Annotated in this window: 97 protein-coding genes (1 of these 97 running past the window's edge); 33 read left to right on the top strand and 64 right to left on the bottom strand. The window is 49.0% G+C overall.

Translation table 11 applies throughout. The features are described from left to right. From ACOI06_RS05775 to ACOI06_RS05760, 4 genes are all read right to left on the bottom strand, one after another. Positions 1-375 carry the start of a beta-ketoacyl-ACP synthase III gene (locus ACOI06_RS05775; RefSeq protein WP_420661572.1) on the bottom strand. The gene continues 615 nt to the left of window position 1, outside the view, so only the first 375 of its 990 coding nucleotides appear in the window; it begins with the start codon at positions 373-375; its stop codon lies beyond the left edge, outside the window. Then, positions 372-1400: a phosphate acyltransferase PlsX gene (gene plsX, locus ACOI06_RS05770; protein WP_420661655.1), complete on the bottom strand. Its 1029-nt coding sequence runs from the start codon at positions 1398-1400 to the stop codon at positions 372-374. Before plsX ends, ACOI06_RS05775 begins: the two co-directional genes overlap by 4 nt. 82 nt (positions 1401-1482) lie before the next feature. Then, positions 1483-1665, bottom strand: a complete 183-nt coding sequence (rpmF, locus tag ACOI06_RS05765; RefSeq protein WP_420661571.1) for a 50S ribosomal protein L32 — start codon at positions 1663-1665, stop codon at positions 1483-1485. A 175-nt stretch (positions 1666-1840) separates the two neighbouring features. Next, positions 1841-2452, bottom strand: a complete 612-nt coding sequence (locus tag ACOI06_RS05760; RefSeq protein WP_420661570.1) for a YceD family protein — start codon at positions 2450-2452, stop codon at positions 1841-1843. Between the two features lie 173 nt (positions 2453-2625). Between ACOI06_RS05760 and ACOI06_RS05755 the strand changes: the two genes are divergently transcribed. After that, complete coding sequence (locus tag ACOI06_RS05755; RefSeq protein WP_420661569.1) at positions 2626-3267, top strand: Maf family protein; 642 nt, start codon at positions 2626-2628, stop codon at positions 3265-3267. 65 nt (positions 3268-3332) lie between these two features. Further along, the gene (locus ACOI06_RS05750) at positions 3333-4040 is read left to right on the top strand and encodes an SAM-dependent methyltransferase (protein ID WP_420661568.1); all 708 of its coding nucleotides are present in this window, start codon (positions 3333-3335) and stop codon (positions 4038-4040) included. On the opposite strand, the gene ACOI06_RS05745 is transcribed toward ACOI06_RS05750, so the two are convergent. Genes ACOI06_RS05745 through ACOI06_RS05730 form a run of 4 tightly spaced genes read right to left on the bottom strand, consistent with a single transcriptional unit; the run spans position 4037 to position 7297 of the window. Beyond that, a complete protein-coding gene (locus ACOI06_RS05745; protein WP_420661567.1) occupies positions 4037-4639 on the bottom strand; it encodes a sulfite oxidase heme-binding subunit YedZ in 603 nt (200 codons plus the stop codon). The two genes, ACOI06_RS05750 and ACOI06_RS05745, sit on opposite strands and share 4 nt — an antisense overlap. A gap of 36 nt (positions 4640-4675) precedes the next feature. Next, a complete protein-coding gene (gene msrP, locus ACOI06_RS05740) occupies positions 4676-5647 on the bottom strand; it encodes a protein-methionine-sulfoxide reductase catalytic subunit MsrP (RefSeq protein ID WP_420661566.1) in 972 nt (323 codons plus the stop codon). Positions 5648-5684: 37 nt separating this feature from the next. After that, positions 5685-6344, bottom strand: a complete 660-nt coding sequence (locus ACOI06_RS05735) for an HAD-IA family hydrolase (protein ID WP_420661565.1) — start codon at positions 6342-6344, stop codon at positions 5685-5687. Then, positions 6341-7297 carry an RluA family pseudouridine synthase gene (locus ACOI06_RS05730; protein WP_420661654.1) on the bottom strand — a complete coding sequence of 319 codons (957 nt, stop codon included), beginning with the start codon at positions 7295-7297 and terminating at the stop codon, positions 6341-6343. Before ACOI06_RS05730 ends, ACOI06_RS05735 begins: the two co-directional genes overlap by 4 nt. Before the next feature lie 455 nt (positions 7298-7752). Between ACOI06_RS05730 and ACOI06_RS05725 the strand changes: the two genes are divergently transcribed. Continuing rightward, a complete protein-coding gene (locus tag ACOI06_RS05725) occupies positions 7753-10896 on the top strand; it encodes an Rne/Rng family ribonuclease (protein ID WP_420661564.1) in 3144 nt (1047 codons plus the stop codon). 156 nt (positions 10897-11052) lie between these two features. Here the strand turns inward: ACOI06_RS05725 and accD are convergent, their stop codons facing one another. The 5 genes from accD to pncB all read right to left on the bottom strand — a co-directional run bounded on the left by accD (position 11053) and on the right by pncB (position 17538). Next, on the bottom strand, positions 11053-11925 hold the full coding sequence (accD, locus tag ACOI06_RS05720; protein ID WP_420661563.1) for an acetyl-CoA carboxylase, carboxyltransferase subunit beta: 873 nt from the start codon (positions 11923-11925) through the stop codon (positions 11053-11055). Then, positions 11922-12776 (bottom strand): tryptophan synthase subunit alpha, encoded by an 855-nt coding sequence (gene trpA / locus ACOI06_RS05715; RefSeq protein ID WP_420661562.1) that lies wholly within the window; start codon positions 12774-12776, stop codon positions 11922-11924. The genes accD and trpA overlap by 4 nt, the downstream gene beginning before the upstream one ends. Positions 12777-12787: 11 nt before the next feature. Beyond that, positions 12788-13990, bottom strand: a complete 1203-nt coding sequence (trpB, locus tag ACOI06_RS05710; protein WP_420661560.1) for a tryptophan synthase subunit beta — start codon at positions 13988-13990, stop codon at positions 12788-12790. A gap of 77 nt (positions 13991-14067) precedes the next feature. Continuing rightward, positions 14068-16287 carry a RelA/SpoT family protein gene (locus ACOI06_RS05705; RefSeq protein WP_420661559.1) on the bottom strand — a complete coding sequence of 740 codons (2220 nt, stop codon included), beginning with the start codon at positions 16285-16287 and terminating at the stop codon, positions 14068-14070. An 87-nt stretch (positions 16288-16374) separates the two neighbouring features. After that, a complete protein-coding gene (gene pncB, locus ACOI06_RS05700) occupies positions 16375-17538 on the bottom strand; it encodes a nicotinate phosphoribosyltransferase (protein WP_420661558.1) in 1164 nt (387 codons plus the stop codon). 341 nt (positions 17539-17879) lie between these two features. Here pncB and fdxA point away from each other — a divergent pair, with 341 nt between their 5' ends. The 4 genes from fdxA to nth are packed head-to-tail and all read left to right on the top strand — an operon-like array spanning position 17880 to position 20421. Then, the gene (gene fdxA / locus ACOI06_RS05695) at positions 17880-18203 is read left to right on the top strand and encodes a ferredoxin FdxA (protein ID WP_420661557.1); all 324 of its coding nucleotides are present in this window, start codon (positions 17880-17882) and stop codon (positions 18201-18203) included. Between the two features lie 19 nt (positions 18204-18222). After that, positions 18223-19035 (top strand): ferredoxin--NADP reductase, encoded by an 813-nt coding sequence (locus ACOI06_RS05690; protein WP_420661556.1) that lies wholly within the window; start codon positions 18223-18225, stop codon positions 19033-19035. Between the two features lie 15 nt (positions 19036-19050). Beyond that, positions 19051-19680, top strand: coding sequence for an electron transport complex subunit RsxB (gene rsxB / locus ACOI06_RS05685; protein ID WP_420661555.1), 630 nt, complete (start codon positions 19051-19053; stop codon positions 19678-19680). 45 nt (positions 19681-19725) lie between these two features. Continuing rightward, positions 19726-20421, top strand: coding sequence for an endonuclease III (gene nth / locus ACOI06_RS05680; RefSeq protein ID WP_420661554.1), 696 nt, complete (start codon positions 19726-19728; stop codon positions 20419-20421). Between the two features lie 13 nt (positions 20422-20434). On the opposite strand, the gene ACOI06_RS05675 is transcribed toward nth, so the two are convergent. Next, a complete protein-coding gene (locus ACOI06_RS05675; RefSeq protein WP_420661553.1) occupies positions 20435-21487 on the bottom strand; it encodes a tellurite resistance/C4-dicarboxylate transporter family protein in 1053 nt (350 codons plus the stop codon). A 343-nt stretch (positions 21488-21830) separates the two neighbouring features. Beyond that, positions 21831-23150, bottom strand: coding sequence for an RNA-guided endonuclease IscB (iscB, locus tag ACOI06_RS05670; RefSeq protein ID WP_420661552.1), 1320 nt, complete (start codon positions 23148-23150; stop codon positions 21831-21833). A 998-nt stretch (positions 23151-24148) separates the two neighbouring features. On the opposite strand from iscB, the gene ACOI06_RS05665 reads away from it, so the two are divergent. The 4 genes from ACOI06_RS05665 (at position 24149) to ACOI06_RS05650 (ending at position 27221) form a co-directional block, all read left to right on the top strand. Next, the gene (locus ACOI06_RS05665) at positions 24149-25081 is read left to right on the top strand and encodes a sulfurtransferase (protein WP_420661551.1); all 933 of its coding nucleotides are present in this window, start codon (positions 24149-24151) and stop codon (positions 25079-25081) included. Between the two features lie 15 nt (positions 25082-25096). Next, the gene (locus ACOI06_RS05660) at positions 25097-26170 is read left to right on the top strand and encodes a YeeE/YedE thiosulfate transporter family protein (RefSeq protein WP_420661550.1); all 1074 of its coding nucleotides are present in this window, start codon (positions 25097-25099) and stop codon (positions 26168-26170) included. Between the two features lie 11 nt (positions 26171-26181). Further along, on the top strand, positions 26182-26367 hold the full coding sequence (locus tag ACOI06_RS05655) for a hypothetical protein (RefSeq protein ID WP_420661549.1): 186 nt from the start codon (positions 26182-26184) through the stop codon (positions 26365-26367). Between the two features lie 77 nt (positions 26368-26444). Further along, on the top strand, positions 26445-27221 hold the full coding sequence (locus ACOI06_RS05650) for an aldolase (RefSeq protein WP_420661548.1): 777 nt from the start codon (positions 26445-26447) through the stop codon (positions 27219-27221). A gap of 21 nt (positions 27222-27242) precedes the next feature. On the opposite strand, the gene ACOI06_RS05645 is transcribed toward ACOI06_RS05650, so the two are convergent. Continuing rightward, complete coding sequence (locus ACOI06_RS05645; protein ID WP_420661547.1) at positions 27243-28511, bottom strand: MFS transporter; 1269 nt, start codon at positions 28509-28511, stop codon at positions 27243-27245. Between the two features lie 135 nt (positions 28512-28646). Then, the gene (folE, locus tag ACOI06_RS05640) at positions 28647-29348 is read right to left on the bottom strand and encodes a GTP cyclohydrolase I (RefSeq protein ID WP_420661546.1); all 702 of its coding nucleotides are present in this window, start codon (positions 29346-29348) and stop codon (positions 28647-28649) included. 228 nt (positions 29349-29576) lie between these two features. Between folE and ACOI06_RS05635 the strand changes: the two genes are divergently transcribed. Beyond that, entirely contained in the window at positions 29577-30377 is an 801-nt protein-coding gene (locus ACOI06_RS05635; RefSeq protein WP_420661544.1) for an SDR family oxidoreductase, read from the top strand. Positions 30378-30401: 24 nt separating this feature from the next. Here ACOI06_RS05635 and ACOI06_RS05630 read toward each other — a convergent pair whose 3' ends face one another. After that, positions 30402-31199, bottom strand: coding sequence for an EipA family protein (locus ACOI06_RS05630; protein WP_420661543.1), 798 nt, complete (start codon positions 31197-31199; stop codon positions 30402-30404). A gap of 304 nt (positions 31200-31503) precedes the next feature. Beyond that, positions 31504-31992 carry a YajQ family cyclic di-GMP-binding protein gene (locus tag ACOI06_RS05625; protein WP_420661542.1) on the bottom strand — a complete coding sequence of 163 codons (489 nt, stop codon included), beginning with the start codon at positions 31990-31992 and terminating at the stop codon, positions 31504-31506. 148 nt (positions 31993-32140) lie between these two features. Here ACOI06_RS05625 and ACOI06_RS05620 point away from each other — a divergent pair, with 148 nt between their 5' ends. Both ACOI06_RS05620 and ACOI06_RS05615 read left to right on the top strand, forming a co-directional pair. Beyond that, complete coding sequence (locus tag ACOI06_RS05620) at positions 32141-33016, top strand: MOSC domain-containing protein (protein WP_420661541.1); 876 nt, start codon at positions 32141-32143, stop codon at positions 33014-33016. Between the two features lie 45 nt (positions 33017-33061). Further along, the gene (locus ACOI06_RS05615) at positions 33062-33991 is read left to right on the top strand and encodes a peptidoglycan DD-metalloendopeptidase family protein (RefSeq protein WP_420661540.1); all 930 of its coding nucleotides are present in this window, start codon (positions 33062-33064) and stop codon (positions 33989-33991) included. Positions 33992-34059: 68 nt separating this feature from the next. Here the strand turns inward: ACOI06_RS05615 and phaR are convergent, their stop codons facing one another. From phaR to ACOI06_RS05590, 5 genes are all read right to left on the bottom strand, one after another. Further along, positions 34060-34617, bottom strand: coding sequence for a polyhydroxyalkanoate synthesis repressor PhaR (gene phaR / locus ACOI06_RS05610; RefSeq protein WP_420661539.1), 558 nt, complete (start codon positions 34615-34617; stop codon positions 34060-34062). A 55-nt stretch (positions 34618-34672) separates the two neighbouring features. After that, positions 34673-35398, bottom strand: a complete 726-nt coding sequence (gene phbB / locus ACOI06_RS05605) for an acetoacetyl-CoA reductase (protein WP_420661538.1) — start codon at positions 35396-35398, stop codon at positions 34673-34675. Between the two features lie 47 nt (positions 35399-35445). Next, positions 35446-37053 (bottom strand): PHA/PHB synthase family protein, encoded by a 1608-nt coding sequence (locus tag ACOI06_RS05600; RefSeq protein WP_420661653.1) that lies wholly within the window; start codon positions 37051-37053, stop codon positions 35446-35448. Between the two features lie 180 nt (positions 37054-37233). Then, positions 37234-38004, bottom strand: coding sequence for a peptidoglycan editing factor PgeF (pgeF, locus tag ACOI06_RS05595; RefSeq protein ID WP_420661537.1), 771 nt, complete (start codon positions 38002-38004; stop codon positions 37234-37236). 45 nt (positions 38005-38049) lie between these two features. Then, on the bottom strand, positions 38050-39012 hold the full coding sequence (locus tag ACOI06_RS05590) for an RluA family pseudouridine synthase (protein WP_420661536.1): 963 nt from the start codon (positions 39010-39012) through the stop codon (positions 38050-38052). Positions 39013-39125: 113 nt separating this feature from the next. Between ACOI06_RS05590 and ACOI06_RS05585 the strand changes: the two genes are divergently transcribed. Beyond that, positions 39126-39926: an outer membrane protein assembly factor BamD gene (locus tag ACOI06_RS05585; protein ID WP_420661652.1), complete on the top strand. Its 801-nt coding sequence runs from the start codon at positions 39126-39128 to the stop codon at positions 39924-39926. Positions 39927-40007: 81 nt separating this feature from the next. Here the strand turns inward: ACOI06_RS05585 and ACOI06_RS05580 are convergent, their stop codons facing one another. From ACOI06_RS05580 to ACOI06_RS05555, 6 genes are all read right to left on the bottom strand, one after another. After that, entirely contained in the window at positions 40008-42056 is a 2049-nt protein-coding gene (locus ACOI06_RS05580; protein ID WP_420661535.1) for an ATP-dependent DNA helicase, read from the bottom strand. Positions 42057-42061: 5 nt separating this feature from the next. Further along, positions 42062-43420 (bottom strand): tryptophan--tRNA ligase, encoded by a 1359-nt coding sequence (locus ACOI06_RS05575; RefSeq protein WP_420661533.1) that lies wholly within the window; start codon positions 43418-43420, stop codon positions 42062-42064. A gap of 23 nt (positions 43421-43443) precedes the next feature. Beyond that, positions 43444-44535, bottom strand: coding sequence for a cell division protein ZapE (gene zapE, locus ACOI06_RS05570; RefSeq protein WP_420661532.1), 1092 nt, complete (start codon positions 44533-44535; stop codon positions 43444-43446). Positions 44536-44628: 93 nt separating this feature from the next. Further along, on the bottom strand, positions 44629-46056 hold the full coding sequence (gene lpdA / locus ACOI06_RS05565) for a dihydrolipoyl dehydrogenase (RefSeq protein WP_420661531.1): 1428 nt from the start codon (positions 46054-46056) through the stop codon (positions 44629-44631). Positions 46057-46071: 15 nt separating this feature from the next. Next, positions 46072-47277, bottom strand: a complete 1206-nt coding sequence (gene odhB, locus ACOI06_RS05560) for a 2-oxoglutarate dehydrogenase complex dihydrolipoyllysine-residue succinyltransferase (RefSeq protein WP_420661530.1) — start codon at positions 47275-47277, stop codon at positions 46072-46074. A 58-nt stretch (positions 47278-47335) separates the two neighbouring features. After that, on the bottom strand, positions 47336-50206 hold the full coding sequence (locus tag ACOI06_RS05555) for a 2-oxoglutarate dehydrogenase E1 component (protein WP_420661529.1): 2871 nt from the start codon (positions 50204-50206) through the stop codon (positions 47336-47338). A gap of 320 nt (positions 50207-50526) precedes the next feature. Here ACOI06_RS05555 and ACOI06_RS05550 point away from each other — a divergent pair, with 320 nt between their 5' ends. Next, complete coding sequence (locus tag ACOI06_RS05550; protein ID WP_420661528.1) at positions 50527-52827, top strand: NADP-dependent malic enzyme; 2301 nt, start codon at positions 50527-50529, stop codon at positions 52825-52827. A gap of 104 nt (positions 52828-52931) precedes the next feature. Here ACOI06_RS05550 and gltA read toward each other — a convergent pair whose 3' ends face one another. The 7 genes from gltA to ACOI06_RS05515 form a co-directional block, all read right to left on the bottom strand. Then, entirely contained in the window at positions 52932-54227 is a 1296-nt protein-coding gene (gene gltA / locus ACOI06_RS05545; RefSeq protein WP_420661527.1) for a citrate synthase, read from the bottom strand. Between the two features lie 27 nt (positions 54228-54254). Then, the gene (locus tag ACOI06_RS05540; RefSeq protein ID WP_420661526.1) at positions 54255-54521 is read right to left on the bottom strand and encodes a succinate dehydrogenase assembly factor 2; all 267 of its coding nucleotides are present in this window, start codon (positions 54519-54521) and stop codon (positions 54255-54257) included. 11 nt (positions 54522-54532) lie between these two features. Further along, positions 54533-55249, bottom strand: a complete 717-nt coding sequence (locus ACOI06_RS05535; protein ID WP_420661525.1) for a succinate dehydrogenase iron-sulfur subunit — start codon at positions 55247-55249, stop codon at positions 54533-54535. A 21-nt stretch (positions 55250-55270) separates the two neighbouring features. Beyond that, positions 55271-57055 carry a succinate dehydrogenase flavoprotein subunit gene (sdhA, locus tag ACOI06_RS05530; protein ID WP_420661524.1) on the bottom strand — a complete coding sequence of 595 codons (1785 nt, stop codon included), beginning with the start codon at positions 57053-57055 and terminating at the stop codon, positions 55271-55273. A 2-nt stretch (positions 57056-57057) separates the two neighbouring features. Continuing rightward, entirely contained in the window at positions 57058-57441 is a 384-nt protein-coding gene (gene sdhD / locus ACOI06_RS05525) for a succinate dehydrogenase, hydrophobic membrane anchor protein (protein WP_420661523.1), read from the bottom strand. Between the two features lie 2 nt (positions 57442-57443). Next, positions 57444-57857, bottom strand: coding sequence for a succinate dehydrogenase, cytochrome b556 subunit (sdhC, locus tag ACOI06_RS05520; RefSeq protein ID WP_420661651.1), 414 nt, complete (start codon positions 57855-57857; stop codon positions 57444-57446). A gap of 130 nt (positions 57858-57987) precedes the next feature. Beyond that, on the bottom strand, positions 57988-58743 hold the full coding sequence (locus tag ACOI06_RS05515) for a GntR family transcriptional regulator (protein ID WP_420661521.1): 756 nt from the start codon (positions 58741-58743) through the stop codon (positions 57988-57990). Between the two features lie 291 nt (positions 58744-59034). Here ACOI06_RS05515 and ACOI06_RS05510 point away from each other — a divergent pair, with 291 nt between their 5' ends. The 6 genes from ACOI06_RS05510 (at position 59035) to acnA (ending at position 68157) form a co-directional block, all read left to right on the top strand. Next, on the top strand, positions 59035-60024 hold the full coding sequence (locus tag ACOI06_RS05510; RefSeq protein ID WP_420661520.1) for a malate dehydrogenase: 990 nt from the start codon (positions 59035-59037) through the stop codon (positions 60022-60024). Between the two features lie 106 nt (positions 60025-60130). After that, complete coding sequence (gene prpB, locus ACOI06_RS05505; protein WP_420661519.1) at positions 60131-61021, top strand: methylisocitrate lyase; 891 nt, start codon at positions 60131-60133, stop codon at positions 61019-61021. Between the two features lie 24 nt (positions 61022-61045). Then, positions 61046-62218 carry a bifunctional 2-methylcitrate synthase/citrate synthase gene (gene prpC / locus ACOI06_RS05500; protein ID WP_420661518.1) on the top strand — a complete coding sequence of 391 codons (1173 nt, stop codon included), beginning with the start codon at positions 61046-61048 and terminating at the stop codon, positions 62216-62218. A gap of 83 nt (positions 62219-62301) precedes the next feature. Further along, positions 62302-62577 (top strand): GNAT family N-acetyltransferase, encoded by a 276-nt coding sequence (locus tag ACOI06_RS05495; RefSeq protein ID WP_420661517.1) that lies wholly within the window; start codon positions 62302-62304, stop codon positions 62575-62577. Positions 62578-62607: 30 nt separating this feature from the next. Continuing rightward, positions 62608-65193 carry a bifunctional aconitate hydratase 2/2-methylisocitrate dehydratase gene (gene acnB / locus ACOI06_RS05490; protein ID WP_420661516.1) on the top strand — a complete coding sequence of 862 codons (2586 nt, stop codon included), beginning with the start codon at positions 62608-62610 and terminating at the stop codon, positions 65191-65193. A gap of 255 nt (positions 65194-65448) precedes the next feature. Continuing rightward, complete coding sequence (acnA, locus tag ACOI06_RS05485; RefSeq protein WP_420661515.1) at positions 65449-68157, top strand: aconitate hydratase AcnA; 2709 nt, start codon at positions 65449-65451, stop codon at positions 68155-68157. Between the two features lie 144 nt (positions 68158-68301). Here the strand turns inward: acnA and ACOI06_RS05480 are convergent, their stop codons facing one another. From ACOI06_RS05480 to ACOI06_RS05465, 4 genes are all read right to left on the bottom strand, one after another. Then, positions 68302-68982 carry a retron system putative HNH endonuclease gene (locus ACOI06_RS05480; protein WP_420661514.1) on the bottom strand — a complete coding sequence of 227 codons (681 nt, stop codon included), beginning with the start codon at positions 68980-68982 and terminating at the stop codon, positions 68302-68304. 14 nt (positions 68983-68996) lie between these two features. Next, positions 68997-70316: an AAA family ATPase gene (locus ACOI06_RS05475; protein WP_420661513.1), complete on the bottom strand. Its 1320-nt coding sequence runs from the start codon at positions 70314-70316 to the stop codon at positions 68997-68999. 235 nt (positions 70317-70551) lie between these two features. Continuing rightward, complete coding sequence (locus tag ACOI06_RS05470; RefSeq protein ID WP_420661650.1) at positions 70552-71340, bottom strand: heparinase II/III domain-containing protein; 789 nt, start codon at positions 71338-71340, stop codon at positions 70552-70554. Beyond that, a complete protein-coding gene (locus ACOI06_RS05465) occupies positions 71340-72425 on the bottom strand; it encodes a heparinase II/III family protein (protein WP_420661512.1) in 1086 nt (361 codons plus the stop codon). The genes ACOI06_RS05470 and ACOI06_RS05465 overlap by 1 nt, the downstream gene beginning before the upstream one ends. 481 nt (positions 72426-72906) lie before the next feature. Here ACOI06_RS05465 and ACOI06_RS05460 point away from each other — a divergent pair, with 481 nt between their 5' ends. After that, positions 72907-73200 carry a DUF4365 domain-containing protein gene (locus tag ACOI06_RS05460; protein ID WP_420661511.1) on the top strand — a complete coding sequence of 98 codons (294 nt, stop codon included), beginning with the start codon at positions 72907-72909 and terminating at the stop codon, positions 73198-73200. Position 73201: 1 nt separating this feature from the next. After that, positions 73202-74335 carry a hypothetical protein gene (locus ACOI06_RS05455; RefSeq protein ID WP_420661510.1) on the top strand — a complete coding sequence of 378 codons (1134 nt, stop codon included), beginning with the start codon at positions 73202-73204 and terminating at the stop codon, positions 74333-74335. Positions 74336-75056: 721 nt separating this feature from the next. Here ACOI06_RS05455 and ACOI06_RS05450 read toward each other — a convergent pair. Beyond that, positions 75057-75674 carry a PqiC family protein gene (locus ACOI06_RS05450; RefSeq protein WP_420661509.1) on the bottom strand — a complete coding sequence of 206 codons (618 nt, stop codon included), beginning with the start codon at positions 75672-75674 and terminating at the stop codon, positions 75057-75059. A 195-nt stretch (positions 75675-75869) separates the two neighbouring features. Further along, positions 75870-77657, bottom strand: a complete 1788-nt coding sequence (locus tag ACOI06_RS05445; protein WP_420661508.1) for an asparagine synthase-related protein — start codon at positions 77655-77657, stop codon at positions 75870-75872. 567 nt (positions 77658-78224) lie between these two features. Between ACOI06_RS05445 and ACOI06_RS05440 the strand changes: the two genes are divergently transcribed. Beyond that, positions 78225-80057 carry an ABC transporter ATP-binding protein gene (locus ACOI06_RS05440; protein ID WP_420661507.1) on the top strand — a complete coding sequence of 611 codons (1833 nt, stop codon included), beginning with the start codon at positions 78225-78227 and terminating at the stop codon, positions 80055-80057. A 9-nt stretch (positions 80058-80066) separates the two neighbouring features. Next, a complete protein-coding gene (locus tag ACOI06_RS05435) occupies positions 80067-80336 on the top strand; it encodes a PqqD family protein (protein ID WP_420661506.1) in 270 nt (89 codons plus the stop codon). 32 nt (positions 80337-80368) lie between these two features. On the opposite strand, the gene ACOI06_RS05430 is transcribed toward ACOI06_RS05435, so the two are convergent. From ACOI06_RS05430 to ACOI06_RS05395, 8 genes are all read right to left on the bottom strand, one after another. Beyond that, complete coding sequence (locus tag ACOI06_RS05430) at positions 80369-80779, bottom strand: lasso peptide biosynthesis B2 protein (RefSeq protein ID WP_420661505.1); 411 nt, start codon at positions 80777-80779, stop codon at positions 80369-80371. A 131-nt stretch (positions 80780-80910) separates the two neighbouring features. Beyond that, positions 80911-82560 carry an intermembrane transport protein PqiB gene (locus ACOI06_RS05425; RefSeq protein ID WP_420661504.1) on the bottom strand — a complete coding sequence of 550 codons (1650 nt, stop codon included), beginning with the start codon at positions 82558-82560 and terminating at the stop codon, positions 80911-80913. A 24-nt stretch (positions 82561-82584) separates the two neighbouring features. Then, positions 82585-83754 carry a paraquat-inducible protein A gene (locus tag ACOI06_RS05420; protein WP_420661503.1) on the bottom strand — a complete coding sequence of 390 codons (1170 nt, stop codon included), beginning with the start codon at positions 83752-83754 and terminating at the stop codon, positions 82585-82587. A gap of 67 nt (positions 83755-83821) precedes the next feature. Then, positions 83822-84103, bottom strand: a complete 282-nt coding sequence (locus tag ACOI06_RS05415) for a hypothetical protein (RefSeq protein WP_420661501.1) — start codon at positions 84101-84103, stop codon at positions 83822-83824. 84 nt (positions 84104-84187) lie between these two features. Then, entirely contained in the window at positions 84188-85801 is a 1614-nt protein-coding gene (locus ACOI06_RS05410) for an LTA synthase family protein (RefSeq protein WP_420661500.1), read from the bottom strand. After that, the gene (locus ACOI06_RS05405; RefSeq protein ID WP_420661499.1) at positions 85788-86588 is read right to left on the bottom strand and encodes an SDR family NAD(P)-dependent oxidoreductase; all 801 of its coding nucleotides are present in this window, start codon (positions 86586-86588) and stop codon (positions 85788-85790) included. Before ACOI06_RS05405 ends, ACOI06_RS05410 begins: the two co-directional genes overlap by 14 nt. Then, positions 86575-87900: a glycosyltransferase gene (locus tag ACOI06_RS05400; protein WP_420661649.1), complete on the bottom strand. Its 1326-nt coding sequence runs from the start codon at positions 87898-87900 to the stop codon at positions 86575-86577. The genes ACOI06_RS05405 and ACOI06_RS05400 overlap by 14 nt, the downstream gene beginning before the upstream one ends. Next, entirely contained in the window at positions 87901-88236 is a 336-nt protein-coding gene (locus ACOI06_RS05395; protein WP_420661498.1) for a hypothetical protein, read from the bottom strand. It abuts the gene before it with no gap. Positions 88237-88433: 197 nt separating this feature from the next. Between ACOI06_RS05395 and ACOI06_RS05390 the strand changes: the two genes are divergently transcribed. Next, complete coding sequence (locus ACOI06_RS05390; RefSeq protein WP_420661497.1) at positions 88434-89582, top strand: GGDEF domain-containing protein; 1149 nt, start codon at positions 88434-88436, stop codon at positions 89580-89582. 18 nt (positions 89583-89600) lie between these two features. On the opposite strand, the gene ACOI06_RS05385 is transcribed toward ACOI06_RS05390, so the two are convergent. Then, the gene (locus ACOI06_RS05385) at positions 89601-91559 is read right to left on the bottom strand and encodes a DUF3857 domain-containing protein (protein ID WP_420661496.1); all 1959 of its coding nucleotides are present in this window, start codon (positions 91557-91559) and stop codon (positions 89601-89603) included. Positions 91560-91716: 157 nt separating this feature from the next. After that, positions 91717-93288 (bottom strand): inorganic phosphate transporter, encoded by a 1572-nt coding sequence (locus ACOI06_RS05380; RefSeq protein WP_420661495.1) that lies wholly within the window; start codon positions 93286-93288, stop codon positions 91717-91719. A gap of 257 nt (positions 93289-93545) precedes the next feature. On the opposite strand from ACOI06_RS05380, the gene ACOI06_RS05375 reads away from it, so the two are divergent. After that, the gene (locus ACOI06_RS05375; RefSeq protein ID WP_420661494.1) at positions 93546-94550 is read left to right on the top strand and encodes a Bug family tripartite tricarboxylate transporter substrate binding protein; all 1005 of its coding nucleotides are present in this window, start codon (positions 93546-93548) and stop codon (positions 94548-94550) included. An 84-nt stretch (positions 94551-94634) separates the two neighbouring features. Further along, on the top strand, positions 94635-94934 hold the full coding sequence (vapB, locus tag ACOI06_RS05370; RefSeq protein WP_420661493.1) for a type II toxin-antitoxin system VapB family antitoxin: 300 nt from the start codon (positions 94635-94637) through the stop codon (positions 94932-94934). Positions 94935-94956: 22 nt separating this feature from the next. On the opposite strand, the gene ACOI06_RS05365 is transcribed toward vapB, so the two are convergent. From ACOI06_RS05365 to ACOI06_RS05335, 7 genes are all read right to left on the bottom strand, one after another. Beyond that, positions 94957-95679, bottom strand: a complete 723-nt coding sequence (locus ACOI06_RS05365) for a Fic family protein (protein ID WP_420661492.1) — start codon at positions 95677-95679, stop codon at positions 94957-94959. 322 nt (positions 95680-96001) lie between these two features. Further along, positions 96002-96121, bottom strand: coding sequence for a hypothetical protein (locus tag ACOI06_RS05360; RefSeq protein WP_420661491.1), 120 nt, complete (start codon positions 96119-96121; stop codon positions 96002-96004). A gap of 317 nt (positions 96122-96438) precedes the next feature. Next, entirely contained in the window at positions 96439-98739 is a 2301-nt protein-coding gene (locus ACOI06_RS05355; RefSeq protein WP_420661490.1) for an acyl-CoA dehydrogenase, read from the bottom strand. A gap of 139 nt (positions 98740-98878) precedes the next feature. Then, positions 98879-100087 (bottom strand): ABC transporter permease, encoded by a 1209-nt coding sequence (locus tag ACOI06_RS05350; protein ID WP_420661489.1) that lies wholly within the window; start codon positions 100085-100087, stop codon positions 98879-98881. Beyond that, positions 100077-100826: an ABC transporter ATP-binding protein gene (locus ACOI06_RS05345; RefSeq protein WP_420661488.1), complete on the bottom strand. Its 750-nt coding sequence runs from the start codon at positions 100824-100826 to the stop codon at positions 100077-100079. Before ACOI06_RS05345 ends, ACOI06_RS05350 begins: the two co-directional genes overlap by 11 nt. After that, positions 100823-102160, bottom strand: a complete 1338-nt coding sequence (locus ACOI06_RS05340; protein WP_420661487.1) for an efflux RND transporter periplasmic adaptor subunit — start codon at positions 102158-102160, stop codon at positions 100823-100825. Before ACOI06_RS05340 ends, ACOI06_RS05345 begins: the two co-directional genes overlap by 4 nt. A 14-nt stretch (positions 102161-102174) precedes the next feature. Then, a complete protein-coding gene (locus tag ACOI06_RS05335; protein WP_420661486.1) occupies positions 102175-103677 on the bottom strand; it encodes an efflux transporter outer membrane subunit in 1503 nt (500 codons plus the stop codon). A gap of 209 nt (positions 103678-103886) precedes the next feature. Here ACOI06_RS05335 and ACOI06_RS05330 point away from each other — a divergent pair, with 209 nt between their 5' ends. The 3 genes from ACOI06_RS05330 (at position 103887) to ACOI06_RS05320 (ending at position 107978) form a co-directional block, all read left to right on the top strand. After that, a complete protein-coding gene (locus ACOI06_RS05330; RefSeq protein WP_420661485.1) occupies positions 103887-106451 on the top strand; it encodes a heavy metal translocating P-type ATPase in 2565 nt (854 codons plus the stop codon). Then, positions 106448-106840 (top strand): Cu(I)-responsive transcriptional regulator, encoded by a 393-nt coding sequence (cueR, locus tag ACOI06_RS05325; protein ID WP_420661484.1) that lies wholly within the window; start codon positions 106448-106450, stop codon positions 106838-106840. Before ACOI06_RS05330 ends, cueR begins: the two co-directional genes overlap by 4 nt. 223 nt (positions 106841-107063) lie before the next feature. Further along, positions 107064-107978, top strand: coding sequence for a universal stress protein (locus tag ACOI06_RS05320; protein ID WP_420661483.1), 915 nt, complete (start codon positions 107064-107066; stop codon positions 107976-107978). Positions 107979-108252: 274 nt separating this feature from the next. On the opposite strand, the gene fumC is transcribed toward ACOI06_RS05320, so the two are convergent. The 3 genes from fumC to ACOI06_RS05305 form a co-directional block, all read right to left on the bottom strand. Beyond that, positions 108253-109659 (bottom strand): class II fumarate hydratase, encoded by a 1407-nt coding sequence (gene fumC / locus ACOI06_RS05315; protein ID WP_420661482.1) that lies wholly within the window; start codon positions 109657-109659, stop codon positions 108253-108255. A 201-nt stretch (positions 109660-109860) separates the two neighbouring features. Beyond that, entirely contained in the window at positions 109861-110970 is a 1110-nt protein-coding gene (locus ACOI06_RS05310) for an NAD(P)-dependent alcohol dehydrogenase (protein ID WP_420661481.1), read from the bottom strand. A 180-nt stretch (positions 110971-111150) separates the two neighbouring features. Beyond that, entirely contained in the window at positions 111151-113193 is a 2043-nt protein-coding gene (locus ACOI06_RS05305; protein ID WP_420661480.1) for a diguanylate cyclase, read from the bottom strand. 182 nt (positions 113194-113375) lie between these two features. Here ACOI06_RS05305 and ACOI06_RS05300 point away from each other — a divergent pair, with 182 nt between their 5' ends. Continuing rightward, entirely contained in the window at positions 113376-113705 is a 330-nt protein-coding gene (locus tag ACOI06_RS05300) for a DUF167 domain-containing protein (protein ID WP_420661479.1), read from the top strand. Between the two features lie 27 nt (positions 113706-113732). Here the strand turns inward: ACOI06_RS05300 and ACOI06_RS05295 are convergent, their stop codons facing one another. Further along, positions 113733-115163, bottom strand: coding sequence for a sensor domain-containing diguanylate cyclase (locus ACOI06_RS05295; RefSeq protein ID WP_420661478.1), 1431 nt, complete (start codon positions 115161-115163; stop codon positions 113733-113735). Positions 115164-115343 lie beyond the last annotated feature (180 nt).

Below are 115343 nucleotides of genomic sequence, written 5' to 3'. Positions count from 1 at the left end.
AAAGCCACTGCACACCGCTTGTACGTCAAATGTTGCTGCACCCTGATTACCCAGCGCAGACTGCACTAAACAGGCTGTACTCGGAAAAATAAAATCTGGTGTGGACGTCGCTAAAATAATTAAATCGAGATCTTTTGCGCTAACACCCGCATTCTCAAGTGCACGTTGAGCCGCCTGTATTGCTAAAGTGCTCGTCGTCTCTTCAGGAGAAGCCTGATGGCGTTGATGAATTCCGGTACGGCTGACAATCCACTCATCGGATGTCTCAATCCCGCGTTGACCAAGCTTTTGTGCCAACTGTTCGTTTGTAACAACGTTCTCGGGCAGGTAGCTTCCTGTTCCGATAATGCGAGAAAAAATCTTGGATTGCGTCATGTCTCTGAATCCTGCTCCGATGAAGTGGATGTTGGCATCTGGGTTAATGAGGCGATCGTTGAAGAGATGCGATCCAGTAAACCTGAATCAACCGCCTGCCGCGCACGCTCCAACGCGCAACCAAAGGCAAAAACATCGGCTGAACCATGGCTCTTAAACACCACACCCCGCAGACCCAATAAAGCTGCCCCATTGTACTGTCGGTTATCAACCCGTGCCTTAAAGCGTTGTAAGACGGGACGCGCAGCCAGCCCCGAGAGCTTGGACACAGTGGATCGATGAAACTCTTCTTGAATCATTCGCCCCATCATCTTGGCCAGCCCTTCAACGGACTTCAAAACGACGTTGCCCACAAACCCATCACAAACGACAACATCCACTGTACCCATAAAAATGTCATCACCTTCGACATTTCCATAAAAATTCAGTGGACTGGCTCGTAAATACTCAGCAGCCAATTTGACCGTATCATTGCCTTTAATGACTTCAGAGCCAATATTTAATAGACCAACCGTCGGCAACAAGTCGGATTCACGCATCTGCACCAGAGCAGATCCCATGATGCCAAACTGCAGCAAATGATCCGCCGTGCAATCCACGTTCGCACCCAAATCTAACATGGTCGTCAAACCACCTTTGATGTTGGGCATGGCTGTCGCAATGGCCGGACGATCAATGCCTTCTAAGGTTTTTAGGACATAGCGGCTAATGGCCATCCAAGCGCCGGTATTACCTGCAGATACACACGCCTGCGCACGACCTGACTTCACAAGTTCAGCAGTCACACGCATCGAAGAGTCTCTCTTGCGACGCAAAGCAACTTCAACCGGATCATCCATCAGGACAACTTCGCTCGCATGTACAACTTCAAGGCGAGCGAGAACCTGACCATCAATCGCATGCTGCGATTTGGCCGCCTCGATTTCTTCAGACAGACCTACGAGCAAAAGCTCACAGTCAGGGTGATTTTTCGCAAACTCCAGCGCCGCTGGTACGGTTACGGGAATCCCAAAATCCCCGCCCATGCAGTCAATTGCAATTCGAATAGAAGTGTTCACACGTCAAACGGCACTGCCAAAGACAGTGGACCGCCTCCCGTTACCCGTCTTATTCGTCAGCTTTAGTTTTCAGGACTTTACGGCCGCGGTAAAAACCATTGGGGCTGATATGGTGACGCAAGTGCAATTCGCCTGTAGTTGGCTCAATTGCGGTTGGCGCACCTGTCAGCGCATCGTGCGAACGACGCATACCGCGTCTTGAGGGGGATTTTTTATTTTGTTGAACAGCCATGATGACTCCTACATAAACGCGTATTGAACGCGCATAACAGTTTTAAATTAAAAGATGCTTTTCGTAAAAGAATGCACGAATTAGATCACATTCAGTCTTTTACTTGTGTGCAAATGCGTTTCTAAGCGCATTTGCGCAACTCACCAAACCTGAACAAACTCGCTCAAATCTTGGCTTAGTCGCGTTTTGTTTTGAGATTTGCCAACACCTCAAAAGGGTTCTCCCGAACATCCTCAACCTCGTCAGGCTCTTCGGAAACCTTGATATTCTCAGAACATGTCGCGTGCTTAGGCACATAAGGAATTGCTAGGATCAACTGATCTTCCAACAATTCCATCACATCAAACTGACGTGAACCCACCAACATTTCAGGCTCATCAGGATCGACATCCTCCCGTTCAGCCTCATCGAACCGAGCTTGAGTAACCACATCGAATTCGATCTGCTCTGACACCAACACGTCCATTTCTTCCATGCAGCGCTGACAAGTTGTCACAACCTTCGCTTGAAGACGTAGCAAAACGCGCTCACGCTGTCCGACCTTAGACTTTCCCTGCAGCTCAAACCACAACACGCCGCGATCATCTTCCCGCAGCTCATCGATTGTCAATACGCGAGGCTGTACAGCAAAGCCTTCCAGCGCTCGATCCATCAAACTCAAAGAGAAAGCGCCGCGCAAAATCTCATGGTTTTTTGCAAAAGCCCAAAGATCCAATCTTGAAGGAGCTCCCCAATGGCTCTGGCAGCTCAGACGCCATGCACGTGCACCGCCCCAATCCGCGTCCATTCATAACTCCTTTCAGAGAAAAATCAACCCTGCGCGCGCCGATCCATTGGTCAAACCAGCTTATTCCCTAAGTGAGGATCAAGCTTATCGAAGCACAAAGAAATGAGAAAATCCCACTATTCTAACCTGAAACGTGATTGACAACAACGCACTTGTGGAGACATCATAAACCCATGACAAAATACGACATGCCTGACCTGATCCTTGCATCAAGCTCGACCTATCGACAAGCCCAACTCCGGACGCTGAGTCTACCCTTTCGCTGCGTTGTCCCTGAGATTTCTGAAGATGCACTTCCCTATGAATCACCCGCTGGATTAGCCAGACGGCTTGCTCTTCAAAAAGCCCAAGCAATCGCCAAGCAATTTCCAGACAGCATCGTGATTGGTGCCGATCAAGTCTTAAATCATCAGCTCAACCCCTTGGGTAAACCCATGACTCATGCACGCGCATTTGAGCAACTGACTCAGCTTTCTGGACAAACCGTCGTCTTTCACAGTGCTGTCGCACTTATCAGTGCACAGACACAACAAATTCGATGTGTCGATTGTCGGGCTCAGTTTCGAACTCTAACACCTGCACAAATTCAGGCCTACTTAAAACATGAACGTCCTTATGACACTGCAGGCAGCGCCAAAGCTGAAGGTTTGGGGATCACTTTATTAGCTTCGTTAGAGAGCAATGATCCGAGTGCCATCATTGGCTTACCCTTAATCGCGCTCACAGACATGCTAAGCCGGATTGGACTCAACCCCCTGGAACACATCTCGTCCCACTCCACCATCACAGATATCGAAATGCCATCTGAACCTTAAATCGCATTCTTGTCAGCACAAACATCGCGTACTATGCTTGCCTATTCTTTTTGAGGCTTGTCGTTATGAAAGGCACTTTGCATCTCATCCCCGTCGGTCTTTCCGATACTCATGCAGACCAGTGGTTACCTGCCGGCGCAATCCAGACCGCAGCACAACTGACGCATTACATCGCTGAGAACGCAAAAACCGCGCGTGGTTTTTTAAACAAAATGCCACTTGAACATGCGTTGCAAAGTATCCACATTGAAACCCTAAGCAACAAAACCACCGACAGCGCCATTCGGGAATGGCTTGCACCTCTCAAAGATGGAATCGATATCGGCTTAGTGTCTGAAGCCGGTTGTCCAGCCGTGGCAGATCCCGGCTCACGGGTTGTCACACTGGCTCATCAAATGAATGCGCGTGTACGACCATGGGTTGGACCTTCTTCAATTTTGCTGGGACTTATGGCTAGTGGCTTAGATGGTCAACGGTTTGTGTTTCACGGTTATGCACCTATTCAACCTGATGCGCGTATTAAAACCTTGCGACGCTGGGAACAGCAATCTCGTCAACAAACGCAAACACAAATCCTGATTGAAACACCTTATCGAAACGCAGCCATGATTAAAGCGCTGACCGAAGCACTCAGCCCTCAGACTCGACTTTGCGTGGCAAGCGCACTGACCAGTGAAACAGAATGGATTAAAACGCAGACAATTGCACAATGGAAACAAACCCAATGGCCTGACCTGTCTCGTGCACCCACCCTATTCCTGTTTCAAGCTTAAGTTTTGCGCTGAGCATACCTCACAACGCGCCAACCTAAAAGCACCGCAACCAGCGTTCCATATACCTGAACCTGCGTAAAATCGAGCTTACCCGATTTATGAAGCCAGATATGAATCACTGCGGTAATGGCCAGCACATACACGAGACGATGTAATGCTTGCCAGCGCGACCCCAGACGTCGCATAGCCCAACGGTTGGACGTCAGCGCAAGCGGCAGCATCAACAGCCAAGTCAGCGCCCCAAACGTCACAAACGGTCGTTTAACCACATCCTCCAGCATCCAGGACAGGCTCAGACCATGTTCAAATACTGCCCAACCAAAAGCGTGCAAACTCGCATAAATAAATGTCGTTAGACCCAGATCTCGGCGTAATCGAAGCAATGCGGGTTGGCGCAAAATCACTCTGAGCGGTGAGATGCTCAAGGTCAGCAATAAGGCCACCATCGTCCAAGTGCCACTGGAATGAATCAGAAACTCCGGCGCATTTAAACCCAGACCATCTGTCCAACCCAAATAAAGCCAACGCAAAGCGGGCAGCGCCCAGACGATTCTCAACCATGGGCGAAGACGGTCAACCGTGTAAACAGATAGCTTCACAAACAGGTCCTTCGAAGCAAAGCCATTTCAAACAACCTAATAGTTTTTTCTGAGATCCAGACCCGAATATAGGCTCGCGACCTGATCCGCATACCCATTAAACATGAGTGTTGCGCGCGGTGATGGTCCGAACACACTGTCATTGCCCAATCGACGCTCCCGTGCCTGACTCCACCGAGGATGGCTCACTTCGGGATTCACATTGGCATAAAACCCGTACTCATGCGGTGCAACCTCTTCCCAGCTAGACACAGGCTGCTTTTCTGTCAATCGAATTGTCACAATGGATTTGGCTGATTTAAAGCCATATTTCCAAGGTACCACCAGTCGCACAGGCGCACCGTTTTGATTAGGCAACACCTCACCATACAACCCAAAGGTAAGCAATGTCAGTGGATTCATCGCCTCATCTAAACGCAAACCTTCACGATAAGGCCAATTCAGAATTCTGGATTTCAATCCAGGCATTGCCTTAGGTTGCATGTCCGTGACAAATTCTACATATTTCGCATTGCCAGTTGGTTCTACCTGTTTCAGAAGATCAGACAAGGGATACCCAATCCAAGGAATCACCATCGACCAGCCTTCAACACAGCGCAAACGGTAAATACGTTCTTGCATGCCCGATAGCTTGAGCAAATCTTCTAAAGCAAAGGTTTTAGGCTTCAGAACCTCACCCTCAACGCGCACAGACCACGGATCTGTTTGCATTGCAGATGCATAGCGCGCTGGGTCTGATTTTGAAGTACCAAACTCATAGAAATTGTTATAACCCGTCACCACTCGCTCGGGCGTTAAGGCATCCATGACAGAAAACGTTGGATTCAATGTGGCATCCAAACGCAAATCAGAAGATTCGGGCGTATTAGCCGATGCAAAGCCAGGTCGCGTCGCCCCCGTCAAACCTAAACCCAATAACGCACCAGCGCTCAACAACTGACGACGCTGTCGCCAGACCGTCTTGGACGTAATCTCACTTCCCAAGGGTTCATTCCAACGATTTCTCATATACATCCCCATGAGCGGCGATGTCGATCACAGATCGTTATGAGCCGCTACGTTCCAATAACCATGTCTGCAATTCCGGCAAACTTGTCACAAGTCCGACATTCGAAATCTGGTTGAGTTCACTTTCAGGATGTGCACCGTAAGTTACACCCAACCCGGCCATGCTGGCATTAGCTGCCATCGTCAAGTCATGTGAAGTATCACCCACCATCACAGCAGACTCAGCCTTCAGTCCTAACTCATTCAGAATTTCAAACAACATCGCTGGGTGTGGCTTTCCAGCAGTTTCATCGGCACATCGTGTCGTTGCGAACCAATGCCCAAGATCACCACGCGCTAATGCACGATCAAGCCCACGACGACTCTTGCCAGTCGCAACGGCCAACAACACATTTTGATTCGCTAGAGCTTCCAACATCGGAATAACCCCATCAAAGAGGGTCATTTCAGGGTCTTTACGGAAAAAATGATGCTGATAACGCTCGATGAACTTTTTCACATCCGATTCACGCAGATCAGGCACCGCATGCTTTAGTGCCTGTTTTAAGGACAAACCAATCACCCAGCTCGCTTGCTCATCACTCGGCACAGGCAGTCCGAGATCTGCACTCGCCGCCTGAATTGCCCGCGTGATGTCCGCTGTGGAGTCCATCAACGTGCCGTCCCAATCAAACACAACCAATTGATACTGACTCACAAACCCTCCGCTATTTTTAAAGCCTGCTCACAAGCAGGTGGCAACGGCGCATGCAACTCCAGTTTCTCTTGCGTTAATGGATGCAGAAACGTCAAATGCGAAGCATGTAAAAACATCCGTTTAAACCCAAGCTGCGCAAATTGCTGATTCACGCCTTCATCACCATACTTGTCATCACCCACAATCGGATGCCCTTCATGCGCCATGTGTACCCTAATCTGGTGGGTTCGACCCGTCATCAACTGGGCATCAACCCAGCTATATGAAGCATAACGCTGCACACATGTCATGATCGTATGTGCGTGCATGCCTTCCTGATCCACCCGCACACGACGCTCACCGCTGACCGTCAGCCAGCGCAATAACGGCGCACGCAAATGCTGACGATCGTTTAGCACCCGACCGCAAACCAGTGCTGCATAATGCTTTTCAATGTCGCCTTCTCTCATCATCGCATGCATACGCACTAACGCACGACGCTGCTTGGCCAAAATCAATAAACCCGAAGTATCTCGATCAAGTCGATGAACCAATTCGAGATATTTCCACTCAGGGTGTGCAGCCCGTAATGATTCGATCACACCGAACGACACACCGCTACCTCCGTGCACAGCAACACCCGCGGGTTTGTCAATCACGATCAGGGCATCGTCCTCGTACACGATCGGATAAACCCGAGCCGGCACAGGAGCTTGCGTAGTCTGGGCAATCCGAAACGGTGGAATACGCACGACATCGCCAATTTCCAAACGGTAACTGACGTTCGTACGACCACGGTTCACACGGACTGAACCCATGCGCACAGACTTGTATACATGGCTCTTAGGAACCCCTTTACAGAGTCGCATTAGGAAATTATCCAGTCGCTGACCTTCATGGGCAGCCGTCACTTCGACCAGACGTACCGCGGCTGTCTGTCCTCGATTTGGTGAATGGTCTTTGCGCTTATTCAAAACAGGCATATAATTCAGTCAGCCTTAAAAGATCAGGAATGCGAATGACGTTGAGACGACGCTTAAAAATCACGTGTCTCCGTCCTGGCATCGATTGTACCGCCAGCTTCGCCGGATCGAGGGTGACCGTTGGCTGGAGACCAGAAGTCCCAGCTCGGCTGAAACGAATGACTTACAAGAAAACTGTCGATATTTCTGCCACCAGGCAAGCGATCACGCATTGACTGGGGCTTACTTTATAAATTTTGCGGACTTAGACTGTAGTTGAATTGTGACCGACTGTATCCACATGGCATTGATGACTCAAAAACGGTATGTGCCATGCGACTTGTGAACTAATACAATGGCTTGGTTGAAATAAACAACCAGGCCTGAGTTCGTTGGAAAGCCGATTTCAACGGTCTCCTGGGCTGCGCGGCATTTTTTATGCCGCTGCAATCTGATGGAGATTTCGAATGAAACGAATGTTGTTCAACGCAACGCATCAAGAAGAACTGCGCGTTGCTATTGTTGATGGGCAAAAGCTCATTGATCTTGATATTGAATCTGCGGGTAAAGAACAGCGCAAAGGCAATATCTACAAGGGTGTCATCACCCGGATTGAACCAGGCCTAGAAGCCTGCTTTGTGAACTATGGCGAAGAGCGTCACGGTTTTCTGCCCTTTAAAGAAGTGGCAAAGGCCTACTTTAAAGAAGGCGTTGATGTCCGCTCTGCCCGTATTCAGGAAGCCCTGACTGAAGGGCAAGAACTGATTGTTCAAGTTGATAAGGAAGAACGCGGCAACAAAGGCGCCGCCTTAACCACATTCATCTCATTGGCAGGCCGCTATTTAGTCCTCATGCCCAACAATCCTCGTGGTGGCGGTGTTTCACGACGCGTGGAAGGTGAGGAACGCCAAGAACTGCGTGAAGCCATCGATCAACTCAATATCCCTCAAGGAATGAGCATCATTGCCCGTACAGCAGGGATTGGCCGTTCCGTCGAAGAATTGCAATGGGACCTGTCTTATTTGCAACAACTCTGGAGTGCCATTGATAGTGCTGCTAGCGCCAACGTGGCACCCATTCTGATTTACCTCGAATCCAGCTTAGTCATCCGCGCGATTCGCGATTACTACTCACCTGACATTGGTGAGATTCTGATTGACACCAATGATATTGCCGATCAGGCAACCGCTTTCATGAGCGTGGTCATGCCGGACAACGTCCAACGTGTCAAACGCTATCAGGATGACATTCCGCTCTTTTCTCGATTCCAAATCGAACATCAAATCGAAACCGCATATTCCCGTCATGTGCACCTGCCTTCTGGTGGTTCCATTGTGCTTGACCACACCGAAGCGCTGGTCTCTATTGATGTGAACTCTGCACGCGCTACACGCGGATCAGACATCGAAGAAACGGCATTACGTACAAACCTAGAAGCTGCTGAAGAAGCAGCCCGCCAATTACGTTTGCGAGATCTGGGCGGCTTGATTGTCATTGACTTTATTGACATGGATGACAACAAGAACCAGCGTGCCGTTGAAAACCGCTTGCGTGAAGCTTTGCACGTTGATCGTGCCCGTGTACAAATGGGTAAGATCTCCAAATTTGGTCTGATGGAGCTCTCACGTCAGCGTTTGCGACCCGCACTGAATGAAGGCTCACACGTCACTTGCCCACGATGCACGGGCACAGGCGTCATCCGTGATGCCGAGTCCAGCGCCTTACATGTGCTGCGCTTGTTGCAAGAAGAAGCCATGAAAGACAACACAGCAGCCGTGCATGCACAAGTGCCTGTGGATGTTGCCACTTTCTTGCTCAATGAAAAACGCAGCGACATTGCAAAAATTGAAGCTCGCCTCAAAATCAACTTACTGTTGATCCCAAACAAGCACCTTGAGACACCGCATCATATTATTGAGCGGTTACGTCACGACGATCCTCGTCTTGAGCAGCTGGCTTCCAGTTATGAATTAATTCAAGCACCGTCGACCGATGAAACTTGGTCACCACGCACGCACGAAATTAAGCCCAAACCTGAGGCACTGGTCAAAGCGACCACACCCTCACAACCTGCACCACCTGCCACACAAAAACCGGCTGCGACGAAAGCAGCCAGCAATGCGGGCGCTTCACTTGGTTTGTTTGCCACCATCAAACAATGGCTATGCAAAGTGTTTGGATCAGAAGAAGCCGCCCCTGAAAAAACTGACAAAGACACCCGCCACAAAGGCGGTGCACGCAGTGGCGCTAAACGCACCTCACAAGGCAAATCAGCCGATGGTCAGCAGCGTAATCGCCGTCCGTCACGCCAGAGCACTCAAAATCGTCGTAAAGCAGATGCTGCCAGCGATACACAAGACAGAGGCAACAGCCGCACGACACCTGAGAATAAAGCCGCTCAGGCAACAGATGAAAGTGGTGAAACACGGACTCGCAGCAGCCGCACCCGTCGTGGTCGTCGCAGTTCGAATAAGTCACAAAACAATCTGCAACAGAATGCGGCGCAACAAACAGACACCAGTGTCAACGAAGCAACCGCGACTGAGGCACAAACCACAGCACGTCCTTCCAGACAGTCTCGTAACGCGCAGCAACAGGCCCAAACAACACAACCGGCCTTTATTCCTGTCGCCGATCAGGCTGCTGCTGAATTAAATCAGTCAGCTGCCGAGCAACCCGGTGTAGAGTCGACCGAGTCGCGAGAAAACGGCACAACTGAGCGCACATCGTCATCACGCCGTCGTGGCAGACGAGGCAGACGCTCAAACAACAATACGGCTACAGAAAACACGACCAACAACCTGCAAGAAACAAGTTCAGCAACAGCAACCGTTGAATCATCTGCAGAATCCTCACCAACGCAACCTGTTGAGTCGAAGCCTCAAGTGGCACAGCCTGAGCAACCTGCACAGGCTCCTGCTGCACCAGTTCAAACTGCTGCGCCAGAGGCCGATAAGCCTGCTCCGGCACCTGTCGCAGAACCAGCCACAGAGAAACCTGCACCTGTTGAAACCGCTGCAGTCACAGCTGAACCTGAATCGGTAGAAACGGTTGCTAGCGAGGCAACTGTCACAACTGAAGTGTCAGCACAAGTTGTACCTGCTGCCCAAGCAGCACCGGTTGCGGTCAGTTCGGTGGAAAGTACCCCCGAGACACCTGCCGTTCAAGCGGCTGCTCCGACACAAGAAGCGACTGAACCACAGCCACGTCTGACACAGATCGAAACAGGTGATACGCAAGCCGTATCAGCCGTTGAAGCGCAAGCGACAACTCAAGTGAAAACTGAAACGTCTGAATCTGTTGAAAGCACATCTGCAGAAACGTCGCAAGCCTTGGCCAGTGTTGAAACGCAAACCACTGAAACAACGCAAGTGACCGTGTCCGCTTCAACCAATGGAACTGCGTCTGACTCTGTCATTAAAACAGATCGTCAAGCATTACATACGTTAGTGCAAGAAATCGGCCTTAAGTGGGTTGAGAGTGATCCACAACGTGTGGCAGCAGCATCCAAAGTGCCATATCGCGCACCAACTTTAGGTCGTGCACCCCGTATTCAACCACCTGTTACACAAGTGAGCTTAACGCAGGTTGAAACACGGACTTCAGCTTAATCCGCTGATATCGATGCGTGAAAGTTCGACTTAACTCAATTTAAGTGGGACTTTTATCATCGATAGCACGATTGTTTTCTGAGATCGTGGACCAATAAAAAACCGGCGTTTCGCCGGTTTTTTATTTGATCAAAACTTCAATCAAAGAACAGTGAATCAAGCTTGAAGATCCACCGTCTGATTCATAAAGATTCCCATAATTTGAGCAAGTTCATTGCGCATTTGGCGACGATCGACCACCATATCCACGGCACCCTTCTCTAGCAGAAACTCCGCACGCTGGAAGCCTTCTGGGAGTTTTTCACGCACCGTTTGCTCAATGACTCGAGGCCCTGCAAATCCAATCAACGCTTTTGGTTCAGCAATGACCACATCACCAACAAACGCAAAACTTGCCGAAACACCACCCATGGTGGGATCAGTCAAAATGCTGATAAAGGGCAAACCTTGATTGGACAGCTCTGATAGCGCAGCATTTGTTTTAGCCATCTGAAACAAAGAGAACAGACTTTCTTGCATTCGGGCACCACCCGAGGCGGTCACACAAATAAAGGGGGTGTGATGCGCCATCGCATGCTGCACGGCTCGCACAAAACGCTCACCCACAACAGAACCCATCGAACCACCCAGAAAATCAAAATCAAAGACAGTCAGCACACATGCAACACCATGAATGGAGCCGCTCATCGCGATCAAAGCTTCTGTTTCGCCTGTTTGTTTCACGGCCTCTTGAAGTCGATCGGTGTACTTGCGTGAATCTCTAAATTTCAACGGATCCTGTGAACGCGTATTCTGTCCAATTTCAACCTGCCCTTCTGGATCGAGCAAAGCCGCAACTCGGGCTCGCGCACCAATCCGAAGATGGTGATCACATTTAGGGCAGACATGGAAATTGACCGCCAAGTCTTCGTTATAAAGCACAGTTTCGCAAGAAGGGCATTTGGCCCACAAACCTTCCGGAACACGTTTACCTCCTGCATCTGTGCCTTTATTAATTCGTGGCGGCAGAATTTTTTCTAACCAACTCATGTTTGATCCCCAGCCTGTGATTTAACTACCTGATCCATCGCCTGACGAATCCCTGCCAACCAATCATGGCCAGCTTGAATGGCGGCTTCAGTCTGTTTCTCAACAGGTAGCCCTTCCCAAGCTTGCTGCATCACAGTGATTAATTTGCTACCAATGACAACAGCATCGGCAACCTCAGCAATTCGCGCCGCACTTTGTGCGTCGCTAATCCCAAAACCCACCCCAACGGGGATAGACACATGCTGTCGAATTCTGGCGACTTGTTGTGCCACATCTTCCACATCCAAGTGACCCGCACCCGTCACACCCCGTAAAGACACATAGTAAACATAACCACGTGCCAGCTGATCGACAGTCTTCATGCGATCCTCGGTTGAGGTCGGTGCAAGCAGAAAGATCGGTGCAATATTGACCTTCTCCAGCATAGCAGAAAAGCTCATAATTTCTTCAGGTGGATAATCCACGACGAGAATGCCATCAATACCAGCTGCATGCGCCCGATCAACAAATGTTTGCTGTCCCATGCGTTCAATCGGATTCGCATAGCCCATTAAAACAACCGGCGTCGTCTGATCTTGCTCACGGAACTGAGCCACAATCTCAAGCACTTTGGACAAGCCGATTCCTTGCGCAATCGCGTGCTCTGCAGCTTTCTGAATCACGGGACCATCGGCCATTGGATCTGAAAACGGAATACCCAACTCGATCACATCAGAACCCGCTTTCGCCAATGCATGCATCAAGGGCACTGTCGAATCAGCCAGTGGATTTCCAGCCGGAATATAGGGAATCAATGCGGCACGACCTTGCGCGCGCAATTGATCCAGCGTACTAGTCAGTCTGTCAGTCATCACTCAATTCCTTAGATGATATCGATGCCGCTACGTTTGGCGATGGTATTGATGTCTTTATCGCCCCGACCTGACAAGTTCACCAGAATGATTTTGTCCTGAGGCAACGTTTTAGCCAGACGGCTGGCATAGGCCAATGCGTGTGAGCTTTCCAGCGCTGGGATAATACCTTCAATCCGGCAACATGTATGGAATGCCTCTAGGGCTTCATCATCGGTCACCGTCTCGTATGTTGCGCGACCAGTGTCATGCAACCAAGCATGCTCAGGCCCCACGCCTGGGTAATCCAGTCCGGCTGAGATTGAATGGGTCGGCAGAATTTGTCCTTCCTCATTCTGAACCACATAGGTCCGGTTGCCATGCAACACACCCGGGAAACCGGCATTGAGCGGTGCTGCGTGCTTGCCACTTGCCAAACCGAGTCCGGCGGCCTCAACACCAATCAACTTAACCGCTTCATCGTTGATGTAGGGATAAAACAGACCCATCGCATTAGAGCCACCACCCACACTCGCCACCAAGTAATCGGGTTGACGTTGGGCCGCTTCTTGCATCTGAACCTGTGCTTCTTCACCGATCACCGATTGAAAGTTGCGCACAAGCATCGGATAAGGATGTGGGCCTGCCACAGTGCCGATAATATAAAAGGTGTCATCAACGTTCGTGACCCAGTCACGTAACGCTTCATTTAAGGCGTCTTTGAGGGTTTTAGAACCGGCCTCAACAGGCACAACGGTTGCACCCAACAATTTCATGCGATATACGTTCGGAGCTTGACGCTTAACGTCCTCGCTTCCCATGTACACCACGCACTCCATCCCAAAGCGTGCACAGACAGTTGCCGTGGCCACACCGTGTTGACCAGCACCGGTTTCAGCAATGATGCGCTTTTTACCCATCCGATGTGCCAACAAGGCTTGTCCGAGACTGTTGTTAATTTTATGGGCGCCCGTATGATTCAGATCTTCGCGCTTAAACCAAATTTGTGCGCCACCTAATTGCTCAGACCAACGTTTTGCGTAGTAGACAGGCGTTGGGCGTCCCACAAAATGTTTAAGCTCGTAATGATATTGTGCGAGGAACTCTGGATCCTGATGGTATTTGTCATAAGCTTCTTGCAACTGCGCAAGTGCTTGCATCAATGTTTCAGCAACATAGACGCCACCATAAGGACCAAAGTGGCCCGCCGCATCTGGAAATTCATAGGGTTTCAAGGCGTATGCCTCCATGCCAGCAGAATAAAACGTTGATTTTACCAGCCTGATGCAACTAGACCCACAATCGACTGCTCTTAACGCCTTTCTGCTTCAACCACGCCTGGCACTTGGTTCAAAGTGGCCAGTGCTTTAGTCAGCACTTCACCATCTGTGACTTCGACCGTAAAGACCATATGCGCTAATGAACTGCGGCTATGTGTATTTACACCCACGACATTCAAACGCAAACGGGCAAACGCTTCAGACAAGTCGCGAAGCAAGGTGGTGCGCTCTTTGGCACGAATCACAATATCAACCGGATAGCTGGCTCCACTATAGGTATCCCAACTAACATCAATCACCCGTTGCGGCTGCGTTTGCAACAGCTGCTGAAAACTTGGGCAGTTCTGACGATGAATAGATACACCCCGCCCACGGGTGACAAAGCCGCCAATCGGATCCGGCGGTGCTGGGCGACAGCAACGAGCCAGTTGCGTCAGTAAAGAACCGACCCCCTGCACCAAGACACCAGACTCACTAACAGCACGCTCTTTGGGGGGTTGACGCATCACTTGCTCAAGGAGATTGTCGTCTTTTTCTGTTGACTCCGGGGTCGCTGGCTTAACAGCCGTTTCAATATTCTTAAGACTGAAATCATCTTTAGCAACGGCCACATACAGGTCATCGGCGCGTGCGAATCCAAGTTTTTGTGACAATTGCTCGTGATTAACAGCCGTTTTACCCAGACGTGCAAGTTCTTTGTCCACCAACGTATGCCCTTGCACAATACGTTGCTGTAACTCAACCGCATTAAACCAGGAACGGACTTTGGCTCTGGATCTCGGACTGACCAGATAACCCAACTGCGGGTTTAGCCAGTCACGCGACGGACCACCCGCTTTGGTGGTCATAATTTCAACCGTTTGTCCCGTTTCCAATGGCGTATTGAGCGGGACCATCTGTCCTTCCACCTTGGCACCCCGGCAACGATGTCCTAAGTCTGTATGGAGGTAATACGCAAAATCAACGGGAGTCGCCCCACGTGGCAGTTCAATCACCCGTGCATGTGGCGATAGAACATAGATACGATCAGAGACTGTGCTCGTTGCGTCCGACTGGACTTCTGCACCCGTTTCTCGATCCGCATCTGTTTGCCATTGCACAAGCTGACGCATCCAAGCGAGCTGACGTGAATAGGCATCGCCTGCTGTGGTTTGCCCTCCTCTGGTTCCAGATTCTTTATAACGCCAGTGAGCCGCCATCCCATACTCAGCAAACTCATGCATCGCTTGGGTACGGATCTGGATTTCAAAGGCACGGCCCGACTCGTCTTCAACCACGGTATGCAAAGAACGGTAACCATTGGGTTTGGGTCTAGCAATGTAATCGTCAAACTCTTCTGTAATCGGATGCCAATGACTGTGCACAATACTCAAAACACCATAGCAGTCACGCTCTTCGGGCACGATGACACGTAACGCTCGCAAGTCATACAAACGACTGAAATCCACTTCTTTATTGCGCATCTTGTTCCAGATGCTGTAAATATGCTTAGGTCGACCGTAAATCCTGGCATCAATGCCTGCCTCTTGCATGAGGTTTTTCATGCGGGCAACCGTCTCTTCGATAAATGCTTCACGCTCACCACGAGTCGCTTCTAGTCGGCGCGCAATGTCTCGATAACGTTCTGGCTCTAAAAAGCGAAACGCGAGGTCTTCCATTTCCCATTTCAGCTGCCAGATTCCAAGGCGGTTCGCTAATGGCGCATACAAATCCAGTGTTTCGCGCACCAAGGCAGGATCACAAGGTGCTTTCGTACGAGCTGCCCAACGCAAAGTTTGCAATCGGGAAGCCAAGCGAATCAACACAATACGCAAATCAGCAGCCATTGCTAGGAGCATTTTGCGCAGCATCTCTTTTTGATCTGCACGGCTCTCAGAATTGTCTTTCTGGCGCGTGATCTTTAAAGTTAATTCGCGCAGTTTGAGCAGGGCTCTCGTGCCCTGCATCAATTTCATAACATCGGGGCCAAATTGCTTCTGAATTGGATCTAGTGTCTGTCCCTGATGGGGTGGCACGCACATTAGAATTGCAGCCACGCGTGTGGCGGCATCGGTGTTGAGGGTCGCCAAGGTCTGAGCCGCACCAGACACATGATCAAGTAAAGGCTCCCCTGAAAGTGTGACGTTTGCCACATAGTGAGTCTGCACCCATTGCACGGCCTTGGCCACATCTGCCCGACCTTGTTCAGGTAAGCCTTGCATCCATGCATCTAATAATGTCTGCTCTGGCCATTGACTCACATCTGAGACCATCTTGTCCTCTCTCCAAAAACACGCATTCGCAACACATGCCTACAACTAAGTCGCTAGGATAGCCCAAGCCAATCCCTTTCAGACGAATCAGACTGCCAGACTCTGTCTAAGGTAGGCCAAATAATGCGGATCTTCACAAACGGCTTTAGCCGGATTCTCAGACAATTTGGCCACAGGATAACCTTCACAATGTGTCATTTTGATGACAATTTGTAGTGGCTCATGCCCCACGTCATTGGTCAGTTGTGTCCCGATGCCATAAAACGTCCCCGCCCGCCCATCGATATAACGTTCGATTTCTAACGCGCGTTGAATAGTCAGACCATCAGAAAACACAAAAGTTTTCTGTTTCGCATCAATCCGGTGCTGATGGTAGTGCGCAAGCATTCGTTCGGCCCACACGAGTGGATCACCCGAGTCGTGGCGCACGCCATCGTACAACTTACAAAAGTAGCGATCAAAATCGCGCAAAAACGGTGTCAGCGTATATAAATCCGTCAAAGCAATCGACACCTCGCCACGAAACTCGCGTGCCCACAAATCCAGCGCAAAGCGTTGTGATTGCACAGGCCCAGTGCCCAAGACTTGGCAAGCCTGTAAATACTCATGCCCCATGGTGCCAATAGGCTTTAACTGATGACGTTTTGCGAGCAGTACATTGCTTGTGCCGGCCAACTTCAGACCCAGCTGTGCTTTAAGCGTCGAGACGACTTCATCTTGCCATGCGCCGCTATATCGACGCCGTGTGCCATATTCAACTAAACGAAAACCCGTCAGATCTTGCGCCGCTTGAATAGCCTCGATCTTTTTCTGAAGACGAATGCGGCCAGTGTCCAAATCCGCCTGGCTTCGTTTGCGCGCAAAATAAATCTCATTGATCAGTGCCAGCACAGGCACTTCAAACAAAATCGTCTGCCACCACAACCCTTGAATCTGCAGCTTTAATTGACCCGTTTGCTCACAGACCTCAAGCTGCACAGCTTGCTCAGGCAATTGAAACGATGTCAAAAAGCTAACAAAGTCTTCACTCAAATAAGGCAGTGAGCGTAAATACGTGAGTTCCGCCTCGCTAAAACGCAACTGACTAAGCGCTCGCACACCCGAGTCAATTTGTGTTTCCAAACCTCTAAAATCAGCCTCTGGTGTACGACAATAAAACTGATAGCGAACATGCGCACCTGGATAATGATGTAGAACCAGTTGCATCATCGTGAACTTGTAGAGGTCCGTATCCAGAAGCGAAGTCATCATCAAAACAAATCTCAAATAATTTTTAGCATTATGGCAGAAGTCACCAATTCTTGATAGCAAAGCCAGCGAAATTGAGCGACAACGCCTCAGACTGGGCTATCCTTTAGCATTTAGGCACGAAGGACCCCATTGGGTATTTTTACCCTATCGTCCCTATAGCGCCATGATCTTCAGGGTATTCCTGATGCCGCAGCAGCTATATCCGTTAAAATTCAATCAAGTGGTTACTGTGCTGACCCAATCTAGCCCGACTTTTTGAGTTCGGCTCAGTGGTCGCATGTAGCCGAGTGGTTTAAGTCAAACCGTCGCCACATTAGTGGCAATTTTCATCGAATACGACTATGACTCACGTTGTTACAGAAAACTGCATTAAATGCAAATTTACCGATTGTGTGGACGTCTGCCCTGTCGATTGCTTCAAAGAGGGACCGAACTTTTTGGTAATCGATCCCGATGAGTGCATCGACTGTGCCGTCTGCATCCCTGAATGTCCAGCAAACGCCATCTTCGCTGAAGAGGATTTGCCCGCGGATCAGGTGAAATTTATTGAAATCAACGCTGAACTCAGCCCGTTATACCCGACCCTCAGTCGCGCGAAAGATCCGTTACCGGACGCCGATGAGTGGAACGGTGTGGCCGATAAGCTGAAGTATATGGAGCGTTAAATCAAACGAGGATTTTCTTTTGAGCCAAGAATCAACTGACTCAACCGAGAAGTACACACGACAGACCATCCTTGAGGTTCGTACGTGGGATCATCCAAGCTTATGTTCTGTGCGTGTCACACGACCTGAAGGTTTTCAGTTTCGTCCGGGGCAGTTTGCTCGGATTGGATTGCCGACCTCAGACGAAAGCGATACGCCGGAGATCTGGCGTGCCTATTCGATGGTCACACATCCTGATCAACAATCTGAGCTCGAGTTCTACAGTGTGACTGTCCCAGAAGGTGAATTCAGTCCGAGACTCGCTGCACTCCAACCCGGTGATCCACTCTGGATTGAACGCAATCCTTTTGGATTTCTGACGCTAGAGCGTTTTGGGTACAGCAATACCCTTTGGTTATTAGGAACAGGAACCGGTCTATCAGCCTATTTACCCATGCTCAGCGATCAGGAAACATGGGATAAATTTGGAACTGTCATTCTGGTCCATGGCGTCCGCACCAGCGACGAACTAGCCTACCGTGAAGAGATTGCACAATACCAGACCAATGCCACAGAAAACCATTCAGGCACCCTGATTTATTTGCCCGTGACTTCGCGCCAACCATGGCCGGCACCTAACCAATCGGTGGCTAGCAGTCGCATCACGACAGCCATTGAAAACGGCACACTTGAAAAAGCAGCGGGCCACTCACTTGACCCTGAAAAATCATGCGTCATGTTGTGCGGCAATCCAGAGATGGTGACCGAGGTCAGAAAAATGTTGTCTGAGAAAGGATTTGCAGCGGGCCGACGCGGCAATCTCGGTAACCTCGCCGTTGAGAACTACTGGTAAGTGTTCTAAGTTGCGATGACTAAGCCGCTTAACGCTCAGACCATTGATGCCTTACTGCCTCAGACACAATGCACGCAGTGCGGTTATGACGGCTGTTTACCCTATGCACAAGCCATTGCGCAAGGTGAAGCTGACATCAATCGCTGCCCGCCCGGTGGTGATGAAACCATTCGGGCTTTGTCTGCGCTTGTGGGTGCGCCGGTTAAGCCGTTAAATCCCGAGTGTGGACAAACCAAACCCCTCATGGTTGCCGTGATTGATGAGTCTCACTGTATTGGCTGTGCGTTGTGTATTAAAGCCTGTCCAGTCGATGCCATCGTCGGTGCCAATAAGCGCATGCATACCATTTTGCCAGACTGGTGTACAGGTTGTGAACTGTGCGTTGCCCCCTGTCCGGTCGATTGTATTGAGATGGTGCCGGTCACTGATCCACAACTACAATGGTCACCTGAAAGAGCACAAATTTCACGTATACGCCACCAGCGCCTGAAAACACGACGCGAGCAACAAAGTGAACAAGCACTCAAAGCCCCTGAAGTCACCAAGCATCTGAGCACACCTTCAGGCGAACCCGCCAGCAAAGCCGATGTCATCGCCGCCGCCCTAGCTAAAGCGCGCCAGCAACGTTTGGCTGCAAAAAGCTAAGCCTTAACTTTGGCCACTTGCGGCCTCACGTTTTTTCTAAAAGCCATGAACCGAGAAAACCGACAGAAAATCTTCGAGCTGTTTCGTGAAAACAATCCGCATCCAGAAACAGAGCTGAATTATGCAGACAGCTTTCAGCTGCTTATTGCAGTTTTATTGTCCGCGCAGGCCACGGATCGTTCGGTGAATCTGGCGACAGAAGATTTATTCCGTGATCACGGCACCCCAGAAAAAATGCTAGCGCTCGGCGTTGAAGGCGTCGAATCCTATATTCGTACCATCGGCTTATATCGCACAAAAGCAAAACACGTTATTCAAACCTGTCAGATCCTGATCGATCAACATCAAGGCGAAGTCCCACGTGACCGTGCTTCATTGGAAGCCCTACCGGGTGTGGGCCGAAAAACCGCCAATGTGGTTTTAAACGTCGCTTTTGGTGAGCCAACAATTGCGGTGGATACGCACATTTTTCGGGTATCAAACCGTACGGGACTCGCGCCTGGCAAAACCGTTCTGGCGGTCGAAAAGGGATTAGAAAAACACATTCCTGCCGAGTTTATGCTTTACGCCCATCACTGGCTGATCTTGCATGGACGCTATGTCTGTGTCGCGCGCAAGCCTCGGTGTGAAATCTGTCAAATCTCGCAGTGGTGTGACAAATACAAAAAAGATCAGCGCGCTTTAGAGCGACGGGCAAAAAAACTGCCTCGTAATTTGAAAAGAAATACTCCACCGTTATAAAAACCCTACTTCTCTATTTTCTGATAGAAACCGATATTGACTTCAAGATCTTATGGATCAGTCCGCCGCAAGTGGCAAGCCATAAGATCGCTGCTGCGTAGAGAAAAACATGAGGGACAGATCGAATAAAACCAAGATCAAAAATCTCAATGATTTCATACGTGCTGGCAGCATACATGCCAAGCGGAAAAATCAGTCCCCAATAGATGGGATTGTAATTGATTGGGTAATGCTTATAGATTTGTCGCCAGATTTCCAACAAAATCAAAAATGGAATCCACCAGGTTCCAGCAGACCAGAAAAACAAAGTCAGCCCCTTCAAGAAAGGGAGCATGCTTAAAAGCAGCTCAGATTCTGGGGAAATAACAATTAACCGTGCGCCTGCCAATGTGGATATCGCCATGCCTCCCATGTTGATCCAATACGACGGCGAGAGATCTTTTGGCGCAAAATCTCTAAACAAATAACGATAAAAAATCATCGTCATGATTAAAAAATAAAGCGCCGCGCCAGCAAACCACATAATTAAAATAAAAAACTCCAGAAACGCTGCATTGAATAAAGCGTTTTGGTGTATTAAAAAACTTCCTAAGACCGTTACAGACTGAGTTGCCACAACAATTAACAGCCAACTGCCATTAAGCCCCGTTTCTAACGTTGGTTTTTGCGGCTGTATGGTGATTGCTGTAAAAAACACGTATGTCAGGATCACCCATAAGATGCAAGAAAACATCCATAAATAACTTGCTAATGTATAGTCACCATCCAAAATAACAAACTGGCTGCCTAAAACATTGGTGGCTGCAACAACACTAAAAAAACCAGGCCCCCCAAGATAGTCAGATAGCTGGCCTACAAATGATTTGTAGTCATTGATGATGACGACTATCGTCAAAACCCAAAGAACGACAAAGAAAACAATATTGACGTCAAATAAAAATCTTGCAAGCCATTGCACGTTTAAAAAATGCGCGGCAATAGATATGATCCCCGTGGCCATCACAAGACCAAAGTTGGCAGGCGCAACCGCAGAAGCATCCAGTGTTTTTAATTTATTCAGAAGCATTTTTTACCTAAAATATTCTGATTACTTCGTTTAATAATTTCTACTGACTCGTGGCAGCAAATCATGGATGGCCAATCTGAAATTAACACAACTCTCAGAGTCATCATCTATCTGATCGCGATCTCCAGATCTAGGCAACAGGCCTGAACTTCCATGAAGTATCGCGTATTCAGATTTTGTTTATAAAAGCTTAAGTATGCAAGCTCTTACGGCATAAACGTGCGGTGTCCGCATCAAGCAATCCCCAATCCTCAAGAGTTGCTAAAATCTCAGGCTTTCCCACTTCATCAATTTTGCGCGAGAAACCCGGTACTTTAGTGTCTGGAGGGATAGCGCGTGGTCGTTAGGCCACCCTGTCTCTCGCTTCCTCCGTTTTGTGTTGTGCTATCAGATGGTAACCATAACCATCACTCCGTTGGAGCAACTGGCAGTATTTGTGACTAATGCCTTGAATGATACCGGCCTGTGTCTGGATATTGAAGTTGCCGGTTTGCCGGACAGCAACACGGCCAATGTGAGTTCCGGCTTTTTTGCCCGAAGGTACAACAGCCCTGACTCGATCACCGGTCTGAAAGCCGTGTACCTGCTTCTGACGCATTAGGTAGCCACGAGGAAAGCCGTGCCGAGTCAATCGAGTTGTTTGATAGCTGCCTCGGCCCGTGCATTGAATGAGCAGAGTTGGTCGGTGAATATGGGTGACAGCAGAGACCGTACCGACACAAGCCGCATCCAGCGCATGAGTTTTGGCGATGCCCAGCTTGCGGCGGTTAAATTTAGTTTGTCCGCCTGTAGTCAGTTCTAGCGGCAGGCAGGTGCGTGTGAGCACATCAGCCAGTGCATTGCGGGTGGTATTTACAGCGGCTGCATCTCGTAGGGGTGCCTTGGCTTGAGCCAGTATGCGCTCGAGCACATCCGGCCTATTCGCCAAAAACTGCTCGATGGGTTGGTTGCCTTTCTGCTGATTGCAACAACGGCACGCAAGCGTCAGGTTGGATACACGATCACTGCCGCCTTTTGATTTGGGCTGGATGTGCTCGATTTCCAGTGGTACATCGACCGCCTTGCAGTAGGCGCATGAGCGCTTCCATTTTTCTAACAGATATTCGCGCACTTCGTATCCGAACAATGTACCCTGTTGGTATTCAATCCCTGTGATTGCGGGATTCTGTAGCTTTTGCATGTCAAAGCGTACTTGCTCATACGACAAAGCCGTGAGTGGTGCCCAGCGCTGAAGGCGCTTGACCCAGGCCATGGTCGTATCGACTCGGTGCTGCAGGCTCGGTGCCACCCAGCCCTTGGGCTTGGTGCGATTATTAAACCGAGGTGCTCTGTGCCGCAGATTGGCGGTGCGCCGACGCCGACGCTTGGCCCGGCGTTGCTCTAGGTTCTCGCTGATGTGATTGCCCCGGTGTTGCAGCTCCATCAGGTTCAGTACCTTGGCGTGACGGGTGATCTCGCCGGTGCCGGTATCGATGGTTTCTTTATCTTGCACCAGTGCCATGCCGGTTCGTTTGCTACCGTGGTCAATTTTTAAGCGTAGTGGCTGCAACACACTGTCCTCTTGTGTTCGGTCAATCATCCGAATCACAAAAGGAACCCTTCGGTGTACCCGCGCACGCCCACGCTCCAGTAGCAACCTGGCCCGTTTCTCGGTGCAGGGCATCAATGGTTTGCCTCGCTTATCCAATACATAAACCGCGATGATGAGACTCCTTTCAAAACAAAACCCTTACGGGTCTAGTCACGCAGGGCTTGCTCCCTATCTCCCCTCGGGAATGTTGGTAACCGGCTCCAGTACAACGTACTGCAGTGAGAACCTTCGGCGCTTTACCTTTCGCCAGCATGATCCAAACCTTCCAGTGTCCGGGACTGAGGAAGCATCTCGGAGTGGGTCTTAGCGACCTGTTGCAAACGTAGCGGTGCGAAACCGCTGACCCTGGTCAACCTGGCTTGCTTTCACAAGCCCCTTCCTTTAGGGAGGGGTAGTTGACCCAAAACCTGTGCGACCGTCACACTTTTCTCCTTGTGTGTGGTCTCGAGATCGAGACTGACGTTCGCAAATTCAGCAGACAATCGTAGACATTTAACCATGTCACGCAATGAAGCCTTAATGCCTTTTTCGCTTTCAATTTTTTCTGAATAGCCTTTATCAACGCATTTTCTGGTAACTCATATAGATCCTCCCACAGATCGACGTAAATAACTTCAATGCCAAGCTTTTCAAATGCAGGTTTCAAATCTTCACGCAAAAAAGTCGATTTTCCTGTTCTACGTGGTGCTGCTAAAAACGTGCCCGATTCGGCTGCTTTTTGATGCAACAGATATTCAATATATCTTTTCGCTACCTCTGGACGATGAAAGATAGGCTAATGGGTATGTAGGTTGGTTTTCATGACAAAAATGCAACTGAAATTGTAAAAAATTATATTGTTTTGCCAAATATCTATCAAACTCTTAGTACAGACTGATCAGCCTTCACTACTCCAACCAACCATTGAAATGACCTGTCGCTTGGCTCACTAGTTTTGAGCATTTAGCGGGTGAGTGCGAATCATCGTTATAACCAAAAGCTATAAACAAACCACATATGATTATTTCCAATATTGAACGCACCTGTCCAGAATAGAGTCCTTGCCTTGTTCTATTCTGGAAAACACGCTCATGAAACACTACATTTTTGCTTTGTCACTGAGTGCCGCCGCATTCACCGTGGCCGCCCAACCGCTGCTGACACCAACAGAACTCTCTGAAGTCCTAAGCAACGCCGAGATCCGCGTCATCGATATTCGTGATCCACAGGCTTATCAAGAAGGACATATTCCGGGCGCCGTAAACGCCCCTTACGCAGTCTGGCGCGGTCCCGCAGAAAACCCTGGCCAGACACCCGCACTCACTGAACTGACTAAAGTCATTCAGAATCTTGGTCTCACACCTGAAACACATGCAGTCGTCATTTCCAGTGGAAACAGTGACACCGACTTTGGTTCCGCAGCCCGCGTCTACTGGACGTTACGTCTGGCTGGCTTGTCCGATCTCTCAATTCTTCACGGTGGCATGCAAACTTGGCAACAACAGGGGTTAGATGTATCCAACCAGCCCGTCACGGTACAACCGAGTGACTACACGCCAACGGAAAACGCAAGCGTTAACGTGACACGAGAAGCACTGGCTAGTCGCAATACAGCCACATCATCTCGTTTAATTGACGCCCGTCCTGCCGCCTTTTATGAAGGTGAAACCAGCCATCCTGGCGCCAAAGTCGCTGGCACACTGGAAGGTGCTGAAAATCTTTCGCATGCACTCTGGTTTAAATCAGGTGGTGAGCTGCAATCCAAAGACGAAATCCGAGCCATTGCCCAATCACACGGTTTGCTTAAACCCGATCAAGAAATTGTGTCTTTCTGCAACACAGGACACTGGGCCGCCACCAACTGGTTTGTGCTTTCAGAAGTTCTCGAGCAACCGGATGTAAAGCTCTACGCGGGCTCGATGGTGGATTGGACGCAAGCTGATGAAGCTTTGCCCGTTCAAAACGCGCCGAGCCGAGTGACCACACTATGGCGTCAAACCAAAGATTGGTTTTCTAGTCTGTAACGCCGAGGAAGTTGAATGAACCGCTATGCGATCACAGCGTTAATTGTTGTGTTTTATATTTTCCTGTTGCTCGAAGTCTCGGTGCGACAATCGTTTCTCTTTATTGTTGGCCTTGGGATGGGCGCCACCCTCGCTGCAGCCCGTTTTGGTTTTACGACAGGCTGGCGCAATCTCATTGAAAAACGTGATCCAAGTGGCGTGGCGGGGCAAGTCCTATTACTGGGTCTGGCCGCACTCATTGCCATCCCATTGATTGCAACCTACACCGAACTCAGTGCCGCTCTAGGTCCCCCAAGCATCAGCTTGATCGTGGGTGCATTTATCTTTGGTCTGACGATGCAAATTGCCGATGGTTGTGGTTCAGGCACGCTCTACAAAGCGGGTTTGGGCATTCCCATGAATATGGCCATCTTGCCCTTATTCGCAATTGGCAGTTTTTTAGGTTCCGTTCATTTGCACCACTGGCTCTCCCTGGGTCAAACGCAACCCGTCGGTCTGATTGAAGAATTTGGTGCATCCCAAGCATTATTGCTGACCTTAGCCGGACTCGCTGTCATTCTTGTGGTTGTGCGTTTATGGGTCGGCCCCAACCGTCATTGGTTTGATCACAAATGGATTTGGGGTGGTGTCTTGCTAGCCGCACTGGCCACCTTAAATCTGGTGATTGCCGGACAGCCCTGGGGAATTGTCTACGGATTTGGACTCTGGGCCGCTAAAGTTGCACAAGCTACCTCACTGTTTGATCCTGCTAGCAACCCTTTCTGGGGTCAGGCAGGTCATGGCGAGCGTTTGGCTGAAAGCCTGTTTTTGGATGTCACTTCCATTACCAACATTGGTATTCTGGCGGGTGCACTTTGGGTGAGCACAAAAACCCAACCGTCTAGCAAACCGATGACAACGCAACAATGGGTCATTGTTCTGATTGCGGGCTTTGTGATGGGATACAGCTCACGTCTGGCATTTGGCTGCAATATCGGTGCCATGCTCAGTGGTGTATCGACCGGCAGTCTACACGGCTGGCTTTGGATTGCATTGGCTTTTGCTGGCACGATGCTAGGTGTACGCATTCGTCGTCACTACCGGATCTGAGGAGACAGTTCATGCCAATTCAACACACTTCGGTCAATCGCCGTTTGTTAAGCCTGTCATTCTGGATCATATTTGCACTGTTTCTGATCTGGGATTGGCAAGCTTCACCTAAGCCAGATCTTCGCAAAGAGCCTCCTGCCATTGCACTGGGATCTGGTCAAATCATTCTAGGCGGCCATTGCGCCAATCCACAATAGAACGCTTCTAAACTGGGCAGGAGAGAGTCGACACGCTATCATCAAGATCATTCATGATTTGTTCGTAAAGGATCGATATGTCTGCCTCCCCTACCCAGCTTGATGCAACGAATACCACCAGCCTGAGCGCTGTTCAACACGAAAAGGATTATCACAGCGCACCCGTGCTTGCGTTACGTGAGAATCTTGCATTGGCGTTACGAGCAGCGGCCTATCACGGCTTTTCTGAAGGCGTTTGTAATCACTTCAGCATTGCACTCGAAGACCAAAGCGGTCGTTTTTTGCTCAATCCTCAAGGTTTAATGTGGCAAGAAATTCAGGCACGCGACATTGTATTGGTGGATGCACAAGGTAACCGCCTTGCGGGCCGTCACGAAATTGAACCAACCGCCATGTTTATCCATGCCGCAATCCACACGCTTGCCGGCAAGAACTGTGTTTTACACACGCACATGCCTTATGCCACAGCACTCACGCTGACAGGGGCTCGGATGCTCGACACAACCTTGTCACAAAACGCCATGCGGTTTCACAATCGAACAGTTGCCGATGATGATTACGACGGACTCGCACTCGATGATTCAGAAGGTGCACGTATTGCGCAAAGTCTGAAAAAAGCCGATATTGCATTTCTTGGAAATCATGGAGTCGTCGTCTGTGCCGAACGCATTGATTACGCGTACGATGATTTATATTTTCTGGAACGCGCCTGTGAGGCAGAGGTTCTTGCTCGCTCGACAGGTCTACCGTTAAAACCCGTCGCACCAGAACTGGCCGACAAGGTCAGCCAGCAGATGCACGGTGAAAGACAACAGTCCACATTGTTTTTTGAAGCTCTACGCCGACATATTTAAGTACGCTTTGTGTAACGCTAGTCAATCTGCACCGACCGCCTGATCATCCATGTTCAGGCGCATGCTAGCGACTTTGCGCTCACTGGGAAGCAGTGAAACAACGGAGAGCGTGCACAAGGAAATCAGAGCCATCAACAAAAACAAATTAGAGAACCCAGAGGACTTCACAAAAGGACCCAAAGCCCAGACAGCCAGGGCACTAAATCCTAGCGAAATCGTAAATCGGATCCCCGCGACCCTGGAGCGCATACGATCATCCACATAACGAACAATCATCACATCCGTAAACGGAATCGCCCCAAAAATAAACACCATGGCAGCCAACAAGGCGGCGTACATCAACCAACCTTCGGCATACGAAATCAGAAGCAACAAAGGAATTTGCGAAAGGACAATGCCGACAAACAAAGGCTTCACTTCAAAACGGTCCAGCAACTTGCCAACAACCACTTGAGCAAAGGCAGCAATCGCATACACGATGGCCAACAAAGTTCCTAACACTGCCGGATCGTCAATAATCCCTTCAAAGCGTTCAATCAGTAACTGACCATTACCGTTTGTGGTGAAGTTATAGAGCAAGTTACCCGATGCAGACGCAATCGTCATGACCAATAAAGCTCGCGCCAGCAATTTACGGGGCAATTGCACACTGGCCTTGCTTGCACGTTTGGAGGGTGGCTCAGTCTCTTTAGGACATAAAACGAGAAACAGGACTCCACAGATAAACGACAATAATGCAGGTACTGCGAACGCCGCACGCCACCCGAACCACTTCACCAAAAAGCCGGTCAAGAGTGCGGCCACAGCCACACCCATATTGCCCCAAAGCCCATTAATGCCAATCGTCATACCGGGGCGCAAAGAACGCTGCACCAGCATCGGAATACCAACCGGATGATAGATGGACGCAAAGACACCGACCAAGGTCAACGAAATCGCAATCTGAACCGATGAACTCGACATCGCAGCCAATAAGGTCGCACCTGCCATACCAAAGAAAAACACCAGCATCATCTGGCGTCGACCCCATAAGTCGCCCAAACGCCCTGCCGGCATGGCACATAAACCAAACATGACAAAGGCACCAACGCCATAAGGCATCAAATCTTCCCAGTGGTCGTACTGAAACTCCACCGCAATCACACCCACAGCAGCTGCAAAGATCAACAAAAACATGTGATCGATCGCATGGCCTAAGTTGAGTAATAAGCGAATACTTAACGGCCAGTCCGAGGTACTGTCCGAGGCTTTTTGCGAACCAAGCGCTTGTGCATTCGATTTTTGTGACATTGCATGATCCTTTCTAAACATCATGAACGACGTAAAAACTCAACGTATCACAGAAGACCTGTCTGATCGAGCAATCACCTCACACTCACCTCACACAAACCTCTATGGAAAGTTAACTAGATTGGTTTCAGACGTTTATCGTTCGTCTTTTGGGAGTAAAGCCAAAAACTCACGTCTTAAAACAGAGTCACTGTGAAATGATCCCCGCATGACCGAGTTAATCATGCGGCTACCCATGTCCCGTACCCCACGCCACGCCATGCAATAGTGCGTCGCATTCATGACGACAGCCACGCCATCAGGCTGCATTTTAGTTTCAATCAGATCAGCCAGCTGTACAACTGCTTCTTCTTGGATTTGCGGACGTGTCATAATCCATTCAGCCAAACGAACGTATTTAGACAAACCAATCAGGCTACTGTGCTCATTGGGCATGATGCCAATCCAGACTTGACCAATCACCGGACAAAAGTGGTGACTACACGCACTACGGACTGTCACCGGACCCACAATCATCAATTCATTTAAGCGTTCAACGTTCGGAAAGCTCGTCACAGGTGGTTCTGTCTGGTAGCGACCGCCAAACACTTCTTGTAGGTACATCTTGGCCACTCGTCGGGCTGTTTCCTGCGTATTGTGATCGTTGTCTGTATCAATCACCAAACTTTCCAAAACGCCCTGCATTTTGTCTTCGACTTCATCGAGCAAAGCTTCAAGTTCGCCCGGCTCAATAAACTGCGAAATATTGTCATTGGCATGGAACCGCTTTCCGGCCGCCTGAATTCGCTCACGAATCCGTGCCGAAACCAACGGCTGCTTATCATCCAAATCACTCATGTACGTCCTCATCTGCTGAACGGTAAAAACCGCAATATGGGGTGATTGTGGCACAGAGCGCCCACAATCTGAGCGCTATCCCTAGTCTGCACACACAATGACCTTGACAATCAACCTCTGCGCTAACCCGGAAAGATCACTCTGAAAGCACACATCAAAGCGCGCGCCTGCGCTATAAATCATTACAAATGCACTTAAACTCATCAGCCAACACTCAAAAGGATCGACATGGATCTCAATCTTACTCAAAAGCACGTGATGATCACTGGCGGCAGCAAAGGAATCGGTCTGGCCTGCGCTAAGCTGTTTCTACAGGAAGGAGCCAAAGTCACACTCGTTGCCAGAAATCGACAAACGCTTGAAGCCGCCCAGCAAGCACTGGCAAAAGAAATACCGCAGTCTAGTCAACATATACACATTGAAGCAGCGGATTTACAAGACGCCGCACAGGCAGCACAAGCCTTGGAAGGTGCAGAGCTCGCCCTAGGCCCTATCGATGTGCTTGTGAACTCTGCTGGTGCGGCAATTCGCACGCCGGCGCCAGAACTCTCACCCGATCATTGGCGCAAGGCCATGGATGCCAAGTTTTTCACTTACATCAACATGATTGACCCCACCATTAAACGCATGGCACAACGCGAGCAAGGGGTCATCGTCAATGTCATTGGTGCCGGTGGTAAGACCGCCAGTCCAGTTCACCTAGCGGGTGGAAGTGCCAATGCGGCATTGATGTTGGCTACTGCGGGACTCGCCACGGCTTATGGTAGACAAGGCATTCGGGTTCTTGGTGTCAATCCAGGTGCCACACACACTGAACGACTCGAACAAGGCTTGCAAGCCAGCTGCAAGTTAGAAGGGATTGATATGGAGACAGCGTTGGCAAAAGCGACTCAACGCATTGCGCTTGGTCGTTTAGCTGAACCTGAGGAAATTGCCCAGACCGTGGTCTTTTTAGCATCACCTCAGGCAAGCTACTTAACGGGTGTGAATATCAACATGGACGGGGGTGCTATCGCCAGCGTGGTGTAACCCCCCGAACCAGTCAACGATTGATTACTTCGACTTCGCTTTATTGACCGCTGCTTCGATGTTCTCTGATGCTTTTTCAGCGGCATCGGCAGCAGCGTCAATGGCTGAGTCAAGCATTTTGTCGGCTTTGTCAGTCAGCTCACCAGCCTGATCGGCAATTTTCTCTGACACAGATTTTGTTTCTTGAACCGTCGCATCAGTTGCCGATTCAACTTTGTTTTCTGCATCTTGTGCGGCCGCTTTCGCTTTTTCTAACGCCTGAGCTTGCTCTTTGTCTTCGGCAATCGCTTTTTTCTCTGCAGCTGCAAACTTAATAGAAACACCAGAGGCACCCACATTCAACTGTAAGCCCTGTGTCGTACCTTTCAAACGCATTAGAACGCCATGCTCATTTTTCAAGGTCATACCGCCGACACCACCACCGAGCGCCACACTCCCTTCTACACGAACGTACGTCCCTGGAAAGTCATCCAGCGTGGTCAGGTCATACACCTCACCAACAGCTGCCATGCGCGATGCACCGATATTGGCGCCCAAGCTCAAGCCACCCAGCTCAAAGTCATATGACTTGCCATCAAACGTCAAAATACCACCACCGAAGCTGCCACCAATAATCAATCCAAACTGTGTCTCTTCGATTGAAACAAGGCCAACAGGTTCTTTAATTTCACGAGTTTGAGCAGTTTTTTTTGCCTCAGCAGCTACCGTTTCTTTCGGGCTTTCGACGGCCACGACCTTTTTGGACTGCTCAGCAGCCACATTTCCACTGAGCAATACCATGCCCACAACCACACTGGTTGAAATCAGCGAAGTCCAATTCATGTCCACACACTCCGAAATAACAAAATAACAGTCACCGTCTTTCACGGCACTGCAACATTAAGCGTACTGCAATGACATCTGATGCACCAGATATATTTGATCAAAATCAATACTGATCGGTTCTGGTACATCATCAGTCTCTTAATTTTGTGCAACTGCAGCAAATAGTAGACTAGGGTTTACCCTTATAGCAGATTTAACGACTTTATTGCGTAAAAATCAGGCTGCAATTTACAAAACATTACTTAAAGTGCTGAGGAAACCAGACATCCTAGGGCGTCGTACAGAGAAAGCCCGAATGCAATCAATCCCGAAAGTTGTTGAACTGCAACGGTCTATCGACATCAGTTTCTTTTAAGAGCGCAATCGCCGCTTGCAGATCATCTCGTTTTTTTCCGGTGACACGAAGCTTTTCACCTTGAATTTGCGTATCCACTTTGATTTTTGCGCTTTTAATCGTGGCGATCAGTTTTTTTGCGGTTGGCTGATCTAACCCCTGACGAACTGTGACCGCCTGACGAGCACCCCCGAGGTTTTCAATCACATCAGCAAACTCTAGGCAACGAGTATCAATATTGCGAGCACTCAAACGACCACGCAACACATCCACCATTTGTTTAATCTGAAACGCACTGGGCGCTGTGAGATTGATCACAGACCCTTCTTTATCGAGCTCAAAGTTGGCTTGTGTACCTTTGAAATCAAAACGCGTAGATAGCTCTCGATTAGCTTGATCCACCGCATTGGTCAATTCATGTTTATCCACTTCTGAGACCGCATCAAATGACGGCATAAAAACTCTCCTTATCAATAAAATATTCACCGACAGCTGTAAATTGACCGCTGCACTGTGTCATAGGTATATCCTATGCTGAAGGCTGTCCAATTCAGAACAACGTTCAGCCGTTCAATTTGCAACGAGCATAGACGACAAACGCATCATGAGCACACACACCGCCACGCTTTCGACCATGTTTCGCTATCCCATCAAATCCTGTGCAGGGCAATCGCTCACACAGGTCGAAGTGACTGCGTTGGGGTTAGAACGGGATCGTCATTGGGTCATCGTCGACGATTCAGGCCGCTTTCAGACGCAGCGACAAATCCCCCATCTGGTGTGGATACAAACTGCGCTATCCGAGCAAAGTCTGACACTCTCAGCACCTAGCCAACCGAATCTAACTATCCCGCTGGCAACTGAACACTCGACCTCATCTCGCATCACCATTTGGAACGATCGAGTAAGCGCTTTTGATCTTGGCGATGAAGTCGTACAGTGGCTCGACAATTATCTACAAATTCCAGGACGCCATTTCAGGCTAGTTCAGTTTAATCCGGAACATCCCCGACTCTGTGACACCATCTGGTTGGGTGCAGACTTTAATCCGCAGTTCCAACCCCGCTACCATCCATTTACAGATGCTTATAGTGTCAATATTCTATCCCAAGCCTCTGTCGATCACTTAAACGAACGTTTACAAGAGAATGGGCTCGAAACGATTGGGATCGAACGCTTCCGACCTAACCTGGTACTCAGTGATGTACCCGCCCATGCCGAAGATCAAATGAAACATCTGACCTTTACTCGTGGTGACGAAACGCTTGTTTTAGAAGTCATTCGCCCTTGTACACGATGCCAGATCCCTGAGATTGATCCTTGGACCGCTATGCGTGAACCTGGCATCACGGATGTCCTGTCAGAATATCGTCGTGCAGCATCAATGGGTGAAGCGATTTGTTTTGGGATGCAAGCGGTCGTTCACTCTGGTGCACCCTTTCTTTTACAAACCGGGGAATTCAATTACAGTCTGCGCTAAGCTTAAGTGTTCCCCACAACACGATCCAACCTTTGATTGAGATTCATGCCAAAGTTCATACGTCAGCCCGCTTGCAAATTATCTCTAGTTTCCAGACGACGCAGTCTACAAATTCTGCTCACCGGACTGTTTGTCCCTTGCTTGCCAATCACGGCATTCGCAAAAAAATCAACGAATTCAGCGACCACAGCACACGTTCCTATTTCTTTACAGCATTTAAAAAATCATGCTTATCCCGGCGGTGTCGCTTTACTGCCGTTAGGCACTGAGCCGCAAGCTCCTGAGGCTCGCTTTGACGGTCGGTCTGTTTTGGTGATTCAAGATCCACCCAGCCAACAATGGTGGGCAGTCGTGGGTTTACCCATAGACACACCCGTGGGTTTAAAAACTTTACAAGTCACTGAGCAAGGCACAACCACAGATCGCCCGTTTGAAATCCGTGACAAATCCTATGCCAAACAACACATCACGCTCAAAGACAACAAATACGTTTCCCCACCACAAGCCACGCTCGATCGGATTAAAACTGAGCTCGACCTACAACTCGAAGCTTATAGAACCTTTACCCCCAAAACGCCCGAAACCCTACGATTTGAAGCGCCTGTCAAAGGACGAGTTTCCAGTCCATTTGGATTTCAGCGGTTTTTTAATGGTGAACCCAGACGACCACACTCCGGACTTGATCTAGCTGCACCCAAAGGCACACCCGTACGAGCGCCTGCTGATGGCACTGTGATCTTAGTGGGAGACTACTTTTTTAACGGCATGACCGTCTTTGTGGACCATGGCAAGGGCGTTATCAGCATGTTTTGTCATTTATCTGAAATCGATCGCCTGCCAGGTGACGTCATCCGCACAGGCGATGTGCTGGGTAAGGTCGGCGCCACGGGTCGCGCCACAGGCCCTCACCTGCACTGGAATGTCAGCTTAAACGATGCGCGCGTCAATCCTGCAATCTTCATGGTGAAATCCTGAACGATCACTCACCCGATGATCATTGCGATTAGATCTGCGCGAACTCACGGAGCCGCGCAGATGATCGCTCAGGACTCATCAGTTTCTTTGAGTGGATCTTTGGTCGTAAACGGAAAACCACCAAACATGGCACGCGTTTGATCTTGCATCTGATCCTGCATCTGAACAAACATGTTTTTACTCTGCTCAACATAGTTGTTCATGATGTTTTGTAAAACGGGCGATTGCATATTCATGAATTGCGTCCAGGCCTCAGGTCCAAACTGCATACCTTGAGATTTTTCGCCAATGCGATCCTGGATTTCCTGAAAAGCTTGCATATTCTTTTCTAAATACGCACCCATAATACCTTGCATGGCATGGCCATAAAAACGAATAATCTGAGAAAGCATTTCAGAAGAAAACATCGGGAGTCCACCTGTTTCTTCTTCCAGAATAATCTGCAACAAAACACTGCGCGTAATGTCATCGCCGGTTTTGGCATCAACCACCTGAAACTTCTCATGTCCGAGAACCAATTCTTTCACATCACCGACGGTGATATAGCTGCTGGTTCTGGTGTCATAAAGACGCCGATTCGGATACTTCTTAATAAGACGAACGTCCTTCACTACTGTGTCTGTCATGTACTTTTCCTAACTACAAACGGGCGCTGCCCACATGAGCGGCGCCCCGAGCAGCTTAACCCATGTGCATACCGCCATTGACGGAAAAGTCACCGCCTGTTGAAAAACCTGCTTCATCAGATGCCAACCAAGACACCATCGAAGCAATTTCTTCCGGCTCACCCAGACGCTTGACTGGGATCATTGCAATAATTTTCTCCAACACATCGGGTCTGACGGCACGAACCATGTCGGTACCAATGTAACCCGGTGAAACGGTGTTTACTGTCACACCACGGCCAGCGACTTCTTGTGCCAACGCCATCGTAAAGCCGTGCAAGCCTGCTTTTGCAGCCGAATAGTTCGTCTGACCAAACTGACCTTTCTGGCCATTGACGGAGCTGATATTGATGATGCGACCAAAACCACGTTCTACCATGCCTTCAATCACTTGTTTGGTCACGTTAAAAACGCTATTCAGGTTGGTATCCATCACGGCATGCCAGTCTTCAGGCTTCATTTTGCGGAAAGTGCCATCACGCGTAATACCAGCGTTATTCACCAACACATCAACCTGGCCCACTTTCTCAAAAGCAGCCACGGTTGAATCCCAGTTACCCACATCTGCAGCAGAGGCTTCAAATTCAAAGCCCAATGCTTTTTGTTCTGCAAGCCACTCTGACGGATCGCGATTAGGGCTACAACCTGCAATGACTTTAAAACCATCTTTGGCAAGACGCTGGCAAATTGCCGTTCCAATGCCGCCCATACCGCCTGTTACATAAGCCACTTTCGTCGTCATAAACAATTCTCCTTATCTGGATCCATCAAGTAATAAAGCAAACCTTTTCAAACTGCACGTACTTTGACGTATGAACCTGGTGCTGCCTCCAGCACAGGATGCGTCTCGGAACCTTCTTGTGTCAGTGCGGCTTTTTTCTTGCCAGACTGTTTAGCAAGCCACTGCACATAATCCGTCCACCAGCTGCCGGGCAACTCTTGGGAGTTTTCAAACCACTCATCGGCAGGGACATCCGTATCCTGCGTTTCGTTCACCCAGTAACTACGACGGTTCTTTGAAACTGGGTTAATCACACCCGCAATATGCCCAGATGCAGCCAGCACAAAACGATTGTCACCAGACATCAGACGTGAAGACACGTAGGCGGTCTTCCACGGCACGATGTGGTCTTCTTTCGAACCCAATAAATAAGTCGGCACCGTAATTTTGCGCAAATCAACTGGCTTGCCACAGACTTTGATCGCATTCGGCGTTGCCAAGAGATTCTCGCGATACATGTTTCGGAAATAGCATGCGAAGAAAGGTCCAGCTAAGTTCGTGCTGTCGCTATTCCAAAACAACAGGTCAAACGGCATGGGTGTCTCGCCTTTCAGATAATTCGAGACCACATAGTTCCAGACTAACTCATTGGGGCGTAAAAACGAAAACGTTGTCGACAATTCACGGGCAGTCATCAGACCTCCCTGACCGATTTGCTGTTCACGAAGACGTGTGTGCGCTTCAGTGGCAAACAAACCAAGCTGACCGGTATCGCAAAAATCCAGCATTGTCGCGAGCAAGGTTAGCGATTGAACACGGCTTTGACGACGACTTGCAGCCACAGCCAATGCCGTCGAGAGCATCGTGCCGCCAACACAAAATCCCAGCACGTTGATTTTGGGGACTTTAGAGATATCTCGAACCAGATCAATCGCCGTCAAAACACCGTCTTCGATGTAATCATCCCAGGTCGCTGTTTCAATACCATCCGTATCGGTTGGTAATGGATTACGCCATGACGTTAAAAATACGGTGAACCCTTGCGAGACCAGATATTTCACAAATGAATTATCTTGCTGCAAATCCAGAATGTAGTATTTATTAATACAAGGTGGCACCAATAAAATGGGGCGCTGATAAACTTCTTCAGTTTGTGGCTTGTATTGAATCAGTTCAAAATATTTATTTCGAAAAACTACAGAGCCTGGGGTGATAGCCAGATTTTCACCCACTGCAAACTTGCTTTCGTCACTTTGCGAAATCCGACCCTTGGCCAAATCACTTAAAAAGTTCTGCACGCCTTGCTGCAAAGACTGACCGCGTGTTTCGATCAGCATTTTTTGTGCTTCAGGGTTAGTGGCCAGAAAGTTTGCCGGCGACATGGCATCGACCCATTGATTGACCGAGAAATCGAGCTGCTCCTTGATTTCCTCTGGCACGGCCGCTTTTTGAACCATGTCTTTCATGGCTTGACTCGACATTAAATACATATGCGCCATCATTAGATGCGCAGGACTTTGCTGCCAAGCCTCATTTCTAAAGCGTCTGTCTTTAATTTCAGGTAATTCATTCTGAGTTGCCGACGTTGCAAGTTGCTGCCAGTTATTCATAAACTGCTCTTGCATTTGCTTTAACGCTTCGCTATTAAACATGGGAGTTTTGCCCCAGAGTTTCATAAAGTCATTCGCCACAGTCCCCCCTTCTCTCATCACTTAAACTCATCACCATAATGTTAATCTGCTTTAACATCGATATCTTGTCAACCCGCTTTTTACCCGATGATAGTTATATATAAAGATATAAGATTTTCAGGTTAAAATATTGGGCTTTGGCTCAATTCAAACGACAGCTCAGATTTATGGGTTCGTGATCCAAGCCAAAGTCGCCATTCGACCGGTTTGACCTTCTTTGCGATAACTGTAAAAACGCTTCGCCTCATCTTGGACTGTGCAATATCCACTCCAAACAGCCTGCTTTACACCCAAGTCATATAATTGTTTGATGGCAATTTTGGGTAAATTAGCCACCCATTTCTCAGATGCGCTCACATCTTCAACAAAGCAGTCCGCGAACGTAGCGCTTAAATTCAAAAACGCATCCCGAACACTCGCATCCACCTGGTAGGCGCTCGGACCAATGCAAGGCCCAATCCAAGCTGAGATGGCATCGACAGGACAACCTTTGGCGACCATTTCATCCACAACGGCTCGAAGCACACCTTGTGCCAATCCACGCCAACCCGCATGCGCCATGCCAAGCACAGAATGTTTTTCTGAATACAAAACCACAGGCAGGCAATCTGCCGTCATGATGGCGAGCACCCGTTGAGGTTGAGTGGTTACAGCCGCATCTGCCTGCGGCACATCTGTGCGTGACGCATCCGCATCCACAACGTCACACCCGTGCACCTGATCTAGCCAAAGTGGTTCGGCTGGTAAAAGTTTGATTAGGCGGTCGCGGTTTTCTTGCACGGCCTGTGGATCATCCCCCACATGCATGCCTAGATTTAAACTTTCGAAAGGTGATTGGCTCACGCCGCCATAGCGTGTGGTGCTCAGCACACAAACGTTCGGACTTAACCCTTGTACCGACAACACACTGTTTGATGTTTTGAATGGTTGGTTCAAGCGGTCCTCCGAAATATTCTGAATCGAATGAATCAAATATTCACATTACGTAATCGCTTGCATTTCATCAAGCAAATACGCCATATCCTCTGGCAATGCACACTCAAAGGCCATACGAGCCTGTGTTTGTGGATCTTCAAATGCCAATGCGCGCGCATGTAACATCTGTCGAGGTGCCCACTCGGAGCGCGCAGCACCATATAAAGTGTCACCAACCAGTGGATGACCTTCACTGGCCATGTGAACACGAATCTGATGCGTACGACCCGTATGTAGTTGGCAAATCACTTCGCTCACCGGAGAACCTTTCAACATCCCACGGCGTACAACCTGATAATCAGTTCGGGCTTCTTTGGCTGCAATCGGGCGCACAACGCTCATACGGACAGCAACCCTAGGGTCGCGTCCAATCGATCGCTCTATAGTTCCCTGCTGCGCTTGAACGTGCCCCTGAACCAGAGCAATATACTCACGCTTCACAGTCCGTGCTTGCAATTGCCGAATCAGTTCTTCACGGGCTAGTGCTGTCCGTGCAACCACCATCAGACCTGAAGTATCTTTATCCAAACGGTGCACCAAGCCAGCTCGCTCGACGTCTTTAAGCGCTTCAAAACGATATAACAAACCGTTGAGCAAAGTGTGCGACCAGTTGCCTGCGCCAGGATGAACAACCAAACCTGCCGGCTTATTGACCACTAACCATTGTTTAGACTCTGAAATTACATCAAAGTTCACTGGTTGCGCTGTCATGAAAGACTCAGACTCATCAGGCTGCACCTGAACTTGGATCGCATCACCCACTTTAAGCATCATTCTGGGTTTAGTCTGAATCTGGTCATTGACCGACACATGACCTGCCTGCACCCAGTTTTGTAAACGGGCACGAGAAAATTGTGGCAACATAGCGGCCATCACTTTGTCTAGACGTTCACGCCCCAAAGGGGAAGGCACTATAAACTGATGCATAATCTGTGCACCGTGAATCTCTTCTTCGTTACTTGCATCCATGTGATGTTAAGGTTCTATAATTCAGTCTGAATGCTAACACTAGGAAAAGTTGCGTGATCTCCATTCCGATGCTGGCCAAATCAAATTTTCGTGATTATGGGCCTCAGAAACTTATTCTTATCCTCAGTCTTCTCCTGAGCCTCGCCCTGTTAGGCGGTTGTTCCTCCAGTGGGCAGGAAACCGACGAAACAGCCAATTGGTCGGTTGAACGCTTGTTCCAAGACGGGACAGCCGAAATGAACTCAGGCAACTGGAAAGCCGCACAACGTCGCTTCACCAGCGTTGAAGCACGCTTTCCATTTGGGCCTTACGCACAGCAATCGCTGATCAATCTGGCTTACGTCCAGTGGAAAGATCAGGAACCTGAAATGGCACTGGCAACAATTAACCGTTTCTTGCAGCAGTATCCCAATCACCCTGGGACTGACTACATGCTCTTTCTACGTGGCCTGATCCTGTTTACACCGCCTAGCGCTGTGTTTTCATCGGTCACCCTACAAGATCCTGCAGAACGCGATCCTAAAGCCATGCAAGAGTCTTACGCTGCGTTTGATGAGCTGGTCCACCGATTCCCACAAAGTCGTTACGCCGATGATGCTCGCAAACGGATGAACTGGCTGGTCAACATCATGGCTGAGCATGAACTACACACCGCGCGTTTCTATTACGACCGTCAGGGTTACGTCGCGGCAATTAACCGTGCGCAACGTGTTCTGACTGAGTTTGAAGGTGTCCCGGCGTCTGAGCAAGCTCTCTACATCATGATGCTGTCGTATCAGAAACTGGAGTTGCCTGACATGGCTGCCGACAGTGAGCGTGTCTTATTGGCCAACTTCCCCGATACCGAGCTGATCGAAAAAGGCTTCCCCAATGCTGAATACAGCTGGTGGAATCCTATGCGTTATCTCTTCTGATTAAGCTCTATTGAATTAAAGCCTGTTCGCCCGACTATCTACTCAGTCATGCGAACAGGCTTTCTTCTTTCTGTATGCTTTTTACGCGTCTTTATTCGTGTTGCGCTTTTCTCGAATAAACGACAAAGCAACGTCTTGTTCACGCGTTCGCTGAAAAGGTGGCAAGCCTTGCCAAAGCCTGCGACCATATGATTTTTCGACCAAGCGTCGGTCACCAATCACCAGCACACCCCAATCTTTTTCTGTTCGGATTAAGCGCCCTGCACCTTGCTTTAAAGCAATTGCAGCCTCAGGGATCTGCAACTCCATAAACGGGCTGCCACGACGTGCTTCGCACTGACGGATGCGCGCTTGCAATACAGGGTCATCGGGTGGTGCAAATGGCAGTTTATCGATTGCCAGCAGCGTTAAATGTTCACCCGCTAAATCCACACCTTCCCGAAAGCTCGCGCTTCCAATCAGAATGGCTTTGGGTTCACGACGAAATTGCGATAGCAACACAGCCCTCGACTGCTGCCCCTGACGCAGCACAGGCCATTCAATGCCCAGATCCTTGAGTTTGTGTTCTAAGGCTGCCCCAATCGTCTCAATGGCTCTTAACGTTGTGCATAAAATTAAACATCCACCATCGTTCAATTGGATGAGCGGTAGCAAATACTCCACGAAACGTTCATTAAACGTTGGATCATTCACTTGAGGTAATGTCTCGGGTACACACAATAAGGCCTGCTGTCCATAATCAAACGGCGATGCAAAGCGCACTGTTTTTGCATCTTCAAGCCCAAGGCGAGACGTAAAGTACTGAAAATCACCCTTTACAGACAAAGTGGCCGACAGAAACACCCAAGCCTGTTGTGCTTGACGCTCTTTTGAGAAAGCTTGGGCGACCGACAGAGGCGCACTGTTAAAGCGTACATGGGCTGAGAACAACTCCACCCAGTCCACCCAATCCACTTGGGCCAAATTGGCATTGATCGCATCGGACGTTTGGCCGACAGGGTTTTCTAAAGCATCGGGTCGCCAGTGCTGTAATTTCTCCTGAAAACCGACCCCTTGATTCATGAGCATTTCTAGGTCAATGTGACGCTCAGCTTGTGCTTTGAGTGGTTCAACGATCGCATCAACCGCCTGACAAAGCTTCGCAAAGAGTTCCATACTCTCTTCGTTTCGCTCAAACTGGTCACGCATGACGCGCTGCCCGTTCAACGCTGACACCCAGTCGCAGACTAAGCGCAAATCTTTCATGCTTTGTGTGAGCGTTGCGCACAAGTCACGCCACCGGACTGTTTCACGTGCATAAGCCAAACCAGACACTTCGACTTGGCGCGCCCAATCCGTGATTTGAGCTGTTGAGATGGATTGTGCTAAAAAACGGGTCGCCACATCAGGCAACTGATGCGCTTCATCGAACACCACCAAATCAGCCTGCGGTAAAAGCTCTGATACACCCTCATCACGCAGGGCAGCATCAGCCATAAACAAGGCGTGATTGATCACCACCAAATCCGCTTGCTGCGCCTGACGTCGGGCTTTATAAACAAAACAGTCTGACAGGTGTGGGCATTCTTGTCCTAAACACGTTTCACGCGTTGAGGTGACAATGCGCCAGATATCGGCATCTTCCGGCACCGTTTCCAGCTGCGCCTTATCACCCGTATTTGAGCTTGCCGCAAATCTCGTAATATCTCGCAACCAGACGACTTGTTTACGATGCGTTAAAGCACCCTCTTCTTCGTTCGCTCTTTTTAAGTGATAGTGGCACACATAGTTTGCGCGCCCTTTTAGAACGGCTGTGTTGACACTAAGCCCCAAAGCTTTAGAGACTTGAGGCAGGTCTTTTTCAAAAAGCTGATCCTGTAAGGTCTTGGTTCCTGTTGAAATCAACGTTTTTTCTGAACGCAACAAGGCAGGCACCAAATAGGCCCACGTTTTACCAATCCCAGTTCCCGCTTCCGCAATCAGGCATGAGGATTCTTCAATGGTCTGCGCAATTTCACCTGCAAGGTCAACTTGCGCTTGACGGGAAATATAGTGTTCAAACGCCTGCTGCAAACGCCCCGTTTGCCCAAAAATCGAGTCAATCTCATCTTTCAGATCCTGACTCAACGCAGTGTGCAAAGAATTATCCAATGAGATTAGTCCTGCAGCTGCACAATGGCGACTTGGGTTGCAGCCATCAGCACATCGCGCGTTTGTACGCTGTCACTTGCCATCCCTTGCGCAAGGACTTCGGATCCGTTCATCACCTGATAGGCTTTCTCATCCGTTGGATCCACACAGATCTCAACCGAAGGTTGTTTTAACTGCTGGGTCACGGCACCTAAATCGCGTGGATTGGCTACTGGTAAAGAGATTGCCAGTGTTTCATCCGTCGCAGAAAACAGTTTCAAACGGAACTGTCCATCTTCGTCGCGATAGGTCACCAAACGGGCTAGCTTTGCCTTTTGTTTGGTTTTTTTAACTGACACAACAGGCGCACTGACTCCACACAGTCCAACTGCCTCACGCGCAGCCTCAATCATCGGCGCACTAATTTCTCGAGCTTTAGCAGCCCCGGCCTGCAAAATATCTTCCAAATCATCAGGACGCGTCATCAAACTTTCATACTCAACCCGTAAGGGTTCAATCTCACGCTCTACGACCTGTACCAGACGTTTCTTGGCCTCACCCCAACCCAAACCTTCTTTCAAATCTTGCACAAATTGTGCCGTCTCTTCTTCAGTTGCAAACGCCTGAAAAATCGGGAACATATGCGTATCATGTGCATCTTTAGGTTCCCCAGGCAAACGAGAGTCAGTCACAATTTGAGACACCGTTTCTTGTAAACGGCGCGAACCACCTTCGAACAAAGGAATAGTGTTGCCATAACTCTTCGACATCTTGCGGCCATCTAAGCCCGGCAAAATCGCGACCGCCTCATCCACCACGGCTTCGGGCAGTACAAAGAGCGGTTTAGACTCGCTAGCATACAAATAATTGAAACGTTGCGCGATGTCTCGCGCCATCTCCAAATGCTGTACCTGGTCTCGACCGACTGGAACTTTGTTCGCGTTGAACATCAAGATGTCGGCGGCCATCAGGATGGGATAAGAGAATAAGCCCATCGTGATTCCATCATCGTCTTCCAGACCTTTTTCACGGTTTTGATCGACACTGCCTTTATAGGCATGGGCACGATTCATCAATCCCTTTGCTGTGACGCAGGTGAGCATCCAGCTCAATTGCGGGATTTCCGGAATATCAGATTGACGATAAAACGTGACTTTATTCGTATCCAAACCTGCAGCCAACCAAGTCGCCGCAATGGCCAATCTAGATTCGGCAATTCTTTGCGGCTCATCACATTTAACTAATGCGTGGTAGTCTGCCAAAAAGAAAAAAGCATCGACATCATCGGCCTGACTGGCACGAATGGCAGGACGAATGGCGCCTACATAATTACCTAAATGAGGAATCCCTGTCGTTGTGATCCCAGTCAGCACACGAGTTTTCATAAGATTTTTCTTTAAAACAAAATTTATAGTTCAGCGGCAACACGTGCCTCTGATTCCAAATATTCCAGTGATTGCATTTCCAGCAGTCTCGACACCGTTCGATGAAACTCATTAGACATGGGCCCCTCAGTGTAGAGGGCTTCTGGTTCACAGTCTGCCGAGATAATCAACTTAACTCGATGATCATACAGAACGTCAACCAGCCACGTAAAGCGTCGAGCCGCTGATGATTGTCTCGCTGTCATTTTAGGTACATCCGAGAGCAGGACCACCTGATACTGATTTGCCAATTCTAGATAATCATTCTGTGAACGAGGCCCTTCACACAGGGTTTCAAAATCAAACCAAATCACATTTTCTGATCGTGCAACCGCAGGGATAAGGCGATGTTCAAGTTCGATTTCCGGCTTCAATCGTTCTGATTCAGAAAACGTCTCGAACGCGGTTTCCATGGCAACTTGCGCGCCCGCATCCAATGGGTAATGGTAGGCTTCAACTTGCTCCAGTGAACGGCGTCTGTAATCCACCCCACTGTCCACGTTTAAGACATCCATGCGTTCATAAATCAGTTGAATCGCTGGCAATATCCGATCTCGATGTAGACCCTCGGGATAGAGTGTGGACGGCTCATAGTTCGACGTCATAATAAATGCCACACCCCGCTCAAAGAGCGCAAAGAGCAAGTTATGCAGAATCATGGCATCTGCAACGTCTGAGACATGAAACTCATCAAAGCAAATCAATTGATACTTAGAAGCAATTTCACGTGCGACTTCTTCCAATGGATCTTGCCGACCTTTAACCTTATCCATCGCCCGATGGACACTACGCATAAATTCATGAAAGTGCAAACGGGCTTTACGTGAATCTTCCACCGTGTCGTAGAACGCGTCCATCAAAAAGCTTTTTCCACGTCCGACACCACCCCATAAATAAACCCCACGAGGGGGTTCGGTTCGAGAAAGTAGCCGTCTCAATGGATTACTGCGCGCTCGTTGATAAGCTTGCCATTCATCGTAGAATTGCTGCAGCCGTTCAACGGCCTTTTTTTGTGCAGCATCCGCCTGAAAACCATTCTTCTGGAGCGCAAGCTCGTAGGACTGAGTAACGTTCATGTTTCTTTAAAATAGGAAAGGCACCTTGAACCGGTGCCTTTGTCACAGAACCGACACACCCAAACTCGGGTGTGTCGGTTCAATCATCGCTGCTTAGAAGTTAAGCGTGCGCTTATCAACGGCCAGTGCGGCTTCTTTCATTGCCTCTGACAACGTGGGGTGTGCATGGCAAATCCGTGCGATATCTTCAGATGCACCACGGAATTCCATGATAGTCACGGCTTCCGCAATCAATTCAGACGCCATCGGACCCACAATGTGGACACCCAACACTTCATCAGTTGTTGCATCGGCCAACACCTTCACAAACCCGGTGGTATCACCCAATGCACGGGCTCGACCATTGGCCATAAAGGGGAAGCTACCGCTGCGATAAGCGCGACCGTCCGCTTTCAACTGCTCTTCGGTTTTACCCACCCAAGCAATTTCTGGCGAGGTGTAGATCACCCACGGAATGGTGTCAAAGTTGACATGACCATGCTGACCAGCAATGCGCTCAGCCACAGCCACACCTTCTTCTTCAGCTTTATGTGCCAGCATCGGACCACGAACCACGTCACCCACCGCCCAAACATTGGGCAGGCTTGTGCGACACTGATCATCAACCGTCACAAAACCACGATCGTCCAGCGCCAGACCTACTTTGGCGGCTTCCAAACCACCGGTGTACGGCACACGTCCAATCGATACAATGAGCTTGTCAACGACCAGTTTCTGTTCTTGACCAGCTGAATCAGTCCATGGAATGGTGACTTGACGGGCGGTCTGCTTGACCTCACCGATCTTGGCACCCACATGAATATTCAGACCCTGCTTCACGAACGATTTGTGCGCTTCTTTCGCAGCCTGCTGATCCACAGCGCCCAGGAAGGTCGGCATGGCTTCCAGCACGGTCACTTCCGAACCCAGACGACGCCAAACACTGCCTAGCTCCAGACCAATCACACCCGCACCAATCACACCTAAACGCTTAGGCACAGATTCAAGACTCAGTGCACCGTCATTGGACAAAATCTGTTTTTCATCAAAGTTCAGGCCAGGCAATGCGCGCGGTGCGCTACCTGTTGCCACAATGACGTGCTTGGCATTCAATGTGGCCGCTTTCTTACCAGCCACTTCGATTTGCCAGTTGTCACCATCTTTACCTGCAAATGAGCCAACGCCATGGAAAAACTCCACTTTGTTTTTCTTGAACAGATACAAAATACCGTCGTTGTTTTGTTTAACAACGGTATCTTTGCGTCCAATCAGTTGGGCCAGATTGAGCTTCACACCCTGAACTTCAACACCATGCTCACCGAGATGGTGTGATGCTTGCTCAAAATGCTCAGAAGACTGCAACAACGCTTTGGAAGGAATACAACCCACGTTGGTGCAAGTCCCACCAAGCGCAGGATCACCCTTTGCATTGGAAGCGGCATCCACGCACGCAACTTTCATACCCAGCTGGGCTGCACGAATGGCTGCAATATAGCCTCCAGGGCCTGCGCCAATAACTACGACATCAAATTGATTCGCCATGAATTATCTACCTAATCAGACTTCAAGCAACAAACGCTGTGGATCTTCCAGTGCTTCTTTCATTGCAACCAGGCCCAATACGGCTTCACGACCGTCAATAATGCGGTGGTCGTAAGACATCGCCAGATAGTTCATCGGACGAATGACGATTTGACCGTTCTCCACAACAGCGCGATCTTTGGTGGCATGCACACCCAAAATGGCGGATTGCGGTGGGTTAATAATAGGTGTTGACAACATCGAGCCAAACACACCACCGTTTGAAATCGAGAACGTACCACCAGTCATTTCTTCAAGCGTCAACTTGCCTTCGCTGGCACGACGACCAAAGTCTGCAATGGTTTTTTCAATGTCAGCAATCGACATCTGATCTGCGTCACGCAAAATAGGCACAACCAAACCACGTGGTGTCCCCACCGCAATACCGACGTCAAAGTAACCGTGATAGACGATGTCAGTGCCATCCACCGAGGCGTTCAAAACTGGATAGCGCTTGAGAGCTGCCACAGCCGCTTTCACAAAGAACGACATAAAGCCCAGCTTCACACCGTGTTCTTTTTCGAACTGATCTTTGTATTGTTTACGCAGATCAATGACGGCTTGCATGTTCACTTCATTGAACGTGGTCAGAATGGCGTTTTCTTGCTGTGAGTGCAACAAGCGTTCTGCAATACGTGCACGCAGACGGCTCATCGGCACGCGCTGTTCTGGACGACCATCGAGCGAACGGGCAATGGCCACTGGCGCTGCAGGCGCAGATGCAGCCATGGCATCAGCTTTAGTCACACGACCATCACGACCGGTGCCGGTTACGGCATCAGCAGACACGCCTTTTTCAGACAGAATCTTGCTTGCGGCTGGTGAGGCAATGCCAGCTGCGGCTGTGCTGGCGGGTGCTGCGGCCGCGGGTGCGGGTGCCGCTGCAGCAGGCGCTGCGGCTTCGGCAGGTGCGGCTTCAGCGGGTGCAGCACTGGCTGTGGCTGCGGTATCAATTTTGGCCATCACTTCGCCGGATGTCACGGTCGCACCGTCATCCGTGATGATTTCGGTCAACACACCTGATGCAGGTGCGGGGACCTCCAAAACCACTTTATCGGTCTCAACTTCAATGAGAATCTCGTCTGCTTCAACGGCCTCACCAGGACGTTTTTTCCAGACCATCAGTGTCGCTTCTGACACCGATTCAGAGAGTTCAGGGACCAGGACTTCTTTAATTGACATAAGAAATTTTCCGTAATGATATTGATCTGTGAATGTTCTTTTGACGCTTCAACCCGCGTTATTTAACCAAAGCATGCGTTTTAAACTTACCAAATGCTTGCTCAATCAATGCCTTCTGTTGCTCAACGTGCTTGGCCAGATAACCAACCGCAGGTGAAGCAGACGCCGCACGACCTGCATAGGCCAGTTTTTGACCTTTCTTCATGTGCTCATACAAGTGGTGACCAATGTAGAACCAAGGACCTTGGTTTTTCGGCTCATCTTGAACCCAAACGATTTCTGTCGCTTTAGGATATTTAGCCAACTCTTCTTCAAACAGCTTATGAGCAAATGGATACAACTGTTCAATACGCACGATCGCAACGTTTTTCTCATTGCGTTCTTTACGCGCATTCACAAGGTCATAGTACACCTTACCAGAGCAAACCAACACACGCTTGACGCTGTTCGGTTTGATGCTGTCATCGCACTCGCTGATCACAGGTTGGAAATGGTGCCCAACCGACAGTGCTTCCAAGGGTGATCCCGCATCTTTGTTACGCAGCAAAGACTTGGGTGTCATGATGATCAGTGGCTTGCGGAACTGTCGGATCATCTGGCGACGCAGCAAGTGGAAAATCTGAGCCGACGTTGTAGGCTGCACGACCTGGATATTGTTGTCCGCACACAGCTGTAAGAAACGTTCAATGCGAGCTGAAGAGTGCTCAGGACCCTGACCTTCATAGCCATGTGGCAACATTAGCGTCAGACCGCAATGACGACCCCATTTCGCCTCACCTGAAACAATAAACTGGTCAATCACAACTTGCGCACCGTTTGCAAAGTCACCAAACTGTCCTTCCCAGATGGTCAGGGTGTTGGCCTCTGCAGTGGCATAACCATACTCAAAACCAAGAACGGCTTCTTCAGACAACACGGAGTCAATGACCACAAAAGGTGCTTGATCTTCAGAGACGTGCTGCAAAGGAATGTAAGTACCATCATCCCAACGCTCACGCTTTTGATCATGCAACACAGCATGGCGGTGAGTAAACGTGCCCCGACCTGAGTCTTGGCCAGAAATCCGGATTGGATAACCGGCGTTGACCAAGCTCGCAAAAGCCAGATGCTCACCCATCCCCCAATCCAGATCAACTTCACCTTTACCCATGGCACGTCGATCGTTCAGCAAACGTGTCACCAGCGGGTGGACGCTAAAGCCTTCAGGCACCGTTGTAATGCGTTCGGCCAAACGATGAAGCTCCGCCATTGGCAAACCGGTATCAGCATGATCGGTCCATTTGGCATTCAGGTACGGCGTCCAGTCTGTCGCGTACTTGCTCTTGTAATCAGTCAACACAGGTTCAATCGTGCCCTGTGCGTCTTCCATGTATTTGCGATAAGCCTTGACCATATCGTCAGGCTCATTCTCTTTCAAGATGCCTTGTGCGACCAACTTGTCGGCATAACGCTTACGTGTACCTGGGTGCTGGCCAATGCTCTTGTACATGAGTGGCTGCGTCATCGCTGGTGTGTCTTGCTCGTTGTGACCCAACTTACGGAAACACACAATATCGATCACCACATCACGACCAAATGTATTACGGAAATCCAGTGCCAAACGCGTCACAAAAACCACGGCTTCCGGATCATCACCATTGACATGGAAGACCGGGGCTTCAATCATTTTGGCAACGTCAGTGCAATACGTCGTCGAACGCGCATCACGAGGATCTGACGTTGTAAAGCCAATTTGGTTGTTAATCACGACATGGACAGTACCGCCTGTACCGTAACCACGGGTCAGCGCCATGTTCAGCGTTTCCATCACCACACCCTGACCGGCAAAGGCTGCGTCACCGTGCACCAGCACTGGCAACACTTGTTTAAAGCCCTTCTCCAGACCACGACGCTCCTGACGAGCGCGCACGCTACCTTCAACCACTGGGTTCACAATTTCAAGGTGAGACGGGTTAAAGGCCAATGACAAATGCACTGGACCACCCCGGGTTGACAGGTCACTTGAATAACCGTTGTGGTATTTCACGTCGCCATCGGTCAAACCGTCAGCGTGTTTGCCTTCAAACTCTGCAAACAAATCACTCGGCATTTTGCCCATGATATTGACGAGCATGTTCAGACGACCACGGTGAGCCATCCCAACCACGAGTTCCTGAACACCATTGTCACCGGCGTGGTTAACCATTTCGTCCATGCACGCAATAAAGCTTTCACCACCTTCTAGTGAGAAACGCTTCTGACCCACATATTTCGTATGCAGGTAACGCTCAAGCCCTTCAGCTTCGGTAAGCTGCTGCAACACGTTGCGCTTAGCTTGTGCACCCAAATTAGCGGTGCTACGGGTTGTTTCGAGGCGCTCTTGAATCCAACGCTTCACGTTTGGATCTGAGACGTGCATGTACTCTGCACCGACCGTGGTGCAATAAGTTTGCTTCAGTGCTTCGATAATTTCACGCAGCGTCATGGTGCTGGCTGTTGTGAAATACGTATTAGTCGCAGAAAACTCCTGATCCATGTCGACATCAGTCAGACCATAGAACGCTGGAGTCAACTCAGGAATATCGGGTCGTGCATGGCGCTTGAGCGGATCCAGATCTGCCCAGCGATTACCCAGATAACGGTAAGCTGCGATTAATGATTGAATTTGTAACTGCTTAGAAGCAACGGCCTGATCGGCCACTTGTGCGCCGGCGGCAAAGCCTTGACGGGCACGTTGTGCAAATGCTTCGATGATCGGTGCATGACGCTGGTCGCGAGTCTGGGTTTGCCCATCCACAGCAGGTGCGTTTTGCAACTGATCAAAATATTCTCGCCAGTTCTCAGGAACAGCTGATGGGTTGTCGAGATAAATCTCGTACAGCTCCTCAACGTAGGGTGCGTTACCACCATAGAGATAGGCGTTTTGCTGAAGATCGTTTTGTAATGACATTTTTACGCTTCACCTTGCCGGGTGCTTCACCCGAATTGATGCAGGAAACCTTCCGCTTTCACGGTCTAACCGGTCTGCGGATAGCGGGGCAGAAGGCACGTGGATAGCCTGATTTAAGCCATGGACAAAGTTTAACGCATGCGCGCGCAAAATGGCGCATAACCTTGCGACCCCACCAAAAAGTCATCACTGACTCAAACCTCTCTGTTTTGCTGCATCGCAGCACAAAAAGTCAAGCAAGCTTTTTCCAGATGAGTACTATTATCACTAAGCGCACAGCAGATTTGTGTCTGATTGATTCTTTTTCAAGGTTTTTGCATATGACTCACGATTTCAATCAACTCGCGTTGGAATATCACGCACTCCCCAAGCCGGGAAAGATTTCTGTCACACCGACTAAACCTCTTTCTAATCAGTTTGACTTATCACTCGCCTATTCACCTGGCGTTGCTGCTGCCTGCATGGAAATCTATCGTGATGAATCACTTGCAGCGCAATATACGTCACGCGCCAATCTTGTTGGTGTCATCACCAACGGGTCTGCTGTGTTGGGTTTAGGCAACATTGGTCCTGCCGCGGCCAAACCGGTGATGGAAGGTAAAGGATGTCTTTTTAAGAAGTTTGCGGGCATTGATGTTTTTGACATTGAGCTCAATGAGCAAGATCCCGACAAACTGATTGACATCATTGCTGCCCTAGAGCCTACGCTAGGTGGCGTGAACCTTGAGGACATCAAGGCACCCGAGTGCTTTTACATCGAGCAAAAATTACGCGAACGCATGAAAATCCCCGTTTTTCATGATGACCAACATGGGACTGCGATTATCGCCTCAGCCGCTCTAATCAATGGTTTGAAGCTCGTTGATAAACCCTTAGAGGAGATTAAACTGGTGTGCTCGGGCGCCGGTGCTGCAGCCATCGCTTGCCTGAACTTATTCGTGACGCTAGGGCTTTCTCGCGACAACATTTATGTGTGCGACTCACGTGGTCTCATCTGGCAAGGCCGTGATGAAAACATGGAAGCCAACAAGGCTTTGTATGCACAAAATACAGACATGCGAACCATGGCCGAAGCATTGGTCGGTGCTGATGTCTTTTTAGGTTGCTCCACCAAAGATCTCCTCACAGGCGACATGATCAAACCCATGGCACGCGATCCGATTCTGCTTGCCCTAGCCAACCCAGATCCTGAAATTCTTCCCGAAGTTGCCAAGGCTGCCCGTCCAGATTGCATCATCGCAACAGGTCGTTCGGACTACCCGAACCAGGTCAACAACGTCTTATGCTTCCCATACATCTTCCGAGGTGCGTTAGACGCAGGTGCCACCAGCATCACTGAAGAAATGAAAATGGCGGCCGTACATGCCATTGCTGAGCTCGCTCAAATTGAACAAAGCGATGAAATGACTCAAGCCTACCAAGGCCACGACATCAGCTTCGGCCCAGAGTTCATTATCCCCAAACCTTTTGATCCTCGCTTAATTTCCAAGATCGCCCCAGCTGTTGCCCAAGCGGCCGCCGACTCTGGTGTGGCGACACGACCCATTCAGGATATGAAGGTTTATGAACGCAGCCTTTCTGATCAGGTTTACCATTCCGGCCATATCATGCGCCCCGTCTTTGAACTGGCTCGCGCGAACCCCAAACGTGTCGTGCTGGCCAACGCCGAAGAAGAAGTTGTTTTACGAGCCGCTCAAGCAATTTTGGACGAACGCATTGCAGAACTCATTCTGATTGGTCGCCCCAGCGTCATCAAAATGCGGATTGAAAAACAAAATCTACGCCGCATTCAACCTGGCGTGAACGTAGAAATTGTCGACCCGGACAATGACGATCGATTTTATGAAGCCTGGCAGACGTACCATCGACTGCGCGCCCGCGATGGCATCACGCCTCAGATCGCAAAAGCAGTTGTGCGCAAGCACAATACGTTGATTGGCGCCTTGCTGATTGAACGCGGTGACGCCGACGCCATGCTGTGCGGCATTGGTAGCCAATTCGACAATCAGCTCGAATACATTGACGAAGTGATCGGTATGGCACCAGGTGCTGGTACCTATGCGGCCCTTAATGTGCTTCTATTGCCTGAACAAACCTTGTTCATTTGCGACACGCACGTCAATGAAGACCCGACCGCTCAGCAAATCGCCGATATGACCTTGTTGGCCGCAGAAGAAGTGAAACGTTTTGGGATCACACCTAAAATCGCACTACTTTCTCATTCCAACTTCGGCAGCCGACGCACGGCTTCTGCGCAGAAAATGGCGTATGCCAGAGACATTTTGGCACATGTTGCACCCGATCTAGAGCTTGACGGTGAAATGCAAGCGGACGCTGCATTGTCAGAAGAGATCCGCAAAAACGCCTTACCAGAAACAACACTCAGTGGCGAGGCCAATCTCTTTATCACACCCAACTTAGACACTGGCAACATCACCTACAACTTCCTCAAAATGACGGGAAGTCATGGTGTTGCTGTGGGTCCGATCTTGCTGGGTGCGGCTAAACCCGTGCACATTCTGACGAACAGCTCAACAGCTCGTCGCATCATTAACATGACCGCGATTGCTGTGGTACAGGCACAAATGCTGGAGCAAGAAGCCAACTCGGCTGAGGACTAACCTTTTTAAGACCCCTGCTCTTTAGGGGTCTTAAAAAGCAATGGGGCGGTACAGATTAGACTGTACCGCCCCATTGCTTTATGTCATCTCAAAAATGAATTAGATCACTTGATATGACGAACACCTTCACCGACGTACAACTGACGTGGACGACCAATCTTGTATTCAGGATCGGAAATCATTTCGTTCCACTGTGCAATCCAACCGACTGTACGTGCCAATGCAAAGATGGCTGTAAACAATTCGTTTGGAACACCAATTGCACGCTGCACGATACCGGAGTAGAAATCAACGTTCGGATATAGCTTGCGATCCACAAAATACTGGTCTTCAAGCGCAATACGCTCAAGTTCCATGGCCAGCTTAAAGAGTGGATCATTTTCCAGACCCAGAGCGGCCAATACTTCTTTGGTGGTTTCTTGCATCAGCTTAGCACGTGGATCGTAGTTCTTATAGACACGGTGACCAAAGCCCATCAAACGCACGCCTGAGTTCCTGTCTTTGACTTTCTCCATAAACTCGCCGACTTTGGCTACACCACCGTTGGCTTGCAGATCTTCCAGCATGTGCAAGCAAGCTTCGTTGGCACCACCGTGTGCGGGTCCCCACAAGCAGGCGACACCCGCAGCAATGGCTGCAAATGGGTTCGTGCCGGATGAACCACACAAACGAACGGTTGATGTTGAAGCATTTTGCTCATGATCTGCATGCAATGTAAAGATGCGATCCATTGCACGCTCAAGCACTGGGTTCACTTCATAATCTTCGCAAGGTGTGGCAAACATCATGCGCAAAAAGTTGCCTGCGTAACTCAGATCGTTACGTGGATAGATGAATGGTTGACCCTTCGTGTATTTGTAGGCCATGGCGACCATCGTGGGCATTTTTGCAATCAAACGGATCGCAGAAATGTGACGATGTGTTGGATCCGTGATGTCTGTGGAGTCATGGTAGAACGCAGACATCGCACCGACCAGACCGGTCAGAATGGCCATTGGGTGTGCATCGCGACGGAAACCACGCAAGAAAAAGTGCATCTGTTCGTGCACCATATTGTGACGGTTCACTTGCAGATCAAAATCTGCCTTTTGTGCGGCATCAGGCAATTCACCGTTCAAAATCAGATAGCAAACATCCAGGTAGTCTTTCTTTTGCGCCAACTCTTCAATTGGGTAGCCACGATAGAGCAACTCACCTTTGTCACCATCGATATAGGTAATGGAGGACTGACATGAAGCTGTCGACAAAAAGCCCGGATCGTACGTAAACATGTCGGTTTGGCCATACAGTTTACGGATATCGATCACATCAGGCCCCAGCGTACCGGAATAAACCGGTAACTCCATGGAGGGTGCACCATTCGAAAATGATAGCGTTGCTTTATTGTCGGACAGTTTCATCAGCAGTTTCCTTTATTTGGCAGTAAGTTAGGCCACACGTACTTGGTCAAGCACATGCCTGACCTCGGGACGATCCAACGCCCCAGACAATTGCGTGCGACCGAGCAACAAGTCCATCAGATCGTTGTCGCCCAGTTCTAGTAGACACTTCAGTCCAAAAACATCCGCGTCCGTCATCGTCTTCTCATTCGCATCCAAATAACGCGTCAAGAGAAGGTCGTTTTCTAGCAAACCTCGTCGAGCACGCCAACGTAGGCGTGCTCGATCGTGTGCATCTAAAGTTTCGGTACCCATATAGGTCGCCCTTAAATACCGCGTCTAACCAGCATTTCCTTGATTTTGCCAATTGCCTTCGCAGGGTTTAGACCCTTCGGACACACATCGGTACAGTTCATGATGGTGTGGCAACGGAAAAGTCTGTAAGGATCTTCCAGGTTATCCAAGCGTTCGCTCGTGGCCAGATCGCGACTATCGGCAATAAATCGATAAGCCTGCAACAATCCGGCTGGGCCCACGTATTTATCTGGGTTCCACCAGAAGGAAGGGCAAGCCGTCGAGCAGCATGCACACAGAATGCATTCATACAAACCATCGAGCTCTTCACGTGCTTCCGGTGATTGCAGACGCTCACGCTCAGGTGGTGGTGTGTCGTTAATCAGATAAGGCTTGATTGAGTGATATTGATCGAAGAAGTGGGTCATATCCACAATCAAGTCACGGATCACAGGCAACCCTGGCAATGGACGCAGGACGATGGGCTCTTTGAGCTCCAACAGGTTGGTCGTACATGCCAAACCATTCTTGCCGTTGATGTTCATGGCATCGGAGCCACACACACCTTCGCGACAGGAGCGACGGATCGACAAACTGTCATCAACGTCGTTCTTAATACGAACCAATGCGTCTAGCAACATCTTATCGGTTGGACGAAGCTCAACCTCGAGTTTTTGCATGTACGGACGATCATCCTTGTCGGGATCGTAGCGGTAGATTTCGAATTTAACAATGCGCTTAGCAGTCATGTTCAGATTCCCAAAATTCGATCAGAAAGTACGGGGTTGTGGCGGGAAGCCTTCAGCCGTTTCAGGCTTACTGACAACAGGCTTGTATTGCAATCTGTTGCCATCGGTGTGCCACATCGTGTGTGCCATCCAGTTTTCATCATCCCGTTCTGGGAAGTCATCCAACGCGTGTGCACCACGACTTTCTTTGCGTGCAGCAGCTGAATGGATAGTTGCACGAGCCACTTCAATAATATTTTCCAGCTCCAGTGCTTCAACCCGTGCGGTATTGAACACTTTGGACTTGTCGTTAAACGACACGTTATCCACTTTGGCCACCAATGCATCAATCGCATCGCGACCTTTTTCCAGTGTTTCAACCGTACGGAACACACCGCAGTGTTTTTGCATGGTTTCGCGAATCTCGTCAGCCACTTCTTGAGTGTTCAAACCACCCTTGCGTTGCTCAAGGCGATTCACACGATCCAACGAAGCTTCGATAGCATGTTCAGGCGCAGCTTCCCAAGTGTGTTGACGCTCCAAGTGCTGCTCAACGATGTGATCACCGGCAGCACGACCAAACACCACCAGATCCAGCAGAGAGTTCGTACCCAGACGGTTTGCACCGTGCACGGACACTGAAGACACTTCACCGATCGCATACAAACCGTTCACGATCTTGGACTCTTGTTTTTCCCAATCCCAATCCATCACCTGACCACGATAGTTGGCAGGCACGCCACCCATCTGATAGTGAATGGTGGGCACCACTGGGATCGGATCGCGAATAGGATCCACGTTGGCAAACTTGATCGCAATTTCACGAATGGAAGGCAGACGCTTCTGAATGACATCCGCACCCAGGTGATCCAGCTTCAACAGCACGTGATCAGCATTGGGACCACATCCACGACCTTCTTTAATTTCTTGGTCCATTGAACGGGACACAAAGTCACGCGGCGCCAAGTCTTTCAGGTTCGGTGCATAACGCTCCATGAAGCGCTCACCGTCTTTATTCAGCAAGATACCGCCCTCACCACGCACACCTTCAGTGATCAGCACGCCTGCGCCAGCCACACCGGTAGGGTGGAACTGCCAGAACTCCATGTCTTGCAAAGCGATACCAGCACGAGCGGCCATACCTTGGCCGTCACCGGTGTTAATAAAGGCATTTGTTGATGCAGCCCACACACGACCCGCACCACCTGTAGCTAACACAGTCGCTTTGGCTTCAAGGACGTAAATCTCACCAGTTTCCATTTCTAGTGCAGTGACACCAACCACATCGCCTTCTGAGTTGCGCAACAGATCCAGCGCCATCCATTCGACAAAGAATTGTGTGCGAGAAGCCACATTTCGCTGGTAAAGCGTATGTAACAAAGCATGACCAGTCCGGTCAGCGGCTGCACAGGCGCGTTGAACAGGCTTTTCACCAAAGTTCGCTGTGTGACCACCAAATGGACGCTGATAAATTGTGCCATCTGGGTTACGGTCAAAAGGCATACCAAAATGCTCAAGTTCGTACACCGCATGCGGTGCTTCGCGGCACATGAACTCAATCGCGTCTTGGTCACCCAGCCAGTCCGATCCCTTCACGGTATCGTACATGTGCCAGTACCAATCGTCTTCACTCATGTTACCCAGTGAGGCACTAATGCCACCCTGGGCGGCCACTGTGTGCGAACGCGTCGGAAACACTTTGGACAACACGGCCACAGATAAACCTGCATTAGCCAATTGAAGGGAGCAACGCAGACCGGAGCCGCCGGCTCCTACGACGACGACATCAAACTTGCGTCGAGGCAATGATTTCTTGACAGCAGTCACGGTTAGATACTCCAGAGAATTTTAACAAAATAGAAGATTGAGGCCAGCAGCCACAGGACGGTCAGAACCTGCAGGAACAAACGCAATCCTGCGGACTTGATGTAGTCCATCCAAATATCACGCACACCAATCCAGGCATGCCATGCGAGCGACAAAAATGCCAGCGTTGCCAGCACCTGACCCATTGGGAAGGCGCCCAGTGTAAACGTAAACAGGGCTTTCCAGCCTTCGTAGGTAAATCCGGACATCATCAAGATGCCGACAAATAAAACGATGGTGTAAACCGCCATGATGACAGCCGTCATACGCTGCACTAGGAAGTCTTTCCAGCCGTAATGCGCACCAACGGTCAAGCGTTTTGCGCCGATCTTTTCCTGAGTCGTCATGATTACCAAGCTCCGAACAGTTTCAAGCCAAACAAAACAGTCAATGACAAGCTCACGCCAAACACTGCCATCGCACTTTTCTGAGCACTCACTTTATCCATACCGATATGTAAATCGAGTGTCAGATAGCGAATGCCTGCACAGAAGTGATGCAAATAACCCCACATCAATACCAGCAGAATCAGCTTCACAATCAGCATGTCTGCCACGATGGCCAATGCCGTAAAGCCAGCTTCTGAGGCCACACTCATCGCAAACAGCGGGACGAGAATGAGCGGCAACGCCAAAAAGAGAATCGCACCGCTAATACGATGCAAAATGGACGCATATCCGGCTGCGGGCATGCGGTACGTAAGGATCTGTCCGACGCTCACATTCCGAAATTCGGGGCGTCGTTTGGCAGCACTATCTGACATGTGATGGCCTCTGGCTAAGTTATTTAAAACGGGTAAACGTTGCTCAGTCACAAACGGACTGGTCATACGAATTTAACCTACCTATTTTCCACGATCTGATGAATAGATTCAAATCGCTCATGTAAATCGGTCAAATCAATGAGTTGTGGTAATAATACCGTTCAGTGTTGTAGTAACCGATGCGTAATTCTACCGCGCGATCTCCGTAAGTATAAGATGTTCGCTCAACCTTTAACACTGGTTGATCTGGCTCAAGCTCAAGAAGCGTTGCAATTTCCGCATCAACACGCTGTGCGCGTAGCTTTTCTTCGGCCCGCACCATGCTCACTTCAAAGTGATCCTCAAAGAGCCAATAAAGCGGGCCAGGCTTGTCTTTAAGAAGCTTGATGCTCATATCTTTGAACAATGCACCTGGTAAATAAATATCATCAACGAGTGTTGGTTTCTGTTCAAAACTCAACACGCGACGAATAAAAACCAAAGGCGCACCTGTTGTCAACTGCAAGGCGTTGGCTATTTCAGCAGTCGCTCGCACACGTCGACAAAACAAAATCTGACTTGTGGGCGCAACGCGCTCACCATCATCTGGCGTCAAACGTAAAAAGCGAAATCGAATGTGATCTTCTTGGTGGGTCGCAACAAATGTACCCCTACCCTGACGACGAATCACGATGTGCTCAGCAGCCAATTCATCAATCGCCTTACGGACAGTGCCTTGACTCACAGAGTAACGCGCAGCCAGTTCAACCTCACTAGGAATCATATCGCCCGGCCTCCATTCGCCAGCATCCAGCGCTTGCAAAAGCAAATCTCGAATCTGACGATACAGCGGACTATATGCCGCAGCACCGAGCTGCACACCCGCTTTGCTCTTGCCTTTGGTCACGAATTCTCCTTGAGATCATGCCTGTTGCCTTTAAAGCATCAGGTGTTGTTTTAATTCACAGTGCTGCAATTGTGTCATAAAGATGGCACAAAAACCACTGTCCTATGTCTTATATAAGATATAAGATTATTGACGCTATTGTCAAAGCAAGCTACGATACAGAACCATATAGATATCAACTCAATCACATCGTGGACATCAAAATCCGTCCGCGATTATCCGCAACAGGGCTAAACTGAAAAGTGAACAGTTTTTATGTCCTTATTGCCACCAAAAATTGGAGAACTCTGTATGTCCAAACCCGCCATGCGCGTCGCAGTTACCGGAGCTGCCGGTCAGATTGGTTACGCGCTTCTGTTCCGTATTGCTTCAGGTGAAATGCTCGGTAAAGACCAGCCTGTCATCTTGCAGCTCTTGGAAATCCCTGATGAAAAAGCGCAAAAAGCCCTCAAGGGCGTGATGATGGAACTCGATGATTGCGCATTTCCATTGCTGCAATCGATGAGCGCACATAGTGATCCCAAAGAAGCCTTTAAGGACGCAGACGTTGCCCTCTTAGTTGGCTCACGTCCCCGTGGGCCTGGCATGGAGCGTAAAGACCTGCTGACCGTTAACGCACAGATCTTTACCGTTCAAGGTCGCGCACTCAATGAAGTTGCCAGCCGTGATGTGCGAGTGCTAGTCGTCGGCAACCCAGCCAACACCAACGCCTACATTGCCATGAAGTCCGCACCGGATCTGCCCGCGAAAAACTTCACTGCGATGCTGCGTCTGGACCACAACCGTGCTTTGTCACAGCTTGCAACCAAACTTGATTGCCCTGTTGCCGACATTGAGAAGCTGGCAGTCTGGGGTAACCACTCACCCACGATGTACCCTGACTACCGCTTTGCGACGGTCAACGGTCAATCAGTCGCGACATTGATCAATGACGACGCTTGGAACCGCGATGTCTTTATTCCCACCGTCGGTAAACGTGGCGCTGCCATCATCGAGGCACGTGGCTTGTCTTCAGCCGCTTCAGCAGCAAACGCTGCAATCGACCACATCCGTGACTGGGTGCTGGGTAGCGATGGTCGCTGGGTCACGATGGGTGTGCCTTCTGATGGTTCCTACGGTATTCCTGAAGAAATTATGTACGGCGTGCCCGTGATCTGCGAAAACGGTGAATATGTCCGCGTCGAAGGCCTCGAAATCGATGCTTTCTCACGTGAACGTATGGATCACACACTCAATGAGTTATTAGAAGAACGTGACGGCGTGGCCGATCTGCTGAAATAAAACTGTCCGTTCTAGCGCACCTGAAAGCCGCGAGCCTGTTTATGGTTGCTACTTTTAGGCGCGCTTTACTTTTATATCAAAAACACCCGACTGGAGAACAAAGAACATGACTACGCAAAAATCCGCTGGCGCTCGGTTTCGTGCTGCACTCGCCGCAGAAAGTCCTTTGCAGGTGATCGGCGCGATCAACGCTAACCACGCCCTTTTAGCGCAACGCGCAGGATTTAAAGCAATCTACCTCTCTGGTGGTGGTGTGGCGGCGGGTTCACTCGGTCTGCCTGATCTGGGCATTAACACCTTAGATGATGTGCTCACCGATGTGCGCCGTATTACCGATGTCTGTGATTTACCCCTGATGGTCGACATTGACACCGGTCTTGGCCCTTCCGCATTCAACATCGCTCGTACCGTTAAAAGCCTGATTAAATTTGGCGCTGGCGCTTGCCATATCGAAGACCAAGTGGGTGCCAAGCGTTGTGGTCACCGTCCGGGCAAAGAGATTGTTTCCACGCAAGAAATGGCCGACCGCGTCAAAGCAGCGACCGATGCCCGTACCGATGACGACTTTTTTATTATTGCCAGAACCGACGCTATTGCAGTGGACGGTGTCGATGCTGCCATTGAGCGCGCACAAGCCTGCGTAGAAGCCGGTGCCGATGGCATTTTTGCAGAAGCCGCTTACGACTTAGAGACATTTGCCAAGTTTTCTGCAGCCATCGATGTGCCTTTGCTGGCAAATATCACTGAATTTGGTCAAACCCCACTCTTCTCAGTAGAAGAATTGGCTCAATCGGGTGTGGGCATTGTGCTCTATCCGCTGTCCGCGTTTCGCGCCATGAACAAAGCAGCTGAGGCGGTTTATGAAGCCATTCGCCGCGACGGTCATCAGCGCAATGTCGTAGACATGATGCAAACCCGCGAAGAACTCTACGACCGAATCGGCTATCACGATTATGAACAAAAGCTGGATGCTTTGTTCGCACAGAAAAAATCCTAAATCGACTTATTGGAGGTTGTTGCTATGACAACATCAAACGAAACTGCCGCAGACACTGCGGTCAAGCCAAAACCAAAAAAATCAGTCGCGTTATCCGGCGTTGTTGCTGGTAACACCGCACTGTGTACAGTGGGTCGCACCGGGAATGATCTGCACTATCGCGGCTATGACATCTTGGACTTTGCCGATGTCAGCGAATTTGAAGAAATTGCTCACTTGCTGATTCACGGCAAATTGCCCAACAAAGTCGAGCTCGCCGCATACAAAGAAAAACTGCGTGCACTGCGTGGCTTACCCATGCAAGTGCAAGAAGCACTCGAAGCACTGCCAGCTGCCAGCCATCCAATGGATGTAATGCGCACTGCCACATCTGTTCTGGGCTGTGTCCTGCCTGAGAAAGATGATCACAACGCACCCGATGCGCGTGACATCGCCGACCGCCTCATGGCATGCTTGGGATCTGCCCTGCTGTACTGGTATCAATTTAGTCACAACGGTCGTGTCATCGATGTACAAACTGATGATGACAGCATTGGTGGACATTTCTTACACCTGTTGCACGGTAAAGAGCCTAGTGAAGACTGGGTACGCGCCATGCACACCTCACTCATCCTGTATGCAGAGCATGAATTCAACGCGTCGACATTTACCTGCCGCGTCATTGCTGGCACAGGTTCCGACATGTACTCCGCCATCACCGGCGGTATTGGTGCGTTGCGTGGTCCTAAGCACGGCGGTGCCAATGAAGTCGCTTTCGAAATTCAAAAACGTTACGAAACACCCGATGAAGCCGAAGCTGACATTCGCGAACGTGTTGCGAACAAGGAAGTGGTGATTGGTTTTGGTCATCCTGTCTACACGATCTCCGACCCCCGCAACGAAGTCATCAAAAACGTTGCAAAACGTTTGTCTGACAATGCTGGCAATACCAAAATGTATGACATTGCCGAGCGTCTTGAAAGCGTCATGTGGGATGCCAAGAAAATGTTCCCCAACTTGGACTGGTTCTCAGCCGTGTCCTATCACATGATGGGCGTTCCAACCGCGATGTTCACACCGCTCTTTGTGATCGCAAGAACCGCTGGATGGGCTGCACACATTCTGGAGCAGCGTGCCGACAACAAGATCATCCGTCCGACCGCAAACTATATCGGACCGGAAAATCTCGAATTCGTCGCTATCGAAGATCGCAAGTAAATCTTTTAGTGTTGGGCTGATGTGAGACCAGATACGCTGACAATCGCATCATCCCGACTTTTACACAACCCAAAGGAATTGGCATGAACAACATCGAACACGATCGCCAGCAACAGCAATTTTCCATGATGGTGGATGGACACCAATGTGTCCTCGATTATCAGCTTAATGGCAATACAATGACGGTGACCCATACGGGTGTACCTTCGGCGGTCGGTGGTCGCGGCTTAGCTGCCCAGATCACAAAATTCGCGCTTGATCATGCGAAAGCTCAGGACTGGCGTGTGATACCAGCTTGCTCTTATGTCGCTGTTTATATCGAACGTCACCCCGAATACCAATCCCTTCTGAATGCTTAACCGTTCCTCTGATTATCAAGGTTCATATTTATGCTAGAAACATATCGTCAACACGTCGCAGAACGTGCCGAACTCGGCATTCCTGCACTCCCCCTCAGCGCCGAACAGACTGCTGATCTGATCGAACTGCTGAAGTCTCCACCTGCTGGTGAAGGTGAGTTCTTGCTGGATCTCTTTACACATCGCGTTCCCGCTGGTGTGGATAATGCGGCTAAAGTCAAAGCCTCTTATTTGGCTGCGGTCGCACACGGCACAGAACAGTGCCCTGTGATTTCACGCGAACACGCCACAGAACTCCTGGGCACCATGCTGGGTGGTTACAACATCTCCGCATTGGTCGAGCTGATCGACGACCCCGTTGTGGGTCAGATCGCCGTCAACGGCCTTAAAGATACTTTGTTGATGTTTGATGCATTCCACGACGTCAAAGAAGCCGCAGACAAAGGTAGCGCCAACGCCAAAGCTGTCTTACAAAGCTGGGCAGACGCCGAATGGTTCACCAAACGCCCTGCACTGCCTGAAAGCATCACACTGACGGTCTTTAAAGTCAGTGGCGAAACCAATACCGACGATCTATCACCCGCGCCTGATGCTTGGACACGTCCAGACATTCCGCTGCACGCTTTGGCCATGCTCAAAAACCCTCGTGACGGCATTACGCCAGACGAGCCTGGTGTGACCGGCCCCATGCGCTTTATTGAAGAGCTCAAAGAAAAAGGCCATACCATTGCTTACGTCGGCGACGTGGTCGGAACCGGCTCTTCACGTAAGTCTGCAACCAACTCCGTGCTCTGGCACTTTGGTCAAGACATCCCCTACGTTCCCAACAAGCGCTTTGGTGGCTTTTGTTTGGGTGGCAAAATTGCCCCAATCTTCTACAACACCATGGAAGATGCTGGCGCACTGCCCATCGAACTCGATGTGACCCAAATGAATATGGGCGACGTCATTGAATTGCGTCCCTACGAAGGGAAAGTTCTGAAAAACGGTGAAGTCATTTCAGAATTTGAAATCAAATCCGACGTGCTGTTTGATGAAGTGCAAGCTGGTGGCCGTATTCCCCTGATCATCGGTCGTGGTTTGACCACCCGTGCACGTGAAGCACTGGGTCTGGGTCACTCAACCGCATTCCGTCTGCCTAAAGATCCTGCCGATAGCGGCAAAGGCTACACTCTGGCTCAGAAAATGGTTGGTCGTGCTTGTGGCTTACCTGAAGGTAAGGGCGTTCGTCCTGGAACCTACTGTGAACCTCGCATGACTTCAGTCGGTAGCCAAGACACCACCGGCCCAATGACCCGCGATGAACTGAAAGATTTGGCTTGTTTGGGCTTTTCTGCAGACCTCGTGATGCAGTCTTTCTGCCACACAGCGGCCTATCCAAAACCTGTTGACGTCAAAACACACCACACACTGCCTGATTTCATCAGCACACGTGGTGGTATTTCCTTGCGTCCTGGTGACGGTGTGATTCACTCTTGGTTGAATCGCATGTTGTTGCCTGACACCGTCGGTACCGGTGCAGACTCACACACACGCTTCCCAATCGGAATCAGCTTCCCAGCCGGTAGTGGTCTGGTTGCCTTTGCGGCAGCCACCGGTGTGATGCCACTGGATATGCCTGAGTCCGTTCTGGTTCGCTTTAAAGGCAAGATGCAGCCAGGTGTCACCTTGCGTGATCTGGTCAACGCCATTCCGTTCTACGCCATCAAAAATGGTCTGTTGACAGTCGCCAAAGAAGGCAAGAAAAACGTCTTCTCCGGTCGCGTGATTGAAATCGAAGGTCTGCCCGATCTGAAGGTAGAGCAAGCCTTTGAACTGGCTGACGCAACCGCAGAACGTTCTGCCGGTGGTTGTACTGTCGCACTGAACAAAGAGCCCGTCATCGAATACCTGCGCAGCAACATCGTGATGCTCAAGTGGATGATCGCCAACGGCTACGAAGATGAGCGCAGTATCATGCGTCGCGTTAAAGCTATGGAAGCTTGGTTAGAAAACCCACAGCTTCTGAAAGCAGACCCCGATGCAGAATACGCCGCTGTCATCGAAATCGACATGGATGAAATCATCGAACCGATCGTCGCTTGCCCCAACGATCCAGATGACGTCAAAACCTTGTCCGACGTGGCCGGTGAAAAAATCGACGAAGTGTTTATCGGTAGCTGCATGACCAACATCGGTCACTTCCGTGCGGCATCTAAGCTTCTCGAAGGCAAGCGTGACATTCCTGTGCGTCTGTGGGTTGCACCACCCACCAAGATGGATGAGCAACAACTCACGGAAGAAGGTCACTACGGTGTCTTTGGCACTGCAGGTGCTCGCACCGAAATGCCCGGCTGCTCACTGTGCATGGGGAACCAAGCTCAGGTTCGCGAAGGCGCAACTGTCATGTCCACCAGTACACGTAACTTCCCCAACCGTCTGGGCAAGAACACCAACGTGTACCTCGGCTCAGCCGAACTGGCAGCCATTTGTTCACGTCTGGGACGCATCCCAACCCGTGAAGAATACATGGCCGATATTGGTGTCATTAATGAGAGCGGCGATGAAGTCTATCGCTACCTCAACTTTGATCAGATTCCTGACTATAAAGATGTCGCCGATCTGATTGAAGACTAAGCCTGAAACAAGTTGCGCGACTGATCTTCAATCGTGCAATTGATCTTCAAGCACTGGCCCCTGTTTGATTCTTCAGCAGGGGCTATTTTTTTAAATTCAGCCTCATTGCTAACCACCTAAAAATCGACACGGTTTAATCACAAGTTTTTCAACCAAACCTCATCAGATTTTTACGCTTTCTTTAATACCGCAAGATGGTTTATGTCTTTGGCTGCATACGATATGCTAGCGGCATCGATTGACTGGAGATTTTTTATGGTTCACAACACATTTAACACCTTGTCATCTTTCAAAATTGGAACGAAAGATGGCAAGTTTCATTCACTACCCGCACTCGGACAATCGTTAGGTGTCGACATTTCTAAGCTGCCGCTGTCTATTCGCGTCGTGCTGGAATCGGTCTTACGCAACTGTGATGATCGCAAGGTCACTCAACAACACGTACGCGAGCTTGCCAACTGGCAACCCAACGCGCAACGCACCTCCGAAATTCCATTTATTGTTTCACGCGTTGTACTGCAAGACTTCACTGGCGTGCCTTTACTGGCTGACTTAGCCGCGATGCGCTCTGTCGCACACGACAAAGGCAAATCCGCCACTGCCATCGAACCCTTAGTCCCCGTCGACCTTGTCGTCGATCATTCCGTCATGATTGACTATTTTGGAACACCGGATGCGCTCGATCTCAATATGAAAATTGAATTCGAACGCAACAAAGAACGTTACCAGTTCCTGAAGTGGGGTATGCAAGCATTCAACACATTTGGTGTAGTACCACCAGGCTTTGGCATTGTGCATCAGATCAATCTGGAATATTTAGCCCGCGGTGTACACCATGATGCAAAAACCGCTATGTACTACCCGGATACGCTAGTTGGCACCGACAGTCACACCACCATGATTAACGGGATTGGTGTGGTGGGTTGGGGCGTGGGTGGAATTGAGGCAGAAGCTGGCATGCTGGGCCAGCCCGTCTACTTCCTCACCCCAGATGTGGTGGGCGTTGAATTGAAAGGCGCGTTGCGTCCAGGTGTGACTGCCACCGACTTGGTTTTAACCATTACAGAAATGCTGCGTAAAGAAAAAGTGGTTGGCAAATTCGTTGAGTTCTGTGGTGCTGGTACGGCTAGCTTGTCCGTCACAGACCGCGCCACCCTCGGCAACATGGCACCCGAATACGGCGCAACCATGGGCTTTTTCCCGGTCGATGATCGCACCTTGGAATACTTCCGAGGTACAGGTCGTACTGCTGAAGAAATCGATGCGTTTGAAGCGTATTTCAAAGCACAAGACATGTTTGGCGTACCCAACGCCAGCGACATCCAGTACAGCCAGTTACTCACGCTAGATCTTGATACAGTCACACCGTCATTAGCGGGTCCTAAGCGCCCACAAGATCGCATTGAACTGGGTGATGTGAAAGACACATTCCGTCGCCTTTATAGCCAGTCAACCGCACAAGATGGATTCAACCAGCCAGAAGCAAAGTTTGAAGAAGTCATTCAAACACCAGAATCTGGCCCGATCCGCAATGGTGACATTCTAATTGCAGCTATCACATCCTGCACCAACACGTCTAACCCCAGCGTCATGCTGGCAGCTGGCCTAGTCGCTAAAAAAGCACATCAAGCCGGCCTCAAAGTGCCCAGTCATGTCAAAACCTCATTGGCACCCGGATCTCGAGTGGTCACCGACTATCTCCAGAAAACAGATCTACTCGACAGTCTAGATGCCTTAGGGTTTGATGTCGCTGCCTACGGGTGCACCAGCTGTATTGGAAACGCCGGTGATCTGCCTGCCGATGTCAACGCAGCCATCATCGACAACGATCTAGTCTGTGCTGCAGTACTCTCAGGTAACCGAAACTTTGAAGCGCGCATTCATGCCAACGTCAAAGCCAACTTCTTAGCTTCACCACCGTTGGTCGTTGCTTACGCGCTGGCAGGAACTATCAATAAGAATCTTGAGGTAGAGCCCATTGGTACAGGTTCGGATGGTCAACCGGTGTATCTAAAAGACCTCTGGCCCACACCCGAAGAAGTCAATTCATTACTTGAATACGCCATGGATCCCAAAGCGTATCGGGACAACTATGACAATGTCAAAAACAACCCAGGCGCACTCTGGGAAAGCATCCAGGGTGTGACAGGCGAGTTGTACGACTGGCCCGAATCCACTTACATCGCTCAACCACCTTTCTTTAATGACTTTACGTTTGAGCTTCCAACCATACCAACCGTCAAAGGCGCTCGGGCACTTGGGATCTTTGGGGACTCGGTGACCACGGACCATATTTCACCGGCTGGCTCCATCAAAGACACGTCACCTGCTGGTCAATGGTTGCTTGAAAATGGCGTTCGAAAAACCGACTTCAACAGCTACGGCTCACGTCGTGGCAACCATGAGGTCATGATGCGTGGCACATTTGCAAACGTTCGCATTAAAAACCTGATGATTCCGGCCTTGCCCGATGGCAGTCGCTTCGAAGGCGGCGATACCTTGTATCAACCCTCTGGCAAACAAATGTCAATTTATGATGCGGCAATGGCCTACCAGGCAGCCAATATTCCAACCGTTGTCTTTGGTGGTGAGGAATACGGCACTGGCTCATCACGTGACTGGGCGGCTAAAGGCACCCTGCTCCTAGGCGTCAAAGCAGTCATTGCCAGAAGTTTTGAGCGCATCCACCGCAGCAACTTGGTGGGTATGGGCGTTTTACCTTTGCAATTCAAAGGCAATGACGGTGTCGACAGCTTGCAGATCACGGGTACAGAAACCTTTGATATTGAAGGCCTCGATCAACCGATCAAACCGCAACAAGATGTCACGCTGGTGATACACCGTAAAAACGGCCAAACCGATCGTGTGCCAGTCTTACTGCGGATTGATACGCCCATTGAAGTAGATTACTACTTAAACGGTGGCATCTTGCCATTCGTTTTACGTGATCTGCTGGAAAACTAAGCAACACGCCTACCTCTGATCAGTCCGGTCGTATGATCGGCTGATCGACGCCAAACACCACCTCAGCAACTTAAAACAAGAAGATATAAGCAAGCAAAACTCACTAAAAACAGATCAACTCAAGGGATTCGTTTCAGTCATACACTACTTTTTTAAAAAATGTGCAATCGTTGTAGCGTATGCCTCATGACTGGTTTGTTCAATCTCTTCTGTCAAATAAGCTTGCCGATCTTCAGGTGGCCAGGTAGCCAATTCGTCAAGATCCGCTAAAAGTTTGTCTTTATATATTTTCAAAGCATTGGCACGCGCACCAACTAAAGCTCCACTATTCAGTCCAAACACTCGAATAGTTTCTTCTGCTCTTTGAATATCCTTAGCATCCAAACCTAATCTTACATGCACTTGCCCCGACACATGAAAATGCAAATAAAATTCTGGATTATGCTCGTCTGGTTTAATGAGCTGATCAGGATCATATTCAGGCCCATCCTTGCGATCTTTATAATGCCCGCAATGTTGATTTGAGTCACAAGCCAGAAACAAATTCTCCCAAACAAAGGTCAATTCAGGATAAAAAGCTGAGCCCTTTCTGCGAAAATGTTCTATGTGTCCACCTGCATAAATCCGACCTTCACAATATGCACAACGCACGTAATCTTTATTTAATTGCTCTGTTGGATTCAGAGCTACACCCTGCATTTGTACTAATGAAGATCGTATCTCCCGCTTACATTGATTACCTAAATCATCCCAGTTTTGTGACTGATAATCATATTCAACTAAACAATTTGGAGTAGATGCATTAGAACGCTCAAGCTTATGCATTAACCACGATCCTTTTATCTGTCTGCTTGACGAAGCTTGTAACTCTGAAAGCGAATCAAACGATCCGCATCTAGTAAAACAGAATGTTCTGCACCATAAATATCAATTAGTTTTTGACGTAATGATTGACCTTCAGCCTGATCTTGCAAACCATTTTCAATTAAGGTTATATAGCTTGAAATCAGCCGCGCTTCCTCAACTGGCGGAATTGGATTAACACCCATTACATCATTTAGTGCAATGGCACTTTCCAGACCTAAGACTTCTTGAGAAGGTGTTTTTGCCTGCCATTGACCTTCTGTATCTTTAAACAAAACTCGAACATGACGGCGTGCCACAGTCGAGAGCACCTGTGGGCTATGGCTGCTGACAATGAATTGCAATTTAGGAAAAGCTCGACGCAAAGCTTCTAATACACGCTGTTGCCATGCTGGATGCAGATGTAGATCAACCTCATCAATCAGCACAATCCCCGTGCTTTTCTGAGGTGCCATCTCTCCCAAATAACCATTAAGACGTACACAGCGCAGAGCCAAGTCTGCTGCTAGGGAAATCATGGCTCTAACACCATCGCTGAGCATACTGATAGGCAAAGCACCATGATCAGGATGCACCATTGCCAACTCATCAAAAACAAAGCTGTAGTGAAAATTGTGCCATCCTTCATCACGCATAACCGTATCCACGGCCTGTTGCATACCTTGAAGTCGTGGTCCTAAGTTAGATTTCTCATAACCGGGTATTTCACGCTGTTGATGAACAGCATGAGTCGCTTTTTTTGTCCACTCTTGCAATTGCACAAAGCTAGACAGCGATGACAGGCAATCCTCATACCCTGCCGTACGGCTTTGGGTCAAGATAGCCTTGCTACTCACGTTTTTATGACTAACCCATAAACGTTTAGAGCTGTAATAACGCATTATCGGTAAAGAAACATCTGCAACTGTACGTAGACTTTCTTGGAGTTGTTTCCCCCAATCCGCCAAAGGTGCGGCATCTTTGGTTGTTGTACGACCTTTTATGCTCTTCAAGGCACGCTGCCATTGAATAGTAGTCGGCTCATTGATTTCGGCGCAAATAATGACAGGAAAATTCTGGATGTTTTGAAACCCATCACTTTCGACTGTATATCGAGCATCGGTAGGGCGAATATGTTCAGACCGCCCATAGTCAAAAGCACCAACAAACGGGCCTAAAGAAGCAGCAACAGCTTCTAAGACTGTAGTTTTCCCTTGCCCATTACGCGCAGCAATGACAGTAAGTTCAGGGTCAAAGTCAATTGCAAAATTTTCAAAGCGTCGATAATTCGTTAGCGCGATGCGTTTGAGTTTCATGTTATATCCTCATCGTGTTATTACTCGCGCTGATCGTGCATGGATGTATGTCTTTCAACTTACATGCAGTAAATTCCAAAGAGCAATCCATACCTACATTCAAGTACCGTGAGTACCAAAATTCTAGTCTCTAAAATTGTAACATTCCCCGCCCATCCCAATAAACACAACTCGTTTAAGCGATCCTACACACCAACCCCTTAGGCCCCCTACCTCCCGAGGTCTCACACACTGATCAAATAAGCTTTCTAAGGGTTTGTAACGACTTACTTAAGGCAGTGCTCAGTAAAGATTCAGATCGGCGTTGTTTACGATGACCGGTTTCAGGGCTCCTAACGTTTTGCGAATCTGAATCTGCTAAGGCTATTTGGATGACATTTAAAATCTGCGCATCATGAATAGTCAGGCTATTGTTTTTTAGTTCCACTAGGGGTGCTGAGTCACATTCTGACAAGTGAAAAGAGGTTAAAAACATATTCTCTGTCGTCAATGTTCCATCGATTGTGACAGCCGTCGTTGGCTCATAGCTTAAATAATCATGAGACACCCAGCCTAGCAACTCACCGTCTTCGTTCAATCCTTTGACGACATTCGTTGTTATTTCTCCCGCTTGAGAATTGGTTTGAACTTTCAATGGAGACGATGTTTCACTGTACCCAATCAGCTCATGTTCAGATCGTTTTGTGATGTGATAAGACTCATCAAAATGCCAAGCAATTCGCACTTGACGACTAGGGAGCTGTTCCTCCAAGCTCTTAACTGAGTCAATTACATACAACACATCACCAGGCCGATAAATCAACGCTCTGGTATGGGTAAAAGACTGTTCCTTATTCTTAACCTCTCCGATCACAATCCAATAACCAGATAGGTTGGTCGGCGCAAGTGAAATAGCCGAACCATAGGCCTGTTCAGATGTTCTAGAGGGGCTGATACCGTCTACAGTCACCGTATTGTGAGCCTGACTACTTAGGAAATAGTCCCGAAAACGATCTGACTGATAGCCGTATTTACCGGGGTCGATCAGAATGTAGTTTCCCCTTCCTGCCAGATAAATGACAAATCATCGGCATGTTTGTGAACATCAGTGTAGAACGAACCCTGGAAAAAAACAAAACGGCTGGCGCTCACTGGGATCTCAGGCTTCGATCGAATGACGGCATAGCCATCAATCTGAGCACCCATTTCTGTTTCCGTACTTTCATGCGGCCAGAGTTCAATCAAATCCTTTTTAATCGTTGAACGTTTCTGTCCTTTGTCAGAGTCACCGATCGGCACACACTCAAAAGCCGGTGTCACAAGCCAGCACTTCGCAATCTCAGCTTGAGCAAGCAATTGGCGTATATGCGTCATTTCAGCATCTTGCCACCATGGTGCCTTCAATAAAGTCGTGATTTTTTGAACTGCAAAAAAATGGTAATCAGGCGAGTCTTCAGTATGCACACCAAATTGACCCAATTGTCTGCCTAGCATTATTTTTATTTGCTCCCGTGCATACCGACTCGCTTTACGTAGCAATGACAAACGCTTCCATTCAACTTTAGATTGAAGCACCCAGGCAAGTGACATCAGCCCGTTTAGCTGAAAAATACCGTGATTTCCAGAACTCAGCTCCTCCAGATTCATTAACCTTTTCAGATGTTTGACAACAAGTTGATCAACGTTTTCTATAGGGTTTTCAACATTCAGTTTTTTACAGCGCAACACAAAATAGGCAATTTTGAGTGCACGCAACCCGACCGCCATGTCATACCAAAGCCATTCTTCGATCTCTGGATTTCGATTGGTTTTTTCATAATCAAACCAACTTGTTATGACTTTTGCAATGTATTCAATATCAGCATTCGAAAAGCGAGCAAGAAATGGGTCCAGCATTTGCCACGCATGTAACTGAAATACCCAGTTTCGATCGTGATACGGATCAAGACTCCAATCCATTGGAAAGGTGATCTTGTAGGGTGGCAAATCAGCTCGACCAAGCGCCACAAAGCCTTGATTGAAATACTCCCGAATTTCAGAATCAAGGTCTCGTGATGGCTTTATTTCGTAATCACTTAAAACTAAATGACTATCATCAATTGAATTTTTATTCACTGGTTTATCTGTCATTGCCTCTTGCATCTACCTCTATTGGCAAAGTCCAACAAGACTCGAACCTCATCGCACAACTTTGTAACCGATATGCATGCTGATGCCAAAACAGCCTTTAATGCCATGGGATACACCATCACATCATCAGCGTATCAAAATCATTCCAAGGCAGGCCAAATCCATCCTTCCACAAAATTGCCATTTTGATTAATTGTTTGAATCGCAGCTCTTTAGCCATCGGAGAATCGCCTTGACTCACCCACTTTCAATCCAGAACCGAGAGTCCGAGTTAAGTTATGCATACCTCCATGCTGTTACTGCATACGCAGGAATGGATTGCGCTGTATCCACTCGTCACCAAGACAATGCGGGCGTTGATGCCACGATAACCGCCTGGGGACAGTTTCCGAACTCCATCCTCACTGAGGTCAAGCTATCCATACAGTTGAAGGCGACCACATTAAAACCACCTGAATCCAAGTAAGGTTTATCCTACTTTTTGAAAGGTATTTCTCAGTACAACGCCCTTCGCTCTGCCACACTCATGATTCCAAGAATTCTTGTTGTACTGTTCTTGCCTGCACAGGAAGATTTATGGATCGAGCAGACACCTGAGCATTTGATGCTTAGAAAGTGTGCTTATTGGCGCAGTCTGAATGGCGCGCCAGAAACGATCAACAACGCGGGGGTCACGATTCAATTGCCACATCAAAACATTTTTACCGTTCACAGCTTAAAAATACTGATGGAAAGAATCGCATGTAACGATCCATTGCACTACGATGAAATTTGAAATGACAATTCAACCGTCTGATCTACGTGATCTCACCAAATCTTTAGGCTGGAAACAGATTGAGGGAACTGCCTCTAGTCTTCGGTTTTTTTTACTTGCACATCAAGAATTTCCCTATAGGCAAATACGAATACCCACTGATGCTACATATAGTGATGCAGAGGACTGCAAACTTGAAGCCATCGAAACGCTGGCGTCACTCCACAATTTAACCGTGCCAACGATCATTTCCAAATTGGCACGCGTACGTAGCGATTCCGTGCAGTATCGTTTATTGGGCGGCACGACAAACAATTCCAGCATTCCCTTAACATTCGCAAAACAGGTTTTGACAGCCACTGAGCAGATTCTCCGAGCTGCGGCTTGCAACGTGGTGGCGCCCAGCCTACACCATCTTAGAATGGGCAGATCAGAGGCACAAGAATTCATCCAACTAAGCCGATTTGATCACACTGAGCGTGGAAGCTTTGTGGTCCGCGTGTCATGCGACATTGATGCAATGGGAGCTATGCCCTCTGCGCTTGAAACAAACAATACCTTTGTACGAGAAGCTATGCTGGGAATCCATCAGGCAACATCCAGCTTAGTTCAAGCGATCGAGATCGACGATATTGACTCATGGTTAGTTTCAGAAAAAAACCTTGAACAACCAACCATTTCTTCTAACTTTTGTGAAGGGCTAACGCGTCTCCATGACGCCCAACTGAATAATGATGTCGAACTACGTTTTGATTGGGCATTGAAACACCCAGTTGATCAAACACGACAAACACCTGTTCTGATTCGGAAGGCATACTTCCCAGTGATTGAAGAAGTACGGCAGGAATTACGCAGACACAGCACACACAAAACAGACATGTTTGTCGGAAGTGTGGAGCAATTGTTAGGCGAACTTAATGAATCTGGTCGCCGTGAAGGTGAGGTCGTGCTTTTGCTTCTGGATTCTGAAACCGGGGAAAGCATTCGCGCCAAAACATCCTTGAATGCGGCGCAATATGCCATTGCACTCACTGCCCACGAAAGCCAGACTGGATATATTTTAGTTTTCGGTGAGCTCTCTATGTCTGGCCGCCAACCTAGATTCTTAAAAAAAGTGAGTCGTTTCGAACGTATCCAAGATAACCATCCCGGATAAGGCTTGCAACAATACGATGTAATTGCCATGTTTCACATCAGCGAGATATTGAAAATATGATAAAGCTTGGCTGCATGCAGTCTGCCACGCTTTGTTTACTCACACTCTTAAATATCACCAAAAAGTGAGATGTAAGGGGCAGTCCAGAAATCCCATTTCACAAACTACAAACGTGAGTGTTTAAGGAAGCACAAATTCTGCTGAAATGAACTACCTTCATCACACTGCACTGACGCAATCACAGCTCATAGGATTTTCAGTTTAATTGTTATTAACACCTCTACCTAAGGCTACGGCTTCAAAGCACTTGACAGAGAAGGTGTTGGCTAATTCACTGTCACCTAGGATAAGCGACCACCGTGTCATCGAAAACGAGGCTCTCGACGTTTCTTTAGATCATGTCGTTAAAAACGACATGTCCCAAAAACATGTCGCCATTTCGCCAAATCGAGAACATGAGTTGCTGACATGTCGTTGTCAGCGACATAAGCTGAAAACGTGTCGCCAAAATAACCTTTTTGCATCATGAAGGATATCGCACCGACTTGGCATCCGGAACAACACCACAATCACTTACCAGCAATACTACCTTTTCAGGAGTTAGAGACTAGACCTGTGCTTAAACATTGTATTGAAGCTCGCACGCAATGGCGGTGCTCAAACAAGCGGGCGACTTTTATTCTGTATTTCGGTTCGCTTTGATTTCTGGCTTGAGAATTTTCTAGCGCTTTGTGCACTGAACACCTGTTGGTGCCTTGTTTGTGCGCAGTGTTTGGGCAATCTGCTTGGCTAAATCCTGAACATTCAACTGCTGTGCCTGCACCAACGGTGCCACACCAGGTTCGCTGGCCTGACGGCTAACGCTATGGCAGATTAATTGCTTGGCAGGTTTGACAGAAGTCACTTGCCAAACCGTTTCCAATACCGCTTGTTTAGCCGGTTCTAACTCAAACCCCTGGATCTGCACGTTCACTTTAACGACATCTGCGGCATTGTCACCCGGCATTCCTTGTATGGGAGGTACACCCAGTTCATTTGTGAGAGCCTGTGTGAGAGATTGCTGAACCTGTTCTTGTAAGGGTGAGCCCCAGCGGTCATACGTCAAAACCATCAAACGATTATCAGATTGTCTAACCACGATTGGGGTGTCATTCATCTGCCCAGACAAACCTGCAACCGTCACACGATAAGGCTTTATCCAAGCGTCTGACGATGCAACAGATTGCTTCACGGTCACCGTTGGTGACAAGGTGTAATAATGCACGTCCTGCCCCCCAGCGCAACCAGCCAGAGCAGCCGCGCCAACGAACATTGCAATCCATTTCCATTGTTTTTTCATCAAAATTTACGTGCGACACGCTGTGCCTTGAGTCGAATAAGTTTTACATATTCGTCTACCAACTCTTGCCTCGCACTCTCCCCTTTCGTTTAGGCTGTTTGCAACGTCACTTATACCGTTGATTTCTGACTCGGTGCAACAACTCATCGCAACCTCGCAGTGTCGTAACGCAGTATCACAACTCAGTGCAGCAAATTAATGCCGCAACTCAGCACGATGAAATTCAGCTTCAGGTTGCTTTTGCAATGTAGGTGCCAGCATCATGAAGTTCTTTTGCCATTGCAGATAACCGAGTAAGGCAACTACTGATCTTGTATCACTTGTTGCCATGCCAAACGATAGTTGTTCGAGTGATAGTTGAACCTTTTGTAGATCAATCCAGTCTGAGCTCGCTTCCTGCAGTAACTCATCAAATTGCGCCCGACAATCCTCAATGTACCGCAATTGAAACGAGTTAAAGACAAACGTATCACTTTTGCGCTGGCGTAAAGACTCGGGCACAACGCCAGCCTGAGCTTGGCGTAGCAATGATTTGTAGGGCACTTCAAAATCATGAATCAAAAAAGCGCTCACTTCGTTGTAGATGTAGTCTAAGAGCGCAAGATCACAAAATGGTGATGCGTCTACCAGCCCTTTCGCATCAAAATGCGCCTGACACACCGTACGTGGTGCAGAAAAATAGCCCCAATCATCACAAATAATGCCTTGGCTAAACAAATCTGCTTCGGCTTGACGGCGCTCTTGCGAGTAAACATTAAGGCCTTTCCCAGCTCGCAGCCAAGACACTTCATTGGTCAGCATCCTATCCATATTCACATCGCTGATATCCCAGGCGCTGAGCTGTGATAAGCCCGGTGTGTTAAGTAATGCTCTATGCCAAGCAGCCGGTATCAGTGACAATAAACACTGCCAACTCAGATTCAATTGTCCACGCGAAAGTAGTCGACTCACACCCGGTAAGGTCTGCTTCCAAAGCGAATATTCACCATGTTCTAGCAGGTACGGTAAAAAAGCGGGGGAACGCAAAAAAAGCTGATCTGCCCCATAGCCTGTGAAGATATAAGAGCCGGGTGCAGCAATCTCTGCCACCGCTCGAGAAAAAATATCGCCATACCAAAAAAAATCACTCGGCTCATCGCTGTAGCTTGGTGATTCAGGCATCCCTCTTGGCAATGCCTCGGGTGGCAGAACGGTTAAATCAATGTCATAGCGATGCGCAACCTCGCGCGCATATTGTTCACTCACCGCATGAGAGGGAATATCTGGTTGAGAAAACATCACGCCCCGAATGGGACGCTTTGGATGCTCACCTAACAAACAAGCAATAAACGAGGAATCGAGCCCGCCTGAGATCTCAACACAGATTTCTGCATCAGGTCGTGCTTGTAACCGGGTTTCAACCGAATCGCGCAACAACCTTAGAATTTCAGGCGCCATCTCTTCACGTGACTGATTGCGATCAAGGTTATATCGGTACTGACGCTGGACCAGTTGCTGTCGCGTCACTCGATCTGACCGGAATGTCACCAACTCACCTGGCAACACACGTTGAACATCAACCAATGGTGTTTCAACCGATAAACACTGATGACCTGGCACGATGAAACAATGTCTAGCGAAATAGTCCTGATTCCAAACAGAATCCTCATCCCAAAACGTGTAGAGCCGATTGGCAACTACGCGATCACGTTCACGATAAAAAATCTGAAATTGTGACGTCAGACTCTTATACGCATAGATTTCATGGGCCGTTTCAATAATGGCCACAAAATCACCCTGCACCTGCGCCAGTCCGCTAGGCCCATCTCGATCCAAGACTTGTATCAACGCCTCACGTGCCTGTAGACCCGTGAGATCGCCCACACGCTGAATAATTCCTTCCACAAAAACCGTGCCATCACGCCAACGCTGTGTTGAGCAAGTCGAGTTTACGGGACTTGTGAGCGAGTCTGTGCGTTCTGTGTTGACGTGAACATCATTCATAGCAGATTAGTTTTATTCATAGGTTGCCCATAATCACTGCCACACCCACACTTTGCCAAAGCGTGAATGCAAACGCAGCAAACGCCGCATTTTGATCAAATCTTTGCAATTACCATACGATTCTAATGGAAGTTTGAATATCGATTAAGTAATCAAATATAAAACCATTATGTCTAAATTTAATTTAAACATCTATTTTTATAATCATCAGAACACTTCGAAATCATTTAATTAATAAATATATATTTTTACGGGAAAATACTAATCAACAATCAACGAACTCTTCTTGATCTATGTTTTATTGAGCTATACACTTGATGTAACTGGCGTTTTAATCGTCAGTGCGTTAAAAGCAATAAATAATAGGAGCGTCTGATGACAAAATACATTAAACCGGTCTTTGTAAAACTGGGCGATATCCGTCTGATTAGATCAAACAGTACCGGACCCAGTACAGATGGTCGTAAATATTCTGGATTCTTTAAATAAATCGTTGTTGTATAAATCCTGTTTACCACACACTTTACGAGGACTCTTTAGTCCTCGTTTTGTTATTCAGACCAAAAGATGGATCAGCCTGATCAGAAAAAACACACTCATCAAGCAAAACTCGATGATCCTAAAACCGTCGAGCCGCTTGCACAGACGCTGATCGGGTTTTGTCGATATTTACTCAGTGAGCACAAACAAGTCTTTTTTTGGTTGTTCTTACTCGGATTTCTAGTTGCAGCCGCCGATGCCATGGTGGCTGTTTTTATTGGTGAACTGGTCGGCTTAGTCGGTCAAAACAATCGAACAGCCGCCTGGGATACCCAATGGCCTCATTTGCTGGCACTCATCATCGTGATCGGTGTCTTACGCCCCTGTTTAATTTGGGCTGACCTGTACTGGCGTAATACACGCTTGATTCCTGTTGTCACCACCCGAATGCGTTGGCTTAGCCATTGGCATGTGGTCAGACAAAGGTGGTCTTTTTTTCAGACAAACTCACCCGCGCAAATTGCACACTGGGTCATGCAAACTCCAGGTGCGATACGTGAAGTCGCTGAATCCATCATTCGAGCTGTCTGGTATCTCGCCATGTATGGGCTCACCAGTTTGGTTTTATTGGCGAGTGCTGACTGGAAGCTTACGCTCCCACTCCTGATCTGGTTTGTCGGCTATGTCCTGTTACTACGCTGGATCGTTCCAAAAATGCGAACTTTAGCCAACCGCAATGCCCAAGCCTACTCAGAACTCATGGCGCAATTGTCTGACGTGTATGGCAACATGCTGACCGTCAAACTGTTTGGGGTCACACAAAGTACTGACACCAGTATTCAACAGGTCTTACGGGGTCATGAGCGTGCTCAAAAGCACCAAATGGGTGCCATGACGACCTTCATTGCCAGTCTGACTTGGCTCAATACTGGGTTACTCGTTACAACCGCTGCACTGGGCGCTTGGCTGTGGTTACAAGGTCTAATCGAAGCTCAAGCAGTGGCCATGGCCTTACCCCTTGTATGGCAAGCCGCATCCACAGGTGGTTGGGTCGCTTTCGAAGTGGCAGGCATTTATCAAAACCTAGGTGAAGTTCGCGAAGGTATGAAACTCATTGCTGCCCCCAATCCTGAACGACAAACAGACCAAACCCAATCATCGAACGCCCTCAAAGTGACGCAAGGCCACATTTCATTCAATGACGTGCACTTTAGTTATGGCAATCAGCCCGTACTCAACGGATTAAGTCTGGACATCAAGGGTGGAGAGCGTCTGGGAATCGTTGGACGATCTGGTGTGGGAAAAAGCACACTCACTGGACTTTTACTTTGCTTATTCGATCCTGACCAAGGACAAATTTGTATCGACAATCAAGACCTACAAACACTCCACGGTGAATCCATCAGAGCACAAATCGCGGTCGTCAGCCAAGACACTGCTTTATTTGAACGCGCTATCAGAGACAATTTACGTGTCGCACAAAAGCACGCCAATGACGATTTACTTTGGCAGTCTCTGCGTTTGGCTTGTGTCGATGATGTCGTTGCAACCCTGAAAGACGATCAAAACCGAATCGGGTTAGATGCACACACAGGCGAGCGCGGCAGCCTACTTTCAGGTGGTCAGCGCCAACGAGTCGTTTTAGCCAGGGCTTTACTGAAATCATCTAATATCCTGATTCTCGACGAAGCCACCTCAGCACTCGATACAGAAACTGAAAGAATGGTGATGGAGAACCTAGTGGCTCACACTCAAGGTCAAACCGTGATTAGCATTGCTCACCGCTTGTCAGCCCTACAAACCATGGACCGAATTGCAGTCATCGAAGACGGTCAGGTGACTGAACTAGGCACCCACGCAGAATTACTAAAGAAAAATGGACTGTATGCCAACCTGTGGCATCATCAAAGCAAACACTAGGAGTCTAAAGTGAAAAACAATCCCACCTCCAAACCCACATTAGCATCTGGCGTCACACTCACCGAAGTGTCCGATAAGACCGTGTTGTTCTCCACAAAAACGGGCGACTCATTTGGACTGAATGAAACCGCGGCGCACATGCTCAAGCTGTGCTTGTCAGACGGTGTAGAAGAAGCGGTCAACCTACTCTCAAAACAGTTTGACGCACCTGCCGAAGAGATTGCACAAGACTTGCAAGAACTGTTGGAGGGTTTACGACAAGCCGGTCTGATTGAATAAAGACTCGCTTGTCTTTATTAAGTGGCTGAAATTTAAGGTGCGGAAACGGTATTTTCAGGTTGAGTGTCGGTTGCGTTCCAAGCTGGATAACTGGCCACAACCGTAAAGTCTTCTAAGCCTGGCGTGTGTACAAACACTGTGTCCTCACAGACGACCCAAGCATGGCCCGACAGAGGCGTCAAACGCATGCCAATCTTAAGTTCGGCAGGATGGCCATGACGATTGAGGCTGTACCAAACAGCGAGACTTTGTTCTAGGCATTCAATTTTCATGGGCACGTAACCCAATCCAGAAAGCGCATGCTGCGCCACCACCGCGGCGGGCAGCTTTTTAGCAGAACGACGTGGAACCAATTGTCCGCATCGTTTAAAGAAACGAACGCTACGATCCGGACCCATCCAACGCGTTGAAAGCCTCGAGAGCGAAAGCAGAAACATACCCATACGAAAGTCTCACGAAATCCTTGTTCCTTCTAATGGATTCTACCCAAGTAGACCAAACAGGCTAAAGAGGGTTTTCCCTTTGAGAGCGCCCCCTTAACATCTTCATGAACGCGTCAACGTGACTGTGTGGATTATTGCCCCTCAGCGCCTAGATGCTGACGTGAATACGACGTTTCTGGCACACCAAAAATGACTGAATTGGGCGCAGCGCGTAATTCATCGATCAAAGCTCGAGTTGCGCGGATCGTCCCGTTCAATGAATCCAGGGTTGTGCCCACTTGCCCAGGCAGTGCACCACTAGAATTCAAGATCGTTTCTAGGGACTTGAGCGTTTGATTTAATTTCTTCAGTGTTTCACCAATCTGCGGCGTCACATCACGATCAAGGGTCTGTGCAAGCGTTTCAAACGATTTTAAAGTCTGCGTTAATTGCTCACCCATGGTGTCGAGCGGCAAATCGCTGATTCGATTCACAATCTCGCTGAGTTTTTTCTGAATATCATCCAGTGTTTCAGAGCGTAAAGTTGGAATTTCAAACGGTAAGTCTGCAGCGGCTCGCAGTTTGGACGCTTCCTCAGGGAAGATACCCAAAGAAATCTGGCTGGAACCGGACAACAAGTTGTTTGTTTTGATTTGAGCTCGGAGTCCCTTATCCACAAACACCTGAAGATTTTTAAGCGCCTGTGGGATTGATCGATCTGCGCCAATAAAACTTGCAAAACTCTCGCCCAAAGAACTTGGATAGAGCGTTGCTTTCACCACGGTAAACAGTTTGAAACTGTCGGGATCAAACTGCAGTTCAATCTGGTCAACATGCCCGACCGAAAGCCCCTGAAACACAACAGGCGCACCTGCCTCTAGACCACGCCCAGATTGATCAAAACGCATCACAACAGAAATGGATCGACCTGTCGGCACGCGTTCTGCTTGCGTACGATCCGCATAGAGCTTAAATTGCGCATCCTGATTCAACGGTATCGCAGACCCAAAGTTTGCAAAGGCCAGCCCACCTGAAACGAGTGAAGCCAACGACTCCGTGTCGAATTGAACACCATCTGCGCCCACACTGAGACGAATCCCACTGGCATTCCAAAACCTTGTATTGCCATGCACATATTGATCGTAAGGTGCATCGATAAATATATCGATATCGACATAATGACCATTTTGATCGAGTTCAAACCCACTCACCAAGCCCACTGGAATTCGTAAGAAATAGATTGGTGCACCGGTCACTAAAGAACCGAGTGAGTCCGATCGCAATCGAAACGCTTTACCTGGCCGATCACTTTTAATCGGCGGAGGTGACTCCAAACCCACAAAATCATAATGATTCGGCGACACCGAAAAAGAACGATCGGTATCGGCTTCGATATAAGAGCCAGACAACAAAGTCGTCAATCCAGACACCCCATCTAGACCAATGGTTGGACGCACCACCCAAAACGAAGTCGTTTCATTGGCCAAGCCCTGCGCATCTTTATCAAGGCGAGCGTCCACAATCACAACATCGCGTGCGTCACTGAGCCGGATGTTTTCAACTAAGCCCACAACCACATCCCGAAATCGGATCTGTGTCTTGCCTTCTTCAAGGCCCGAGGCCGATTGAAACGAAATCGTAATCATTGGGCCCCGATTGCTGATCTCATGCCAAACAATGGACAAACCAATCAAAGCCGCCAGAACCGGAATCAGCCAGATCAGTGCCTGAGAACGTCGTTTTTTTTGACGAACCACAGGAACTGGTAGAGCGTGTTTATGGACTGATTCTTCAGAACTCATACATTCTTCTCTTTGACTCAAAACTCACGAAATCGATCGTGAATAAGGCTTATAACCTGCTCGACGCCAAGCGAGGCGTGGATCAAACCCCATCGCCGCAATCATTGTTAAGACCACGACCCCCCCAAAAGCAGCTGCACCAACGGCCGGCTTAATGCTAAGTAGATTTCCGAAACGAGCCAACGCGCTCAAAAGAATCACCACAAACACATCCAGCATAGACCACTGACCAATGATTTCGACTGCATTGTAGAGACGGGTACGCAATCGCAGATGATCTACATAAGCACGTTGTGTACCGATCAATAACAAAATTAACGCCACGAGTTTAGTCATGGGTACCAGAAAACTCGCCACAAACACCACAAGCGCAACCCCAAAAGAACCCATATTCCAGAGTTCAATCACGCCACCCATAATGGTGTGTTGAGTCAGTGAGCCTACCGAATCTATCACCATGATGGGTAAGAAATTGGCTGGAATGTACAAAATCAAAGCAGCGATCACCAAAGCCCAGGTTCGCTGCAACATTCGTGTTGTGGGAGGTGCTAAAACGACACGATTGTGCATCAAACCCAGATCACCCGCCATACGCTTGAGTCTTGTTGCATTGAGTCGATTAAACGCAGTCATCAAAACCGCCAAAACAGCAGTTGCGCCCAAACCAATTCCTAGTTCAACACCTGCCAAAGCCAGTAGCTTGACGATCGTCACCAACACGCCAATCAGAAAAACTGGAATCATGCTCCAAGGTTTAATCCAGTCAATCATCGCAATCACATGTTTAAACCCGAGCGGCAAATGTCCCATCGACAATGGAACAAAAACCCAGAGCAATAAACACAAATGCAATAACGGGATGAGAAACCCTACAAGACCGGTGAGCACCATCACTTCCGGAAAACCCGCTTCCCAGGCCATCCAAGCAGCCTGCAAAAATGTTGTGCTGTTGTGACTACCACCAAATGAAAGCGTTAACACTGGAAATGTATTGGCCAACACAAAGGCAACAAACGCCGTCAAAATCAAAGCAAGCCAAGCACTGGGTCCAAACGCGCCAAATGACTCAAGAACTGTTTCACAACGTACGCAACGTGCTTGCTGTCCTGGCGATAGTTTCAGGCGCTCATAGACTGCGTCGCAGCGTGTGCAACGCAGTCGCTCACTCAGCAAGTTGTCACTGTGGGAAATCATTTCGTCACAGTATCACGATCATCAAAATCACGCCTGTATTGTTGGGTTCAGAACAAAAACTTTCACGTTATCGTCTGCGGCGATTCATCCAAAGCGCGACCAATACGGTGACAACCACAGGTCCCAACAAATCAAATTGCGCATCAAGTGACCAATTCCAGATATCAAACGCTTCATATCCGTGTAGCAAGTGTGGTCGTGAAATTTCAAATTCACGCTGCGAATGCTCTCGCCCTAGAAAAAACCCAATCGCAGCGGCCGCACCGATCCAGTAATTGCGAGTCGGCAAACCGATCGCCAGCTGGATTAGCAGCGCATATACGATATGTTCCAAGTGCGTTACATCCATCACTGATTCCAAAGCTCACATCTGTGATCTTCTTAAACTCACTTTAAATCGAAGTTTTAAGGCGACCCTTTAAACCCATCTCCCCTAGCCTACACCCACCATCTTCAACCACTGCGCTGCGAGCGTATGCACAGACAAATTACGTTGTTCAGTGTTTGAGGATTGATTCGCACTCGACCAGACGAAATAATCCACCTCTCCATTGGGTGCACCAAAGACATCGTACACCCGAGGCAAAATCGGTACATGATCACCAAACCAGCAAAGACTCGATGGGATCGACATATCTGCCAAAAAGCCTGTCAACTTATTCATCATTCTGTCTGCATTACGCAAGTGCCGCAGATAGATGGTCAGATCATCACAGCCTTCTGGCAGTACGCTTTGATAAAAGTGCTCAAGCTCTTCAGGTTGCGCACGTTCTAAATGCAACGGCCCATGGTTTTCCATCGTAATCGCATGGATAAATGTCGGTTGATCTGCCTGGCTCAGAATCTCGGTAATTTTTTGTCCAACTGCCAAATCGCCCACGTACGGACCAAATCGATCATCAGATGAAAAAGCACGAATATCGATAAACTCGTCAAATCCCAATACCGGAAACACTCGGTTGCACTGGTAAAAACCAGCTGGATATGGATGAATACAGATCGTCCGATATCCTTGATCTCGTAGATAAGTCGCCACAGAAGGCATCTGCAAACCAGACAGTATGGCCCGATACGGATTAAAACGGTGAACCCCCAGCGCAGATTCATCGAGTCCAGACAAAAACGCGAATTCGGTCCTTACTGTATTGGCGCCCCAAGCAGGGACTGTTAATTGCCCCTGTAAGACAGACTGACCTCGTACGGCATCAAATGTCTTGAGGACCTCGGGTCGAATACCCGACCAGAGTCTGCGCGTATCAAAGAATGATTCACTCTGAACGGATACCAGATTCGGCAACAAAAAACTAGCTGGTAAGCGTCTATCCGACTGACCTAGCCAAACTGTCGGATCTGGCTGTCCTGATTTTCCCCCGATCAATTGGTCTGACGTATCGCTAGGCTCAGCCTCAAAGGGTGAAATCACCTCAGGCAACGATCGGTAATGCATGGCATAGCGCCACAAATAAGCCAAAAAACCGAGTTTTTGTAAATCAGCTTCAGGGATAAATTCCACCTGCGGTGCCAACCGATGACCTAACCACAGTAAAAGTAATCCAGACAAAGCCAGACATACAAGACCACCTGCCTGCCCTGCCCACACAAAACGCGATTCCGGCACATGCTCACCGACGAGCCCAATTGAGATCGCCACAACAAAACCCACCACAGCCGCTAGAAACTTCCCCCACCCCATAAATGGAATGTAGAGCCGTGGGTGACGAATCGCATCCGTAAAATACTCATAATCCTGAAAAACAAACGGTTCGCGCAAAGCTTTGTATTTCGCGTTATTCACCACCACCAGTAACAGCAAAAACGCACTGACGATCACCATTGAAAACACAGGACGACCCAGCACCAAGACGAAAGCGACATCTAGCAACAGCCATAAACCTGCATGAATCGCCCATGTTGAAACTGGACGTTTCCAAGTCAGTTGTGGTTGTAAAAAACGCTCAATGACAACAGAAAGCACCAGCCCAATGGCAGCACACAACAGAACCCACCAAAACGCAAACTCGAGGCCCAATCCGTTAGCATCGGACATAACCTAATTTCCGAACGAGATACATCGACACACTCGCTGGTAAGACACTCAAACACCAAGTCCCGACATTGAGTGGAAACGGAAAACTAATCCGCGCTTGATTCTTTGCTAAACCACGCTGAATCTTTTGGGCGGCACGTTGGGGGGACCAGAGAAACAGTTTAGGGCCTGGCATGGCGTCACACATCGGTGAAGCCACATAACCAGGCATCACCACATTGACCCAAATTCCATTCACGATCTCTGCACCTCGAAGCGCTTCTCCATACGCTTTAATCGCCGCCTTACTGGCGCAATAAGCGGGTGTGACTGGCAAACCAAAGTAAGCTGCCAAGGAGCTCATGACGGCAATCTGCCCGCGACTACGTACACGCATCGCAGGTAAAACACTTTGTATTGTGAGCATCGAGGCTTTGATATTCACGTCCAGCAACGCTTCCACATCGACCCACGGCTCAGACTCACCAACGGCAATCGCATGCGTATTGAGACCTGCGTTGACAATCACCAAGTCCATAGCAGGCAAAGAACCGAGCCAATCCCGCCATGCATCAAACTCTCGTAAATCCTGGATCTGCAAAACGGTTTGAGCTCCTTGAGCCTGACAAACCTTGGCCACTTGCTCGAGCACCTGCCCATTGCGCCCATGTAGATACAACACAGTGTCAGAGCGGGCATAAGCCTGTGCCAAGGCTGCACCAATCGCACTCGTCGCGCCAGTGATCAGGATACGCACAGGTTCAGCCGATACCTCTGATCCCCCAACCGCTTTTTCAGCGGCGTGCATGCTGCAACCTTTCTTGCCAGGATCCATACAAAACCATGCCAAACCCTACGCACACTGTCACGTTTAACGGAATCAAAACATAATTGGCTTCAAGATACGCCACCCACAGTGCCAGACAGGAATACAAAAATGTCAAAACCTCACCGATCACCAGCACTCGGTGAATACGAGGCAGGTCTGATCGCTCAACCTGCTCCCCTTTAGGCGTTGGATGAAAACCACCATGCACCCCAAACATTGCCCGCACGCCTCCTGCAAAATAGTACCAAGCCATCGGTAAAAACATGGCCACATACAAGTAGGTGTACCACAAACTCAAAAACAGTCCGGGCTCTTTTTGATGATCCTCGTCACCGGAAACGACTGAACCAGACGTCTCTGAATCAAAGACAGCCGAATCAGAGACAATCAAATCAGAATCGCTCTCAGATGTCTTTTGTGAACCGTAACGTGCGCCAAACGCATTATTCAACGCCCAAATCGTCACCAAGACAAAAAAGATGGGGGCACCCCAACGAAACACAGGCCCCTCAAAATCAACTAAATAGTTCAGTGGCAAACTTAACAACACAAGAATAAAAATCGCAGCCAACAACAATGAAGAAAACATCATGGCAATCGCGTGTAAACGTTTTTTGAACGACATCGGTTGACGCCACATCTCTCCACTATGCTTAAACGCACTGTGAATCAAACCACGCTCCCAGCGCTCACGTTGCATACGAAATGCACTCACCGTGTCAGGCAATCTCGACATCGACACCACATCCGGTAAATATGCATAGCGCCACTCACCCAATTGTGCCCGGTAACCCAAGTCCACGTCTTCCGTTACTGTTGATGAATTCCAACCTCCCAGAGACTCCACACAAGTTCGACGCCAGACACAGGAGCTGCCACTTAACGACACCATGGCCCCTTCTTTATACAGGCCTTCTGTCACAAACTGTTGATGGCCCATTTCCATCGCTTGGAAACGAGTTAAGAAAGAATAGTTTCTGTTTTCGAAACCAATCCCTGTTTGCAGAAAACCTAAACTCGGATCTTGGAAACTCGGCAATGTTCGAAGTAAGAAATCCGCTGGTGGTACAAAGTCCGCATCAAAAATGACAAAGAACTCACCTTGAGCCTGACGCATACCATACGCCAGATTACCCGCTTTGTAGCCCCTTTGACTTACTCGACGGACCTGGCGAATCGGAACTCCCAGCCCCGCATAGTGAGCAACACGTTCCTGCGCCATTCGGATGCAATCTGGATCACGCGAGTCATCTAACACCAGAATCTCTAAAAACTGTCGGGGGTAATCTATCTAACTCACCGCATCAATTAACCGCCCAACCACAGCAGCCTCATCACGCACCGGTAAAAACACCGTTACCGTGGGGAAAGCATCCAGCTCATCCAAAGTCCCAGAAGCTTCACGAGCAAAGTTTTCATCTGACCAAACACTCTGTGTTTGAGCAGAACTCTGTGTTTGACCATTTGCTCCTGACTGCTGATGCACACGCCGCGAAATCAGCAAGACCCGGAACTCGAGCGCCATGTGCAAGGCGAAGTAAACCACCACGAGCAAAAAGATCGCTTGAGCCGCATAAGAAAACAAAGCAAGCATGATGCCCTGTGTGTCAACATAGACCTGAGCCATATGATTTTGAGATAACGTATATATCAGAGCGCTCAGGAGATCAAAAATGCCAAAGCCAATCACTTTTGTTGATTCATTCCAAAATAAACACCATACGTGTAATACGCATAACAGCGCACTAGGGTTTAATATGAAATCTATTGCCCTAATTGTTTCGTAGGGTTTGCAAACGGCAGTACACACCGTGGAGCCGCCTTATGCTGATTCTTGATACGCAAACCCTGATCATTGTTGTCTCTTTCATCTATTTTCTGGTTGGCGCAATGACCTTCTTTGCCGCCGTCAATAGCCAACACGGCGAAGTGCTCAGACTCGCGGCATTTTCAGCAATCTTGGGGGGTTGCGCCTTTCTACTCGGACTAAAAACCACAAACGGACGTTACTGGGGCGAGCTGGCGGTTTGGTTTTCTAATCCGATGCTCATCGTCAGTACAGCACTATTGCTATCGAGTGTTCGTGTCTACACGGGCAAGAGACCCCGTTGGAATTGGGTTCTAATCGCGCCGATCGTCTGGATCGGATTGTGCTTCTGGGAACCGTTTATCAGTGACGTTAACCTTCGCGTGATTTTATTTTCTGCGATTATTGCGATCTATTCGTTTGCCATGATCAACACATTGTTGAAATATCAGATCAAAGATATCTGGAAAATGGCACCGATGTATTTCGTCCTGTCCGTGCACGGCCTTTTTTATCTCTTACGGATACTCCTGCAAGATACAACCTACAACTTTTCGACACCGCTTAGCCTTTCGGTCACGGCCATGGAAGAGGCTTTTTTCATCGTCGTTTTTAACTACAGCTTGCTACTCATGGTTCACAAGCGAACTGAAAAAGCGTTCCAACAAGCCGCCTTACAGGATGAGCTCACACGTATTCCCAATCGGCGTGCTTTTTTTGAAGATGCCAAAAAACTTCTGCAATCAAGTAACCATGCGGGCAACCCCGTGGCCGCACTCATGTGTGATTTAGATCACTTCAAATTGATCAACGATGAGTTTGGGCACGAACATGGCAACCAAGTTTTGATTCTTTTCGCCAATACGCTCAAGGCAGCGGTTCCAAACCATGGTATTTACGCTCGAATTGGGGGTGAAGAATTTGCATTATTGATCGAACAAACTTCTGCCAGCTTCCCTCTAGAAGTTGCCCAATCGATTTGCCAACGTTTCCATGCACTGTCTCATACCAATCTAGGAAAGCTGAGTGTCAGTATTGGTGTCGCTTTCTCAACCGATGTAGGTTATGACATTGATTCGTTGCTTTCAAAAGCTGATGATGCGCTTTATCACGCCAAAAGAAATGGCAGAAACCATGTACAAACTTGGCCCCTGCCAGATAGATAAAACTGTTTCTGAGAGTTATTATGCGGGTGCGTAAAAAATTTGCCCTCGCAAATCCCGCAAAATGTGCTGACGCAAACGCCACCCATGCTCACTCACTTCAGGTTGACATTGAGATTCTTCAGGGTCTAATTCCAATTTTCGATACGCAATCACTTGATTGCCTTGCTGCTCGTAATGCGATTCAAAACGCATGGTCGCTTCCTGCATTCGCACATCATCAGGCAATTTCGTAATCACAACATTCTTCGGAAATTCGATCCGATAATGCTCTTCTGTATGTTGTGGTTGGCAAACATACGGATACTGACGGGTTGGAAGCGGCACTTGCATCAAAATATTGATCAGATGTGCTGGGGACAACCCTCCTGGCAGAGTCAGTGCACCAGGCCCTGGGAAATTGCTCTCAGGATCCAGCGCATAGTCCATCCGATACCGGATTATTTCTGCACGTTCCCAAACACCATCGAAAGACAGCGATGCTTGGCCCGAATGCAAATATCGAGACAATAAAGACTGAGCCTGCTCAGTGGCATGCTCAGGCCCATAACTTGCCAAATAACTGCGAATGGCTAAAGAAGAGGGTCCTTGCATGTCTGTTTCCACAATCCCTTGCATCACGCCGGTCGGCGAAATCGACATCTCCATCATCGTGTGCAACACATTGGTCTGTGTAGTGGCTTTGGGTGTGCGTCCCAGCAGGCCTAAAGAGGTCAGGACAACCGGCTTATCAACTGTGCGGTCTGACAACACGCCAAATGGTAATAAACCGCTGGTTGTGTCTAAAAACAGATCCCATTTTGGTAAATAGGTCATCACATGATTGAGCCTAGCCAGTATTCCAATTTCCGGTAAAGTGTAGGAATCCCCTTGATTGACCAAGGCAGCCAGCGCATCCACGCCAATCGCTTTTAACAAGGCCACAAACAAGGCGTTATGGTCTTTGCAATCCCCATACCCATTTTTCAAGACTTCACCGGCAGAGTGCGGCACCACCGCCGCATTGGACAGATAGACACCCACATAACGAATTTGGCTGGTGACCCAATGATAAATGGCTTGAACCTGCTCGAGTGGGTCTTCAATACCTTGGGTCAGATCTTTTGCTAAAGCGGCAATTTCAGGCGTCACGACTTCTTGCGCTTGTGCATGTTGTGCATATAACTGCCCAAGCGCTTGAACGCTCGCTACGGTTGATACCTGAAAGCCGGTAAATAAATCATGCCAATCAATGGAATCGTCTTCAAGCTTAGCGACTTCTAGCTGCTCAAAATGATATTGGTGGATTTGTTGACGCCCATCCGCAGACAAGTGGGTTGTCCCCGTCATTCTCGGTGCATGAATAAACACGGGTTTTGTGACATCATGGATCACTTCAAAATCAACCGATTCAAAAGGGATGCGAGGATCTAGGACTTCTTCGTGAATGACATGATCTGGATAAAGTGGTTGTTGTGTCGTCACTCTGGTATGTAAGAACACTTTCGAGCCCACGTTTACGTTTGAAAAAATCACCATCCGTGCTTTTTCATCGCTATAAACACTGTCTTGTCCGTTGTGTTCATCCACATCATGGATGGCATGTGCACCCACAAGAAATTTCTCACCCGATGGGTTTTCGGTCCAAGCTTCAACCACGTCGAGCGTTTCCCTCGACTGATTGTAGTGATCACCAAATTGCGATAACTGCAGCGCACCACTAGCGGTATTCGCGGTGATTAATCGCTGACGATCGATGACACTGGTTCCATCCGAATTAACCGTCAACTGAAAAACAAAACGATTCACCGTCATGGGTGCTTGCTGCACAACCACACCGCTTATAGGCACTTTCGAAGAATTGGATAAGTCAGATAATGATGTAGCTGCGGATGCGAAAGCCACAGACGCATTTTGTGAAAAGACAAGCGCAAGCCCAGCCAGTGCGTAGCTTATCCGTTGACGAATGCGTCGTAAACCCGACGGCCTGAATCGGCACATGATGATAAAACCTCTTAGTTGAAGATTGTTCGTCACTAGATACGTAGTGACCGAAAACGCAAGATACACGCTTTCATCAAATCGCATTCAACCAACAAGATTTCAGTTACATGAGTTCAGACCATCTCCTACAAGATAAGCCAGGTATACCAGTCGATTAAGACTGGACTACCCAGACAATACCCAGATAAATCACAGCCGCCATCGCACCCGCCGCAGGCACGGTAATAATCCAGGCAGCAATAATTTTGTACACGACCGAACGCTGCACCAATTCTTTGCGGTACATGCGTTTGACTCGTTTGATTTCTTTTTTCTTCAGTTTAACGCTGGCCGATTTAGCTTTGAGCTGATCAAGCATGGTCTGCTTTTCTTCAACAGAGGCTGCCGCAAAAGTCTCTAAATACGCCTGAATCTCTTCTGCTTTTTTACCTTCATGGCGCATCTTGATCTCTTCGATCATACCCGTGTAATTCAGCTTCAGGTATTCACGCAAGAAACCAACACCCAACACCCCTCCAATTGCAATATGGGTCGAGCTAACCGGCAAACCTAGTTGTGACGCCACAATCACGGTCAAAGCAGCCGACATCGCGATACAGAAGGCGCGCATTTGATCAAGGTCAGTAATTTCACCACCCACTGTTTTAATCAACTTGGGCCCCCATAAAGCGAGCCCCAATGCAATGCCTAACGCACCGATCCACATGACCCAGCTAGGAATACTTGCGTGTCCTGAATCAGCCATCCCACTCACCGTATCAGCAATCGCTGCCAAGGGTCCGATAGCATTAGCCACATCATTGGCACCGTGCGCAAAACTCAGCAAAGCAGCCGCAAAAACAAGTGGGTAGTTAAACAAAGAGTTAATTGACTCTTTGGTGTTCTCCATATCAACAGTCTGGCGGGCAATCGCAAACCGCATGGCATACCAAACAATAAATCCCACGATCACGCCGGCAACAAGCGCCAGAGCAAACGTTAAGTCCATGATGTGATGCAAGCCTTTGAGAATCAAATAAGTTGCAAAGGCAAACCCCATCAAGCCAATCAAAATAGGCACCGTTTTACGCGCTGCTTGAACCATATCTTGCTGATAGGTAATGGCTCGTTTAATCCAAAACAAAAACCCAGCTGCAATCAGACCACCTGCCACAGGCGAGACAACCCAACTCACCACAATATTTAGAACGACATCCCAGTTGGCCGCCTCCAGACCACCTGCTGCCAAACCTGCACCCAACACAGCGCCCACAATGGCATGGGTTGTGGAGACCGGCGCACCCACCGCAGTGGCAAAATTCAGCCACAAAGCGCCTGCCAGCAAACTGGCCGTCATCATCCAAATAAAATGATCCGCATCGGGGATCAAACTCTCATCAATAATGTCGCCACGAATGGTTTGCACCACATCGGCACCACCAATCAGAGCACCCGCCACCTCAAAAGTCGCTGCGAGAACCACCGCGCCTGCGAGGCCAATGGCGTTGGACCCCACCGCAGGACCCACATTATTCGCCACATCATTGGCACCGATATTCATGGCCATGTAGCCGCCAATCATGGCTGCAACAACCAGTAAAACACCACGCTCACCCGTCAGACCAATGCCTAACGTGGCATAAATCATGATGCTGACAATAAAAATCAGGCCAATACCCAACCTGAAAAACTCCCAGCGGGCTCTACGGGCACGTTTTGTGCCTTGTGAGAAATTACTTAGCTGCATTCAGTACATCTCGCTTATTAGGGTCAATACGACCTCGGATGGTCGCATTTTACCCATAGAGAACCTCTTGAAGAACAAAAAGTGCTGCGTCGCAGCATTTACACCACGATTAGAACGACCAAACTAACATTTCTTATCGCGATAGACGTCTCGACTTGAAGCATATCTTGCAATTTCCGTTATGCTGACATCTTGCGATGGTTACCCATACAAAAACACCCGTTTCTGTTAATAACGTTCTTGCCCAATGAGTTTTTATGAAACAGACATTTCACGTACGACCCGCCTTTGCGCGTAGTTTCCTAGCACTTGGTCTGGCCTGCACAACACTGATGTTGAGCCCAGCGGCTTTTGCAGCCTGGCCTGATGATCAACCCATCAAAATGATTGTGCCCTTCCCGCCTGGTAGTTCACCCGACATTCTGGCACGTGCAATTAGCGATCCTTTGGGCAAAGCCTTAAACCAAGTCATTGTGATCGACAACAAAGCTGGTGCTGGCGGCAATATCGGTACACGACAAGCCACACAGGCAAAACCCGACGGCTACACTCTGCTGTACACCATTAATGGTCCTTTGGTTACAGCACCAAAGTTGTACAGTAAAACCTTGGGCTACGATCCACTGACTGATCTGGCTCCCATTAGCCTGATTGCCACCAGCCCAAATTTACTCATCACATCCAAAAAATTGGATGCAGATACCATCGGAAAATTTGTGGATACTGCGAAAGCAGCGCCTGGCAAATACAATTACGGTTCAGTCGGTGCCGGTAGTGCCTCCCATCTCGCCATGGAAATGTTCAACCAAGAAACTGGCAGTGAACTCGCACACATCCCCTATTCCGGATTCCCAGATATCGTGAACGCCATCTTAGCTGGCGACATCCAGGCAAGTTTCATGGTTCCTGCCATTGCCATGCCCCACGTCAAAGCCGACAAAGTCAATGCGTTAGCCATCACCAGTCTGAAACCTGTGGATTCTCTACCTGGCGTACCGACGCTTGCAGACAATGGTTATCCAGAATTTGAAGCGATTTCATGGAATGCCATGTTGGCACCTGCCGACACACCCAAAGAGATTGTCGATCGCTTGCACACAGAAGTCGCAAAAATCATGAAGGATCCAGAGATTGCTGGTCAATTTGAATCCGTCTACTTCACACCAGAAGGCACAGGTCCGGACGACTTAAAAGCCTTGATCACGCGTGAACAAGAGACATGGAACCCCATGATTGATAAGCTCGGCATTGCACTGGATTAAGATCTCTACGATCATCTCCAACTAGCGAAGGCAGCCAATGTCCATTTCGGCAGCCTTCGCTAACAAACCTTCTCGATATGTTAGATGAAAACTACTATGCCGATTGGAACCGTTCTTATGATTAACAGCACCCAGGTCGTGTTGCTTCCAACAGAAGCTCGTTTTCCGCAAGGAGTGCGTCAAGTCAAGATACGAGTCAAAGGCAATGAGCGCATTCTCGCGCCTATTGATCAATCTTGGGACGACTTTTTCAAGGATGGTTTCACTGCCAGCAAAGATTTTATGACCGAACGTGCAAGTCAAGATCAATCAGAACGAGACACCCTTAAACGTTCCATTCAAAAAATCAGTAAATTCAGAACCAGAGATAATACAGTGACTTAACTCGATTCACTGGTCTTTGCCGTCATGTTTTAAGAGGATGATCATTCACGTCTAATTCGGGCTGCATCAATAAATATCTAGGTTCATTTAATTGCTCGTGAATAAAATTGATCATGCCTTGTTTTTCCATAGTTTCATAAAAACGCAGCAGTTGATTTCTAAACTCAGTATCCACTTTTGGAGCAAATGTAAACGGTGCATAACCTCTGCTAATCAGCACACCATTCATCATGAGTTGCCCGGTGCGCTTATTACCATCTTCAAAATATTGATTTCTCGCGGTATCTAAAAACAGATCAAAGCTAGCTTCTACGTTTTGGGTAGCTTCAAACTTTTCGACCATCTCTCTAAATAAGCTACTCAGCAGAAATGGTTGTGGCGGCATATAAGCAGTTCCTGATATAACCACCATTTTGTCTCTAAAACCACCCACACTGGGATTTTCGCCTTGAGCAACAATCGCATTGACATCAATGAAGGTCTGTTTATCAACCTTAAATGCATTGTTTTTCACATGCTCAATCACAAAGTCCCAGCCATCTCTGATGTTTTCTACTTGATGAAGATCAGACATTGGCTTGCCCGCAACCGAATAACCTGAAATCACCGTCGCTGTTTCAGCAAATGTTAATGAGTTGCCTTCCGCTTGAGCCATATTAAAAATAAGCTCATCTCTTAATTTAGATGCAATAAAAAGTGCTTGTTTTTGGCCAATGTAACGCATATTTATATAAAAATTACCCATCGATTGAATCGTAGAACTTACACGTCCGTGCTCGGAGTATAAGACTGCTCCCTGCTACAACAGGCGAGGGTTTTCATGATGATAACAAAGTCACCGAGACAGCGTTTTCCAGAATGCTTTCGCTGCCAGCAAAGATTTTATGACCAAACGTGCAGATCAAGCTCAGTCAGGACGGGAAGACTTTTGATACGCACACCGTGAGTTCGACGATATCTGCGATTACTTAGTCTGAACTTTGACATACCACTATAAAAAGCAGGCAAATCAACAAAAATTATCAGTCAACGATCAAGAGCTGAAGCAATTCAAACAATCGGCAGCGTTATGCCTTTGACTGTCCTGCTTCGATATTGTTAATCAGTGTATCCATCTCTGCCATCACATCATCATGCGCAATGGCAGTCCACGGTTCAGCCAAGCTAGCCGCAATCTTTAAACGCAATCATGCTCTGTAGTTGTTTTGTCGTTCGACCGCTTTGAACTCGGAATTTAATGCTGAAGGAGCTGTACGCATAGACATGCTTTATTGAAACTATGGAGTAACTCTAACGCATTTGTCCGTTTGCAACTCGATTCCTATGTGTCAGTTTAAGCCTGAGTTTCGTGATTTTTAGACAACACCATAATTAGGACGTTTAGGGTACCGGAAGTACTAAAGCCAATCACCGTATTTGGGTGCAATCCAAGCGTTTTAATGGGTGTAAAAACACCCGCTCACCGGCGATACAGCGAGCGGGATTTAGCTAATTTTCAGCTAATTTAGTCTGCCATACCCAAGACGGCACGGGCCAGAATTTCACACTGAATCTCTGTACTACCACCGTAAATCGTCGATGGAATCGAGTTAAACAAAATAGCTGGCACGTTCAAAGACGATGTTTGTGTGTCATACGCCATATGCAGAGCACCACTGTCTTGTGCAGCATCCATCAAAGTCTGACAAATCCGCTGATACGTTTCGGTTCCCCAGATTTTCAGTAAGGAAACGCTTGGTGGCATGGGTTCACCACGTTTAATCAGTTCGGCAAACGACTCATAGGCAGCGGCCTGATCATCCACATCCAGTAACAGCTGTGCATAACGATCACGGAAAATCGGGCAATCGAATAAACCGCGTTCTTTAGCCAGTGCATCAAGCTGACTCATGGAGTAACGAACTTGCTTGGGGCTACCCAAGAAGATCCGTTCAAAACCAAGCAGTGCTTTGGCCATGGTCCAGCCTTGATTGATTTCTCCAATGAGATTCTCTTTTGGAACCCGAACATCTTTAAAGAACACTTCACAAAACTCGGTGTCTCCTGTGATGTCTTTAATGGGGCGAACCGTGATTCCCGGGGTCTCCATATCAATCAACAGAAAGCTGATACCTGCTTGTTTTTTTGCAGAATTGTCAGTACGCACCAAGGTAAAGATATGGTTGGACGAATGCGCCATGGTGGTCCAGATCTTTTGGCCATTGACAATAAAGTCGTCGCCATCGGCCACCGCACTGGTTTTGAGGGAAGCTAGGTCGGAACCAGCATTGGGCTCAGAATACCCCTGACACCAACGATGCTCAGCATTGAGCATTTTGGGTAAGAAACGGGCTTGTTGCTCAGGCGTGCCAAACTGAATCAACAAAGGCGCCACCATCACGACACCTTGGTCGATTGTGCGGGCAACGCCGTAATTTTCTTGCTCTTCAACAAACGCCAACAACTTTTCGGGTGTCAATCCCATGCCACCAAATTCTGCTGGCCAACCTGGTGCAATCCAACCCTGGCGTGACAGTGTCATTGTCCAGTCACGAACCTCTTCCCAGGTCAAACGACGCTGAATGTTACGCAACTCGGAAGGATAATTGCGACGGTAGAACGTGCGCAACATATTACGGAAATCTTCATCAGACATGGCATTCCAGTCTTTATCAGCTGGAACTTCCACATCAACTGGTTTGGACTCTACTTGACTTAAGGTCGGTGCCAAGGACAAGTAACGGTGACGATGCGCAGGTGCATTACCCAACCATGTGGCCAACACCATGGCGCGTTTCAAATACAAACCAATGTCGTATTCATCGGTAAAGCCAATCGCACCATGCAACTGAATACATTCTTTTGTGACGGCTAATGCAGTTTCAGCACAACGTGCCTTCACACGACTGGCTGCGCGTGCCAAAGACTCACCTCGTGCCACATCGTCCAAGGCAGCAAATAAACCAGCTTGCGCAATCTCGATCGACACCCAGGCATGCACAGTTCGGTGTTTTAAAGCCTGAAACGACGCGATGGGCTTACCAAACTGTTTGCGGATTTTCATGTAATCGATGGTCATTGCCAATGCACGACGCATCACACCGAGCAATTCGGCACCCGCCATCAAACGACTTGCGTCGTTGGCACGATCCACAATTTTGATCGCTTCGGGTCCACTCACAAGAACCTGCGACTGGTTAATCGCCACTTGTTCAAACCACAGATCGCCCATCATGGAGCCATCGACAGACGGTGTCTCCTGAACACGCACGCCTTTCGAGTTGGCAGGAACCCAGGCCAACAAGGGTTGTGCATTCAAATCTTGCGCCAGCACAATCCAGCCATCCGCATCGCGCACAGGCGTCACGAACCGTTGACGTCCCTGCAACACAAAACCATCACTTTGTGCAGCTGCACTCACAGAAGGTGATTCAGCACTGAGCTGCCCAAGTCGATCCTGCCATGACAAACCAGCCACCAATTGACCGGCCATGGCTTGGTCCAGAAGTTGCGTACGTAACTCACTTGCCGGACAGGCCACCAAGGCTTCAATAATTTGAACTGCACCGACCAAATAGGGTTCTGCAAACAGCTGCTCACCCGCTTCTTGTGCAATCACAGCCATATCAGACAAGCCTCGGCCCAGACCACCATCGTCTTCAGGCACTAGGACGGCAAACCAGCCAGCTTCTGCAATTTCTTCCCAGACTTTACGATCCACTGCCGGCGATTCTGCCTTATTACGACAACGATTCATGTTGTCGTGACGCCCCATTAAGTCTTTCGCGCTGTCTCTAAAGGCAACCTGAAACTCTGTGTCCTGCATACTGAACTCCTGATAATTTTATTTTTTGTTTCAATCGAATAGTTAAGTGAATCGATCATTCTAACGCGCAGTACAAGTGACTCGTCATACAAATACGTTTTAAAAAGAATGAACGATCACGCTATCTTTTAATGCCTGTTTATTCATGCCTCAACGCATCAATCGGGTTGAGTTGCGCAGCACGGCGCGCCGGAAAATACCCAAATACCACACCGATCGCCGCAGAAAACACAAAGGCCAGTAAGTTGATGCCTGGGTTAAATAAGAAAGGCATCCCCATCAGCGATGTCACAGCTAGGCAGGCAAATAACGCAAACACAAGACCAGCCACGCCACCAATTGCAGATAACACAACCGCTTCAATTAGAAACTGCAGCAACACTTCACGCTCAAGCGCACCGACAGCCAGACGTATCCCAATTTCCCGGGTCCGCTCAGTCACCGACACCAACATAATGTTCATAATGCCGATTCCGCCCACTAGCAAGCTCACCGCAGCCACCGCCCCCAACAATCCTGTCATCGTCCGAATCGTGCCAGACAATGTTTGTGCAATCTGTTTGGTGTCCATCACGTTAAAGTTGTTTGGCTCACCTGGCGCAAGTTTGCGCCGTTCACGCATCAACTGATTGATATTGTTTGTCGTCATATCGACATCTGCTGTATCGGTCATGGACAACAAAATTGACTGCACATTGGTGTTACCTGAAATCCGACGCTGCGCAGTCGCCAAAGGCAAGAGCACCATGTCATCTTGATCCATACCCATCGCACCCTGCCCTTTGGGAGCAAGTAGTCCAATGATTTCACAATCAAAGTTGCGAATTCGAACCCGATCGCCAATCGGATTGGTTTGACCAAAGAGTTCTTGACGTACGGTCTGTCCAATCACGCAAACCGCACGGCCACCATTGAGTTCATCATCGGTGAACATGCGTCCATCCGCCAACGACCAGTTCCCAGTCACAAAGTATTCATTGTCACTGCCAACGACGTTCGAAGACCAGTTCTGACCATTCGCCACCAAAGTAATGGTGCGACTCACAGAAGGCGCAACCGCTTTCAAACTGGGCACTTGCTCTGCCAAAGCCTGAACATCCTGTATTTTGAAGGCACTGGAGCCCGCCAAATCACTGCTCGGCCCCAAGCGCTGGGTTGGACGCAACACCAAAAGATTGCTCCCCAAACTCGAAATACTTTGTGACACCATCAAAGTTGCGCCATTTCCCAAAGTCACCATGGTCACCACCGCGCCCACGCCAATGACAATGCCCAGCACCGTCAGAAATGAGCGCAGTAGATTTCGGCGGATAGCTCGCAAAGCTAAAAGCAGCGCATTACCCCACATGGGAATCCACCTCCCGTGTCGCTGGTACCATCACATCAGGATTTATTTCATCACTGCGCACTTCACCATCGACAAACGTCACAATCCGATGCGCGTACGCGGCCATTTCAGGTTCATGTGTGACCATCAAAACCGTGATACCACGCTCATAATTCAAATCTGACAACAACGCCATGATTTCTTGACTGCGTGCCGTATCCAGATTGCCGGTGGGTTCATCCGCTAAAAGTACGAGGGGATTGGTCACAATGCCGCGCGCAATCGCCACCCGCTGTTGCTGACCACCCGACAGTTCAGCCGGCGTGTTGCGCTCCCAACCTTTCAGTCCGACTTTCTCTAGGGCTTGCTGCGCCATCAAGCGTCGTTGTGCGACGGATTCGCCCCGATATAGCAAAGGCAACTCGACGTTTTCTAGTGCGCTTGTACGCGCCAATAAGTTAAAACCTTGAAACACAAACCCTAGTGCGGTACGTCTTAGAATGGCCCGCTGATTGCGATCCAACGAATGAACTGGAATCCCCTGAAACAAGTACTCGCCTTGGCTCACCACATCGAGGCATCCCATGATGTTCATGGCCGTCGATTTACCTGATCCGCTGGGGCCCATGATCGCCACAAACTCACCTTGCCCAATGTCTAAGTCCACAGACTTCAACGCATCAAACGCAAGTGCACCCTGTCCGTATGTTTTAGTGACACCTCGCAGCTGAATCAAGGGTTGCTGAGCCTGGCTACTCATCGCTGTAACTCCTGCCCCACAACGACGTCCGCACCGACCCTCAAGTCACCGCCGGTCACCTCAGTCAAGCGACCATTGGTTAGACCAATCTGCACAGGCACTGCCACCGGGACACCGCGCTCAAGCACCCACACCTGTCCACTACGCATACCCTTTTCTTCTCGTGGCGAGACTGTTTTAGGGCGTGGCATGCGCATAGGCACCAGTCTTGAGACGAAGCTGCTGCCTGAAGACGCGGCTTGCGGTGCTTCTTGAGGGGTGTAGCGCAATGCCGCATTGGGTACTAACAACGCATCTTGGGCGCGAGCAGTGAAAATGGTTGCTGTAGCCGTCATGCCTGGGCGTAAGGCCAAATCTTCATTATCGACTTGTAAGATTGTTTTATAGGTCACCACGTTATCGGTGGTCGTGGATCCTAAGCCGACTCGTTCAATTTGTGCGGCAAACTCACGACCTGCCCAAGCAGACACGGTAAAAGTCGCATCCAAGCCCGGCACAATCGTGGCGACATCCGCCTCATCCACATTGACCTGCAACTCCATTTGCGCCAGATCCTGAGCAATCATAAACAGCACGGGTGCCGACATCGAAGCCACCACGGTATTACCCGGTTCAACCTGACGTTTCAGAACCACCCCATCCACGGGTGAACGAATCTGCGCTTTTTCTAGGTTAGTTTGGTTGGTTTTAAGTTCGGCATCCATTTGTTGCACATTGGCTTTGGCCGCTTGTTCATTGGCTTTGGCGCGTGCCAATGCCGCCTGAGCCACTTCCATCTCCGTGGCGGCAGGTACTTTGCCACCAGAACGACGATGCACGTCTTCCATGCGAGAGTACGTCGCTTGTGCTTCTTGAACCGTCGCAGCGGCCACGGCCACCTGCGCATGTGCAGCGGCTAATGAGGCTTCAGACCGTGTGATGGCATCGTGCAGTTTTGAGGTATCAAGGCTTGCTAGCAACTGACCTTGCTTCACTTGATCATTTTCTTGCACCAAGACAGTTTCAACCGTGCCGGACAATTCTGAGCCGACTTCAACGGACTGTGTCGGTTGCAACGTACCTGTTGCTGTCGCGGTGACGACCAATTCACCCCTTTGCACAGTTTGTGTCAGATAACTCACCTTGGCGGTCTCATCGCCTGCCCACCACAGGTATAAGCCAGCCAAGAGCACAAGCACAATCAGCGCTGCAAACCATTTACGCCAACCACCGCGACGCGAACCACCCACTTTCAGTGCTTCACTCAAAGCGTGGGTGCTCAGTGTCTGCGTGTTCTGATCAGTTTTTGTTGTTTCTGTTTTTGTTGTTTCAGCCGTTGTTTTATTCTGCGTCATTTTCAATCATTCCTTTACAGCGGTGCAGCTTGAGTGCTGGTCTTAGACGGGGCCGTGACAGTCTCAGCAGGCTTTGTTTGTGCAGACGCCTCGTTCTCTGTTTCTGGCTGCCAGCCACCACCCAGGGCTTTATAGAGCTGGATAAGTGTTGTCACTTCATTAGCCCGGGCTTGTGCCAGACTGTCTTGTGCACTCAATTCGGTACGTTGTGTTAACAACACTTGCTCAAAATCGACCAAACCACTCTGATAAAGCTGCAAAGACTGAGTCGCGGCACTCGAAGAGGCCGCCGCAGCTTGACGCCAGGCGCGTGTTTTTTCTCGTGACAGCGCATGCGCTAACAATGCGTTTTCCACCTCTTCTAAAGCAGTGAGTATGACCGACTCATAGTTAGCGAGTGCAGCCTGTTGCGCCTGAGTCTGTGCTTCAACCAGATTTTTAAGACGTCCTGCGTCAAACAACACCATCGCTAAACGAGCCACCAGACGGCTCACAAACACATCGATCGTGCCCAATCCACTCAAACTATAGGCAGCCCAACTAAAAGACCCACTCAAATCAAGACTCGGATAGCGTTGAGCGAGTTGCTGTCCAATCAGTGCTGTTTGCGCCGCCAGATCTCGCTCAGCGACTCGCACATCAGGGCGTTGCGTGAGTACCTTGACCGGAATGGCGGTACCAATTGTGTCCGGTACCGACGGTAAAGCACCTGATGTTTCCAATAAATTTTGTAATGTACCGGGGGTTTCACCCACCAAGACTGCAAGTCGGTTAGCTGCCCGCGCCACACTGATTTCAAGATCTGGCAGACCTGCCTGCGTTTGTGCAAGATTTGCCCGCGCTTGATCAACGTCTGTCTGACGCACCAAACCCGCTTCATAACGCCAGCGTGCGATTTGTAAAGCATCTTGTTGCATTCGGATATTGCGACGCACTAGGCCTAAACGATGTTGGGCATTACGTAAATCCACATAGTTTTGTGCCACTTCGGCGGCAATTGTCACCTGCACATTGTGCAAGCTCGCCAACGCCCCTTCCTGCTGAGCTTGTGCCGCTTGCAGACCTCGGCGATTGCCGCCAAACACATCGACTTCCCAGCTGGCATCGAATCCTGCATCAAATTGTGTTCGGTCTGCTTGTCGTGAAGAGCCGTAATTCGTCGGCGCAACCGACCCACGCGCACCGAGCGAAGGATACAAATCGCTCACGGCCACATCTCGCCTAGCACGGGCTTGCAATAAGCGGGCACGGGCTTGCGCAATGTCCTGATTATTTTTAAGCGCTTGGGCAATCAGCTGATCGAGCTGCGGGTCACTCAACTGCGTCCACCAGCTCGCCAGCACCGTTTCAATCTGCTCGGACGAAACTGGCTCATAAATTGAGCTCACCGTCACCCATTCATTGGCGCCCGGATAAGCAACCCCTTCATAGTCGGGTCCGACTGAAGGCAAACCCACGCAACCCGTGAGAAGCACAGTCGGCAAAAGCCGAAACACCCATTTTGTGAATCCTGCCAACAGTGACTCCCAAGCTCTAAATGTAATGAGATAAAGACCGTGCGTCTCGCACATAGTTCCAAAACACACCAATCAAGTCACTATTCTATAGACTGTTGGGACTTGAAGCCGTGCACTGATATGCAATCTTTTAGTCAGCGCTTGACCTTTCCATCGTGGGAAGGTTTATCCTTAAGTCATCATTAAATCAAATCCTTGATCAAATCATCATGACTCAAGTCCTTGCCACCCCAACTGTGACACCAACAGTTGGCAATACGCCACCTGTTACGCAACTTTCCCTGTCGATTGAAGGCATGACCTGTGCATCCTGCGTCAAACGCGTGGAACGCGGACTTTCAAACGTACCGGGTGTGGATTCAGTAGCCGTCAACCTTGCAACAGAAAAAGCCCAAGTGGCCGGCAGCGCTGATATCTCGCATGAAGCCTTGGTTGAATCAGTGCGTAAACTTGGTTTTGATGTGCGGCCTGAAACGATCACCCTCAATATTGAAGGCATGACCTGTGCGTCTTGTGTCGGTCGAGTCGAGCGCGTTTTAAGCAGAATCCCTGGCGTGACGCAAGCCCATGTCAATTTGGCAACTAATACGGCTACAGTGACGGGCAGCGCGCCTATCCAGACACTCATTGCAGCTAGCACTCGCATTGGTTTTCCGGCACAGGTGCAGTCTGAAGCCAGAGAAGCGGCTGAGCGCCAAGCTCAAGAAAAACGTGACAAAGAACAAGCCACGTTGCAACGTGATCTCATTATCGCGCTCATTCTCACTGTGCCCGTTTTTGTCATGGAAATGGGTTCGCACATGATTCCGCCCTTTCACCATTGGCTGAATGCCACCCTAGGGCAGACCAATAACTGGTTAATCCAATTTGTACTAACCACTTTGGTGTTAGTGGGTCCCGGCCGAGTCTTTTTTGCCAAAGGCTTCCCCGCCTTATTGAATGGGGGGCCTGACATGAACTCATTGGTTGCAGTCGGGACCCTTTCAGCCTATGGGTTTTCTGTGGTGGCGACCTTCTTCCCACATCTGTTGCCTGAAGGTACGGTCAACGTGTATTTCGAAGCAGCCGCAGTGATTGTGACGCTCATTTTGCTTGGCCGTTATATGGAAGCCCGCGCCAAAGGGCGAACCTCTGAAGCCATTCAACGTCTGATCGGCCTACAAGCCCGAACTGCCCGTGTGTCACGCAATGGCGAGTTTATTGAGGTACCGATCGACGAAGTTAAACCGGGCGACCTGATTTCTGTGCGTCCTGGTGAACGTATTGCGGTCGATGCCGAAGTCGTCGAAGGCGCTAGTTATGTTGACGAATCAATGATCACGGGTGAGCCCATCCCAGTTGAGAAAACACCGGGTAGTCACGTTGTGGGCGCCACGGTGAACCAGAAGGGTGCATTGACTATTCGTGCCAGTGCTGTCGGTCAAGATACTGTACTGTCGCAAATCATCCGCATGGTCGAACAAGCGCAAGGCACCAAGCTGCCAATTCAAGCGATGGTCGACAAAATCACGCTCTGGTTTGTGCCGGCTGTTATGGCCGCTGCTGTACTCACCTTTTTAGTTTGGCTAATTTTTGGGCCCACACCTGCACTCACGTTTGCACTGGTCAACGGTGTTGCGGTGCTCATTATTGCTTGCCCTTGCGCCATGGGTTTGGCCACACCGACCTCAATCATGGTTGGAACCGGACGTGGTGCTCAGTTAGGCATTTTGTTTCGTAAAGGCCAGGCATTGCAACAACTTCGCGATGCCAAAATCGTAGCAGTCGATAAAACCGGCACCCTGACTGAAGGCAAGCCAACACTCACGGATCTGCATTTAACCCCGGATTTTAATGAGTTCGATATCCTCACTTTGGTAGCGGGTGTGGAAGCGCAATCTGAACACCCAATTGCACGCGCCATCGTGGAGGCATCCAAAGCCAAAGATGTGCCCAACGTTCAGGTCACAGACTTTAATTCCCTAACCGGATTAGGCGTGCGTGCAACCGTACAAGCGTCATTGAGCAATGGTCACGATGCCAATACAACCTATCATGTCGAAATCGGTGCCCGCCACTTTATGGATTCACTCAACATCGACACACAGGTGTTTGAATCACAAGCGCATACCTTGGCCGAACAAGGTAAGTCGCCACTTTATGCGGCCATTGATGGAAAGCTAGCCGCACTCATTGCGGTGTCAGATCCTATCAAGCCCACCACACCTGCAGCCATTGATGCCTTGCACAAGCTTGGCCTCAAAGTCGCCATGATTACCGGTGACAACGAAAAAACAGCACGTGCTATTGCCGATCAACTCGGCATTGATGAAGTGGTGGCACAAGTCTTGCCCGACGGCAAGGTCGATGCGGTGAAGCGTTTACAAGCCACACATGGTTGCTTAGCTTTTATTGGTGATGGTATTAATGATGCCCCCGCCCTGGCTCAAGCCGATGTCGGTCTGGCTGTTGGTACTGGTACAGATATTGCCATGGAAGCAGCCGATGTCGTGTTAATGACCGGTAATCTGCAAGCAGTCCCCAATGCGATCGCTCTGTCAAAAGCCACCATGGGCAACATTAGCCAGAACCTGTTCTGGGCCTTTGCGTACAACACCGCACTGATTCCCATTGCGGCCGGTGTGCTCTATCCCGCTTACGGTGTTTTGTTATCCCCGATGTTTGCCGCCGGTGCCATGGCGTTGTCCAGTGTCTTTGTGGTCTCCAACGCCTTGCGTCTAAGACGCTTTACACCGCCTGCAGTGGTATCCACACAATCAGGTACTGCGGCATGAATATCGGACAAGCTGCCACGCAAAGTGGGGTCAGCGCCAAGATGATTCGTTATTACGAAGAGATTGGACTGCTACCCCCAATTCAACGAGGTCCACAAGGCTATCGACTGTATACCCAACAAAACTTAAAGCAACTGTCCTTTATTCGGCGTGCCCGAGAACTCGGATTTTCAATCGCTGAGATTCAGGCACTGATGGAATTATGGAATGACCAAAAGCGGCAAAGTGCGCAGGTACGCAAGCTAGCGCAAACCCATCTTGAGACTTTGCATCAAAAAATTGAAAGCCTTCAACACATGGCCGATACACTCCAGCATCTCGTGAATCAATGTGCCAATGATGAATACGCAGACTGCTCAATTCTGGATGGACTAGGCCGTGAACACTAGTCGTCTCCAATCTAAGTCACGCTTTGCCTGCCTATTTAGAGAGACGAAGGGATATACTGTCCTTAGAGTGGATGGGATGACAAAAAGTCAGATCAACACAGGATCATCTCTAAATCAACATTTGCTCTCGTTCTGATGTCTGACTTTGGTCGCGCTTGACCTATATGTGATCGCCATCGCAGCGCCCTCAGGGTGTGCCTATCAACACCATCAAGGAAAAAGTATGAAAGATCTAAACACCATTCTGGTTGCAACCGACTTATCAGAACCCTCCATGGCCGCCATTTCTCGAGGATTGGCTCTAGCGCAACTTAACGGTTCAGAATGCACGGTGTTACACGTGGTGCCTCGGGATCTGGTCTTTAGCCTACAGGGTCTAATCGGTCCTTCCTCCAAAAACGTCGAAAACGAAAGTATCCAACGTCAGACTCAAGCCTTAAATCAAACCGTTAATCGTTTGATGGTCGGACGTGAATTAAACGTCGTGACTCGCATACGACTTGGCCAACCCAGTATTGAGATTGCGGAACAAGCTGAGGAAGATGAAGCTGAACTGATTGTTGTGAGCTCCGAAGGCCTTGGCGCGATTCGTCGAATGCTGATCGGCAGCACCACCATGGCGGTCTTACACGAATCACCCGCACCAGTTCTGGTCGTCAAAACTCAAGAAGCCCGTGATTATGAAAAAGCCATGTTGCTGGTTGATTTCTCAAAGACCACACCTTCTGTCATTCGTGCTGCTAGACGCTACGCACCGGATGCCCACTACGTGCTAGTCAACGTATTAGAAACTGCACTTGAGGATATGTCTCGTTTGGCCCTAATTCGTAAAGAACAGATTGAAACACTGCGCAACACCGCCTATGATCAGGCCACTGAAGAGCTCACTAACCTAGCGAAGAAAGCGGGCTTGACTGAGGATCAGTTCAGCGTGGAGCTTCTAGAAGGTGATATCACAACTTGCATCCCCAAAGCACAGGAACGCTTACAGTGTGATCTGATGATTACGGGTAAACAAGGTCATCACGCAACACGTGACCGTCTGCTAGGCAGCTTTACACAATCTATTCTGAATCTGGCCAAAGTGGACGTCTTGGTCTCACAACCTCGTGCACACGAAGACGATTCATACTTCTAAGCAACATCACACTACAATCTATCCCATCATTTCAGATCGATTATCTGAAATGATGGGACGATTATTCAAAAATGCTCTCAACCGAACTGATATCGCGGACATTTGCGAATCGTATCTAGCACAGAGAAAACAATCACAACAATTAAGATCGTTCTCGAGGGAAGAAGGATATCGAGCAATCAAAGAATTGGAGCTCAAAGGTTTATTTTCTTTTGGGTGTTATTTTTATCAGATCTGTCCGACACCCTCTGGCTGGACAGACCTGAACTCAGTTTTACTCGTTACCTGCCACGTACGGTGTCACCATTTTGCTGGGATCCACGATACGATCAAATTCCGCTTCTTCGATATGCTTCAGAGCTAATGCAGCATCTTTCAGCGTCATATCGTTGTGCATCGCATGATGAGCAATTTCTGAGGCTTTGTCGTAACCAATCACAGGCGCCAGTGCAGTGACTAGCATCAACGATTGATCCACGTACGCTTGAATGCGTTTACGATTGGCTTTGATGCCTTCGACTAAGAACTTACGGAAGTTTGTGCTGCCATCTGCCAACAACCGGATAGACTGCAAAACGTTGTAGATCATCAAAGGCTTGTAAACGTTCATCTGCATATGACCGCCTGAGCCACCCATTCCAACTGCCACGTCATTAGCCATCACTTGTAGCGACAGCATGGTCAGTGCTTCAGCCTGTGTTGGATTGACTTTACCCGGCATGATTGAAGAACCTGGCTCATTTTCTGGCAACTCCAGCTCAGCCAAACCAGCGCGCGGGCCACCTGCTTCAAGTCGAATGTCATTAGCGATCTTAAAGAGCGAGTTCGCCAGTGTTCTCAGAGTGCCAGAAAAGTTGACTAAGGCATCATGTGACCCTTGCGTAGTGAATTTATTGGGCGCAGTCACAAACGGAATACCTGTCAAGCGAGCAATCTCAATGGCTGCAGCCATATCAAAACCGGGTGCCGCATTAATACCGGTACCAACGGCCGTGCCACCTAAAGTCAGCGCATACAAATCCTGAACAGCGCGCTCAATCCACTGCAAGTTGTCATCCAGCATCCCCACAAAGCCCGACCACTCCTGCCCTAGAGTCAGAGGGGTTGCATCTTGCAAGTGTGTACGCCCAATTTTGACAATATCAGCCCACTCCTCGGCCTTTTCTGCCATGGCATCACGCAACGCTTGCACAGCTGGAATCAAATGATTCTGTGCCTGCATGACGCTGGCCATATACATCGCTGTCGGGAACGTGTCATTGGAAGACTGGGACATATTCACATGATCGTTCGGGTGCACAGGTTTTTTACTGCCCACCTCTGTACCAGCGATCTGGCAAGCGCGGTTTGAAATCACCTCGTTGATATTCATGTTGAACTGCGTACCACTGCCCGTCATCCAGACGTGCAAAGGAAACATGTCTTCATGTTCACCAGCAATCAACTCATCACAAACCTGCACAATCAAATCACATTGTGTTTTTGGAAGGCGCCCACCCGCGTGGTTCACAATGGCAGCCGCTTTTTTTAGATACGCGAATGCCTGAATCAATTCAGATGGCATGATTTCACGGCCGATGCTGAAATACTGGATTGAGCGTTGTGTTTGCGCTCCCCAGAGCTTATCGGCGGGCACCATAATTTCGCCCATACTATCTGTTTCGCGACGCATCTCGCTCATAAAACTCTCCTAAAAACAATTCATCGGCCTACCTGTCAGCTTAAGTGACAGCACCCCGTCAAAGGCCCAATATCCACAAGGCGCACATGACTATCATACGCCTACATTCAGACATGGAATTCAGCTTGTCTCAAACCCAAAAAGCCACGGGCCACCTGTTTAAGAGGCGGCCCGTGACTTATCTAAAAGCGGTCTGTAGGATTAAGGCTTAACGGCAATCTTGAGCACACCATCACGTTGGTTGCCAAACAAATCGTAGGCCTCAACGATGTCATCCAATGCATACTGGTGCGTGACGAGCAGACCCAAATCAAGACGATGAGAATCGATGACATTCATCAAACGACGCATGCGCTCTTTACCACCTGGGCACAGGGCTGTACGAATCGTGTGATCACCCAGACCAGCTGCAAACGCGCTCATCGGAATTGTCAGATCTTCTGAATAAACACCCAAGCTAGACAACGTGCCACCAGGTTTAATGCAGCGCAACGCATCCGAAAATGTTTGCTGAAGACCCAAAGCTTCAATCGCCGAATCGGCACCACGCCCGTGTGTCAACTTCATCACTTCATCCACCACATCGCAGTTTTTGAAGTTCAGTGTGACGTCCGCGCCCAGCTGCTTGGCGATTCCTAGACGGTGATCATTGCCGTCCACAGCGATAATTGTGGTTGCACCCAACAAACGGGCACCAGCGGTTGCGCACAATCCGATTGGACCTTGTGCAAAGATCACGACGGTATCACCGATTTTAATATTGGCGTTTTCTGCACCCACAAAACCGGTCGACATAATGTCGGGGCACATCAAAACCTCTTCGTCTGTCAGGCCATCGGGTACAGGTGCCAAGTTTGCTTGCGCATCTGGCACCAGAACATATTCAGCTTGTGTTCCATCAATCTTGTTCCCAAAACGCCAGCCAGCCGTAGCGTGATACCCATGTACGTGAGCACAATTACTGTGATCATGGTCATACGTCAGGTATGAACCATCTTGTGATGGCGCACCATCCTGTGCGGCATAGGAATTAAAGTTCGGGCAGATAGCACCCGCAATCACCCGCTGACCTTCACGGTAGCCACGCACAGCGCTACCGAGCTTTTCAATCACACCCACAGGTTCATGACCAATGGTCAAGCCTTTTTCAACAGGATACTCGCCTTTGAGAATATGAATATCCGTCCCGCAAATCGTCGTGGTCGTAATGCGGATCAGTGCATCATTAGGCCCCACATCAGGAATGCGCTTATCAACAAGCTCAATCCGACCCGGTTCAACAAAAACAGCTGCTTTCATCATGCCACTCATTGCATTTCTCCCAGAAAATTACAAACACACCACATCACGCGGCAAAAAATAATCAAACAATTCAATGACTTTTATGCCTATCGATGATTTCAGATGGCTGTAAGTATTATCGCTCAAATTCCAATAATTCGACAAAGTTTTCTGAGCACACACATGACACAGATCAAGCTTACAATAAAATCAAATTCGCTCTGATGTGTAAACCACCTGATTACGCCCTTGAGTTTTTGCGATATACAACATTTTGTCTGCTGCCTTTAACGCCGCCACCAAACCCGTTTCAGCGGTCAATGACACAAGTCCAATCGAAACAGTGAAATGCAGCACAGAACCGTCATCAACTGGTACTTCTAAAGCCTGAACCTGAGTCCGAATACGTTCAGCAACCGCTAAGCCGACTTCTAAATCGATATTAGCCAACAAGATAGAAAACTCTTCTCCACCCAGTCTGGCTACCAAATCGGACGGGCGAACATTTTTCAGGCAAGTGCGCACAAACTCAATCAATGCTTGATCGCCAACGGCATGGCCGTAGGTGTCATTGACGTCTTTGAAATGGTCAATATCAAGCCCCAATAAAACGTGATGCGCACCTTCACGCTCACCTTGTCGAAGAATCATGTCTGACAAGGCAAAAAACTGTCGTCGATTGATGGCACCAGTTAACTCATCCGTATAAGCCATCTCATGCAAACGGTCCTCTAACAAGCGCCTTTGCGACATATCCGTAATACTGCTTCGGGTCATGAGCAATTGCCCCTGATCGTCGTACATCAGACTGGCCGACAATGACACCGGAAAACGACTGCCATCTTTTCTTTGCATCCACATTGGATAATCGATCAAAGCCCCTTGTGACTGCAACGCAACTAGATGATCTTCACGGATATTCCCGTAACTATCATGATCGGGTTGAAGGATCTCACTGTAATGCAGCTTCCCGACAACTTCTTCACGGCGATAGCCCAGCCAGTCCAAGCCAGTCTGATTCATGCGCAGGTAATAACCATCCGCACCCACAGATTGGTAGCACACAGGTGCGTTTTCATATAAGTCTGAGAGTTCTTCAGCGTATTGTGCCTGCATTTTCCCCACCAATGCTCGGACTCGTTGCGTGCGCGCTAGCGACCAGCATCCAATCGCCAATGCAATCAATAAAAACACGAGCGCCGCTTGTACCCAAGGTTGAGCGAGAATTGTTTTAGAAAGCCACGCAGACTTTGGAATAAAAATGCGCAAGTGCCAAACCAGACCAGTCTGATTTTGCGTAAATTGATCATCTGCATTCAGTGTGACTGGCTGAATCAGTGTGGCTTTAAACGCTTCCATCGGAAACACAGCTTGCGTGACAACAACCCCATCATTCACAATCTGTACAGGCGCAAATATTTGTCTGACCAGCGATTCATGCTGATCCGTATCAAAATACTCCCCGTACAACGCATCTCGGACAGGAAACAAACGTCTGCCAGCTGTATCAAAGACTTCAAGTGAAGCGCCTGTCAAAGTACTTTGTAGTAGCTGATCCAACCAAACAATCAAAGAGTCCAGACCAATTTCTCCGGCCACAAAGCCAGTAATATTTCCTTGCTCGTTAAGGACCGGGCTGATCATCTGCACAAAAGAGGCATCGAACTCTTTGGACAACGACTGCTCACCATAGGTACGCACATTCGAAACATACAAAGCCGACATTAAATCTGTGTAAGGCATATTTTTCATCTGCGCCATGGCCAGACTCGCAGAACGCTGATCAAACGCATCAGCCGTTCTGGACGTATCGACTAACGAGATGATCAAACCACCCCGTTCATCATAGAGACGCAAACTCGATAGAAAGGGAAATGTTCGTTTAACTCGACGCAAATGATCCTGAAAACCCAACCAATCTTCTGGTTGGCGACCAGCTTGTGTCGTCGCAAAATGAGTCAGCATTAAGCGTGACATCAGTTTGATAATGGAGCCCGTAGTATGAATTTCTTGATTGGTTTTTTGCTCAAATAGCTTCAGATACGCTTGTTGTGCTTCAATTTGTGAATCACGACGAGCCGCCATCAGTTCGCTATATCCAGGCCAAGCCACCAAGAGCATAACCAAGACAATTGCACCAAAATAACTGAAGGCCCGCCAAAATATCGCCCATTCTGAAATGGATTCTGCTGAAGTTTTCAATCCTTGCTCATGCAAATGCAAATCGTGCTCGGGGTTTGCTTCGTGTTTCATCGAAATTCACCATTGGCTCTACAAAGCGCGTCAAACGAAGACCGTAAAGCGCTTTGCCTTGTATCTTCAAAAAAGAGACCATATGCAGTGATCACACCGAGTCCGCCTCGAATCATCAGATCCGACAGACGGACTCAGACTACACTACTAGAGTCTGAATATAGCGAATTCTTAGGAAAAACATGTCTGACACGAATTTTCAGTTGCCCGTTTGGGCAGATAACAGCCAGCGTGGCTTGATCATTCACATTCGTTTGCAACCCGGTGCCAGAACGACCCGAGTGATTGGTGAGCATGGTGAGGCGCTTAAAATGGCCATCATGTCGCCACCCGTCGATGGCAAGGCCAATGCCGCCCTCTTGAAATGGTTTGCAGACACTTTAAAGTTACCCAAATCAGCCGTCCAACTAGTTTCAGGGCAAACCAGCCGAAGCAAAAAAATCTCATTGGGTCAATTACAGGATCGTCAGATTCAGGCCGTCATCCAACAGCTTATGCCACCAAACACCTAAGCCTCACGCGCTTTGATGGACTGTGAATCATTCAGCATCCGTTTCTGATGTCGACACGACACGGTTTCGTCCCATCGCCTTGGCCGCATACAGTCTTTCATCGGCCAATTTCAACGCGGCGTCCAAACCAATCGTGGTGGTCAAGGTGCTAACACCAATAGATACCGTGAATTGCAAAACCGAACCATCTTTCATGGGCATCTTCAGTGCTTGCACATTGGCTCTGATCCGTTCAGCAACCACCAGCCCTGTTTCCATCGTCTGATTAAGCAACAGAATAGAAAACTCCTCGCCGCCCAAACGGGCCACCAGATCTGATGTGCGTACACTTTGCACGCAAGTCTTCACAAACACTTTGAGGGTTTCATCACCGATGTCATGCCCATAGGTGTCATTGACCCGTTTGAAATGATCGATATCCAGTGCCAGCAACACATGATGCGTATTCTCACGCTCACCCCGCTTCAGAATCATCTCTGACATCGCAAAAAACTGTCGACGGTTAATGGCACCAGTGAGCTCGTCGGTGTAAGCCAGTTCACGCAAGCGCTCTTCGAGCTGATAGCGATGTGTCCGATCCGTAATACTGGTTCGCACCAATAAAAGTCGCTGACGATCGTCATGTACCAAGCTGGCCGACAAAGACACTGGAAAGTGGCTACCGTCTTTACGGCGCATCCACATGGGATAATCCTGTAAAACACCCTGTGGCTGTGACAAGATGTCTAGATAATCCTCTTTTAGGTTGCCATAAGCATCCATCTCCGGCTGCAAAATCTCGCGATAATGCATTTTTCCGATGACCTCTTCACGGGTATAACCAAGCCAATCCAAGCCGGTCTGATTCATGCGGACGTAATAACCATCCGCACCGACTGACTGATAGCAGACGGGTGCATTTTCATACAGATCGCTTAGTTCATCAGCATATCGAGTTTGCATACTAGCCACCCAAGCACGCATACGTTGGGTCCGTGCTAGCAACCAACAACCAACCGCCAAACCAATTAGCAAAACCCCCAAAACACCCTGCGCCCAAGGTTGGGCAAGTATCGACTTTGGAAACCACGCTGCCTTCGACAGAAAGATTTGCGCTTGCCAGTTTAAAGCTCTGGCATTTGAGGTCCATTGACCTTGCGCGCTCACGGTGTAGGGGCGGATGAGCGTCCCTTCAAACACGGTAATGGGATACATCGTCCGATTCACAAACACCCCACCTTCGACTTGCTCGACAAATGCTGGTGATGAGTTTTCGGCTGATGTCTTGTTAAGTGCAGTTTGGACCTCTTTTGGCAACAAGACACCATTCACAGGAAACAAACGTTCGCCCGCGGTATTAAATACTTCAAGTTGAGCATCTGGTGACGTGTTATGAAGCAAATCATCAAACCACACAAACAAATGGTCTAGCCTCAACTCACCCACCAATAGCCCTGTCACCTCGTCGTTTGTATTCAACACCGGACTCATAATCTGGACATAAGTGATGTGACGTATCCGACCCGTTGTTGATTCATCTAGATTTTGAATATTTGACACGCATAAGCTGCGGAACGTGTCAACCTCATTTGAGCCACTTGCTCAATAATTAAGTTGCTTTTTCAATGACCCTCGGCAGAGTTGGGAAGTTGACGCCTA

Origin of the sequence: Orrella sp. 11846, from assembly GCF_048820935.1 — a bacterium.
Classification (GTDB): Bacteria; Pseudomonadota; Gammaproteobacteria; order Burkholderiales; family Burkholderiaceae_B; genus Algicoccus.
This window is presented reverse-complemented; position numbering and strand designations above follow the sequence as displayed.

Coding starts and splice junctions, on each gene's coding strand:
- plsX (WP_420661655.1), bottom strand. CDS start 1,400: ATGGGCGGGGATTTTGGGATTCCCGTAACCGTACCAGCGGCGCTGGAG.
- rpmF (WP_420661571.1), bottom strand. CDS start 1,665: ATGGCTGTTCAACAAAATAAAAAATCCCCCTCAAGACGCGGTATGCGT.
- ACOI06_RS05760 (WP_420661570.1), bottom strand. CDS start 2,452: ATGGACGCGGATTGGGGCGGTGCACGTGCATGGCGTCTGAGCTGCCAG.
- ACOI06_RS05755 (WP_420661569.1), top strand. CDS start 2,626: ATGACAAAATACGACATGCCTGACCTGATCCTTGCATCAAGCTCGACC.
- ACOI06_RS05750 (WP_420661568.1), top strand. CDS start 3,333: ATGAAAGGCACTTTGCATCTCATCCCCGTCGGTCTTTCCGATACTCAT.
- msrP (WP_420661566.1), bottom strand. CDS start 5,647: ATGAGAAATCGTTGGAATGAACCCTTGGGAAGTGAGATTACGTCCAAG.
- ACOI06_RS05725 (WP_420661564.1), top strand. CDS start 7,753: ATGAAACGAATGTTGTTCAACGCAACGCATCAAGAAGAACTGCGCGTT.
- accD (WP_420661563.1), bottom strand. CDS start 11,925: ATGAGTTGGTTAGAAAAAATTCTGCCGCCACGAATTAATAAAGGCACA.
- trpA (WP_420661562.1), bottom strand. CDS start 12,776: ATGACTGACAGACTGACTAGTACGCTGGATCAATTGCGCGCGCAAGGT.
- ACOI06_RS05705 (WP_420661559.1), bottom strand. CDS start 16,287: ATGGTCTCAGATGTGAGTCAATGGCCAGAGCAGACATTATTAGATGCA.
- pncB (WP_420661558.1), bottom strand. CDS start 17,538: ATGATGACTTCGCTTCTGGATACGGACCTCTACAAGTTCACGATGATG.
- fdxA (WP_420661557.1), top strand. CDS start 17,880: ATGACTCACGTTGTTACAGAAAACTGCATTAAATGCAAATTTACCGAT.
- rsxB (WP_420661555.1), top strand. CDS start 19,051: ATGACTAAGCCGCTTAACGCTCAGACCATTGATGCCTTACTGCCTCAG.
- nth (WP_420661554.1), top strand. CDS start 19,726: ATGAACCGAGAAAACCGACAGAAAATCTTCGAGCTGTTTCGTGAAAAC.
- ACOI06_RS05675 (WP_420661553.1), bottom strand. CDS start 21,487: ATGCTTCTGAATAAATTAAAAACACTGGATGCTTCTGCGGTTGCGCCT.
- iscB (WP_420661552.1), bottom strand. CDS start 23,150: ATGCCCTGCACCGAGAAACGGGCCAGGTTGCTACTGGAGCGTGGGCGT.
- ACOI06_RS05665 (WP_420661551.1), top strand. CDS start 24,149: ATGAAACACTACATTTTTGCTTTGTCACTGAGTGCCGCCGCATTCACC.
- ACOI06_RS05660 (WP_420661550.1), top strand. CDS start 25,097: ATGAACCGCTATGCGATCACAGCGTTAATTGTTGTGTTTTATATTTTC.
- ACOI06_RS05655 (WP_420661549.1), top strand. CDS start 26,182: ATGCCAATTCAACACACTTCGGTCAATCGCCGTTTGTTAAGCCTGTCA.
- ACOI06_RS05650 (WP_420661548.1), top strand. CDS start 26,445: ATGTCTGCCTCCCCTACCCAGCTTGATGCAACGAATACCACCAGCCTG.
- ACOI06_RS05645 (WP_420661547.1), bottom strand. CDS start 28,511: ATGTCACAAAAATCGAATGCACAAGCGCTTGGTTCGCAAAAAGCCTCG.
- folE (WP_420661546.1), bottom strand. CDS start 29,348: ATGAGTGATTTGGATGATAAGCAGCCGTTGGTTTCGGCACGGATTCGT.
- ACOI06_RS05635 (WP_420661544.1), top strand. CDS start 29,577: ATGGATCTCAATCTTACTCAAAAGCACGTGATGATCACTGGCGGCAGC.
- ACOI06_RS05630 (WP_420661543.1), bottom strand. CDS start 31,199: ATGAATTGGACTTCGCTGATTTCAACCAGTGTGGTTGTGGGCATGGTA.
- ACOI06_RS05625 (WP_420661542.1), bottom strand. CDS start 31,992: ATGCCGTCATTTGATGCGGTCTCAGAAGTGGATAAACATGAATTGACC.
- ACOI06_RS05620 (WP_420661541.1), top strand. CDS start 32,141: ATGAGCACACACACCGCCACGCTTTCGACCATGTTTCGCTATCCCATC.
- ACOI06_RS05615 (WP_420661540.1), top strand. CDS start 33,062: ATGCCAAAGTTCATACGTCAGCCCGCTTGCAAATTATCTCTAGTTTCC.
- phaR (WP_420661539.1), bottom strand. CDS start 34,617: ATGACAGACACAGTAGTGAAGGACGTTCGTCTTATTAAGAAGTATCCG.
- phbB (WP_420661538.1), bottom strand. CDS start 35,398: ATGACGACGAAAGTGGCTTATGTAACAGGCGGTATGGGCGGCATTGGA.
- ACOI06_RS05600 (WP_420661653.1), bottom strand. CDS start 37,053: ATGAAACTCTGGGGCAAAACTCCCATGTTTAATAGCGAAGCGTTAAAG.
- ACOI06_RS05590 (WP_420661536.1), bottom strand. CDS start 39,012: ATGGATGCAAGTAACGAAGAAGAGATTCACGGTGCACAGATTATGCAT.
- ACOI06_RS05575 (WP_420661533.1), bottom strand. CDS start 43,420: ATGAAAACTCGTGTGCTGACTGGGATCACAACGACAGGGATTCCTCAT.
- zapE (WP_420661532.1), bottom strand. CDS start 44,535: ATGAACGTTACTCAGTCCTACGAGCTTGCGCTCCAGAAGAATGGTTTT.
- lpdA (WP_420661531.1), bottom strand. CDS start 46,056: ATGGCGAATCAATTTGATGTCGTAGTTATTGGCGCAGGCCCTGGAGGC.
- odhB (WP_420661530.1), bottom strand. CDS start 47,277: ATGTCAATTAAAGAAGTCCTGGTCCCTGAACTCTCTGAATCGGTGTCA.
- ACOI06_RS05555 (WP_420661529.1), bottom strand. CDS start 50,206: ATGTCATTACAAAACGATCTTCAGCAAAACGCCTATCTCTATGGTGGT.
- ACOI06_RS05550 (WP_420661528.1), top strand. CDS start 50,527: ATGACTCACGATTTCAATCAACTCGCGTTGGAATATCACGCACTCCCC.
- gltA (WP_420661527.1), bottom strand. CDS start 54,227: ATGAAACTGTCCGACAATAAAGCAACGCTATCATTTTCGAATGGTGCA.
- ACOI06_RS05540 (WP_420661526.1), bottom strand. CDS start 54,521: ATGGGTACCGAAACTTTAGATGCACACGATCGAGCACGCCTACGTTGG.
- ACOI06_RS05535 (WP_420661525.1), bottom strand. CDS start 55,249: ATGACTGCTAAGCGCATTGTTAAATTCGAAATCTACCGCTACGATCCC.
- sdhD (WP_420661523.1), bottom strand. CDS start 57,441: ATGACGACTCAGGAAAAGATCGGCGCAAAACGCTTGACCGTTGGTGCG.
- sdhC (WP_420661651.1), bottom strand. CDS start 57,857: ATGTCAGATAGTGCTGCCAAACGACGCCCCGAATTTCGGAATGTGAGC.
- ACOI06_RS05510 (WP_420661520.1), top strand. CDS start 59,035: ATGTCCAAACCCGCCATGCGCGTCGCAGTTACCGGAGCTGCCGGTCAG.
- prpB (WP_420661519.1), top strand. CDS start 60,131: ATGACTACGCAAAAATCCGCTGGCGCTCGGTTTCGTGCTGCACTCGCC.
- prpC (WP_420661518.1), top strand. CDS start 61,046: ATGACAACATCAAACGAAACTGCCGCAGACACTGCGGTCAAGCCAAAA.
- ACOI06_RS05495 (WP_420661517.1), top strand. CDS start 62,302: ATGAACAACATCGAACACGATCGCCAGCAACAGCAATTTTCCATGATG.
- acnB (WP_420661516.1), top strand. CDS start 62,608: ATGCTAGAAACATATCGTCAACACGTCGCAGAACGTGCCGAACTCGGC.
- acnA (WP_420661515.1), top strand. CDS start 65,449: ATGGTTCACAACACATTTAACACCTTGTCATCTTTCAAAATTGGAACG.
- ACOI06_RS05480 (WP_420661514.1), bottom strand. CDS start 68,982: ATGCATAAGCTTGAGCGTTCTAATGCATCTACTCCAAATTGTTTAGTT.
- ACOI06_RS05475 (WP_420661513.1), bottom strand. CDS start 70,316: ATGAAACTCAAACGCATCGCGCTAACGAATTATCGACGCTTTGAAAAT.
- ACOI06_RS05465 (WP_420661512.1), bottom strand. CDS start 72,425: ATGACAGATAAACCAGTGAATAAAAATTCAATTGATGATAGTCATTTA.
- ACOI06_RS05455 (WP_420661510.1), top strand. CDS start 73,202: ATGACAATTCAACCGTCTGATCTACGTGATCTCACCAAATCTTTAGGC.
- ACOI06_RS05450 (WP_420661509.1), bottom strand. CDS start 75,674: ATGAAAAAACAATGGAAATGGATTGCAATGTTCGTTGGCGCGGCTGCT.
- ACOI06_RS05445 (WP_420661508.1), bottom strand. CDS start 77,657: ATGAATGATGTTCACGTCAACACAGAACGCACAGACTCGCTCACAAGT.
- ACOI06_RS05440 (WP_420661507.1), top strand. CDS start 78,225: ATGGATCAGCCTGATCAGAAAAAACACACTCATCAAGCAAAACTCGAT.
- ACOI06_RS05430 (WP_420661505.1), bottom strand. CDS start 80,779: ATGGGTATGTTTCTGCTTTCGCTCTCGAGGCTTTCAACGCGTTGGATG.
- ACOI06_RS05425 (WP_420661504.1), bottom strand. CDS start 82,560: ATGAGTTCTGAAGAATCAGTCCATAAACACGCTCTACCAGTTCCTGTG.
- ACOI06_RS05420 (WP_420661503.1), bottom strand. CDS start 83,754: ATGATTTCCCACAGTGACAACTTGCTGAGTGAGCGACTGCGTTGCACA.
- ACOI06_RS05415 (WP_420661501.1), bottom strand. CDS start 84,103: ATGGATGTAACGCACTTGGAACATATCGTATATGCGCTGCTAATCCAG.
- ACOI06_RS05410 (WP_420661500.1), bottom strand. CDS start 85,801: ATGTCCGATGCTAACGGATTGGGCCTCGAGTTTGCGTTTTGGTGGGTT.
- ACOI06_RS05405 (WP_420661499.1), bottom strand. CDS start 86,588: ATGCACGCCGCTGAAAAAGCGGTTGGGGGATCAGAGGTATCGGCTGAA.
- ACOI06_RS05395 (WP_420661498.1), bottom strand. CDS start 88,236: ATGGCTCAGGTCTATGTTGACACACAGGGCATCATGCTTGCTTTGTTT.
- ACOI06_RS05390 (WP_420661497.1), top strand. CDS start 88,434: ATGCTGATTCTTGATACGCAAACCCTGATCATTGTTGTCTCTTTCATC.
- ACOI06_RS05385 (WP_420661496.1), bottom strand. CDS start 91,559: ATGTGCCGATTCAGGCCGTCGGGTTTACGACGCATTCGTCAACGGATA.
- ACOI06_RS05380 (WP_420661495.1), bottom strand. CDS start 93,288: ATGCAGCTAAGTAATTTCTCACAAGGCACAAAACGTGCCCGTAGAGCC.
- ACOI06_RS05375 (WP_420661494.1), top strand. CDS start 93,546: ATGAAACAGACATTTCACGTACGACCCGCCTTTGCGCGTAGTTTCCTA.
- vapB (WP_420661493.1), top strand. CDS start 94,635: ATGAAAACTACTATGCCGATTGGAACCGTTCTTATGATTAACAGCACC.
- ACOI06_RS05365 (WP_420661492.1), bottom strand. CDS start 95,679: ATGGGTAATTTTTATATAAATATGCGTTACATTGGCCAAAAACAAGCA.
- ACOI06_RS05355 (WP_420661490.1), bottom strand. CDS start 98,739: ATGCAGGACACAGAGTTTCAGGTTGCCTTTAGAGACAGCGCGAAAGAC.
- ACOI06_RS05350 (WP_420661489.1), bottom strand. CDS start 100,087: ATGTGGGGTAATGCGCTGCTTTTAGCTTTGCGAGCTATCCGCCGAAAT.
- ACOI06_RS05345 (WP_420661488.1), bottom strand. CDS start 100,826: ATGAGTAGCCAGGCTCAGCAACCCTTGATTCAGCTGCGAGGTGTCACT.
- ACOI06_RS05340 (WP_420661487.1), bottom strand. CDS start 102,160: ATGACGCAGAATAAAACAACGGCTGAAACAACAAAAACAGAAACAACA.
- ACOI06_RS05330 (WP_420661485.1), top strand. CDS start 103,887: ATGACTCAAGTCCTTGCCACCCCAACTGTGACACCAACAGTTGGCAAT.
- cueR (WP_420661484.1), top strand. CDS start 106,448: ATGAATATCGGACAAGCTGCCACGCAAAGTGGGGTCAGCGCCAAGATG.
- ACOI06_RS05320 (WP_420661483.1), top strand. CDS start 107,064: ATGAAAGATCTAAACACCATTCTGGTTGCAACCGACTTATCAGAACCC.
- fumC (WP_420661482.1), bottom strand. CDS start 109,659: ATGAGCGAGATGCGTCGCGAAACAGATAGTATGGGCGAAATTATGGTG.
- ACOI06_RS05310 (WP_420661481.1), bottom strand. CDS start 110,970: ATGAGTGGCATGATGAAAGCAGCTGTTTTTGTTGAACCGGGTCGGATT.
- ACOI06_RS05305 (WP_420661480.1), bottom strand. CDS start 113,193: ATGAAACACGAAGCAAACCCCGAGCACGATTTGCATTTGCATGAGCAA.
- ACOI06_RS05300 (WP_420661479.1), top strand. CDS start 113,376: ATGTCTGACACGAATTTTCAGTTGCCCGTTTGGGCAGATAACAGCCAG.